The sequence below is a fragment of the Microtetraspora sp. AC03309 genome (genome assembly GCF_020826795.1).
Classification (GTDB): Bacteria; Actinomycetota; Actinomycetes; order Streptosporangiales; family Streptosporangiaceae; genus Microtetraspora; species Microtetraspora glauca.
Genome location: NZ_JADDIL010000019.1, coordinates 1 through 111718 on the forward strand (window position 1 = coordinate 1; position 111718 = coordinate 111718).

Below are 111718 nucleotides of genomic sequence, written 5' to 3' on the forward strand. Positions count from 1 at the left end.
TGGAGCTACGCCGAGGCGTTCAGCAACCCACCGAAGATGGGCCTCGGCGCGGCCATCACCGTCGTGCCGACCGCGATGACCCGCCCGCCGTTCTCGCGCGTGAGGTTCACCAGCCGGGCCGTGGACGCGGGCACGGAGAACCGCTCGGGATAAGGCGGTTCGTCCTTCTCCGGCGACGCGACCCCGGTGTGCAGCGTGATCGGCGCGACTGTGACGCCCCGCGAGACCAGCGCGGTGACCAGGGCCGCCGTGAACGGGCGCCCCGCGCTCGGCATCTCCGCGCTGCCCGGCTTGATCCCGAACACGGTCTGGTAGTGGTCCAGCGGCCAGTCCCGCTCCACGTACGAGTAGCGGATCGGCACGCCGTACCTCTCCAGATAGGACGGCACGTCACGGTTCAGGACGGCACGCCACAACCGTGGGGTCTCCCGGGACACGAGCCGCAGTGTGGCCTGTCCCGGCAGGGGCAACCACTCTCCCGGCGCCCCTCCCATGTAGGGCTCGGTGGCCCCGCCCGTACGCCGCCTGAGCTCGATCAGCCACTCTCCCGTGGGCAGTTCGCCGGAGAAGTGCACGGCCAGGCGATCGAGCCGTACGGCGGCGGCCATGGTCGCGGAGTTGTTCACCACGAGCAGGTCGCCGGGCGCGAGGATCGCGGGCAGGTCCCGGAACGCCCGATGTCCGATCTCCCCGGTGCCCTTGCGCGAGACGAGCAGCCGCACCCCGTCCCGCCCGAGCCCGCGCGCCTCCGGGGGCTCGTGCGCCTCCCGTACGGCGGGCAGCGTGAAGTCGATGGCCGGGCTCATTCGAGTGTGTCCCGCGTGAACCTGCCGCCGGCCGGTCGGGCGGCGATGAGGCGCAGCAACGCGGAGGCCACGGTCTCCGGCTCGGGAGCGGCGGCCGCCTCCTCCGCGCCCACGGCGTCGGCGAGCATCCGCGTACGCATCTCTCCGGGGTCCACCCACCAGACCGTGATGCCGGGCTCCTCGACGGCCAGCACGTTGGAGATCTGGTCCAGCGCGGCCTTGGTCGCCCCGTAGCCACCCCAGCCCTCGTACGGCTCGACCGCCGCGTCGGACGAGATGTTCAGCACCGCTCCGCCACGCGCGCGAAGAGCGGGCAGCGTGGCCTGGATCAGCGCGAGCGGCGCGATCACGTTGGTCTCGAACAGGTCGCGCAGGTCGTCGAGCGGATATCCGGCGAGCGGGGGAAGCGGCACCGCCCCCAGCCTGCTGGCGTTGTTCACCAGCAGATCCAGACGCGGCACGGCCTCCGCCAGCCGGGCGCGATGGGCGGGATCTGCCACGTCCCCCGCGATGGCGGTCACGCCGGCGGAGGTGTCGAGATCGAATGCGGCGCAGTGGAGATCCTCCTCGCCCCGGGCGGTGAGCGTGAGCGCCCACCCGTCCGCCGCGAGAGACCTGGCGAGCGCCAGCCCGAGTCCTCGGGATGCGCCGGTGATGAGTGCGTGCTTCATGGCGCTCACGCTAGGAACCCGGCGCTCGCCGTACATCGGGCGCGAGGCCGTGCCCGGCCCGGGCGTTCGCCCTAGGACCGGCCCTAGGACCAGCGGGACCATCCCGACGACCGGCGGACCGGCCCGACGACCGGCAGGAGCAGCGGGACCGGCCCCGGAGGCGCGGGGCCGGCGCGGATATGTCGGCGGCCCACCATATGGTGGGGGCGTGGCCGAGCGAACACATGACCGACCCCCGGACACTTCCGGTCGTGACGCCGTCCTGCACGCCGTCAGCTCGGCCGTGCTCGCCGTCACCCGGCACCTCTCGGTGCGCGAGGTGCTGCAGGTCATCGTGCGTTCGGCGGGCCAGCTGCTCGACGCGCGCTACGCCGCGCTCGGCGTCCCCGACGATCAGGGCGCGTTCGCCGAGTTCGTCGCCGAGGGCATGTCCGAGGAGCAGTGGGAGGCCATCGGCCCGACCCCGCGGCAACACGGCATGCTCGGCGCGATGCTCCGCGAGGGCGATCCGGTCCGGTTGCCCGACATCCGCAAGGATCCGCGGTTCGAGTGGTGGCCGAGGGCGCATCCCGTGCTCAAGGACTTCCTCGGCGTGCCGATCCGCGACGGGGACCAGGTCCTCGGCATCATCTTCCTCTCCAACAAGCGCACGCCCGGCGGGTTCACCGCCGCCGACGAGGAACTGCTCACGATGTTCGCGGCGCACGCCGCCATCGCGCTCACCAACGCCAGGCTCTACGAGCGCGGACGCGAGCTGACCGTGATCGAGGAGCGCACGCGCATGGCGCACGAACTCCACGACGCCGTCACGCAGAAGCTGTTCTCGCTGCGGCTGACCGCGCAGGCCGCCGCGTCGCTGCTGGAGACCGATCCCGCGCGGGCGGCGAGGGAGATCGACCAGGTGCGGCGCCTGGCGGGTGAGGCGCTGGCCGAGTTGCGCGCGGTGATCGTCGAGCTGCGTCCGGCCGAGCTCGACCGGCACGGCCTGGTCGAGACCCTGCGCAAGCACGTCCACCTGCTCGACCGGCTGCATCCGGTGTCGGCGCGTTTCACCTTCGACGGTGATCCCGCCGGAGCGCCGCGGGCCGACGTCACCGCCGAGGTCACCGTGCTGCGGGTGGCGCAGGAGGCGCTGCACAACGCGCTGCGGCACGCCGAGGCCGCCCACATCGACGTACGGCTCTCGCGCCTCGACACCACGCTGGTCCTGGAGGTCGGCGACGACGGGAAGGGGTTCGACCTCGCGGCCGACGCCGCCCGAGGGCTCGGCCTGGCCTCGATGCGCGACCGCGCGGAGAACGCCCGGGGGTCGCTCGAGGTGGTCGCCGCCCCCGGAGCGGGTACGACGGTCCGTCTGGTGGTGCCCGCATGATCCGTGTCCTGATCGCCGACGACCACCCGATCGTCCGGCAGGGCCTGCGCACATTCCTGGAGATCCAGGAAGACCTGGCCGTCGTGGGCGAGGCGGCCGACGGCGCGGAGGCGGTCGAGCTGGCCGAGTCGCTCCGGCCGGACATCCTGCTCCTCGACCTGAAGATGCCCGTGCTCGACGGCCTGGGCGCGCTGACCCGGCTCGGCGCGGCCGGTGAGCACGGCACGCGCGTGATCGTGCTGACCTCGGTCAGCGATCGGGGCGACGTCGCGCCCGCCATGCGGGCCGGAGCGGCCGGGTTCCTCTACAAGGACGTCGATCCCACCGCCCTGGTCCAGGCCATCCGGGCGGTCCACGGCGGCCAGGTGCTGCTCGCCCCCGAAGCCGCCGAGGCCATGATCTCCAGTGAGGACCGCCGCCCGGCGGAGCCGGGCGCGGGACTCACGGACAGGGAGCGCGAGGTCCTGCGGCTGATCGCCGGGGGTCGGTCCAACCGGGAGATCGCCCGGGAGTTGCTCGTCGCGGAGAAGACCGTGAAGACCCATGTCTCCAACGTTCTGATGAAGCTCGGCGTCCAGGACCGGACTCAGGCCGCCCTCTTCGCGGTACGGCATGGCCTCGCCTGAGGGCTCAGCCCTGCCGCTGCCCCTCCACGATGGCGTGGTGGGCGGCCACCCGTGCTCGCCGTACGGCCCGGTCCAGCTCGCGCAGGGCCTCGCTCCGCACGGCGAGTTGCCCGGAGGTCAGGCCGCGCTCCCCGGCGAGGCGGAGCGCCATGGCCAGCCGCGCCGCGAGGGCGCCGACCCTGTGGGCGCGTCCGGGATAGCCGGGGGCGAGATCCTCGCCGACGTCCTCCAGGGTGGGAGTCCCGGCGCCGGGACCCGCCACGCCGTGCAGAACGTCCGTCGCGGTCCGCATGGCGCTGGTCAGGGCATGCTCGGCCTCGGCCAGCGACGGCACGTAGGGCTCGCTGTCCGCCGACTCGACGACCGTCCAGCGCACCCCCGAGTACGACGAGCCCCGTCGGTCGGACTCGGGCACCAGGCCGAGGCGCCGGCCGCGCAGTACGGCTATCACGGCCTGACCGGCGTCGATGGCGCTGATGTTGAAGGCGGGCGGGCCGGCCAGCCCGAGCGGGTCGCCGGGGACCGGCAGGGCCAGCCGGAACGAGTCGAGGCCCTCCGACCGGAGCCCGGCGAGGAACGCGCGGAGCGTCGATTCCATGGGGCCGTCGGCCACGACCTGGGGACCACCTGCGCGCTCGACGCGGTCCACGGCCTCGTCGAGTCCGACGTGGCCGCCGAGCCAGGCGTTTCCCCACGAGACGAGGACGGCTGAGATCGGTGAATCCATACGCACCCGATCCACGATATGCCGACCGGCTGCAATAGTTTTATCTGGAGTAACCACAGGAGGGGGCCTCATGGGCGGTCAGGTGCTGCGGCTTCGGGACGTCACGGTTCGCAGGGACGGCGCGGCGCTGTTGCGTGCCGTCGACTGGTCCGTCCGCGAGGACGAGCGCTGGGTCGTCATCGGTCCCAACGGCGCGGGCAAGACCACGTTGCTTCAGGTGGCAGGGGCGCTGCTCTTCCCCTCGGAGGGATCGGTCGAGATCCTCGGCGAGCGGCTCGGCCAGGCGGACGTCTTCGACCTGCGCCCGAGGATCGGCCTCGCCAGCGCCGCGCTGGCCGAGCGGGTGCCGCCGGACGAGAAGGTCATCGACCTGGTGCTGACCGCGTCCTACGCCATCCTCGGCAGGTGGAACGAGGAGTACGACTCCCACGACGTCACCCGCGCGGTCGAGCTCATCGACCAGCTCGGCTGCGCCCATCTGATCAGGCGGCGCTTCGGCACGCTGTCCGAGGGAGAGCGCAAGCGGGTGCAGATCGCCCGGGCCCTGATGCCGGACCCCGAGCTCCTGCTGCTCGACGAGCCCGCCGCCGGGCTCGACGTGGCCGGGCGTGAGGACCTGGTCCGCCGCCTCGGGGCGCTCGCGCGCGACCCGAAGGCGCCGACGATGGTCCTGGTCACCCACCACGTCGAGGAGATCCCGAGCGGGTTCACCCACGTGATGCTGTTGCGCCACGGTTCCGTGGTCGCCCAGGGCCCGGTGGAGTCGGTGATGACCGGAGACAACCTGTCCCGCACCTTCGGCGTGCCGCTGCGGCTCGACCGGGGTTCCGGCGACCGCTGGTACGCCCGGCCGTTCTGACCGCGCGTAAAGGCAAAACCACATAGCATCCAGTCGAGACCCAAGGACTGGAGTTGACGGATGGCTCAGTTCATCGCCGCCGTGGTCGTGGTCGCGCTCGCGGGCTTCGCGCTGACCCGGACGATCCGGATCATCCCCCAGGCCACGGCGAGCATCGTCGAGCGGTTCGGCCGCTACCACCGCACGCTGAACGCCGGGCTGAACATCGTCGTCCCGTTCATCGACCGGATCAAGGTCGAGGTGGATTTGCGCGAGCAGGTCGTCACCTTCCCTCCACAGCCGGTGATCACCTCCGACAACCTCGTCGTGTCGATCGACACCGTCATCTACTTCCAGGTGACCGACCCCAAGGCCGCCACCTACGAGATCGCGAGCTTCATCATCGCGGTGGAGCAGCTCACCGTGACGACGCTGCGCAACGTGGTCGGCGGCATGGACCTGGAGCGCACGCTGACCTCCCGCGAGGAGATCAACACGGAGCTGCGCGGGGTGCTCGACGACGCGACCGGAAAATGGGGCATCCGGGTGAACCGGGTCGAGCTCAAGGCGATCGACCCGCCCCCCTCCATCCAGGACTCGATGGAGAAGCAGATGCGGGCCGATCGTGACAAGCGGGCCGCCATCCTCAGCGCCGAGGGGCAGAAGCAGGCGGCCATCCTGACCGCCCAGGGTGAGCGGGAGTCCGCCGTGCTCAAGGCCAGGGGGGAGGCGGAGGCCGTCGTGCTCCGGGCCCAGGCCGACGCGGAGGCGCAGGCGATGCGGGCCAAGGGCCAGGCCGACGCCATCGCGATGGTGTTCCGGGCGATCCACGAGGGAAATCCCGACCAGCGGCTGCTGGCCTACCAGTACCTCCAGACCCTGCCCGAGATCGCCAAGGGTGACGCCAACAAGGTGTGGATCGTCCCCTCCGAGATGGGCAAGGCCCTGGAGAACCTCGGCGGCCTCTTCGCCCCGACCAAGGATCCCGCCTGACGGGCGGTTCCCCGTACGGCACCGCCGCGGTTCGCGTTGCCGTACCCCGCCTGGGCGGCTCCGGCGGACGCCCCCATAGCATCGGGCGATAGTCGTTCGAGGGAGCAGAGATCGTGACGCCGTGGGAGGCGGCCGCGGTGTTCGCGGCCGGTATCGGGGCCGGGGGCATCAACGCGGTCGTCGGATCGGGGTCGCTCATCACGTTCCCGACGCTGCTCGCGGTGGGTCTCCCTCCCGTCGTGGCGAACGTCTCCAACAACGTCGGGCTGGTCCCCGGCGGTGTCACCGGCGTGCTCGGCTATCTGCCCGAGCTCAAGGGGCAGCGGGCTCGGCTGATGAGGCTCGGTGTCGCGTCCGTCATCGGTTCGCTCATCGGCGGGGTGCTGCTCCTCCAGTTGCCGGAGAAGGCTTTCCAGATCATCGTCCCCGTCCTGATCGGGGCGGCCTGCGTGCTCGTCGTCGTGCAGCCGAAGCTCAACGGCTGGCTGGCCGGGCGGCGTACGCACCCGCACGGAGGGCCCTGGTTGTGGCTGGGCGTGCTGGGCGCGGGGATGTACGGCGGCTACTTCGGCGCGGCTCAGGGTGTCGTGCTGATCGGCCTGCTCGGCGTCTTCCTCGACGAGGAGCTGCAGCGCGTCAACGCCGCCAAGAACCTGCTGTCGCTGCTGGTCAACCTGACCGCGGCGATCCTGTTCACGCTGGTCGCGCATGTGGACTGGACGGCCGCGCTGCTGGTCGCGCTGGGCACCGCTGTCGGTGGTTTCCTCGGCGCCCGGGTGGGCCGCAAGCTGCCGGCTCCGGTGCTGCGCGGCGTGATCGTCTGCATCGGCATCGTGGCGATCGTCAAACTGCTGGCCTGAACCGCGGCCGCCGCTCCGGTTCCGGAGCGTGTCCCAGCCCGATGCCTAGCGCGCTTCCCGGCCCAGCTCCGTGCTGACCTGGGCGGCGGCCCGTTTGAGCGCCTCGGCGAGCGGTGAGCGGGTGCCCTCGGGCACGGAGGCGGTCGTTCCCACGATCGCCATCGCGGCGACGAGCGTGTCGCCGCGGAACAGCGGCGCCGCGATGCTGCGCACACCGTTGACGGACGGGGTGTTGGCCGAGATGTTGTTCCGCCGGATCTTCTCCAGCTCCCGGCGCAGCTCGGCGGACGCCTGCACATCCTGCGCGAGCCCCGGAACCTCCTCCTCCGGAAGGAAGGCGCAGAAGACCCGGCCCTGGGCGGATTCGGTGCGGGACAGCCGGGACCCGGTCCGTACGCTGACCCGGATGATGCGGTCGGTGTTGTCGTCCACCCGGACGACGACGGCGGTGTCGCCGTCCCAGACGCTCAGCACGACGGTCTCGTCGATCTCGCGGACCAGCCGCTGCATGTACGGCCCGGCGATGCCGATCACCGGCATCCCGGCCCGCGCGGCGGCGGACAACGTCAGGATCTGCGGGCCCAGGGAGTACAGCGCCTCGCGGTCGTCGTAGCGCAGCAGGTTGCTCTCGCGCAGCGCCTTCGTGTACCGGTGCGCGGTCGCCTTGCTCGTGCCCAGACTCGTGGTGATCTCGTTGAGGCTGAGCTGGGGACGGCTGACCGTGAAGGCGCTGAGGATCAGCGCGGCACGCTGCACCGTCTGGATGGCCGGAGCCACCTTCCCGTCGGAGGAGTCCTCGTGAACGGGCCTGGCGTCATCACCCATGTCAGTCATCCCGGTCGTGCGCGGTTCGTTGCGTTCTGCGAGACAGCATCCTGTCATCCAGAATAATCTCTGTCGACGGTCAACTGTTCGGTCCGGGTCGGTCGGGGCGCTCGCATAGGTGATCGATGGCTGTTCGCCGGGTATGTACACCTTTGTGAAGGGCGACCGGGTGGAGATCGTCATCGATGCGGGCGGCACCCCCCGCACATACGAAGTGGTCGCGACCAAGGCGGGCAGGCGGGTCGAGATCACCACGGGCCGTGGCATCGTCGAGGTCAGCGAGGTGACGCGGACCGGCACCCCGATCCGCACCGCGCGATTCATGTCCAGCCGGATCCTCGCGCTGGTCGAGCATCCGGCCGACGACCGCCGCTCCGGCGACTGACCGGCCGTCAGGCGCGAGTCCGCGGACGGTCACGGGGCCGGGCGGACCTGCACGGTGCCGTCCCGGCGGAGGCGGGTCTGGAAGGCAGGCTGCCGCGAGGTCGCCGGGCCATGCGCGACCGTGCCGTCCGAGATGCGGAAGACGCTGCCGTGCCAGGGGCAGATGACGCACGGTTCGCCGTGCTCCATGACGAGCCGGCCCTGGTGCAGCGGCCCGGCCAGGTGCGAGCAACGGTCGGCCAGCACGGTCACGCCGTCGCCCAGGCGGAGGACGAACAGGTCGATGTACCCCAGCCGCCGGGTGACGGGCCGCCCGTTGGGCAGGTCCTTGAGCGCGCACAGGTCGTGCCAGCCGAGCGGCACCAGGTGGCTGAGCGACTCGGCGTGATTGGCGCCGGCGGCCTGCCGGTAGGCCAGGTGGCCGCCAAGGTAGGCGCCGCCGAGCACCGCGCCGAGCCCGGCGAAGGAGAAGAACCGGCCCGCCCGCTCCTTCCCGGCCATCCGCAGGAGCAGCGACGCCGTGTAGAGGCCGGTCGCGGTCGCGTTGGTCAGCGCGTGGACGAAGCCGACGCGCTGCTGCTCACGATGGAGCGTCGACCAGTCGGTCAGCCCGGCGGCGGCCGTCGGGAGGGCGGTGCCGATTCCCGTGGCCAGCAGCACCCGGGCCGCCCGCCCGTCCGCACGGGTCCAGTCCAGTACGGCTGCCGCCACCCAGCAGCCGATGCCGATCGTCGCCAGCGAGGGGTGAAGGGGATGCCCGATGGGGACGCCGTGCAGCGTGTCGCGCACCGGCCCCGGCCCGATCTTGCGGCGTACGGTTTTCGCGATGCTGCGGATCGGCCGGTCGAAGGTCGTGACCTGCTCGAGTCCGTCGAGAAGGTTGCCCGACGGGACCTTGCGCGTCAGCCGGATCGCACGCCGCGACCTGGTCGTCTTGTCCATTTCGCCCCCCTACATCCAGCACTTACCCCCGGCCTGGACGGGTGAACACCGCGGTGGGCGTCACGGAGCCAGGTGACCTCGGGCGACGGAGGACTCGACGAGCTCGGCGGCGTAGGCGCCCAGCGTGGTGGAGCCCTCGCGGATGATCCGGACGCTGTCCGCCAGGTGGCGGGCCGTGACCTTGTAGAGGGCCCAGGTCCCGCCCTCGTTGTTGTGGTTGGCCAGGACGGGGGCCAGCCGGTCGAGCGCCTTGGCGAACCTCGCCTCCGGTGTGCGCCGCTCCTCGAACTCGTCCCACAGTGCGCGCAGCCGTACACCCTGGTCGTGGGGGAGCAGAGCGAAGATCCGCGCGGCGGCGGCGAGCGTGTCCGGCCCGGGGGTGCCCTGCTGGAAGTCAGGCCGTGTGTCGCGGGGGACGTCGTGCCGGAAGCAGTCTCCTGTGTCGATCTCCACGATGTCGTGGACGAGCAGCATGGCGACCACCCGCTCCAGGTCGGTCCCGGGAGGAGCGTGCTCACCCATGGTCATCGCCAGCATGCCGGCGTGCCAGGAGTGCTCGGCGCCGTTCTCCCGCCGCGACCCGTCGATCAGGGTGTTGCGGCGGATGACGCGCTTCAGCTTGTCGATCTCCATGGCGAAGCCGATCTGGGCGTGCAGGCGATCCTCTTGGGTTGTGATGGTCACCCTGACAAGCCTAATCTCCGTGATCAACGAATGCTCGGTACTCAAGCGCTTGTTCATGGCGCGTGGTCGCGGCGTCGCCGTACCGGATGTCGTGAAGACGGGAAAAGCCCCGAAGCGCGGGCTTCGGGGCTGCGCTCATCGCGCGTTCACTTCACCGGCGGTCCCGCCGCCTCGAGTTCGAGTACGAGGTCGAACCGGGGGTCGCGGTAGTGGCGGGCGCCGAACCCGGTGCGGGTGACCGTCCAGCCGAGCCGGTGAGCCCACCAATCCTGGTCGACGCATAGGTCCCGGTCGGCCTGGCCCGCGAGTACGCCGAGCTGGGCCTTGATTCGTAAGAGCCGATTGGTACCGTGGAAATGCATAGGAGACTCCCCTTTCGCCGCTTCGATGAGGAGCTCTCGCTTGTCCGCCGGGTCGGGCGGTGGCAGCCTTCCGGCCCGGCTCTTCTGTGTTTCGATCACTCCCCTGAGTACCCCTGTTGTTTCGATCGTGACGCCGGAGCGATTTCCTTGCAATACTCAACGTAAGGAAAGTTGCAACAATCTTCCGGGTATGCGCCGCATGTATCGGTGCAAATTGCATTACGATGCCTTCAGGGGCGTCCGCCCCGTATGCCTCCACGTCGCGCGTGAGGAGGTCGACCGGGTTGTCTGACCGCGGGAGTCCTACCGTCCGTCGGCGCAGGCTCGGACAGGAGCTTCGCCGCCTCCGGGAGCGAGCCGCGCTCACCGGAGATCAGGTCGCCGCTCAGCTCGGCTGGTCGGCGGCCAAGGTGAGCCGCATCGAGACCGCCAAGACCTCGCCGCGGAAGGCGGACGTCGAGGCGCTCCTGGAGGCGTACGAGGTTGATTCCGGTCAGCGCCAAGAGCTGCTCGACCTGCATCGGGACGCCGCGAAAAAGGGCTGGTGGGAGGACTACCAGAGCTCCCTGCCCCACGAGTACACCACGCTCCTGGCACTGGAGGTGGAGGCCACCTACGCGCGCAACTGGGAACCCCAGGTAGTGCCCGGCCTCCTGCAGACCGAGGAGTACGCTCTCGAGATCGTCAAGGCGGCTCAACCGATCACGCGTTTCGCCCAGGGGGGCGTACGCAGCCGGCTCGAGGCGAGGATGGCCCGGCAGCAGATCATCCTCCGGGACGACCAGCCACTGAACCTGATGGTGGTTCTGGACGAGTCCGTGCTCCTGCGCGGTTTCGGGGACGCCACGGTCATGCGGGCGCAACTGGATCGCCTGCTGAGCCTGTCGGAGTTGCCCAACATCCGGATTCAAGTGCTGCCGCTAGATGCCGACCATCCGGTCAACACCGGGTCTTTTCTTCATCTGAAGTTTCCCGAGTTCCACGACGTGGTGTACCTGGAGTCCCTTTTCGGTGCACGCTTCGTGGAAGAGGAGGAGACCGTGTACGGCTACGAGATCGCCTTCGACCGCCTGCAGGCCGAGGCCCTCGATGTCGACGCCAGTCGAGATCAGATCCGCAAAACAATCGAACGCTGGAAGTAAGCGCTTCCCTACATCGCCTCAGGACGTCTCCTGAGGAGAAAGACCATAAATGTACTCGATCGATCTCTCCGGTGCGGCATGGCGAAAGAGCCTCCGCAGTGCCGGCAACGGAAACTGCGTCGAAGTGGCGACGCTCCCCGAGGGGCACGTCGGGGTCCGTGACAGTAAGGACCAGGATGGTCCTGTCCTCGTCTTCACGCCCGGCGAGTGGGACGCCTTCATCGGCGGCGTCAAGGACGGTGAGTTCGACCTCTGAGCTCACGCGTGCGGCCCCCGGCGTCGGACGCCGGGGGCCGCACGCGTGTCGGGTCAGGCGATGTGCAAGCCCTGGGAGAGGTTCTTGTCGATGTCGGTCCAGTGGTCCACGACCCGCTCCTTCGGGTCGGAGGTGACCTCGGGGGCCGAGGTGTGGCCGACGACGTCGCCCACCACAAAACTTGAACCGTTCGACTTAATGAGCATTGCCAGTTTGGTGGGGCGACGGATGAGCGTTCCCCGGATTCGGCAAAGAGATGGCATGCTCGGATGCCGTGAAGTCTCGTTTCGCAGCTCTGGTCACTCTTGCCCTCCTCGCCGCCGCCTGCACGGCCGCCGAAGGTGAGCCGATCCCGGAAAGCTCGGGGAAAGCCGCCTCCGCGGCCGTTCCTTCGGCGACGGCCGAGCCGGAACCGAGCCCGGAGCCGTACACGATCTCCTTCGCCGGTGACGTGCACTTCGAGGGGGTGTTGCGGACCCGGCTGAACAACAACCCGCGCACCGCACTCGGCCCGATCGCGAACGTGCTGCGCCGGTCCGACCTCACGCTTCTCAACCTGGAGACCGCGATCACCACCGGTGGTACGCCGGCTCCGGGCAAGCAGTTCACCTTCCGCGCGCCCGCCACCGCCTTCACCGCGCTCAAGGCCGCCGGGGTGGACGCGGTGACCATGGCGAACAACCACGGCATGGACTACATGGAGAGCGGCCTTCAGGACTCGCTCGCCGCGATCAAGCGCAGCAAGTTCCCCGTCATCGGCGTCGGGAAGAACGCCGCCGAGGCGTACCGGCCGTTCCGGACCACCGTCAAGGGCAACCGAGTGGCGGTCATCGGCGCGACGCAGGTGCTCGACTCCGAGTTCATCCAGTCCTGGACGGCCACGGACGACAAGGCCGGCCTCGCCTCCGCCAAGAACGAGCCGCGCCTCCTCCAGGCGGTACGGCAGGCGCGCAAGAACTCCGACACGGTGATCGTGTTCCTGCACTGGGGTGCCGAACTGGTCAAGTGCCCCACCGACGTCCAGCGTGACCTCGCCGCCAAGCTGTCCCAGGCGGGGGCTGACGTGATCGTGGGCAGCCACGCGCACATCCTGCTCGGCGGCGGTTACTCGGGCCGGAGCTACGTGCACTACGGCCTGGGCAACTTCGTCTTCTACAACTGGGGCCCGGAGACCGGCAAGACGGGCGTGCTCACGCTCACGATCAACGGCCGGAAGGTGCTCAAGGACCGATGGACCCCCGCCCGCATCAACGGCGGCGTGCCCATTCCGCTGACCGGGCCGGCCGGGACGCAGGCCCTGTCGGAGTACGCGTCGTTGCGCCAGTGCACCGGCCTGTCCGCCAAGCCGTCCGCCGCGCAGTGATCCCGGGAGCCGTGAGCGGGGAGCGCTGATCCGTGCGGTTGACCCGTACGGCGACCAGTACGGTGACCAGTACGGCGACCCGTACGGGGGTTCGCATCCGGCGAGCCGGGACCGGTGGGACCCGGGCAAATCGGCGGACTGCCCGGGAGGGACTGACCGGAGGGCGCCGAACGGGCAATATGGAGGGATGTCCACCCAGCTTGATGAGGACGTCGACGAGCCCTCGCCGGATCCGCTCCGCCGCCAGCCGACCCAGCGCCGCAGCGCCCGCCGGGTCGAACGGATGCTCGACGCGTGCGCCGAGCTGCTGGACGAGATCGGCTACGAGGCGCTCACCACGACCCGCATCGCCGAGCGCGCCGGTGTCGCGATCGGCTCCGTCTACCAGTTCTTCCCGGACAAGCGCGCCATCAGCCAGGCGCTGACCCGGCGCCACGTCGAGCTCTTCGTCACCCGCGTGGGTCGCCGGTTCATGACCGAGGACTACGCCGGCTGGTGGGACGCCGTCGACGCCATCATCGAGGAGTACGTCGAGATGCATCGGACCGTTCCAGGGTTCCGATCGCTACACTTCGGCGACATCGTCGACCTCAACCTTCTCGACTCGGTGTCCGAGAACAACACCGTGATCGCCGGGCGGCTCCGGGCGCTGCTGCTCCAGGAATTCGGCCTGGCCGACAGCGAGGAGCTGGACCGCATCGTCCTGGTCGCGGTCGAGGCGGGCGACGCGGTGCTGAAGCTGGCCTTCCGGCACGACCCCCACGGCGCTCCCGACATCGTGGCCGAGGCCAAGCAGCTCGTCCGCGGATATCTCTCCCGGCAACTGCGCCCTAGTTGACCTCGTGCCGGCGGAGCTCCTCGCGCTCATCGGCCACCTGGTCCGAGAGCGGCATCAAGCGGTACTTCACCTGTACGGACGTCGCGCGCTTCTTCAGCGGCCGGGCGATCAGGCAGGACGCGGAGACCGGCCGAATGGAGGCGCTGCCGGAGTACACCTCCGTCTGGAGCCGCGTCAGCTCCGCGTTGGCCCGCTCCAGGGCCTCGGATCTGGCGGTGGCGAAGCCGGCGAGTCCGGGAATCACGGCGGAGAGCGCGATCACCGAAGAGAGGGTCACGGTCACCTGCCTGAACACCCGCATCACCGCCCTCTGATCTCTGTGCGCGAGAGCAATATGCCCGGTTATCCGCCTCGAAACACGCTTAGTAGTTGATCGCGCGCAAATCGTGTTATGGGGAATGCTGTCAGTTGTCCGGGCAAAGCACGGCCGGCCTCGATAGCCTCCACCTGTGGCACATGTGACACATGAGCAGCTGGATCGACTGCTCGAACAAGCACTGTTGCTCGATGACCACGGTGCTCTGGCGCGCCAGCTCGATTCCCTGGCCCGGCTCTACGAGTCCGGAGAGGTCTCGCGGGCGGCGATCCTCGTCATGGCGGCCGAGGAGTGGCGGCAGGCGGGCCAGCCCGCGGCCGCTCTGGACCGTTTCCACGAGGCCGCGCGCGACGGGGGCGACGTGCTCGTCGATCCGCGTTCGGGTATCGCCGACACGCTCTTCGAGCTCGACCGGCCCGACGAGGCGAGAGAGGTCATCGCGGCGATCCGGGGCGGCGTCTGGAACCCCGCCACCGCGCTCACCGTCGCCGAGACGCTCGTCGCGTACGGGGACCTGGACGGCGCCCACGAATGGGCCACGGAAGGGGCGGCGGCCTGCGCGCAGGGCACCACGATGCGGGAGGCACTGCTCCGCACCCGATATCGGATCAGGGTCGATCTCGGGTTGCCGGAGGACGATCTGGACGCCTCGCTTGACATCACACGCTGACCCGGGCGGCCGGTCTTCGCCCCTGCCACCGGGCGGCCGGTCTTCGCCCCGGCATGCGGGCCGGGCCCGGACATGACGAAGGGGCCGCGACCGCGGCCCCTTCTCGTTTCGTCGTCCCCGCCCTCGTCAACTCCCGGGGGCAGGCGCGTACGGTCCCGCTACGGCAGGACCGTGGTGCCGATCAGCTTCCTGGTGATCTCCGCCACCGACCCGGCCTTCTTGCCGCGGCGCGTCTCCGGAGCCTTCGGCACGACCCGTACCTTCTTGCGAGGTGTGATGCGCTCCACCTTCGCCTGCTTGGCCGGTGCCGCCTGCGCGTCCGGGACCCGTGGCGCGACCGGCTGTCGCGCGGGAGCCTCGGGCTGGGCCGGAACGGCGGGCAGCGCCGGGACGTCCGGCAGCTCCGGAATCCGCACAGGAACGGTGAGGGTGCGCGACAGACCGGACACTCCAGACGAAGCGTCGGCCAGCGACGGGGTGCCTGGTAGCCCGGAATAGCCCTGGCCCGCGGCCGCGCCCCCGTCGTCGGCGATGCTCAGCACGCCGGTCGCGGAGGAGAGACCGGGCAGGCCCGCCGCGTCGGCCACCCGGTCGATCGCGATGGCGCGAGCGGCCCTGACCGGGCCGTTCGCGCCCGTGGCGTCGCAGGCCGCGATGGTCGTCGTACCCGCGCACGGTCCCGCCGCCGCGACGGCCTGGCCGCTGGCGAACCAGCTCACCCCGGCGGTCATGGCGGCCAGCGCGGCATGTCGCCCTCGAATGCTTCCTGATGTCCCTGACATCGATCCCCCCGGTTTTCTTACGGTGTTCTTACGAACACAGAACGTATCGGTGAGGGAATCCCGAGGGGCGCGCTTGCCGTAATGGTGGGGAAGTCCTTACCGAGAGGTTCGCACGGTAAGGGTGTCCCCGGCCTCGTCCAGGTCCACGGCCACGTCGTCGCCGTCGTGGATCTCTCCGGACAGCAGCGCCTTCGCGAGCGTGTCGCCGATCGCCGACTGGATCAACCGTCGGAGCGGGCGGGCGCCGTACACGGGGTCGTAACCGGTCAGTGCCAGCCACTCGCGCGCACCGGGCGTTACGGTCAGTGTGAGCCGCCGGTCGGCGAGCCGCGCCCCGAGCCGCGACACCTGGAGGTCGACGATCTGCGAGAGCTCCTCGGTGCCGAGCGCGTCGAACACGATGACGTCGTCGAGCCGGTTGAGGAACTCCGGCTTGAAGGCGTTCCTGACGGCCGTCATGACGGCGTCCCGCTTGGCGCCGTTCTCGATCTTGGGATCGACCAGGAACTGCGAGCCGATGTTGGACGTCAGGATCAGGATCGTGTTCCTGAAGTCGACCGTACGGCCCTGGCCGTCGGTGAGCCGTCCGTCGTCCAGCACCTGGAGCAGCACGTCGAAGACCTCCGGGTGGGCCTTCTCGACCTCGTCGAGCAGCACCACGGTGTACGGCCGACGGCGCACGGCCTCGGTGAGCTGGCCGCCCTCCTCGTAGCCGACGTATCCCGGAGGCGCGCCGACCAGCCGAGCCACGCTGTGCTTCTCGCCGTACTCGCTCATGTCGATGCGGGTCATCGCCCGCTCGTCGTCGAAGAGGAACTCCGCCAGTGCCTTGGCCAGCTCGGTCTTGCCGACGCCGGTCGGGCCGAGGAAGAGGAAGGACCCCGTTGGGCGGTCCGGGTCGGCGATGCCCGCCCTGGCCCGCCGTACGGCGTCGGAGACGGCCTGCACGGCAGCGCGCTGGCCGATCAGGCGCCGACCCAGCTCCTCCTCCATGCGCAGCAGCTTGGTGGTCTCGCCCTCGAGAAGCCGGCCGGCGGGGATGCCGGTCCAGGAGGAGATGACGTCGGCGATGTCGTCGGGGCCGACCTCCTCCTTCACCATCGGCTCCGACTCGGCCTCTTCGGCCTCCGCGGCCCTGGTCGCCTCCGCGAGCTCCTTCTCCAACCGGGGGACGTCGCCGTACATCAGCCGGGACGCCTCTTCGAACTTGCCGTCGCGCTGGGCCCGCTCGGCGGCGCCGCGCGCCTCGTCGAGCTGCTTCTTCAGCTCGCCGACCTTGTTGAGCCCGGCCTTCTCGCGCTCCCAGCGGCCCACGAGGCCGTTGAGGTCCTCCTGGCGGTTCGCCAGCTCCTCGCGGAGCTTCTCCAACCGCTGGCGGCTGCCCTCGTCGGTCTCCTTGACGAGGGCGAGCTCCTCCATCTTGAGCCGGTCCACGATGCGCTGCAGCTCGTCGATCTCCACCGGCCGAGAGTCGATCTCCATGCGGAGCCGGGACATGGACTCGTCGACCAGGTCGATGGCCTTGTCCGGCAGGAACCTGGCGGTGATGTAGCGGTCGGAGAGCGTCGCGGCGGCCACCAGCGCGCTGTCGGAGATCTGCACCTGGTGGTGGGCCTCGTAGCGGCCCTTCAGCCCACGCAGGATCGCGATGGTGTCCTCGACGGTCGGCTCGCCCACGTAGACCTGCTGGAAGCGACGCTCGAGCGCGGGGTCCTTCTCGATGCGCTCGCGGTATTCGTCGAGGGTGGTCGCGCCGATCATGCGCAGCTCGCCGCGGGCCAGCATCGGCTTGAGCATGTTGCCGGCGTCCATCGCGCCCTCGGCCGCGCCCGCGCCGACCATGGTGTGCAGCTCGTCGATGAAGGTGACGATCTGGCCGTTGCTCTCCTTGATCTCGTTGAGCACGGCCTTGAGGCGCTCCTCGAACTCGCCGCGGTACTTGGCGCCCGCGACCATCGCGCCGAGGTCCAGCCCGACGAGCCGCTTGTTCCTGAGGCTCTCCGGAACGTCGCCCGCGATCATCCGCTGGGCCAGGCCCTCGACCACCGCGGTCTTGCCGACGCCGGGCTCGCCGATCAGCACGGGGTTGTTCTTCGTGCGGCGGGAGAGCACCTGGATGACCCGGCGGATCTCCGTGTCACGGCCGATGACGGGGTCAAGCTTGCCGGACCTGGCCCGCTCGGTCAGGTCGACGCCGTATTTGTCCAGAGCGCGATAGGTGTCCTCGGGGGTCTCGCTGGTGACCCGGGCGTGCCCGCGGACCTTCTCGAACGCGTCCAGCAGCGCGCTCGCCGTGGCGCCCTGCGCCTTGAGCAGCTCGGCCGCCTGGCCGCCGTCGGTCGCGAGGCTCACCAGCAGGTGCTCGGTCGAGACGTACTCGTCCTCCAGTTGCTTGGCCCGCTGGGCGGCGGTGTTCACAACGGTGAGGAGCTGCCGGGAGCTCGACGGGGCGCTCACCGTCGCGCCGTGCGCCTTGGGCAGCCCGGCGAGCAGCTCCTCGGTCTTGGTCCTGAGCTGCTTCCAGTCGGCGCCCACCGCTTCGAGGAGGGGGACGGCGGTGCCGCCCGTCTGGGCGAGCAGGGTGGTGAGGAGGTGAGCGGGAGCCACCTCGGGGTTGCCCTCCGCGGCCGCCCGCCGGACCGCCCCGGACAGGGCCTCCTGGCTCTTCTGCGTCAGCTTGTAGTCCATGGTGGTTCGTGGCCTCGCTTCGCTCAGCGGGCGCGCGGCACCGACGCGGCGGCTGGCGTCCGCGCCGGGCGGTTGGGAAGAGCTGCGCTCCCCGAACCACCTGGCGGGTTCACCACCGCGCGATGCGCGGGCCCGTGAATTCCCGGATCAGGCTGGTGGAAGTTCGTATCTGATCAGCGCGCGGATCATGGTCAGCTCGCCGCGGAGTCGTACCACCTCGTCGCGCAGGCGCAGGTTCTCCGTTTCGAGTTCGAGGATGCGCTTGATGCCCGCGAGGTTGATGCCGTCCTCCTGGGAGAGGCGTTGCACCTCGCGCAGCAGCACGATGTCCCTGGTCGAGTAGAGCCGTCCGCGCCCGGCCGTACGCCCCGGGCTGACCAGGCCGAGCCGGTCGTACTGCCGGAGCGTCTGCGGGTGCAGGCCGGAGAGCTGGGCGGCCACCGAGATGACATAGACCGGTGTGTCGTCGGACAGATCGAAGAAGTTGGCATCCATGGGCTCACTCGCTTCTGGCCTGCTTGATCAGCTCTTCTCTCAGGTCGGTGCCCTCGCTGGCGTCGCGGAACTCCTCAAGAGCGGCCCGCGCCTTGTCATCGAGGTGCGGCGGCACTGTCACCTGCACGGTGACGAGCAGGTCGCCCTTCGTGCCGTCCTTTCGGGGGGCGCCCCGGCCGCGCACGCGGAACGTGCGCCCGTTGGGCGTGCCTTCGGGAATGCGCAGGGTGACCGGCATGCCCTTCAGAGTGGGCACCTTGATCTCGGCGCCGAGTGCCGCCTCCGGGAACGTGACAGGCACGGTGACCGTGAGGTTCTCGCCCGTGCGGCCGAACACCGGGTGCGGCTTGACGTGGACCTGGACGTAGAGGTCACCCGCGGGACCGCCGTTCTCGCCGGGCGCGCCCTTGGCCTTGAGCCGGATGCGCTGGCCGTCGCCGACTCCCGCCGGGATGCGGGCCTGGATCGTGCGGGTGCTCTTGCCCCGGCCGCTGCCCTCGCACACCGGGCAGGGATCGTCCACCAGGAGTCCCCGGCCACGGCAGTCGCGGCACGGCTCGGAGAAGGCGAAGTTGCCCAGATTGCGGCTGGCGGCGCCGGTGCCCTCGCAGGTCGGGCAGACCCGCGGCGTGGTGCCGGCCTTGGCGCCCGTGCCGCTGCACGCCGCGCAGGCGGAGGAGCTGGTCAGTCGAAGAGAGACCGTGGTGCCGTCGACGGCCTCACCGAACGACATCGAGACCTCGGACTCGATGTCCTGGCCACGGCGCGGCCGGGTGGCACCGGTCGTCGTGGTCCGCCCGCCACGGTTGAACAGGCCGCCGAACAGATCTCCTATGCGTTCGCCCGCCCCGCCCTGATGGCTTGTGCCGCTGCCGGAGAACAGGTCGCCGAAGTCGAAGTTGAAGCCGCCTCCGCGGGGCGCGCCCGTCCCGGCGTAGCCGCCGAGCCCCGACCCGAAGAGGGTGCGGGCCTCGTCGTACTCCTTGCGGCGCTTGGTGTCGGAGAGCACGTCGTAGGCCTCGGAGACCTCCTTGAACTTCTCCTCGGTCTCGGTGTTGCCCTTGTTGGCGTCCGGGTGGTACTGCCTGGCCAGTTTCCGGTACGCCGTCTTGATCTCAGCGGCGGTGGCGGACTTGGGCACACCAAGGACGGCGTAATAGTCCTTCTCCAGGTAGTCCTTGGTGCTCATCTGTCGATTTCCTCCGCGCAAGGGGGTGTTCTCTGGGTGGTCTCTCCCGATCCTGCCGGATCAGGAGAGACTCCCGGGGTTTCAGTTTTCGTCGGACTCGCCGGACTCGGCGGAGTCCGACGGCTCGGCCGCCACGGACTCGTCGGGCTCCGCGACGGCCACGCGGGCCGGGCGCAGGATCTGGTCGCCCATCCGGTAACCCGGCTGCAGGATCTCGACGCAGGTCGGCTCGGAGACGTCGGCGGAGTAGCTGTGCAGGAGCGCCTCGTGCACGTTCGGGTCGAACGGGTCGCCCTTCGCGCCGTACTTCACCAGGCCGAGCTTCCCGAGGATCGCCTCCAGCGACTCGCTCACCTTGGCGAATCCGCCGGTGAGCTCGCCGTGGTCACGGGCCCGGCCGATGTCGTCGAGCACCGGCAGCAGCTCGGTGAGGACACCGGACACCGCCTGGTCCTTGACGACGGACCGGTCCCGGTCCACTCGCTTGCGGTAGTTGGCGTACTCGGCGTGGAGCCGCTGCAGGTCGGCGGTGCGCTCCGCGAGCAGGTCCGCACCCGTGCCGGTCACCGCCTCCGCGGGCGCCTCGGCCGTGTCGGCCACGGTGTCCGCAGAGGCGTCCGCGGCGGCCGGGGCCGCCCCGTCCGAGGCGGCCGCGCCCGGCTTTCCGGTGCGGGCCGTCCCGGTCTCCGGGTCGATCTTGCGGTTGTCGCGGATCACCGGCTCCTGCTCGGAACCGTTCTCGCGCGCGGTCACTTGTTGCCGCCCTCCCGCTTCGGCTCGTCGTCCACGATCTCGGCTTCGACGACGTCCTCCTCGGACTTCGCCTGGCCGTCGCCGGTCGGCGCGGCGCCCTCGGCACCGGCCGCGGCGCCCTGCGACTGGGCGTAGATCGCCGAACCCATCTTCTGGCTGACGGTCGCGAGCTTCTCGGCGGCGGCGCGGATCGCGGCCGAATCGGTGCCCTCGAGGGTCTTCTTCAGCTCGGCGAGCGAGTCGTTGACCTCGGTCTTGACGTCGGCCGGGACCTTGTCGTCGTTGTCGTGCAGGAACTTCTCGGTCTGGTAGGCCAGGGCGTCCGCGTTGTTGCGGATCTCGGCCTCCTCACGGCGCTTCTTGTCGTCCTCGGCGTAGGAGTCGGCCTCGCGCATCATGCGCTCGATGTCGTCCTTGGCCAGCGCGGAGCCGCCGGTGATCGTCATCGACTGCTCCTTTCCGGTGCCGAGGTCCTTGGCGCTGACGTTGACGATGCCGTTCGCGTCGATGTCGAAGGTGACCTCGATCTGCGGGATGTTGCGCGGGGCCGGGGCGATGCCGGTCAGCTCGAAGGTGGCCAGCTTCTTGTTGTAGGCGGCGATCTCACGCTCGCCCTGGTAGACCTGGATCTGCACCGACGGCTGGTTGTCCTCGGCGGTGGTGAACACCTCCGACCGCTTGGTCGGGATCGTGGTGTTCCGCTCGATGATCTTGGTGAAGATGCCGCCCTTGGTCTCGATGCCCAGGCTCAGCGGGGTCACGTCGAGGAGCAGGACATCCTTGACCTCGCCCTTGAGCACGCCCGCCTGGAGCGCGGCGCCGATCGCGACGACCTCGTCCGGGTTGACGCCCTTGTTGGGCTCCTGGCCGCCGGTCAGCTCCTTGACCAGGTCGCTCACGGCCGGCATGCGGGTCGAGCCGCCGACGAGCACCACGTGGGCGATGTCGGAGACCTTGATCCCGGCGTCCTTGATGACCTGGTGGAACGGGCCCTTGCAGCGCTCGAGCAGGTCGGAGGTGATCCGCTGGAACTCGGCGCGGGTCAGCTTCTCCTCAAGGTGCAGCGGGCCCTCGGCGGAGGCGGTGATGTAGGGCAGGTTGATGGAGGTCTCGGTCTGGCTGGAGAGCTCGATCTTGGCCTTCTCCGCCGCCTCGCGGAGGCGCTGGAGGGCCATCTTGTCCTTGGCCAGGTCGACGCCGTGCGCGTTCTTGAAGCGGGTCACCAGCTCGTCGACGACGCGCTGGTCCCAGTCGTCACCACCGAGGTGGTTGTCACCGCTGGTGGCGCGGACCTCGACGAAGCCGTGGCCGTCCTCCTGGCCGACGTCGAGCAGGGACACGTCGAAGGTGCCGCCGCCGAGGTCGAAGACCAGGATGGTCTGGTCCTTCTCCTTGTCGAGGCCGTAGGCCAGCGCGGCCGAGGTCGGCTCGTTGATGATGCGCAGCACGTTGAGACCGGCGATGGTGCCGGCCTCCTTGGTCGCCTGCCGCTGGGCGTCGTTGAAGTAGGCCGGGACGGTGATCACCGCGTCGGTGATCTTCTCACCGAGGTAGGCCTCGGCGTCCTGCTTGAGCTTCTGCAGGACGAAGGCGCTGATCTGCTGGGGAGTGAACTTCTTGCCGTCGATCTCGACGGACCAGGTGCTGCCCATCTCTCGCTTGACCGAGCGGATCGTCCGGTCGACGTTGGTCACGGCCTGCCGCTTGGCGACCTCGCCGACCAGCACCTCGCCGTTCTTCGCGAAGGCGACCACGGACGGGGTGGTCCGCGAGCCCTGGGCGTTGGCGATGACCGTGGGCTCACCGCCCTCAAGGATCGAGACGACAGAGTTGGTCGTCCCCAGGTCGATACCTACCGCACGTGCCATGAGTTCGTCCTTGTGGTCAAAGTTGAGTCGGTACGACTCAATATTGGGTCGCACCCCAGGCTTTGTCAAACGACTTGAGCCTAGTGGACTCAACCTCATGACGCGCGTGTGGATTCCGTGTTTCTCCTTGTCGTCGAGGGCGGCGGCCGTACGGTCAGCGCTTGGCGCCGTCGACCACCCGGCGGTCGCCGAGGGGAGCCCTGAGCTTCACGATCGTGCTCTTCTTGACGGCGAGCATGACGCACATTCCGGCGCCCTCGGCGCTTCCCTCGTAAAGGGTGACCGTGACCTTGCCCCTGCTCTCCTTCACGCTCACCCGGTCGAGCACCGAGCACGGCTCGACGCCGGACCACCAGGTGACCCTCAGGTACCTGCCGTTCCTGATCGGCTTGGCCGAGGTCCACTGAACCTTGTGGGGATCGATCGTGCCGCCCTGGGGCTTCACCGGGGCCGGGGTGCCGGTGGAGGCGGCCGAGGCCGTGGCCGGCACGCCGACCATGATCAGCACCGTCGCGGCCAGCGCCGCCGTTCGTCGAATCATCCGCATGCCCGTATTGACGGCGCGGTCTCACCGCCGGTTCACGGCTTGGCGCCGTCGACCACCTCGCGGCCGTCGAGCGGGGAGGCGAGCCGCACCGTGGTCGTCTTCTCCACCGCGATGGCGATGCAGGCGGCGTCGGGGAAGCGCGGATCCCGACCCTCGTAGAGGGTGACCACGACCTGCTTCGCGCTCTCCTTCACCTCGACGCGGTCGAGCACCGTGCAGGGCGCGACGCCCGACCACCAGACGACGGCCAGTGATCTGCCGTCCGGTGACGGTGTCGCGCCGGTCCACGCGATCTTGCGCGGGTCGAGCGTGTTCCCCATGGGCGTCTCCGGCGAGGGTGATCCGCTCGGCGCTCCAGAGCTCGCGGGCGCGCTGACCGGCTCGTTCGGGCCGGACGGCGAGGCGGACGACGGCGTGGTCGACGGCGTGGACGGCTGCTGCCCGCAGGCCGCTGCCATGAACAGGAGCGCAATGGCCCAGAAGCTTCGCATATCTCATTAAACGAGTTGGCCGTCAGTGTGGTTCGGCGGCCTGTTGACGCCGACCTGGCGGAGGTCTAATTTCAACGAATGATGAATTTATCCGGACCGGCGATCGCCGTACGGGATCTGCGGGTCTCCCGTGGCGGGGCGGAGGTCCTGCACGGCCTCACCTTCGAGGTACCGCGTGGACAGGTGACGGGCCTGCTCGGGCCCAGCGGATGCGGAAAGACGACCCTGATCCGCGCGATCGTGGGCGTCCAGATCGTCGCGAGCGGCGAGGTGACCGTGCTCGGCGAGCCGGCGGGCAGCCCCGTGCTCCGCCGCAAGATCGGTTACTCCACCCAGAGTGCCGCCATATATCGGGATCTGACAGTGCTGGAGAATCTGCGGTACTTCGCCGCGGTCCTCGGCGCGGCCAAGGGCGACGCCGATCGGGTGATCGAGGAGGTGGGCCTGACCGGCGCCAGGAAGCAGTTGGGCGGCGCGCTCTCCGGCGGGCAGCTCAGCCGGGCCAGCCTCGCCGTCGCGCTCCTCGGCAGCCCCGAGTTGCTGGTGCTCGACGAGCCGACCGTCGGCCTGGACCCGGTGCTCCGCCAGGACCTCTGGCGGCTCTTCCAGAGCCTCGCGGAGCGCGGCGTGACCCTCATCGTGTCCAGCCACGTCATGGACGAGGCGGCCCGATGCCACCGTCTGATCATGTTGCGTGACGGGGAGATCCTGGCCGACGACAGCCCCGAGGGGCTGCGCGAGCACGCCGGGACGACCGATCTGGAAGAGGCGTTCCTCCGCCTCATCGAGGAGAAGGCGGAGCGTGTGCGATGAACCTCGCCATCACCCTGGCCACGGCGGGACGCATCCTCGCCCAGCTCCGCCACGACCGCCGCACGCTCGCGCTGCTCGTCGGCGTGCCGAGCGTGCTGATGATCCTGCTCAGGTACGTCATCGACGACCCCGCGGTGTTCAACCGGCTGGGCCCGACGCTGCTCGGCATCTTCCCGTTCGTCGTGATGTTCATGGTCACCTCGATCACGACCCAGCGGGAGCGGGCGACCGGCACGCTCGAACGGCTGATGGCCGGGCCGCTCGGCAAGTTCGACCTGCTGCTGGGATACGCCATCGCGTTCGGAGCGGTGGCCGCGGCCCAGGTCACAGTGGTGCTGGCCCTCTCCCTGACGTGGCTCGGCCTGGACCTCGCGGGATCCGTCTGGACGCTGGTCCTCGTGGCGGTCCTCGACTCGCTGCTCGGCATGGCGCTCGGCCTGTTCTTCAGCGCCTTCGCGCGCACCGAGTTCCAGGCGGTGCAGTTCATGCCGGCGGTCGTCCTGCCCCAGTCGCTGCTGTGCGGGCTCATCGTCCCGCGCGACACCATGGCCACCTGGCTGGAGTGGCTGTCCGACGTCATGCCGCTCTCGTACGCGGTGGAGGCGATGCAGGAGACGGCGCGCACCGGCGACTTCACCGGCGTGCTGACCCGTGACGTCCTGGTCGTCGGCGGTTGTACGGTCCTCTCGCTCGTTCTCGGCGCCGCCACCCTGCGCCGGCGCACGCCGTGACGGGTCGTCCCGTACGGGCGCCCGGGCGCGCCCGGCCCATCGGTAAGCTGCGACGGGATCCCTAGCAGCGAGGAATGGTCATGATCGCGATTCTCGGCACCGGCAAGATGGGCGAGGCTCTGCTCTCCGGGCTGGTCCGGGCCGGGCTGCGGCCGAGCGAGATCATGGTGACCGCGCGACGCGAGGAGCGCGCGGAGGCGCTGCGCGAGACCTACGGTGTGCGCGTGGTCTCCAACGCCGAGGCGGCCAAGGCGGCGGAGACCATCATCCTCGCGGTCAAGCCGCAGGACATGGGGAGTCTGCTCGCCGAGATCGCCCCGTACGTCCCGGCCGACCGGCTGGTGATCTCCGTGGCCGCGGGGATCACCACGGCGTTCGTGGAGTCCCGCCTCGGGGAGGCGGTGCCGGTGGTCCGCGTCATGTCCAACACCCCGGTCCTGGTCGACGAGGCGATGAGCGTCATCTCGCCGGGGGCGCACGCCGCCGAGCGCCACCTGGCGCGCACGGAGTCCCTGCTCAAGCCGGTCGGCAAGGTCCTGCGCATCCCCGAGTCGCAGCAGGACGCCGCGACCGCGCTGTCGGGCAGCGGCCCGGCCTACTTCTTCTATCTCGTCGAGGCCATGGTGGACGCCGGGATCCTGCTCGGCATGCCGCGCGCCGCCGCGCTCGACATGGTCACCCAGTCCATCGTGGGCGCGGCGATCATGTTGCGCGACTCGGGCGAGCATCCGGTGATCCTGCGCGAGGCGGTCACCTCGCCGGGCGGGACGACCATCGCCGCCATCGCGGAGCTCGAACGCCACAAGGTCCGCGCGGCCTTCCTGGACGCCATCGAGGCGGCCAGGGACCGCAGCCGCCAGCTCGCCTCCGGCTGATCCCCGTACCGTTTCCTGGTCTGGGCTCGATAAAAACAATTAGGAAACCTTCCAGTCCCGATGCATCATTCCTCGTGGTGATATCGGGTCCGGAATGGTGAGGGAATTGTGGCGGGAGCCGTACAGGCCGTGGCAGGGGTCGGGCGGCGGCCGCTCTGGACACCCGATTTCGGGTTCTACTTCACCGGGCGCGTGGTCTCCATGCTCGGCGACACCATGCTCCCCGTCGCGATCTCACTGGGCGTGCTCGGCGCAGGATACGGCCCGACCGGAGTCGGGTTCGTGCTCGCCTCCTGGATGGCACCGTTCGGCGCGCTGATCCTCTTCGGCGGGGTCTTCGCCGACCGGTTCACGGCCAGGCGGATGATGATCGGCGCCGACGTGGTGCGGCTGGTCACCCAGTCGGCGATGGCCGCCGCCTTCCTGGCCGGGACGCCGGACCTGTGGCAGATCGTGGTCCTTTCCGCGATCAGTGGCGCGGCCGCCGCGATGTTCCAGCCCGGCGTGAACAGCATGGTCCCCCAGGTGGCGTCCGACCTGCAACGGGCGAACGCGACGCTGCGCGTGGCCGACGCGATGGCCCAGTTGCTCGGCCCCGCCTTGTCCGGCGTCCTCGTCGGGGTGGGGGGCGCCGGGCTCGTCTTCGTCGTGGACGCGGGAACGTTCGCGGCCAGCGCGGTCTGCCTGCTGCTCCTGCGCGTACGGCCGTCGCCGAGCGCGACGCCGGGCTCCTCGATGCTGCGCAACCTGCGCGAAGGATGGGACGAGTTCCGCTCCCGCACCTGGATGTGGAGCGTCATCATCATCTGGATCTTCTACGGCGTGATGGTGTTCGGCCCGCTCCTGCCCCTGGGCTCGGCGCTGATCACCGAGAGCCACGGCAGGGGCGCCTACGGCTGGGTCATGTCGGCCGCAGGGGCGGGAACCGTCGTCGGCGGGCTGGTCGCCGTGTGGTTCCGGCCGTCCCGCCCGCTCATGGCGGGGGCGATCGCGATGAGCCTGTACTTCCTAGAACCGCTCGCCCTCGCCCTCCACATGCCGCTGCCGGTCGTCGCGGCGGCGTTCGCCACGAACGGCGCGGTGTGGGGTTTCTGGTCCGTCATGTGGGCCACCAGCGTGCAGACCCAGGTCACGCAGGACGTCCTGAACCGCGTGACGGCCTACGAGGTGGCGGGATCCGTGCTGAGCGTCCCGGTCGGGCAGGCGCTGGCCGGGCCGGTCGCCGCGCGGCTGGGCGCCGAGAACGTGCTGGCGGCCGGATTCGTGGTCGGGCTGGCCGGAGTCGCCTGCCTGCTGAGCGTTCCGGCGATTCGCGGCCTTCGCCGGGCTACCGTGCGCGATTCCCTGATAACGGAGTGACCGGACTTTTACCATGGCGAGGTGACGGTTCGTCGCGGTATCCCCCCGCTGCTGCTCACTGTCCTGCTCGCCGGCTGCTCCGGTCCCGCACCGCCGGAACCGCAGATCGGCCGGGTCACGCGCGCCCCGGTCAGGGAGATCGTCGAGGCCCCCGCCTCGGTGGCCGCGCGGGCGACCGCCGCGCTGGTCGCGCCCGCCTCCGGCACGGTCGCCGCGCTGTATGTGCAGGACGGTGACACGGTGGAGAAGGGGCAGATCCTGGCCAGGATCAGGTCCCCGCAGGCCGAGACCCAGCTCGACGAGGCGCGCAGGGCCGCGCGGCAGGCGTCCCGCCCGCTCCCGGCGGTCGGCGGCGTCTCGCCCGTACGGCTTCCGGCGCTGAAACCGCCCCGATCGCTCGACGCCCGGCTCGCCCGATGTTTCGCGGACGCGCGGAAGGCCGCGAGGAAGGTCGAGGACCCGGCCGTCAGGCGGCGGCTGCTCGCCGCCGTCGACGCGGCCGAGGCAGGGAGCAGGGCGCAGCGGCGCGCGCTCACCGACGTGGCGAACGACCTCAACCGGTCGATCGAGCAGGCGCTCTCCCAGGTGACCGGCCGGATCGGCGCCGGGCTGAGCGGGCTGACCGCGTCCATGTCCTCGCTCCAAGAGGCGTCCGGTTCCCAGGCGAGGGCCGCGGTACGGGCGGCGAAGGCCACGGTCGACGGTCTCGTCGTCAGAGCGCCGTTCGGCGGGATCGTCACGCTCGGCGGGCCCTCCTCCGGCACCGGTACGGCCGGCCTGGGCGACCTGATCGGGCGCCTGCCCGCGGGTTTGTCCGGCCAGGTCGCGTCCGCTCCCTCCGGGAGGTCGGGTGGGACCGTCGCCGCGGGGGTCCCGGTGGCGGCCGGGGACACGGTCGTCACGGTCACGGACGTCTCCACGCTCACTCTCGCCGCCGACGTGGACGAGACCGACGTGCTGCTGGTCTCGAAGGGCGTCCCCGCCGAGGTCGAGTTCGACGCGGTGACCGGGGCGACGTACCGGGCCGAGGTGACCGGCGTCGGGGTCACGCCCAAGGAGGGCGCCACGGGCGGCGTCGGCTATCCCGTACGGCTCACGCTCGGCCTGGGCGCCTACGACGACGGGAGTCCGGCTCCGCGTCCGAAACCGGGGATGAGCGCGGTGGTCCGCCTCACCGTGAAGGAGTCTCCGGACGCGCTGGCCGTACCGGCGTCGGCGATCGTCAGCAGCGGCAAGGAGAGCGTCGTGTGGGTGGTGCGGAACGGCGCGGCGGAGCGCCGCACGGTCCGGCTCGGGGCGCAGGGAGACGCGGAGGTCGAGGTGGTCAGCGGGCTCATGGCGGGTGAGCGGATCGTCGTCAGGGGCGCCGACACCGTCCACGCGAACCAGCCGATCGACCTGTCGTGACCCCGCCGCCGCCCGTCCCGGAAGACGCCGCGGGGAACGTCCCAGGGAACACCCCAGGGAACGCAGCAGAGAGCGCGTTCGAGGCGATCGGCCTCACCCGGTCGTACCGGCTCGACGGCGTGTCCGTCGACGCCCTGCGCGGAGTGAGTTTGCGCATCGGGCGGGGCGAGTTCGTGGCGATCGTGGGCCCGTCGGGGTCGGGCAAGTCCACGCTGATGCACCTGCTCGGTTGCCTCGACCGGCCGACGAGCGGCGTCCTGCGGGTGGGCGGCGTGGACGTCTCCACGCTCGACGACATCCGGCTGGCCGAGCTCAGGAACCAGACGATCGGGTTCGTCTTCCAGTCGTTCCATCTGCTCGCCCGTACACCGGCGCTGGACAACGTGGCGCTTCCGCTGGTCTACCGGGGCGTCGCGAGGGCCGAGCGCAGGGCGCGGGCCCGGGCGGCGCTGGAGGCCGTCGGGCTGGGCCACCGGCTCGATCACCGCCCGTCGCAGATGTCCGGCGGCGAGCAGCAACGGGTGGCCATCGCCCGCGCGCTGGTCGGGGATCCGCAGGTGGTGCTCGCCGACGAGCCCACCGGCAACCTCGACTCGCGCAACGGCGCCGATGTCATGGCCCTGCTCGAACGGCTCAACGCCGACAACGGGGTCGCGGTCGTCCTCGTCACCCACGAGCCCGAGGTCGCCGGCCGGGCCCGCCGCCAGATCCACGTACGGGACGGCCGGATCGAGCTCGACACCGGCGTGGTCGCCGACGGCGGGAGAGCCGGCGGATCAGGGGAGGGCGGGTGAGGACGGGCGAGGCGCTGCGCATGGCCGTGGAGGCGCTGCGGGTCAACCGGCTGCGCAGCGGTCTCACGATGTTCGGCGTGATCATCGGCGTGCTGTCGGTGGTGATCCTCGTCGCCATCGGCACCGGCGCCAAGGACGCGGTGGAACGGGAGATCGCGGGGCTGGGCAGCAACATCATCCTGATCGTCCCCGGTCAGGTGACCCTCGGCGCGGCGCCCACGCAGAGCCGGCTGGACCTGTCCGACGTCGCCTACGTGCGGCGGGTGGTGGGCGACCCGTCGCGGGTGACCGTCGCCGTCAATTCCGGCGAGCCGGTACGCGTCGGGCGGAACGAGGTGTTCGCGACGCTCACGGGGACGGACGAGAACGTGCCCGGCGTCTTCGACCGTCCGCTGCGCCGCGGCCGGTATCTCAGCGAGACCGACGTCGACACCCGGCGGCGGGTGGCCGTCCTCGGATCGGAGGTCGCGGCGAAGCTGTTCGGCGACGTGGATCCGATCGGTAGGCAGGTCACCGTCGCGGGGGTCCGGTTCCGGGTGGTCGGGCTCTACGAGACCGTGGGCGCGACCTTCGGCGTGGCCCGCGACCAGGAGGTGCACATCCCGGTCACCACCGCGCAGCGGCTGATCGGGATGAACAGGATCAACGCCGTCGCGGTCAGCGCGTCCGGGCCCGACGAGATCGAACCCCTGCGGCGGCGCGTTCTCGCCGCGCTGGCGGAGCGGTATCCCGGCGAGCGTTTCTCCGCGGTCACGCAGACGCAGCTGCTCGGCACGGTCGGGACGGTGCTCGGGATGCTGACCGGAGTGCTGGCCGCGATCGCCGCCATCTCTCTGCTGGTCGGCGGGGTCGGCGTGTCCAACATCATGCTGGTCGGCGTACGGGAGCGGACCAAGGAGATCGGCCTGCGCAAGGCGCTCGGCGCACGCGGGCGTGACGTGCTCGCCCAGTTCCTCATCGAGGCCGTCCTGCTGACCACGATCGGCGGGCTGGCCGGGATCGTGCTCGGCGTCGGCGGGGCGCTGCTGATCCAGGCCGTCTCCCCGGTGCCGGCCGCGATCACGTGGTGGTCGATCGTGCTCGCGTTCGGCGTATCGGCCGGGGTGGGGGTGTTCTTCGGTGTGGCACCGGCGCGGCGGGCCGCCCGGCTCGACCCTGTGGTCGCCCTCCGTACCGAGTGACCGTATCCCTGGGATTAAGCGAATATGTCGTGATATTCCGGGCTGGTTAAGGAAGGGTGGCGTATGTCACGAGGGGGAGAAACCACGCCGAGGTGCGTACGGTAGCGTCACGATCGTGCGGCGAGGAGGCGGCGGCATGATCGAGCGAACCGGCGAGCACGGGTGCGGCAACGTCCGCGTGGTCTGGGATGAGGCGCTGACGTCGTACAACTTCGGCCCCGGGCATCCGCTCGCGCCGGTCCGCGTGGAGCTGACCATGGCGCTCGCCCGGGACCTCGGCGTGCTCGACCCGGTCGAGATGACCGGATGCGTTCCGGCGTGCGACGACGAGCTGGCGCTGGTCCACCGGCGCGATTACGTCGACGCGGTGAAGACCGTGTCGAAGACCGGGCGGCCCGACCTCGGCTGCGGGCTCGGCACCGAGGACAACCCGGCGTTCACCGGGGTGCACGAGGCGTCGGCGCTGATCGCCGGAGCGTCGCTGGAGGCCGCGAGGTCCGTGTGGACCGGCGAGGCGCGGCACGCCGTCAACGTGGCCGGCGGCCTGCATCACGCGATGGCGGGCATGGCCAGCGGCTTCTGCGTCTACAACGACCCGGCGATCGCGATCGCGTGGCTGCTCTCCCAGGGCGCGACGAAGGTGGCGTACGTGGACGTGGACGTCCACCACGGCGACGGAGTGCAGGCGGCGTTCTACGACGATCCGCGGGTCCTCACCATCAGCCTGCACGAGAGCCCGCGCACGCTCTTCCCCGGGACCGGCTTCCCCGGCGAGACCGGCGCGCACGGCAGCGCGGTCAACGTCGCGTTGCCCGCCGGATGCGGCGACAGCGGTTGGCTGCGCGCCTTCCACGCCGTCGTGCCGCCGCTGCTGCGGGAGTTCGGCCCGGAGGTGCTCGTCACCCAGCACGGATGCGACAGCCACGCCCTCGACCCGCTGGCCAACCTCATGCTGAGCGTGGACGGCCAGCGTACGGCCTATGCCGCGTTGCACCGGCTGGCGCACGAGACGGCGGGCGGCCGGTGGATCGTCACCGGAGGCGGGGGATACGAGCTCGTCCAGGTGGTGCCGCGCGCGTGGACCCACTTGATCGCGGAGGCGTCCGGGCATCCCGTCGAGCCGACCACCCCGACCCCGCAGAGCTGGCGGAACCTGGTCAGGGAGCGGACCGGAGAGGTGCCCCCGCTGACGATGACCGACGGGCGCCACCCGCAGTTCTCCGACTTCTCCGGTGGATACGATCCGGCCGATCCGATCGACCGGGCCATCGTGGCCACCCGGAAGGCCATCTTCCCCTTCCACGGATTGGACCCCCTGCCATGACGGGAATCCCGGCGGCGCGAGGAGCGCTGTGGCACCTGTGAACGTTCCCTCCCGCACAGACCTCCGCGACCATCTGATCAGAACGCGCATCGCCGGTGACGTCGCGACGCCGCGTGAGAACAACCTCGACAACTACCGCTCGCTGGCCGGCCGCGATCCCCATTACATGTTCGGCCTCACCTTCGCGGCGGAGTGGGGCTTCCGTGACGTGCTGGAGCAGATGGCCAAGTCGGTGGGTGTGGTGGCCGATCCGGGGCATCGCGAGGGCCAGGACACCATCGACCCCGATCTGACCATCGACGCGCTTGAGGCGATGGGCGACCGCGTCGGCGAGGTGCTGGCCAGGGGGAACGCCCGCATCGTGATCGCCACGGGACATCCGACGGGCCTGCTCACCGTCCACCTGGCGGTCGCCAGGCTCGCCCGCTCGTACGGCGCGACGCTGCTGACCCCGGCCGAGAGGTGGAGCTACTCGAGTCACGGATACGGACGTGTACGGAGGATCCGCTACCTCGACGACGTCGCCATGCTCGACGACGGTGCGGCGCTCGTGCACACGCATGATCCGGACCCGATGCGCGCCATCCTGGCGGAGGAGCGGCCGGACTTCGTGATCGCCGATCATGGATGGGCGGGCGCCGCGGGAGAGGCGGGCGTCGAGACGGTGGGCTTCGCGGACAGCAACGATCCCGCGCTCTTCATCGGCGCGGCGGAGGGCAAGATCGCGGTCGCGGTGCCGCTCGACGACAATGTGTTGCCGAGATATTACGGTCCGCTGACGGACTACCTCCTGGCCAGGATCACGCGGCACCTCTGAGTACGCATCGGACTGTCCGTTTCGCGCATTTCGCGCCCCCCTTTGCCCCGGTCTGCCGGGGGTTTGCCAACGCTTTCGTGTGCCGGGGCGACTCTTATGTGAGAGAAGTTGGTCCGTTCCAAGATTGAGGCGAGGGGCACGACCCCACTGCTGCCAGCGACTTTCTCCATTTTGACGGCATAAGGCTGCGGTGACTGATGAAATGGGGGGTTTGCCTACTCGCAGTCCCGACTTACGCTGACGGCAGTACACGTGCGTGAGCGATGGCACCAGTGGGGATAACCCGGAAACACGTGCGGAAGAGGCGTCCGATGGGTGCAGGCGAAAGACCTCTCAGCGAGGTGAAGTTCCTGACGGTGGCGGAAGTCGCCACGGTCATGCGAGTGTCCAAGATGACGGTGTACCGGCTCGTCCACTCAGGTGAGCTGCCGGCCATCCGTGTCGGCCGATCCTTCAGGGTGCCCGAGCAGGCCGTACACGACTACCTCAGGGATGCGTTCATCGAGGCAGGATGACACGCCGAGGCGGTCCGGACCCGCGCTGACCAGGCGCGGGATCCGGCATCGGCCACGCGGTGTCCCCCAGGGGGCGATCGACCGTGGATCGCCGGTAGTCTGTTGTGCCGGTGTGCGCTCGCGCACCGGTCTGGCATTCTCAACCTTCACCTGGGGGTCCCGTGGGCTCTGTGATCAAGAAGCGCCGCAAGCGCATGGCCAAGAAGAAGCACCGCAAGCTGCTGAAGAAGACCCGCATCCAGCGGCGTAACAAGAAGTAGTAGTACGGAGCGCGCACCGGTCCCGCGGGGCCGGGCGACCGTGAACATTCCCCCACCAGTCCCCCAGTGAGGCGACGATGACCCACACTGTGCTGGTCACCGGGGTCTCGCGTCACGTCGGAGCACGAGTGGCCGGCGTGCTCGCCGCAGACCCGGACATCGGCCGGGTCATCGGGGTGGACACGGTTCCGCCGCCATCGCTCACCCGAGATGGCGGCTCCCTGTCCGGTCGCACCGAGTTCGTCCGCGTCGATCTGCGCAGTCCAGACATCGCGCAGGTCATCGCGGCGGCGGACGTCGACATCGTCGTGCACATGAGCCTGGTCAGCGGCCCCGCCAGGAGCCGGTCGGCCATGAAAGAGCACAACGTCATCGGCACGATGCAGCTGCTCGGCGCGTGCCAGCGGTCCACGACCGTGCGCAGGGTCGTGGTGCGGTCCACGACCGCCGTGTACGGCTCGGCGCCGAACGATCCCGCCGTGTTCAGGGAGGACAGCGAGCCCGCCGAGGTCCCGCACTCGGGGTACGCCAAGGACGCCGGCGACGTGGAGGGCTACGTCCGGGGCTTCGCCAGGCGGCGTCCCGACGTGGTCACCTCGACGCTCCGTTTCGCCAACTTCATGGGTCCGGGGGTGGACTCACCCCTCACCAGGTACTTCGCGCAGCCGCTTCCGCCGACGGTGTTCGGCTTCGATCCCCGGCTGCAGTTCGTGCACGAGGACGACGGAGTCGAGGTGCTGCGCCGGATGGCCCTGGAGGACCACCCGGGCACGTTCAACGTGGCCGGCGACGGCGTGCTGTTGCTGTCCCAGTGCCTGCGGCGGGCGGGCCGGACGCCGCTTCCCGTGCCGTCTCCGGTGTTCCGTTTCCTGGGAGAGATGGCGCGCGCCGCGCGCCGGCTGGACTTCACGCCCGAGCAGCTGGCGCTGATGTGCCACGGCCGGGTCGTGGACAGCGGCCGGTTGATCCGCGAGCTGGGATGGAAGCCCAAGTTCGGCACGGCCGCCGCGTTCGAGGACTTTCTCCGCTCGCGCCGCCTTTCCGGCGGCCTTTCCGCCGCCGTGGCCGACCGGCTGTCCGATCTCGCTTCGGGGCGATCCACCCCCGGTCCCGGATGACCAGTAAGGCGTGTGTGACGTGACGCGTACCTCCGAGGAGGGCTCGCCCGGGGCTCCGGACGACGCCTCGCCCGCCTTCGGCGTTTCGGACGACGCCCCGCCCGGGTCCGGTGACGAGCGGCTCGCCGAGCTCTTCGCCTTCCTGCGCCGCCGCCTCACCGGCGAGTACGAGATCGACGAGTTCGGGTTCGACCCGGAGCTCAACGACAAAGTCCTGCTCGAACTGATCCGGCCGGTGTACCGGCACTGGTTCCGGGTCGAGACGCTCGGTCTGGAGAACGTCCCGGCGGAGTCGGGGGCGCTGGTGGTGGCCAACCACTCCGGGACGCTGCCGGTCGACGCGCTGATGATGCAGGTAGCGCTGCACGATGAGGCGCACCGCGCGGTCCGCCTGCTCGGCGCCGACCTCGTCTACCAGCTGCCCGTGCTCGGCCACCTGTCGCGCAAGACGGGGCACACGCTGGCCTGTCCGGAGGACGCCGACCGCCTGCTGCGCAAGGGCGAGCTCGTGGGTGTCTTCCCCGAGGGTTTCAAGGGCGTGGGCAAGCCGTTCTCGCAGCGCTACCGGTTGCAGCGGTTCGGCCGTGGAGGCTTCGTGGCCTCGGCGATCCGGGCCGGGGTGCCGATCATCCCCTGCGCCATCGTCGGCGCCGAGGAGATCTATCCCAAGATCGGCGATCTTCCCGTGCTGGCCCGGCTGCTGGGCCTGCCCTACCTGCCGATCACGCCGTTCTTCCCGTGGCTCGGCCCGCTCGGGCTGGTGCCGTTGCCGTCGAAGTGGCTGATCGAGTTCGGCGAGCCGATCAGGACCGACGACTACGACCCCATCGACGCCGACGACCCGATGCTGGTGTTCAACCTCACCGACCAGGTACGCGAGACGATCCAGCACCAGCTGGACGCGCTGCGGCGTCGCCGTGGCCCCGCCTTCCAGCCGCTCTTCTGACGTGACAGCGGATCACGCGCTGCCATAGTGTGATAGATCACGAAGTGTCGGTTTCCGCCGCTTTGCGAGGGTCTTCCTCATTCCAGCACCGCCATTCGACGGGGGCGTACGGGTGACGGCATCAGGTGGTCTGCAGCCGGGTGATCCCCAGTCCATCGGTCCCTACCGGCTGATCCGGCGCCTCGGGGCCGGAGGGCAGGGCATCGTCTATCTCGGGACGGACGCCGGAGAGGCCGCCGTGGCGGTCAAGATCCTCCGGCCGGAGATCGCCCACGACGACACGACCCGCGAGCGCTTCGCCCGGGAGGTGACCATCGCACAGCGGGTGGCCTCCTTCTGCACCGCCCAGTTCCTCACCGCGGACCTCTGGTCGAACCCGCCGTACATCGTCACCGAGTTCGTGGACGGGCCGTCTCTCCAGGACGACGTGAACCGGAACGGCCCGCGAAGCGGGTCCGCCCTCCACCGGCTCGCCGTCGGGACCGCCACCGCCCTCACGGCGATCCATGAGGCGGGCCTGGTGCATCGGGACTTCAAGCCCGGCAACGTGCTGCTCGGCCAGGACGGCCCTCGTGTGATCGATTTCGGGATCGCCCGGGCCCTCGACGCGACGGCCACGGTCAGCAGCCAGGTCATCGGAACCCCGGCGTACATGGCGCCCGAGCAGATCGCCGGGGCCCCGACCGGTCCCCCGGCCGACGTCTTCGCCTGGGGTGCGGTTGTCGCGTTCGCCGCGACGGGGCGCTCGCCCTTCGCGGGCGACTCGGCTCCCGCGGTCCTCTATCGCGTGATCAATGCCGAGCCCGAACTCGACGGCGTGCCGGAGCCGTTGCTCTCCCTCGTGCGCCAGTGCCTGGACAAGGATCCGGCGGCACGTCCGACTACGCAGGAAGTGCTGATGCGGCTGCTCGGGTCGGCTGAGCCGGTCGCCGCCCCCGTGACCGCGTCGCGGAACATCTCACGCTCCGACGCGCGTCCCACCCGGCGGGCGGGTCGCGCGGGCCGGATGTACGCCCTCGCCGGTGGCGCGGCCGTGCTCGCGCTCGCGGCGGGAGCCGCCATCTGGGTCCCGAGAGACCCGGCAGGGGTCGGGCGGGGCGGCACGACCACCGGTCCCGCGGCCGCGAGGTCGTCGATGCCCGCGAACCCGAAGCCGCTGCGCTTCTCCCGGGCTTTCGAAGGCACGTGGCAAGGGGCGCTGGCGCAGAGCAACGGCAGGAACCGGCCCATGATCGTGACAATCCAGGCCGGCTTGCGAACGGCGGCGGTCAGCTATCCAGATCTTGGTTGCAGCGGAACGTTGACCCTCACCGGCCGGGGCTCGGGCGGGCAGTTCCTCCTGCACGAGTCCATCCTCAAGGGGACCAGATGCACCCGGGAGGGCGACTTCGCGATGAAGGCGAGTCGCAAGGACCTCACGCTGACGTACATCCCGCAGGGGGAGAGCGACGTCACCTACAGCGCCACGGTCACTCTGTTCCGCTCCGCCGGGTGAGGTTCCCTCCCCCTCCGACCTGGCGATTCTTTACCCGCGCTTATCGGTCTCGGGGTCTAACAATGGCAGCTACTGGTCGGTATGGTGTACTTCACCAAGAGGAGTACATCATGCACCAAAGCGGGATAAAGCGGAAAGTACTGCTTGCGGGAATGGCTTTGGGATACGCCGCGGGAGTGGTCCGGCGGCGCGCGGAAGCCGTACCCGCGACGGTGAACGGTTCCCGGCTCGGCTGCCTGGTGGGCAAGCCGATGACCGTGACCACGGATGATGGTGTGCATCTCGCGGTGGACGTCGACGAGCATCCGGATCCCGAGTTCGCCGTGATCTTCGCGCACGGCTGGGTGATGAACCGCCACTGCTGGCACATCCAGCGCGAGGCGCTGGCCGGCCGGGCCACGCTCGTCTTCTACGACCAGCGCGGACACGGCGCGTCCTCGGCGGGCCCGATCGACGACTGCACGATCGACCGGCTCGGCGACGACCTGGCCGCGGTCATCGAGCAGGCCGTCCCGGAAGGGGTGCCGGTCGTGCTCGTCGGCCACTCGATGGGCGGCATGAGCATCATGGCGTTCGCCGCCCGGCATCCGGAGTTGCTCGCCTCCCGTGTACGGGGTGTCGCGCTGCTCAGCACGTCACCGGGTGAGTTGTCCCGGCACACGTTCGGCCTGCCGTGGCCGGTGGGGCGGCTGGCCGCGTTCGTCACGCCGATCGTCTTCGAGGGACTGCTGGCCCAGGCCGCGTGGATCGACCGCAGCGTCGCGCTCAAGACGCGCACCCACCTCCCGGTGGCCCGCTACATCGCCTTCGGCGGCGGCGCGCGGCCCGACCATGTGCGGTTCGTGAGCGACGTCGCGGCGGCCACCCCGACCGAGGTGATGGTCGGCTTCTTCCGCGGCCTCTGCGTGCACGACAAGCTGACCGCGCTCGACGCGCTGCGCTCGATCGAGACGCTGGTCATGGTGGGCGAGAACGACCGTGTGACCCCGCCCGCGCACAGCCGCAGGATCGCCGAGACGCTGCCCGGTGCGCGGCTCATGATCGTCCCCGACGCCGGACACATGATCGGCTTCGAGCGCCCGGACCTGGTCAACGACGCCCTGAACGACTTTCTCGACCGGATCGCCCACTCGGCGGTCAGTGGCCTCCGCCGGTACGCGTGACCGGGACGACAGGCGGCGACACGTACGAACGACGTCCTCGCTGCGGGGCGCGCCGCGGAGGACGCCCTCTCGGGCGGTGATCGAGAGCAGGACGGCGGAGGGGCCACGTCCTGGGCGGATTCTCCCGCGCCGAGGGATCAGGACGAGCGGTAGTGCTTGCGGAGCGCGATGCCCGCGGCGATGCCCCCGGCCACGGCGCCCGCGGTCGCCGCGATCGGCAGGCCGATCAGCGTGGCCTTGCGCCCGGTGCGGAAGTCGCGGATCTGCCAGCCGTGCTCCTTCGCGTGCTCGCGCAGCTCGCTGTCGGGATTGACGGCATACGGCCGGCCGACCAGCGACAACATGGGCAGGTCGTTGGCCGAGTCGCTGTATGCCGAGCAGTGGGACAGGTCGAGCCCCTCCCGGCGGGCCAGCGCCCGGATGGCCTCAGCCTTGGCCGGGCCGTGGAGGAGATCGCCGACGAGCCTGCCGGTGTAGACGCCGTCCGCGGTCTCCGCGACCGTGCCGAGCGCGCCGGTCAGGCCGAGCCGCTGGGCGATCACCCGGGCCAACTCGACCGGGGTCGCGGTGACCAGCCAGACCCGCTGGCCCGCCTCCAGGTGAGCCTGGGCGAGCGCGCGCGTCCCGGCCCAGATCCGGTCGGACATGACCTCGTCGTAGATCTCCTCGCCGAGGCGCACCACCTCATCGACCTTGAGGCCGGCCACGAAGGCCAGCGCCGTCTCCTTGGCCTTGGCGATGTGCTCGGGGTTCTCGTTGCCGCGTACCCGGAACCACGCCTGCCCGACGGCGAACCTCACCAGATCGTTGGTGGTGAACAGGCCGCGCGCGGCCAGACCGCGCGCGAAGTGGTAGATCGAGGCGCCTCGCATCATGGTGTTGTCCACGTCGAAGAACGCCGCGGCCGTCAGGTCGGGCTCGGCGCTCGGGGTGGGGACCACCGCCGCGGCCGCCACCTCTCCCGCGATCTCCGCCGCTTCCCGCCGTCGTATTAGCCGCTTCATAGGCCATCAGCTTAACCGTCCGGTTGGTGGATGACGGTGTACGCGGCGTTAGCGCCGAGTGACCGTATTCCATGCAAGCAGGTCACTCAACGGGACTCGTGAAGGTGTCGATGTAGGTGAGGTACTTGGTCGCCTTGTCGCGGTTCTCCCGATCGAGCTTCGGGAGCAGCGGCTCCACCATCGTGCGCTGCTCGCGGGCGAACCGCCGTACCTCGCCGTCGGGCTTGTCGTCGCGCGGCCTGACCCGGGCCAGCGCCGCCCGGGTGGTCCTGGCCATGTCGTCGAGGGCCTGTGTGATGAGTTCGTCCCGGCCGGGCCCGGGCGCGCCGGCCAGCGTCGCCGCCTCCGCCGCGCGCAGCCGGGCCGCCGCCATCTCGCGCTTCGCCAGTTCGGTGTCGCTCGTGGCCAGCCGCAGCACGGTCGCCTCCGCCGCCCGCTTCAACGGGTAGAGCATGTCGCCCGGCACCGAGTCGTACGCCCGGGAGCCGGTCAGGAACATCACGCCGAGCAGCATCGTGAACACCACCGCCGGGCGGAGCCGTACGAGGAGGGAGGGTCGGCGGACCTCCGGCCGCTCCGCGGGAGGCCGCTCGGCGGGCCTGCGCTCGGCGGCGTGCGCTTCGAGCAGGTCCGCGCGCAATTTGGCCCGGAAGTCCGGCCGTGGGCCGCCGCCGATCCGGGAACCGACCTCGGCGATCCGCGTGGTGACACGGTCGGTGGCACGCCCCGCCCATCCGACCCGCCGCCGGCGCCGCGGCCGCCACCAGCCCATGAACGCTCCCGAGATCCCCCGTTGCCGATCCACGCCTGTGTCATGCCCAACGAGGTGACGCGGCCAGGGTTACGGCACGTGAGCTAACCGAGATCTTTCGGAAGCACGCGGGCCAGCGCCTTGATCGCCCGGAACTGGAGTGCCTTGATCGCGCCGCTCTGCTTGCCCATGATCATGGCGGTCTCCGCGAGCGACATCCCGTGCAGGAAGCGCAGGACGACGCACTCCTGCTGCTCGGCGTTGAGCCGCGTGATCGCCCGTAGAACGTGCTCGTTCACCATGTTGGCGACGACGGCGTTCTCCGGGATGTGCTCGCCGTCGAGGGGGGTGTCGAGGACCTCGGCCGTGGACACCTCAAGCCGGCTGCGTCCCGATTTGTAGTGGTCGGTGACCAGGTTCCTGGCGATGGTGACCAGCCAGGCGCCGAAGTCGCGACCTTGCCAGGTGAAGTCGGCGATGCCGCGCAAGGCGCGCAGGAACGTGTCGCTCGTCAGGTCCTCGGCGAGCGCGTGCGAACCCACGCGGAAGAACACGTAGCGGTAGACGAGGTCGACGTATCGGTCGTAGAGCATGCCGAACGCCTCGGTGTCGCCGGTCTTGGCGCGCAGGACCAGCGTGCGCATCTCGTCGTGTTCGAGCTGCGCCGCCGCGGGGGCGGCGGGGGGTGCCTGCCGCACCACTCCAGCGGCTGGAGGGGAGAGCCCGGCGAACGGCCACGATGTCGGCATCCGGTGATCCCAAGGGGAAGGGGAGTCGGCGTGCTCGAACACTCTAGAAATCATCGCGAGATAACACAATCCACCGTGCACGGTAATCACGTCGCGTAACGGGCCGGGACACCGGCTACCGGTCAGTGCGCGAAGTCCGGCAGCATAAGGTCCACCATGGAAGTCCTTGTCGCTGTCATCGCGTTCGCCGGCGCCGTTCTCGCCGCCATCACCACCGGTGTCGTCGTCGGTCGCATCCGCGAGAAGCCGTCGGGATGGCTGGTCGCGTGGGCCGTCACCACGGGTGCGCTGTGCCTCTCCCTCGGGGCGATCGCCACCGGCCAGCTGATCGGGTTCGGGCCGGTGACCTTCCGGTTGTTCCAGATCACCGGGTCACTGGTGGCGCCGCTCTGGCTGGCCGTGGGCGTGGCGCAGCTGGTCGCGAGGAAGGCGTTCCCCCGCTTCGCCGGCTGGCTTCTCGGTGGCGCGCTGACGGGCGTCGGCGCGGTGATCATGCTGATCGACCCGATCAGCAGCGCGTTCACCAAGACGTTCCCGCCGGCCGACGAGTTCTGGGACATCTGGCCCGAGTGGCTCCTGCGCGCTGTCCACGTGGTCGTCATCGGGATGCTGGTGATCTGGCTCCTGATCGCGGTGCTGCGCGGGCGCAAGGGCGACGACTACGACCTCGACAACATGAACGCGACGGTCGCGCTCGCCCCGGCGGGCATCGCCGTGGCCGTCGCGCTGGAGTTCACGCTTCCCGGGATCGTCGTGGTCGCCTTCATGGCCGCCACCGCCGGAGCCGTGTGGTATGCCCTCGCCCGCCCGCTCGCGCCATACGAGGACGAGGACGAGGAGGAGGACGAGCCGGACGCCCGTGAGCCGCAGGACGAGTGGTCGGGCCGTGGCAGGCGCGGCTCCGACGACCGGCCGGCGCCGCCGGCCCAGGTCCCCCCACGGCGCTCCGGCCTGGGAGATCTCGTCGCGGAGTACCGCGCGGGGGAACAGGGCGATGTCGACTACGCCGCGCGCATGCAGCCGTCGGACGCCTTCGGCGGCCAGCCGCAGGGTCCCCGGGCAGGCCAGGACGGGTACAGCGGCCCCCGCGGGCGCGAGTACACGATGCCTCCGGCGGCGGACGCCGACTACGCGATGCCCGGCGCGGCTCCGGAGTACAGCATGCCGCAGGCCGCTCCGGAGTACAGCATGCCGCAGGCCGCCCCGGAATACGGCCCGCCCCAGACGGGCCGGCCCGAGTACGGTGTTCCGGCCACGGGCACGGTCTTCCCGGGCGCGGACATGGCGGCGAACCTCGGCGTCGGGTTCGGCGGTTCCGGCGCCGCCGCACCCCGGCAGGGCGGGTCGGTGCGGCCGTCGCCCAACATCTACGGGTTGCTCACCGTCTTCACGCTGATAGACGGATCGGGAGAGGCGTTCGACAAGCTCGCGGAGGAGACCGTCGAGGCGGTGCAGCGCAACGAGCCCGACACCCTGGTCTTCGTCTGCCACGGCGTGAAGTCGGCGCCGCTGCAGCGCATCGTGTACGAGCTCTACCGGGACGAGGTGGGATACACCGAGCACCAGCGCCAGCCGCACATGGAGCGGTTCGCCACGGAACGTACGGCGCTCGTGCTGGCCGCCAACGTCATCGAGTTGACCGTGAACGCCGCCAAGGTCGTCCCTCTCCCCACCACGTTCAGGTGAGCGGTCCCGTCGAGGGCGCGGGGAACCAGGTGGCAAGGGCGGGAGTCGCCTCAAGGGCGTCCCGAACAGGTCGTGCCGAAGGCGCGACGATCAGACGTAGAGCGATCGGACACTCAGGGATCGGACACGGAGCGGTCTGACGTTGCGCGGTCGGGCGTTGCGCGATCAGACGCTGAGCGCGGCGCGGAGACGGGCTTCGTCCACGCGCCAGAAGTCATGCTGGACCCCGTCGATCAGGGTGACCGGGATCATCTCCCAATATTTGGCGTGATCCTCCTCGGAGAGGGTGATGTCACGCTCTTCCCACGGCACACCGAGATCCGCGGCCACGCGCTCGATGACGGCCCGCGCGTCGTCGCAGAGGTGACAGCCGGGCTTGCCGATGAGGGTGATCCGATGCTCGCGAGGTGCCATGGCGCCAGCCTATTGGGCCGCCGCGCGCAGCCTTTCGGGAGCGCCGCCGTACGGTCGGGCGCGGTCTTTCGGGACCGGCGCCGAACGTCAGGCGGTGGCCTCTCGGGAGCAACCCGCCGTACGCGGGGCGGCGCGAGACGGACCGAGCGCGTCCCTGCAAAGCGGCCGCACGGCTAGGGCCGAGTTGGAGACCGGGCCCGCGCTTTGGGACAGTGAACGAGCACTGACTTTGTGCATCGCTTCACAAAGGCACTAACCTGTAGGAACGCGAAATTCGGTTACATCCACTCGTACGGTCGGAGACGGTCTCCGGCTGTCCGTCCCCCTGGAGCACCGGCAAGTGACCCGCCGTATCCCTCAAGCGCGAGAGCGTGGCATTCCCGATGCGACGGTCGCGAGACTGCCGCTCTACTTGCGTGCCTTGAACGGGCTGGCCGAGCGTGGCACGGCCACGGTCAGTTCGGAGGACCTCGCGGTCGCGGCGGGGGTGAACTCGGCCAAGCTCCGCAAGGACCTCTCACACCTCGGGTCGTACGGCACTCGGGGGGTGGGGTACGACGTCCAGTACCTGATCTACCAGATCTCGCGTGAGCTAGGTCTCACCCAGGATTGGGCCGTCGCCATCGTGGGGGTGGGTAACCTCGGGCGAGCGCTCGCTAACTATGGAGGGTTCGTGTCCCGGGGTTTCCGGGTCGCGGGCCTGTTCGACGCCGATCCCGGAGTGGTGGGCGAGCGGATCGCCGGGCTCGTGGTGGAACATGCCGACGGGCTCGAGTCAGTGATCAGGAAGCGCGGGGTGTCCATAGTGGTGATCGCGACGCCGGCGACGGCGGCGCAGGAGGTCTGCGACCGCGTCATCGCCGCGGGCGTCACCAGTATTTTGAACTTCGCCCCCGTGGTGCTGACCGTGCCGGACGGCGTAGATGTTCGTAAAGTCGATTTATCCATTGAACTGCAGATTCTTGCGTTCCACGAGCAGCGTAAGGCGAGTGGAGGGCCCATGATGGGCGATGAGTGGCCCGATGGGGTGGTCGTAGTGAGCGAGCGCGGAGCGCCGCTGGGCGAGGCGAGCCAATGAGCATCCTCGTTGTCGGCCTGAGCCACCGCACGGCACCGGTGGCCCTGCTCGAACGCGTCTCGGTGAGCGGCGACGCGCTCGCCAAGCTGCTCCTCGACGTGCGCGGCGAGCCCACTGTCTCCGAGGCGATGGTCGTCTCGACCTGCAACCGGGTCGAGGTCTACGCGGACGTGGACCGGTTCCACGGCGCCGTCACGGCCGTCACCGACCTGCTCGCCGCGCACTGCGGCATCAACCAGGAGCAGCTCACCCCGCACCTCTACGTGCAGTACGAGGACCGCGCCGTCCACCACCTGTTCTCTGTGGCCTGCGGCCTCGACTCGATGGTCGTCGGCGAGGGGCAGATCCTCGGCCAGATCCGCGTGGCGCTGAAGCTCGCCCAGGATCAGGGCACCGTGGGGAGCATTCTCAACGAGCTCTTCCAGCAGGCCCTGCGGGTCGGCAAGCGGGCGCACGCCGACACCGCCATCGACCGGGCGGGAGCCTCCCTCGTCGGGGTGGGCCTGACGCTCGCCGAGCGTGAGCTCGGCCCGATCTCCGGGAAGCGGGCGCTGGTCGTCGGCGCCGGGTCGATGAGCGCGCTGTCCGCCGCCACCCTGGTCCGTTCGGGCGTGACCGACATCGTCATCGCCAACCGCACCTACGACCGCGCCGTACGCCTGGCCGAGTCGGTCGGCGGCCGGGCGGTCCGGCTCACGGAGATCCCCGCCGAGATCGCCGAGGCGGACGTCGTCATCTCGTGCACCGGCGCCGGATCATGCCTGATCACCGATGAGACGGTCGCGGGGGCGGTGGGCCGCGGACGGGATCTCTTCCTGCTCGACCTGGCCCTCCCGCACGACGTCGACCCCGGCGTACGGGCGCTGCCCGGCGTGACGCTGGTCGACCTGGAGTCCATGCAGCAGGCCGGCGTGGCCGACGACATCGGCGACGGCGGCCGGGCCGAGGCCATCGCCGCGGTTCAGGCGATCGTCACCGAGGAGGTGGCCGCCCACCTCGAAGCGGAGCGCGCCGCCCGGGTGACCCCTACCGTGGTCGCGCTGCGCAGCAAGGCGGCAGAGGTGGTCGACTCCGAGATGGGCCGGCTGATCTCGCGCGTCCCCGAATTGGAGGGACGGCTGCGCGACGAGGTCGCACAGACTGTCAGAAGAGTCGTGGACAAGCTGCTCCACGAGCCGACCGTACGTGTCAAGCGGCTGGCGTCCTCGCCTGGAGGCGATCAGTACGCGGAGGCCCTCCGCGAGCTGTTCAACCTGGATCCCCAGAAGCCCGAGGCCGTGTCGCGGATGGAGGTCGAGTCATGAGCGCTCCTCTGAGGATGGGCACCCGCAAGAGTGAGATGGCCACGACGCAGTCCGGGCTGGTGGCCAAGCGGCTCACCGAGCTGACCGGGCGCGAGGTGGAGCTGGTGGGCATCACCACGTACGGTGACGTCACCAAGGCCAATCTCACCCAGCTCGGCGGCACCGGCGTGTTCGTCAGCGAACTGCGCAACAAGCTGATCGAGGGTGAGATCGACTTCGCCGTCCACTCGCTCAAGGATCTGCCGACCGCGGAAGACCCCCGGATCACGCTGGTCGCCACGCCGCCGCGTGACGACCCGCGCGACGCGCTGGTGAGCACGGCCAAACTGGCCGACCTGGCACCCGGCGCCCGGGTGGGCACCGGCTCGCCGCGCCGCGTCGCGCAACTCCGGTCCCTACGGCCGGACCTTCACTACGTCCCGATCAGGGGAAACGCGCCCACCCGCATCGGCAAGATCGCCGCGGGTGAGCTGGACGCCGTCGTGCTGGCCACCGCCGGGCTCTGCCGGCTCGGCCGCGACGGCGAGATCTCGCAGATCTTCGAGGTCGACGAGGTGCTTCCGGCGCCCGGCCAGGGCTCACTCGCCGTCGAGTGCCCGGCCGATCGCGCCGACCTGATCGAGTTGCTGGGCGTCCTCGACGACCCGCGAACCCGCGCGGCGGTGACCGCCGAGCGCGCCGTGCTTTCCGCCCTCGAAGCCGGTTGCGCGGCACCGGTAGGTGCTTTCGCGTCCGATGACGGGCACATTCTCAACCTGACCGCTGCCGTCGTCGCCATCGACGGCGTCAGGTCAGTGCGCAAGTCCACCTCCGGACCTCGTCTGGCGGCCATGGACCTCGGCCGTGATCTCGCGGCTTCCATGATCGCTGAGGGGGCCGGCACGTTGATGGGGGAGCAGGCCCATTGAGCCCCACAAATACCATTCCAGAGCCCCGATCGGGTTTCGTCGCCTTCATCGGCGCCGGCCCCGGTGACGAGAACCTGCTCACGCTGCGTGGCGCCGACCTGCTGGGCAGGGCCGACGTCGTCGTGCTCGACCAGCAGGCGTACGGCGCGCTGCTCCGGCACTGCCGCAAGGACGTCGAGGTGGTGGACATCACCGCCGAGGCCGCCGAGAACTCGATCTCGCTGAAGACGCTGCAGGACGCCAAGGCGGGACGGACGGTCGTACGGGTGTGCCCGGGCGATCCGTCGTTCTTCTCCTCGGTCACCGAGGAGGTGGCGGCCTGTGCCAAGGCCGACGTGGACTTCGAGATCGTTCCCGGAGTCCCGCCGGCGACGGCCGTGCTGACGTACGCGGGCATCCCGCCGGCGGTCGCCGTTCCGGAGTTCCGCATTGTCGACGCCGCGCAGGTGTCCGACTGGTCGCGGCACGCCGGATGCGAGGGCACGCTGGTCATCTACAACGGCGTCGCGGAGGCCGTCCCGATCGCCAAGGCGCTGATCGCGGCGGGCAAGCCCGACTCGACGCCGGTCGCGGTGACGAGCGAGGGCACCACCACCGAGCAGTTCACCGTCGTGTCGTCGCTCGGCCGCATCGGTCCCGATCTCAAACACGCGGGCATGACCGAGCCGGCGCTCATCGTCGTCGGCGACGCCGTCGGCATGCGCGACCGCCTGTCGTGGTTCGAGACGAAGTCCCTGTTCGGCTGGCGGGTCCTGGTGCCGCGCACCAAGGAGCAGGCCGAGGGGCTGTCCGAGCAGCTCCGCTCGTACGGCGCGGTGCCGGAGGAGGTGCCGACGATCTCCGTCGAGCCGCCCCGGACGCCGCAGCAGATGGACCGCGCCATCAAGGGCCTGGTCACCGGCCGCTACGAGTGGGTCGCCTTCACCAGCGCCAACGCCGTCAAGGCGGTGCGGGAGAAGTTCGAGGAGTACGGCCTGGACGCGCGGGCGTTCGCCGGGCTCAAGGTGGCGGCCGTCGGCGGTGCGACGTCCCGCGCCCTGGTCGAGTTCGGCGTGAAGCCCGACCTGGTCCCGACCGGCGAACAGTCGTCCGAGGGGCTGCTCGCGGAGTGGCCGCCGTACGACTCGATGCTGGACCCGATCAACCGCGTCCTGCTGCCCCGTGCGGACATCGCGACCGAGACGCTGGTCGCGGGTCTCACGGAGCTCGGCTGGGAGTGCGACGACGTGACGGCGTACCGCACGGTGCGCGCGGCGCCGCCGCCCGCTCCGATCCGGGAGGCGATCAAGGGCGGTGGCTTCGACGCGGTGCTCTTCACCTCGTCGTCGACCGTGCGGAACCTCGTCGGCATCGCCGGCAAGCCGCACAACGTGACGGTGATCGCGGTGATCGGTCCGCAGACCGCCAAGACGGCGGAGGAGTTCGGCCTCCGGGTCGACGTGATGGCCGACAGGCCGTCGGCCTCCGCGCTCGCGGCGGCCCTGGCGGAGTACGGTGCGAAGCAGCGGCACGCGGCCATCTCGGCCGGGGAGATGCCGCGCAGGCCCTCGCAGACCCGCAGGGGGGCGCGCCGGCGCTTCAAGTGACCCGAGCGCCCTCCGGCGGCCGTCCGCGGGCCCCGTCCAGTCCGAGTGGAGAACACGATCGTGAACGCTGAATATCCGGTGGCCCGGCCACGGCGGCTGCGCCGTACGGCGTCGATGCGCCGCATGGTGGCCGGGACGCGTCTGCACCCGGCCGAGCTGATCCTGCCGATGTTCGTCAAGGAGGGCATCGCGGATCCGCAGCCCGTGGCGTCCATGCCGGGGGTCGTCCAGCACACGCGTGACTCGCTGCGCAAGGCCGTCCACGAGGCGGCGGAGGCGGGGGTCGGCGGCGTCATACTGTTCGGCGTTCCGCTGCACAAGGACGCGCGCGGTTCGGCGGCCGACGACCCCAGGGGCGTCGTCCAGCTCGCGCTCGCCGACCTCGCGTCCGAGGTCGGCGACGCGCTGGTCCTGATGAGCGACACCTGCCTGGACGAGTACACCGACCACGGTCACTGCGGCCTGCTGACCGAGTCCGGCGAGGTGGACAACGACGCCACGCTGGAGCGGTACGCCTCCGCGGCGGTCGCGCAGGCGCGGGCGGGATCACGTGTGATCGCGCCCAGCGGCATGATGGACGGCCAGGTCGGGGCGATCAGGCAGGCCCTCGACGCCGACGGCTTCACGGAGATCCCGATCCTCGCCTACTCGGTGAAGTACGCTTCGGCGTTCTACGGGCCGTTCCGCGACGCCGCCGAGTGCGCGCCCCAGTTCGGGGACCGCAGCGCCTACCAGCAGGACCCGGCCGGTCCCATCGGCGAGGCACTGCGGGAGGTGCGGCTCGATCTCGCCGAGGGCGCGGACGCGGTGATGGTCAAGCCCGCGCTCGCGTACCTGGACATCCTGCGGCAGATCCGCGACCTGGTCGAGGTCCCGGTGGCGGCCTACCAGGTGAGCGGCGAGTACGCCATGGTCGAGGCGGCGGCCGCGAACGGCTGGATCGACCGCGAGCGGATCATCATGGAGTCGCTGGTCGCCATCCGCCGGGCCGGAGCGGACATGATCCTCACCTACTGGGCCACCGAGGTCGCGCGCAGGCTGCGCGCATAGGGGGCTTCGCCCGGGGGCGGTGCGGTGAGCGCTGATCCGTAAAGGGCATTATCAGGTACAGCAAAAGAGCATCCGTGGGGGAGGAGCACGATGGTGGGGGCACCGCTGGTCCGCCGGACGAAACGGCGTGCGCATCGAAAGCCACGGAAGATCACGTCTGTACTGGAATACGCCCAGCTCGGCTGGGCGAGCTGTCTTGGCGCCCACCCGCTCCGCGAGGGTGGGCGCGCCTGTTCCTGCGACCGCGTCGGTTGTCCCGACCCGGGCGCGCACCCGCTGTCCCCGGCGTGGCAGATGGAGGCGACGGTCGACTCCGCCCTCCTCACGCGCCGGTGGGAGCACAACCCCGACGCCAATGTGATCCTGCCCACGGGCCGGGTGTTCGACGTGTTCGACGTACCGGCCGTCGCCGGGATGGCGGCCCTGACCGCCATGGACTCCACAGGACTGGCCACGGGCCCGGTCGCCGCGAACGGCGACCGGGTCCTTTTCTATGTGGCGACGAGAGGCGCGCCGGAGGACGAGGACGAGTGGTGGTCCTGCCACCTCGACTGCGACCCCGCGACCATCGAGGCCACGCCCGGCCTGCGCTGGCACTGCCGCGACAGCTACGTGCTCGCTCCGCCCTCGACGTTGGTGACCGGCGCGGTGGTGAGCTGGCTGCGTCCCCCGGACGGGCGCCCGCTGCCGGACCCGCTCCGCGTCCTGGATCTGCTCGTCGACGCCTGCGAGTGAAGGGCCGCGACACGTCGCCCGTAGGCTGGAAGGCGTGAGCCGTACGGAGAAGTCAGCGGAACTGTTCGAGCGGGCGCGGCGCATCGTGCCCGGTGGCGTCAACTCCCCGGTGCGCGCGTTCGGCGCGGTCGGGGGAGTGCCCAGGTTCATGGCCTCGGGCCAGGGGCCGTACATCACGGACGTGGACGGCAACCGCTACGTCGATCTGGTGTGCTCCTGGGGGCCGATGATCCTCGGGCATCGCCATCCGGCCGTGATCGAGGCCGTCGAGGGCGCGCTGGCCCACGGTCTGTCGTTCGGGACCGCCACCGAGGGCGAGGTCCTGCTGGCCGAGGAGATCGTCTCCCGCGTGGCCCCCGTGGAGAAGGTCCGGCTGGTCAGCTCCGGCACCGAGGCCACCATGTCGGCGGTACGGCTCGCGCGCGGCTTCACCGGCCGGGCGAAGGTGGTCAAGTTCGCCGGTTGCTACCACGGGCATGTGGACGCGCTGCTCGCCTCGGCCGGGTCCGGGCTGGTGACGTTCGGTCTGCCGGACACCCCCGGAGTGACCGGCGCGTCCGCCGCCGACACGATCGTCCTGCCGTACAACTCGATCGAGGCGGTCGAGGAGGCCTTCCGCACGTTCGAGATCGCCTGTGTCATCACCGAGGCGTGCCCGGCGAACATGGGCGTGGTGCCGCCCCTGCCCGGCTTCAACCAGCGCCTCCGCGAGCTCTGCACGGAGAACGGCGCGCTGCTGATCATCGACGAGGTGCTCACCGGTTTCCGGGTCTCCGCCTCCGGTTGGTACGGCCTCGACCCCGTCGAGGCGGATCTCATGACGTTCGGCAAGGTCATGGGCGGCGGGATGCCGGCCGCGGCCTTCGGCGGCCGGGCCGAGGTGATGGCGCTGCTCGCGCCGGAGGGTCCGGTCTACCAGGCCGGGACGCTCTCGGGTAACCCGCTGGCCTCCGCGGCCGGCCTGGCCACGCTGAGGGCCTGCGACGCCGGTGTGTACGAGCGGGTGGACGCAGCGGCCCTGCTCGTCGGCCAGGCGGCGTCCGACGCGCTGGTGGCCGAGGGGGTGCCGCACCGCCTGCAGCGCGCGGGCAACCTGTTCTCGATCTTCTTCACCGACGGTCCGGTCAAGGACTTCGCCTCGGCGAAGGCGCAGAGCCCGGAGGTCTACCGCGCGTTCTTCCACGGGATGCTCGACCAGGGGGTCTACCTTCCGCCGTCGGCGTTCGAGGCGTGGTTCCTGTCCGCGGCCCACGACGAGGAGGCGCTCAACCACGTCGTCGAGGCGCTGCCGCTCGCCGCGAAGGCCGCCGCCGCGACGCTGTAGCCCCTGGCGCCGGAGGGCCGGGGTGACAGTTCAGTGACATTGGGCTCCATCGAGCGCGACCGTTTAGACTGGCTTACATGTTGGACCTGAACCGGTTGAAGGCGCTGCACGCGGTGGCCGTCTACGGTTCCGTCGCGGCCGCCGCGGAGGCGCTGATGGTGACCCCGTCGGCGATCTCCCAGCAGTTGGCGAAGCTTGAACGCGAGACCGGTGCGGTCCTCGTCGAGCGCAACGGGCGCGGAGTGAAGCTCACCGACGCGGCCGGGCTGCTCGCCGACCACGCGGAGAAGATCCTGGCCCTGGTGGAGACGGCCGAGGCCGACTTCGAGGCGCTGCGCGGCACCGTGGTCGGAAAGCTCGTGATGGCCGCCTTCCCGACCGCGGCCAGGGGGATCATGCCGCAGGCGCTGCTGCTGATCAAGAAGAACCATCCCGATCTCGATGTGGTCCTCTACGAGCGGGAGCCCGATCGGCAGATCCGTGAGGTGTCCCGGGGCGAGATCGACCTGGCCCTCGTCCAGGACTGGCTCAACCGGCCGATGGCCATCCCCGAGGGGTTGTCGCGCGCGGCGCTGCTCGACGACGTCGCGGACGTGGTCATGCCCGCCGGTCACCCGCTGGCGACCAAACGGGAGATCGAGCTGGCCGACCTCCCCGGTGAGGGCTGGATCAGCGGCACGTCCGGCACGGTCTGCCACGACTTCCTGATGTTCCTGCTCCGGTCGGCGGAGAAGGAGCCCAGGATCGTCGCCATGGCCGACGAGTACCCCACCCAGCTCGCGCTCGTCGCGGCGGGCCACGGCTACGCGCTGATCCCCCGCCTCGGGCGCGGCCAGTTGCCCGAGGGCGTGCGCGCGATCCCCGTGGTGCCCCGGCTGCAGCGGCGCATCTACGCGCTGTGGCGCACCGACGCGGCGCGCCGTCCCGCCATCAGGGCCGCCGTCGACGCGCTGCGCACTGCGTGTGCCGCATGACCGGCGGGTAGGCTCACCTGCCATGACCGAGACCACCGTCGTCCACCTGCTGCGCCACGGCGAGGTTCACAATCCGGAAGGCGTCCTGTACGGCAGGCTGCCCGGCTACCACCTGTCGGAGAACGGGCGGCTGATGGCCGAGACCGTCGCCAAGGCGGTCGCCGGACGCGACATCGTCACCCTGTGGAGCTCGCCGATGGAGCGCGCCCAGGAGACCGCGGCCCCCCTGGCCGGCGTCCTCGGCCTGGAGGTCACCCTCGACGAGCGGCTGATCGAGGCGTCCAACGTCTTCGAGGGGTTGCGGGTGGCCGGAGGCAACGGAGTGTTCCGCGATGTCCGGGCCTACCGCCACTTCGTGAACCCGTTCCGCCCGTCCTGGGGCGAGCCGTACGGCGATGTGGTCCTGCGGATGAAGGCGGCCATCGACGACGCGCGCGAGGAGGCGCGGGGGCACGAGGCGCTGCTCGTCAGCCACCAGCTGCCCATCTGGATCGTCCGGCTCGCGGCGGAGAGACGCCGGCTGTGGCACGATCCGCGCCGCCGTCAGTGCTCCCTCGCCAGCCTCACCAGCTTCACGTTCGAGGGCGACAGGCTGAGCAGCATCGGCTACAGCGAGCCCGCGGGCGCACTGGTGCGGGGCAACCCCGTTCCCGGAGCTTGACCCGTTGGCGGGAGCACCGTACCCGCTGGGTAGAGTGACAGCTCTACCGGTTGTAGTAATAGGAGATACTCCCGCGTGTCCGCCAAGAGTCTGTCTCTGATCGCTGCGAGCACCGCTCTGGCCGTGACAGCCCTCGCGGGTTGCGCGGGGAACCAGCAGCAGTCCCAGCCGCAGTCCGGTGACACCCGTTTCGTCGCGGGGGACGGCAAGGTCCAGGTCTTCGACGCCGCAGGCCGCGTCAAGGCGCCGGCGATCGAGGGCACGACCCTCGACGGCGCGACCCAGAAGCTCGGTTCCGGCACGGTCTACGTGCTGAACTTCTGGGCGTCCTGGTGTGCTCCGTGCCGGGCCGAGGGCCCCGTGCTCAAGGACATCGCGGCCAAGACCAAGGACAAGGGCGTCCAGTTCCTCGGCGTCAACTTCAAGGACCAGAAGGCCTCGGCCCAGGCGTTCGACCGCTCGCTGCAGCCGGGATACCCGAGCATCTTCGACCAGGCCGGCCGGGTGCTGCTCTCCTTCCAGGGCACCGTGCCGCCCGCGGCGATCCCGTCCACCCTGATCATCGACGGCCAGGGCCGGATCGCGGCGCGCGCCCTGGGCGCGGTGAAGTACAACGACCTCCTCGCCGCGATCGACAAGGTCACCGATGAGCGCGGCTGATCTGGCCACCACCGTCGCGTCCGGCTCGCTGCTGGTCGCGATGCCGATCGCGGTCGCGGCCGGCGTGGTGTCCTTCCTCTCGCCCTGCGTGTTGCCGCTGGTTCCTGGCTACCTCTCCTACGTCACGGGCATGAGCGGCGACCCCAGGCGGGGCCGGATGGTGCTGGGCAGCGCCCTGTTCGTCCTCGGTTTCGCCGCGGTCTTCGTGCTGGGCGGGGCGCTCTTCGGTGGCCTCGGCGGCGTCCTCTTCGGCAACATCGATGTGATCACGCGGGTGCTCGGGGTCGTCACGATCGTCCTCGGCCTGGCCTTCATCGGCCTGATCCCGGGGCTCCAGCGGGACGTGCGCATCCACAAGGTGCCAGCCGCCGGGCTCGCGGGCGCGCCGCTGCTCGGCGTCGTCTTCGGCCTCGGCTGGACCCCGTGCATCGGGCCCACGCTCGCCGTGGTCCTCGCGCTCTCGGTCGACCAGGGCAGCGCCGCGCGCGGTGCCGCGCTCGCCTTCGCGTACGCGCTGGGCCTGGGGGCGCCCTTCGTGCTCGCCGGGCTGGCCTACCGCAGGGCACTCCACGCGTTCAAGGCGGTACGCCGCCACTCCCGCCTGATCACCCGGATCGGGGGCGTGATGCTGGTCGGCGTCGGCGTTCTGCTGGTGACCGGGCTCTGGGGGAACCTCATCGCCGGCCTGCAGGTCTGGGTGGGCGGATTCGAGCCGGTGATCTGAATGACGATGAAAAACGATGAATCCGGCGTGAGCGAGCAGCCGGAGCAGCCGGAGCAGCCGGAGCGGCCGGAGCGGCCGGAGCGGCCGGAGTTGCCGGACCAGCGCGAGCCCGCGCGGCCGGTGGGCCTCGGCGTGGTCGGCTGGCTGCGGTGGGGCTGGCGGACGCTCACGTCCATGCGTACCGCCCTGATCCTGCTCTTCCTGTTCGCGCTCGGCTCGGTTCCCGGGTCGGTCTACCCGCAGCGGAGCGTCGATCCCGGCCGGGTCGCCCAGTACTTCAAGAACAGCCCGACCGAGGCCGAGTGGCTGGACCGGCTGTGGATGTTCGACGTCTTCACGTCGCCCTGGTTCGCCGCCATCTACCTCCTGCTGTTCCTCTCGCTCGCCGGATGCGTGTTCCCGAGGGCGGTCGTCCACTTCAAGGAACTGCGCAAGAAGCCGCCGGCCGCTCCGCGCAACCTGAACCGGCTCCCGCAGAGCGCCGCCTTCGAGGGCGATCTGACCGTCGAGTCGGTCGCCGCGAAGCTGCGCCGCAACCGGTTCCGCGTCGTCACCGGCACCGACTGGGTCTCCGCCGAGAAGGGCTACCTGCGCGAGACGGGCAACCTGCTGTTCCACGTCTCGCTGCTCGTGCTGCTGTTCGCGGTCGGGGCGGGCGGCCTGTTCGGCTACCGCGGCAACGTCCTCGTCGTCGAGGGCGACGGGTTCGCCAACGCGGTGGCGGCCTACGACCGCTTCATGCCGGGACAGCGGGTGTCGGCCGAGTCGCTCCAGCCGTTCTCGTTCACGCTCAAGGAGTTCCAGGCGACGTACGTCGCGTCGGGGGACAAGCGGGGCCAGCCGCTCGACTACTCGGCCACGCTGTCGGTCCAGGACTCGCCGTCCTCGCCCTCGCGGGAGGTCGAGCTCAAGGTCAACGAGCCGCTCGACGTGGACGGCACGCTGACCTACCTCCTCGGCCACGGGTACGCCCCGACCTTCAAGGTCACCGACGGGAAGGGCCACACGGCCTACGAGGGGTCGGTCGCCTGCCTGGCGAGCGACCAGGCGACCTACACCTCCGAGTGCGTCATCAAGGTTCCGGACGCCCTGCCCGACCAGCTCGGCTTCCTGATCCGCTTCCTGCCGACCACCGTGCCCAACGGCGCCGCGTGGGTGTCGGTCTTCCCCGGCGCGGCCAACCCGACCGTCCAGGTATTCCCGTTCTCCGGCGACCTCGGGCTGAAGTCCGGGCAGCCCCAGTCGGTGTACCAGCTCGACACGGACAACCTGAAGCCGCTCGGCAAGATGTCCGCCCAGCCCACGCCGCTCAACGTCGGTGACACGCTCGAACTCGCCGACGGCGCCGGGAAGATCGAGTTCACCGGGGTCAAGGAGTGGATCAGCCTCCAGACCGCCTATGATCCGGGCCGGGTGCCCGCCTTGATCGCCGCCGCCGCGGCCGTGCTCGGCCTGGTGATGTCCCTGACCGTACGGCGCCGCCGGGTGTGGGTGCGGATAACGGACCGGAAGGTCACGGTGGGAGGATTGACCCGCACCGAGGGCGGCGGCGCGAGCTTCGCGGAGGAGTTCGCCGAGATCGTCACGATGCTTCGTGGTGCAGCCCCCTCCGAGACGTCTCAGCCCGAGGACGCCGCCACCGCGATCGACCGCGAACCCGTTTCGCCGAGCAACCGCTCGTCCGAGGAGTAGAAGATGCCGCCCGCCCAGATCAACGAGGGCCTCGCCACATTGAGCGACCAGCTCATCCTGGTGACCGTCCTGCTGTATCTCATCGCCATGATCGCCTATGCGCTGGAGCTGGCCTTCGGCAGGTCGCGGACGGCCGCCGCGGTGAAGACCCGTGAGCTGGTCACCGTCGGCGCCGCCGGATCCGACTCCTCAGTCGCCGGATCGGCCGCGGACTCCGCCGCGGACGCGGAGGGTGAGAGCCGTACGACGCCGGTGGCGCCGGCCGGCTGGGCGGTCAAGGCCGGGGCGGTGGCGGTCGTCATCTCCTGGCTCGGCTGGGCGGCGAACCTGGCCGGCCTCCTCACCCGCGGTTTCGCGGTGGACCGCTGGCCGTGGGCCAACATGTACGAGTTCGTCGTGGCCCTGTGCTTCGCCTCGGTGACCGCGTTCCTCGTCCTGCTCACCCGGCAGCGCATCCGCTTCCTCGGCGCGTTCGTGACGGTGACCGCCGCTCTCGGGCTCGGCTTCGCCGTCCTCTTCCTGCACGTCCAAGCCGGGCCGGTGATGCCCGCGCTGAACTCCTACTGGATCGCGATCCACGTCACCGCCGCGATCATCGCGGGCGGGCTGTTCCTGGTCGCGGGGGTCTGCGCCGTCCTCTACCTGGTGCGCAACGACGGGCGGATGTCGGTGCTGCCGGCCAAGGAGCAGCTCGACCGCATCGCCCACCGCGCGATCGTGATCGCCTTCCCCATCTGGACGTTCGCCGTCATCGCGGGCGCCCTGTGGGCGGACCGCGCCTGGGGCCGCTACTGGGGCTGGGACCCCAAGGAGGTCTGGTCGTTCATCACCTGGATCGCCTACGCGGCCTACCTGCACGCCCGGGCGACCGCCGGATGGCGCGGCAAGGCGGCGATGATCGTCTCGCTGGTGGCCTTCGCCTGCCTGCTGTTCAACCTGGTCGGCGTCAACATCTTCTTCAGCGGCCTGCACTCCTACGCGGACGTGCCCAAGTAGACAGCTGAGCGTCCGGGTCCGAGCGGGCCCGGAACCCGAGGTCCCCGGGCTCACGGAGCCCGGGACCGTCAGTCCTCGTTCCGCAGGCGGCGCTCCAGCGCGCGCAGGAACTCCGGGTCGTCGTCCGGCCCTCGCGGTGCCTCGGCCCGCGGGGGCCGTTGCCATGCCTCCCGCTCGTCCGGTCCTTCCCGTGTCCCCGCCGTCTCCAGTACGGCATCGCCGCTCCGTGGACGGCCGAGGGCCAGCCAGAACACGCCACCGACAGCCGCCAGGAACAGCACGACCAGCACCCACAGCAGCTTGGGGAGGTTGCGCACCGCGCCTTCCGGCGTCGTGATCACGTCGAACAGGCAGTAGAGCCAGAAGGCCAGCAGCGCCAGGCCGAGAATCACGCTAGGCATGCCCACACGGTAAGCCATACCGCCGCGTGATCGGGCCTGGTGTCACGCGGAAAGCGCGTAGCCGTAGGGGATCCGGGGGATGACGGGGCGCGCACGGGCAACGTACGGTGGACCGGTACCGCGCCCCCCGGATCATGCCGGGCCCGGCGCGGCGGTGGGCACCGCCCAGAGCGAGGGACGAGTGAGCACATGGGCACCGTAGGCGGACGGACCCCGCCGAGGCGCGAGGTGGGAAGGGCGCCACGAGCCGCCGTTCCCGGCACGTTCACCGGCAGGGCGACGGGTGGGGGCCATGGCGCAGCCGAGCGATAGGGGCCGCCACAGGCGCGGCTCGCGTTGGTGGCAGCGCGGTGCGTACGCCTCGCCGGCACGCGCCACGGACGCACCGGAACGTTCCCCGGAGCGGACCGTGGAGCGGGGCGTGGAGCGGGGCGTGGAGCGGATACACGCGGTCACCGCGCCGGTCGTGGACCGCCCCCAGTACACCTGGAGCGACTTCGAGCTGGACGACCAGCCCAACCGCGCGCGGCCGCACCGGCCGGACGCCCCGGACCTGCGGGACGGCCGGCGGCACTGCGGGCCCCTGGAACGCGTCCTGTACCGCGAATGGGACGCGGGGGACGGGCCGCCCTCGGCGGACGCCGTACGCGCCGTGGACAGCCTCGCCAGGCTCCCCGAGCGGCTCAAGCTGATGCTCGCCACCACGCTGGACGGCATCTACGTGGGCCGTGGCGGCGTTCCCGACCTGGACGACATGGGTTATCTGCGCGGGGCCCCGCTGCCGTCCGGCCGGGCGACCTGGGACGCCTGCGCCGGCGCGTACGGCGACCGCAAGATCGTGGTGGGCGACCGTCCGTCCCCGACACCGGACGTGATGATGCACGAAGTCGGCCATGCTCTGGACGACGTCGACGCGCATCCGGGAGAGTGGGTCTCCGACTCGCCCGAGTTCGCCGCGCTGTACGAGGAATGCTTCCCGCTGGTCGCCTCCGCGTTCCACCGGCAGCCAGGAGGGCTGGGGCGCAAGGAGTTCTTCGCTGACGCGTTCGCGGCGATCGCATCCCGGCAGCGCCCGGCCCTGGTCGACATGCTGGGCGGTGACACGCGGGCGGCGCTGAACGTGATGTTGTTCTTCAACAGGCGCTACGGAATCTAGGTGATCGTGGATGTACGTTATCCGGCTCACTGACGGGACACTGCGCGTGCCGCAATCACTGGCCAGCGACGACGGCCGTCTGATCGGCAACGCGTACGTCGACGTCGTCCCGGGGGAGCCGGACTACGACCGGTGGCTCGCCGAGTCGGTGACCGAGGAGGAGGACGCCGAGCGGCGTCGCCGGTGGCGCGAGGAGAACGACGACCTGGAGCGGGAGTTCCTGGCGTTCAAGGCGGACGCGGAGGTCCGGGAGGCCGGCGGCGTCGTTGGAACGGGACACGACGAGGGGGGCGGCGCAGGAGAGCCGCGCTGAGGTCGCCGCGCCGTGCGCCGCGTCGTGGGGTCGAGTCTGAGACCGTGGCCGTGGCAGTCGCCGTCGTTTGAGGTCGCGGTCGAGGTCGTACTGGCGCCACGCGGAGGAGCAGGACGTGCCGGAAGCGCGGGTGGCCGCGTGGCGGTACGACGTGGGGAAGTCAGGGCCGGGTGAGCGGCACCGACTGACGCGGGTGACCCTGCGGCATCCGGGTGGCACGCAGGATCACCTGGTCGGTGTATCAGACCCGAGGTGAGTCGCCGTTAGGCCGGTCGGCCGTCAGGACATCCTCTCCACGGAGGAGGGCGTGCACTTCCGACTCTCGGAACCGCCGGTGCCCTCCGGGGGTACGGATGCTGCTGATTCGTCCCGCCGCGGCCCAACGTGTCACGGTCTTCGGGTCGACCCGGAAGAGGGCGGCAACCTCTCCAGGGGTCAGCAGTCGCTCGCTGCTACTCTCCACAATCTCTCCCCCTCGCATCCCGCGTCCTGCAGCGGGCGGACAGGTAACCAGTGTGCCTAGCGAAGCCTGATTTATCCGTGGTTTTCGTAGAAGATCACGGGTTGTTATCGGCTCAGTGCCCGATTGTTATATGATAGAGCCTCTTTGGGGTGCTCATGGGTGTTTCTTTACAAAAGCGCCCACTTGGGCACACTAGCAGTGCTCGGGCGGGATGCGAAGAGAGTCACTCGGCTCCGTGACGTAACCTCGACGGTGTGCGTCCGGTTGTCGTTTACACGCTCTCTCGCCTCGGTCTGTTCGCCGTGGCCGTCGCGGTCCTCTATCTCCTCGGGCTGCGCACGTACCTACTGCTCATCGCGGCCTTCGTGGTCAGCGGCCTGGCCAGCTACGTGCTGCTGTCCAAGCAGCGCGACGCGGTCAGCGAGCAGGTCGTGCAGAAACGCGACCGGCCGACGGGAAACTAGGGCAACGGGAACATGCCGATCCGGGCATGGTACTCATGCCCGAGCTTCGTCGTGTCACTTCCGACCAAAAGACCGCTCTTTGTGGTCAGGAACGCCTTTACTCCGATTCCTCGGGTACGCGTGGGGTTCCAGCTGAGCGCCTTGCCCGTGGTCGGATGGATCGCTCCGATGCCCGTCCGCTGGACCGCTCCAGGCCCGGCGGTGTCGGAACCCTTCGGGTTGTTGAGCCAGCGCAGGTGCCCGCCCACATAGACGGCCGCGCCGGTCACCGCGACCGAGTAGAGCGAGTCGCCTCCGGTCAGGTTGACCCAGGTGGGGCGGATGTCGTCGCCGCGTGAGTACATCTCGAACCTGGCCGCCGAATCGCAGAGCTTGCGAGTGCCGGGAGCCGGGCCGCCGGTCGTCACTACGACGAAGTACCTGCCGTCGGGGGACACGTCCAGACCCCGCACGTACCAGGGGAACACCGCCATGCAGGAGGGCGCGTACACCTCGGTGCGCCAGTCGGCCACCCGGTTCCTGACCAGGTCGATCACCGCGACCTGCGGCCTGCGCAGTCCGTCGACCGAGGTGAACGAGCCGTCGATGACCAGCCGGTCGCCGGTGGCGGCCATGGCGTAGACCTTGGTGCTGGCGCCCCGGGGAGCGCCCGGCGTGATCGTGAACGCGGGGTCCACCGCCCCCGTGGAGGCGTCGATCCGGGCCAGTGCCGTGCGGGGCGTGCTCCCGATCTGGATGAAGTCGCCGCCGACGTAGATCTTGTCGCCCTGGCGGACCAGGCTGGCGACGTCGCCGCCGAAGGCGGGTGCGTCGAAGGACGTCACGGCGGAGCCGTCGGTCAGGCTGAGCCGTACGAGCGCGCGCGCGGGGAAGTCGAAGGAGCCGCCGACGTAGACGGTGCCGTCCGCGCCGGAGGCCAGGGCGTAGACCGGACCGCTGAAGCTGGGGGCGAATCCGGCAAGGACCTTTCCGGTGCGCAGGTCGTAGGCGAAGAGGTTCTCCCGTGGCAACTGCTCGTCGCTTCCGGCGTCGCTGACGGCGCTGAACTCCCCGCCGACCACCACCGTGCCGCCCACGAGCGCGATCGCGTTCACGATGCCGTCGAGCACGTGGGGGGTGTTCGCGACGGGCTTCTGCGAGACCACGCCAGGTTGCCGGACACCGGCCTGGGCTGTGCCGGCGGGGAGTACGGCGAGAGCCGCGACGAGGAGAGCGGCGGAGCGTCTGGCAAGCATTCCCGAAGTTCTAGCACACCCTCCGTAATCAATGTGCTACGTTCCGCGCATTTCGAGCGGGTGCGGAGAGAGCATCCGGCGCGCGGCCTAGGCTTGCGTCCATGACGCGCGCTTCGCTGGACAAGCAGCCGCACGAGGTCGCCGCGATGTTCGATCGCACGGCCCGGCGCTACGACCTGGTCAACGACGTCCTCTCGCTCGGGCAGGACCGGCTCTGGCGTAAGGCCACGGCCGCCGCGATCGACGCGGGGCCGGGCGAGCTGGTGCTGGACCTCGCCGCCGGTACGGGCACCTCGACGGACGCCTTCACCCTGCTCGGCGCGCGCGCGATCGCCTGCGACTTCTCCATCGGCATGTTGCGTACGGGAGTGGAGCGGCGCGGCGGCTCCGGGTTGTCGGGCGGCGGGGTGCGCGGGGTCAGCTTCGTCGCGGGCGACGCGCTCAGGCTGCCCTTCGCCGACGGCGCGTTCGACGCGGTCACGATCTCCTTCGGGCTGCGCAACATGGCCGATACGCACGAGGCGCTGCGTGAGCTGCTGCGGGTCACCAGGCCGGGGGGTCGCATGGTCATCTGCGAGTTCTCCCGGCCGCAGATCAAGTCCTTCGAGTTGGTCTACTCGCAGTACCTCATGAAGCTGCTTCCGCAGGTCGCGCGGGCGGTCAGCTCCAACCCGGACTCGTACGAGTACCTCGCGGAGTCGATCCAGGAATGGCCCGACCAGCCGGCGCTCGCGCGCATCATCCAGGAATCGGGCTGGAGCAAGGTGGCCTGGCGCAACCTGTCCCTGGGCATCGTGGCGCTGCACCGTGCGGTCAAACCTAAAGTTACCAACAGGTAGTCGTACCCCTCTGACATGGAACGCGTAAGAGGGGTTAGACTTCCGCCGACAGTTTGTGAAGTGGTTCACAAAGGCACGAAGGTCCCGTATCCAGTGGAGATCTTCGTCCGAGGACAGGAATCAGGTCCCCCGTGAGCGAGTCAGCCCCTACGCGGCCGAGATTGGCGGCGTCCGACCGGATGCCGGCCTCTGAAAGCGGACGGGACGCCGACGTCATCGTCGTCGGCGCCGGCCCCGCGGGCTCGACGACTGCCTTTTACCTCGCCCAGGCCGGTCTGACCGTCCTCCTCCTGGAGAAGACCCGCTTCCCGCGCGAGAAGGTGTGCGGCGACGGGCTCACGCCGAGGGCGGTCAAGGAGCTCATCGCGATGGGCGTCGACATCGACGCCCCCGGCTGGATCAGGAACAAGGGCCTGCGCGTCGTCGGTGGCGGCCTCCGGTTCGAGCTCGACTGGCCCGAGCTGTCGAGCTTCCCCGACTTCGGCCTGGTCCGCACCCGCAAGGACTTCGACCAGATCCTGGCCGACAACGCGGTGCGCGCCGGCGTCACCCTCCTGCAGGGCGTCAACGTCACCGGCCCGATCCTCGACGAGCGCAGCGGTCACGTCGTCGGCGTCACCGCCAAGCAGGACGGCGAGGAGGTCGCCTTCCGGTCCCGGCTGGTCGTGGCCGCCGACGGCAACTCGACCCGGCTCTCGCTGGCGATGGGCCTGCACAAGCGGCCGGACCGCCCGATGGGCGTCGCCGTACGGACCTACTTCACCAGCCCGCGGCACGACGACGACTACCTGGAGACGTGGCTGGAGCTCTGGGACGGCGACCGCCTCCTCCCCGGGTACGGCTGGATCTTCGGGGTCGGGGACGGCACCTCGAACGTCGGCCTCGGGCTGCTCAACACCAACGACGCGTTCAAGAACATCGACTACCGCGACCTGCTCAGACGCTGGGTGAAGAACATGCCCGCCGAGTGGGGGTACAACGAGGAGAACATGGCCGGCCCCATCCGGGGGGCGGCGCTGCCGATGGGCTTCAACCGGCAGCCGCACTACACCCGGGGGTTGGTGCTCGTCGGAGACGCGGGCGGCACGATCAACCCGTTCAACGGCGAGGGCATCGCGTACGCCATGGAGACCGGCAGGACCGCAGCCGACGCCGTGGTGACGGCTCTGTCCCAGCCGACTCCCGCCCGCAGGGAACGGGTACTGCGGGCCTACCCGCATATCCTCAAGGACGCCTATGGTGGCTACTTCACGCTGGGCCGGTACTTCGTCGAGGCCATCGGCAGGCCCGGCGTGATGAACTTCGCAACGCGGCACGCCATGCCGCATCCGCGGCTGATGAGATTCGCGCTGAAACTTCTCGGCAATCTCACCGACCCGCGAGGCGACGCGTCCGACCGGATCATCAACGCCCTGTCCAAGGTGGCTCCGTCCGCATGAGATTGAACACCCTTTTCCACCGAGCAAACGAGGACATGTAGCCATGGAGCTGTATGTGCCCATCCTGGTGCTCGCGGTCCTCGCGGCGGGGTTCGCCGTGTTCTCCGTGAGCATCGCCCCCTTCACGGGGCCGAAGCGCTGGAACCGCGCCAAGCTGGACGCCTACGAATGCGGCATCGAGCCGACCCCGCAGCCTGTCGGCGGCGGGCGCTTCCCGCTCAAGTACATGATCACGGCGATGTTGTTCATCGTGTTCGACATCGAGATCATCTTCCTCTATCCGTGGGCGGTCACGTTCGACAGTCTCGGCCTGTTCGGGCTGGTCGAGATGGTGCTGTTCATCGTCACCGTCCTCGTGGCGTACGCCTACGTGTGGCGTCGCCGCGGTCTTGATTGGGATTAGCCATGGGTCTTGAAGAGAAACTGCCGAGCGGCTTCATCCTGACGACGGTCGAGCAGGTGGCCGGCTGGGCCAGGAAGAACTCGGTGTGGCCCGCGACGTTCGGTCTGGCGTGCTGCGCGATCGAGCTGATGGCGACCGGCGCTTCCAAGCACGATCTCGCGCGCTTCGGCATGGAGCGCGCCTCCGCCTCGCCGCGGCAGGCCGACCTGATGATCGTGGCCGGCCGGTTGTCGCAGAAGATGGCGCCGGTGCTGCGCCAGATCTACGACCAGATGGCCGAGCCCAAGTGGGTCATCGCGATGGGCGTCTGCGCGTCCAGCGGCGGCATGTTCAACAACTACGCCATCGTGCAGGGCGTGGACCACGTCGTGCCGGTCGACATCTACCTGCCGGGGTGCCCGCCCCGGCCCGAGATGCTGATCGACGCCATCGTGAAGCTGCACGACAAGATCCAGAACATGAAGTTCGGCGCCCACCGCGCCAAGCAGATCGACGAGCTCGAGCTCCAGGCCCTGCGGACGCTGCCGTTGATCGACCAGGGGGCGAACAAATGAGCGCGAACGCGAGGGATGAGCGCTTCGTGCGGTATTCGTGGAGCGGAGCCACCAGATGAGCAGCGACAACCTCCCCGGGGTGCCGGTGGAGGAGACACCTGAGCCCGTCGCCCGTACGGGCATGTTCGGCGCCAGCGGGACCGGGGACACGTCCGGGTACGGCCGCCTGGTCGTGCGCCGCGCGCCCCGGCTCTCCAGCGCCCGGCCGTACGGGTCGTATTTCGACGAGGTGGCCGACGCGCTCGAGCCCGCGTTCGGCGACGCCATCGAGCGCGTCGTCGTGGACCGCGACGAGGTCACCTTCCACGTGGCGCGCGAACGTCTCGTGGACGTGATGCGGCACCTGCGCGACGACGCGGCGCTGCGCTTCGAGCTGTCGCTCGGCGTCTCCGGCGTCCACTACCCGGACGAGACGGGCAACGAGCTGCACGCGGTCTACCACCTGTGCTCGATCACGCACAACCGGCGGGTCCGCGTCGAGGTCGGGTGCCCCGACTCCGACCGCCACATTCCGTCCACGGTCTCTGTCTACCCGACGCACGACTGGCACGAGCGGGAGACGTACGACTTCTTCGGAATCGTCTTCGACGGCCACCCGGCGTTGACCCGCATCGAGATGCCCGACGACTGGGAGGGACACCCCCAGCGCAAGGACTACCCGCTCGGCGGCATCCCGGTGGAGTACCGCGGCGCCGAGACCCCCGCGCCGGACCAGAGGAGGTCGTACGCATGACCCAGACGACCGAGGGCAAGGTCTACGACGTCGCCGGACAGGACTGGGACGAGCTGGTCGAGACGGTGACCGAGTCGTCCGAGGAACGCCTGGTCATCAACATGGGCCCGCAGCACCCGTCGACGCACGGCGTGCTCCGGCTGGTCCTGACGCTCGACGGCGAGACGGTGACCGAGGCCCGGACGGTGATCGGTTACCTGCACACCGGCATCGAGAAGAACATGGAGTTCCGGACGTGGACCCAGGGGGTCACGTTCGTCACCCGCATGGACTACCTGGCGCCGATCTTCAACGAGACGGCGTACTGCATGGCCGTGGAGAAGCTGCTCGGCATCACCGACAGGGTCCCCGAGCGGGCGCAGGCCATCCGCGTGATGATGATGGAGCTCAACCGGATCTCCTCGCACCTGGTGGCGCTCGCGACGTTCGGCATGGAGCTGGGCGCCACCACGCCGATGATCTACGGCTTCCGCGAGCGTGAGATGGTGCTCGACATCTTCGAGTACGTCACCGGTCTGCGGATGAACATGGCGTACGTGCGGCCGGGCGGCGTGAGCGTCGACCTGCCCGCGGGCGCGGTCGACAAGATCGGCGAGTTCCTCAAGGTCATGCCGGAGCGGATCAAGGACATCCGCAAGCTCCTCGACGCCAACCCGGTCTACACCCGCAGGACCAAGGACGTCGCCTACCTCGACCTGACCGGCTGCATGGCGCTCGGGATCACCGGGCCGATGCTCCGGGCGGCCGGGCTGCCCTGGGACCTGCGTAAGTCGCAGCCCTACTGCGGTTACGAGACGTACGAGTTCGACGTCCCGACCGAGAACACCTGCGACGTGTACGGCCGCTATCTCGTCCGCATGGCCGAGATGGAGGAGTCGCTGAAGATCATCGAGCAGGCGCTCGACCGCCTGACCGGCCCGCTCAAGGGCGGCCCGGTGATGATCGAGGACAAGAAGATCGGCTGGCCGTCGCAGCTCGCGCTCGGCCCCGACGGCCTCGGCAACTCGCCGGACCACATCGCGCACATCATGAGCAGTTCCATGGAAGCCCTGATCCACCACTTCAAGCTGGTGACCGAGGGCTTCCGAGTGCCGGCCGGCCAGGCGTACTCCGCCGTGGAGTCGCCGCGCGGCGAGCTGGGCGCGCACGTGGTCAGCGACGGCGGGACGCGGCCCTACCGCGTACACTTCCGCGACCCGTCCTTCACGAACCTGCAGGCGGTGCCCGCGACGTGTGAGGGCGGCATGATCGCCGACGTCATCTCGGCGGTCGCCTCGATCGACCCGGTCATGGGAGGTGTGGACCGGTGAGTTATTCACCCGAGGTCCGCGAGCGTCTGGAGACGGACGCCAAGGAGATCATCGGCCGCTACCCCAAGGCGCGGTCGGCCCTGCTGCCGCTGCTGCACCTGGTGCAGTCGGAGGACGGCTACGTCTCCGACGACGGGCACGAGTTCTGCGCCGAGATGCTCGGCCTGAGCAAGGCCGAGGTGGTCGCGGTCGCGACCTTCTACACCATGTACAAGCGCAAGCCGGCGGGCGACTACAACGTCGGCGTCTGCATCAACACCCTGTGCGCGGTCATGGGCGGCGACCAGATCTGGGACGAGCTCTCCGAGCACGTCGGGGTCGGCCACGACGAGACCACGTCCGACGGCAAGATCACGCTGGAGCGGCTCGAATGCAACGCCGCCTGCGACTTCGCCCCGGTCATGATGGTCAACTGGGAGTTCTTCGACAACCAGTCGCCGGAGTCGGCCAAGCAGCTCGTGGACGACCTGCGTGACGGCAAGGACATCTCGCCGACCCGCGGACCCAAGAAGCTGTGCTCGTTCAAGGAGGCATCGCGGGTCCTCGCGGGCCTTCCCGACGGGCTGGCCGGTGACGGCCCCTCGGCCGCGGGTCCGTCCCTCGAAGGTTTGAAGGTCGCCAAGGCCAACGGCTGGGAGGCGCCAGGAGGATCGGTGAGCGACCGATGACGACCCTTACCCCCGTCCTCACCCGGAACTGGGACCAGCCCAACTCGTTCACCCTCGACGGGTACGGCGAGTACGCCGCGGCGAAGAAGGCGCTGAGCCTCGACCCGGACGCCATCATCCAGACGGTCAAGGACTCCGGCCTGCGCGGTCGCGGTGGCGCCGGCTTCCCGACCGGCATGAAGTGGGGATTCATCCCGCAGAACGACGGCAAGGCGCACTACCTCGTGGTGAACGCCGACGAGTCGGAGCCGGGAACCTGCAAGGACATCCCGCTGATGATGGCCAACCCCCACGCGCTGGTCGAGGGCGTCATCATCACCGCGTACGCCATCCGGGCCAACCACGCCTTCATCTACGTCCGCGGCGAGGTGCTCCACGTCATCCGCCGGGTGCAGGCCGCGGTCCGCGAGGCGTACGAGAAGGGCTACCTCGGCACGAACATCTTCGGCTCCGGGTACGACCTCGAACTGGTCGTGCACAGCGGCGCCGGGGCGTACATCTGCGGCGAGGAGACGGCACTGCTCGACTCGCTGGAGGGCTTCCGCGGCCAGCCGCGGCTCAAGCCGCCGTTCCCCGCGGTCGCCGGCCTGTACGCCTGCCCGACGGTCATCAACAACGTCGAGTCGGTGGCCAGCGTGCCGAGCATCGTGGCCAACGGCGCCGACTGGTTCGCCGGGATGGGCACCGAGAAGTCCAAGGGCTTCGGCATCTTCTCGCTGAGCGGGCACGTCACCAGGCCCGGCCAGTACGAGGCCCCGCTGGGGATCACGCTGCGCGAGCTGCTCGACATGGCGGGCGGGATCCGCGAGGGCCACGAGCTGAAGTTCTGGACCCCGGGCGGCTCCTCCACACCGATCTTCACGGCCGAGCACCTGGACGTGCCGCTCGACTTCGAGTCGGTCGGCGCCAAGGGCTCGATGCTCGGCACCCGGGCGCTGCAGATCTTCGACGAGACGACCTGCGTGGTGCGCGCCGTACTCCGGTGGACGGAGTTCTACGCGCACGAGTCCTGCGGCAAGTGCACCCCCTGCCGGGAGGGCACCTACTGGCTCAAGCAGGTGCTCAAGCGGCTGGAGAAGGGCCAGGGGTCCGAGGAGGACCTGGCCACGATCACCGACATCGCCGACAACATCCTGGGCCGCTCGTTCTGCGCCCTCGGAGACGGCGCGACCAGCTGCATCCATTCGTCGGTGAAGCTCTTCCGCGACGAATATCTCAAGCACTTCGAGATCGGCGGCTGCCCGTTCGATCCCGCTGCTTCCACTGTGTGGGGGTCCAAGTGACGGTTCAGACAACGCAGCCGGAACAGCCCGTCGTGACCATGGTGACCCTGACCATCGACGGCTTCCAGATCAGCGTGCCGAAGGGCACGCTGATCATCCGGGCCGCCGAACTGCTCGGGATCCAGATCCCCCGGTTCTGCGACCACCCGCTGCTCGACCCGGCGGCGAACTGCCGCCAGTGCCTGGTGGACATCACGGACGCGGGCAACGGCCGCGGCTTCCCCAAGCCGCAGCCGTCCTGCGCCATCGAGGTGGCCGAGGGCATGGTGGTGCAGAGCCAGCTCACCTCGCCGGTGGCCGAGAAGGCCCAGCGCGGTGTGATGGAGATGCTCCTCCTGAACCACCCGCTCGACTGCCCGGTCTGCGACAAGGGCGGCGAGTGCCCCCTGCAGAACCAGGCGATGTCGAACGGCCAGGGCGAGAGCCGGTTCGTCGAGCACAAGCGGACCTTCGAGAAGCCGATCCCGCTGTCCACCGAGGTGCTGCTCGACCGCGAGCGCTGCATCCAGTGCGCGCGGTGCATCCGCTTCTCCGACCAGATCGCCGGTGACCCGCTCATCGACTTCTTCGAGCGCGGGGCCAAGGAGCAGGTGGGCGTCGCCGACGGCGAGCCGTTCGAGTCCTACTTCTCGGGCAACACCGTCCAGATCTGCCCGGTGGGCGCGCTGACCGGCGCCGCCTACCGCTTCCGCTCCCGCCCGTTCGACCTGGTGTCCACGCCGAGCGCCTGCGAGCACTGCGCCTCCGGATGCTCCCTGCGTACGGACCACCGCCGCGGCCGGGTCACCCGCCGCCTGGCCGGGGACGACCCCCAGGTCAACGAGGAGTGGAACTGCGACAAGGGCCGCTGGGCCTTCCAGTACGCGACCCAGCCCGACCGGCTCAGGTCGCCGCTGATCCGTGACGAGGACGGCAGGCTCGTGCCGGCCTCGTGGCCGGAGGCCCTCGACGTCGCGGCCAAGGGGCTCGCGGCGGCACGCGGCAAGGCGGGCGTGCTGGTCGGCGGCCGGGTCACCGTCGAGGACGCCTACGCGTACGGCAAGTTCGCCCGTGTCGCGCTCGGCACCAACGACATCGACTTCCGCGCCCGGCCCCTGTCGGACGAGGAGGCGCGCTTCCTCGCCCACGCCGTCGCGGGCAAGGGCATCGAGGTCTCCTACAGCGACCTGGAGAACGCTCCGGCCGTGCTCCTCGCCGGGTTCGAGCCCGAGGAGGAGTCGCCGATCGTCTTCCTGCGGCTTCGCAAGGCCGCGCGGAAGAAGGGCCTCAAGGTCTACTCCCTGGCGCCGTTCGCCACCCCGGGCCTGACGAAGATGCGCGGCACGCTCATCAGGACGGTCCCCGGCGGCGAGGCCGAGGCCATCGGCGACCTGATCAACTCCGGCACCGACCTGCTGCCCGAGGGGGCGATCATCCTCGCCGGCGAGCGGCTCGCCACCGCGCACGGCGCGCTGTCCGCCCTCCTGCGGCTCGCGCAGACCACCGGCGCCAGGCTCGCCTGGGTGCCGCGGCGGGCCGGCGAGCGCGGGGCGATCGAGGCCGGGGCACTGCCCAACCTGCTGCCGATCGGCCGCCCGGTGGCGGACGAGGCGGCCCGCGCCGAGGTCGCCAGGGCCTGGAACGTCTCGGTCCTGCCCGAGGCCGAGGGCCGCGACACCGAGGGCATCCTCGGGGCCGCGCTGAACGAGGAGCTCGACGCGCTGGTCATCGCCGGTGTCGACCCGTACGACCTGGCCGACCCGGGCAGGGCGCTGGCCGCCCTGGAGAACACGCCCTTCATCGTCAGCCTGGAGATCCGCGCCAGCGCGGTGACCGACCGGGCCGACGTGGTCCTCCCGGTCGCCGCGGTGGCCGAGAAGGCCGGCACGTTCGTCGACTGGGAGGGCCGCGGCCGCTCGTTCGACGTCGCGACGGCCGTCCCCGGCGTGATGAGCGACCTCGCGGTCGTCTCCGCCATCGCCGACCACATGGACGTCCACCTGGCGCTGCCCGACGCCGCCGCCGCGCGGCGCGAACTCGGGGCCCTGGGATCGTGGCGCGGCCCCCGTACGGCGGCGCCGAGCGTGACCGGCGGTCGGCAGGCCCGGGAGCCGCAGGCCGGGGAGGCCGTGCTGGCCACCTGGCACCTGCTGCTCGACGACGGCCGGCTCCAGGACGGCGAGCCGTACCTCGCCGGGACCGCGAGGGCCGCGGCGGCGCTGCTCTCCGAGGCCACGGCCGCGGAGATCGGCGTGGCCGACGGCGACAAGGTCACCATCGGCGGCTCGGTGATCCTGCCCGTGCGGATCGCCGACCTCCCCGACCGGGTGGTCTGGGTGCCGTCCAACTCCGCAGGTGTGTCGGTCACCCGTGACCTGCGCGCCGTCGCCGGTGACGTGGTCACGATCACCGGCCAGGACGTCCTCGAGACCGTGAACGAGGAAGTGGAGACCGACCGATGAACCCGAACACTGGTCCCACGCTGCAGGACTTCGGCCACGACCCGTTGTGGCTCTCCATCATCAAGGCCGTCTTCATCTTCGTGCTCCTGATGCTGGGCGTGCTGTTCGGCGTGTGGACCGAGCGCAAGCTCATCTCCCGCATGCAGCACCGGTACGGCCCCAACCGGGCGGGCAAGTTCGGCCTGCTCCAGTCGGTGGCCGACGGCCTGAAGATGGGGCTCAAGGAAGACATCACGCCACGCACGGTGGACAAGATCGTCTACTTGCTCGCTCCCGTCATCATCGCGGTGCCGGCGTTCCTGTCCTTCTCGGTCATGCCGTTCGGCCCGATGGTGTCGATCTTCGGGGTGAAGACGCCGCTGCAGCTCACCGACCTGCCGGTCGCGGTGCTGCTGGTGCTCGCCATGGCGTCGATCGGCGTCTACGGCATCGTGCTCGCCGGATGGGGATCGCGCTCGCCGTACGCCATCCTGGGCGGTCTGCGCTCCAGCGCCCAGGTGGTCTCGTACGAGATCGCGATGGGCCTGTCGTTCGTCGCGGTCTTCCTGGCGGCGGGCACGCTGTCCACCTCGGAGATCGTGGCCAAGCAGGCGGGCGGCGGCACCTGGGACGTCTTCGGGTTGTCGATCCCGCAGCCGTCCTGGTACGCGGTCTCGCTGCTGCCGTCCTTCCTGATCTACGCGATCACGATGCTGGGCGAGACCAACCGCGTTCCGTTCGACCTCCCCGAGGGTGAGGGCGAATTGGTCGGCGGTTTCCACACCGAGTACTCCTCGTCGCTGAAGTTCGCGATGTTCATGCTGGGCGAGTACATCAACGTGTTCACGGTCTCGGGTATCGCGATCACGCTGTTCCTCGGCGGGTGGCGAGCGCCCTGGCCCATCTCGATCTGGGAGGGGGCCAACACCGGCTGGTGGCCGATGCTCTGGTTCCTGATCAAACTCGTGGTGGTGTTCGGGTTCTTCGTCTGGGTTCGCGCCTCACTGCCCCGCGTACGGTACGACCAGCTCATGGCCTTCGGATGGAAGGTCCTGATCCCGCTCAACCTGGCCTGGATCCTGCTGTACGCCACCCTCAAGGCGCTGCGGATGCCCGAGGCCGACAGGGCGTTCATCCTCACACTCGGGGCGATCATCGTCGTGGGCGGGCTCGCGATCTGGCTGCGCTTCGACACGCTGCTCCAGCGTCGCAGGGAGGCCAAGGCCGCCCAGATCGAGGAGGAGTTCGAGCAGCTCCGCGAAGAGCCGGAGGCGGGTGGGTTCCCGGTGCCGCCGCTGGACCTCCCGCACTACCACGGCGTCCTGCCGGCGCGCCAAGCAAGCACCGCGGTCAAGGAGGTGACCAGTGGGAGCAACTGATTGGCTGAATCCGATCAAGGGATTCGGCGTCACCTTCCACCACATGTTCAAGAAGCCGGTGACGGTCAACTACCCGGAGGAGAAGCGGCCGACTGCGCCGCGCTTCCACGGGCGGCACCAGCTGAACCGGTGGCCCGACGGTCTGGAGAAGTGCGTCGGCTGTGAGCTGTGCGCGTGGGCCTGCCCCGCGGACGCGATCTTCGTCGAGGGCGCGGACAACACCGAGACCGAGCGCTTCTCCCCGGGGGAGCGGTACGGACGCACCTACCAGATCAACTATCTGCGGTGCATCCTGTGCGGTCTCTGCATCGAAGCATGCCCGACGCGGGCGCTGACGATGACCAACGAGTACGAGCTCGCCGACTCCAGCCGCGAATCCTTGATCTACACCAAGGAGATGCTCCTCGCGGATCTGGCTCCGGGCATGGAGCAGCCGCCCCACCCGATGCGTCTCGGCGAGACCGAAGAGGACTACTACCGGTTGGGTCGTAGCAATGGGTGAGACCATCACGTTCTGGGTGCTGGCGGTCGTGTCCGTGACCGCCGCGCTCGGGCTCGTCTTCAGCCGCAAGGCGGTCTACTCGGCCCTGATGCTGGGCACCGTCATGCTGTCGCTGGCGGTGCTCTACGCCGTCCAGGACGCTCCGTTCCTGGCCGCCGTGCAGATCATCGTCTACACGGGCGCGGTCATGATGCTGTTCCTGTTCGTGCTCATGCTCGTGGGCGTGGACTCCTCGGACTCTCTCGTGGAGACGATCAGGGGACAGCGGTTCTGGGCGATCGTGGCCGGGCTCGCGTTCGCCGCGCTGCTCGGGCTCGGCGTCGGCAACGCCGTACTGGCGGCCCCGAAGGGGCTGGAGGCGGTGACGGCGGCGGGCAACGTGCCCTCGCTGGCCGAGCTGATCTTCACGCGGTACGTGTTCGCCTTCGAGGTCACGTCGGCGCTGCTGATCACCGCCGCGCTCGGCGCGATGGTGCTGGCGCACCGGGAGCGTGCCGAGCCGAAGCCGACCCAGAAGGACCTGTCCCGGGCGCGCTTCGTCGAGTTCGGGGAGCACGGGCGCAACCCCGCGCCGCTGCCCGGACCCGGCACCTACGCCCGGCACAACGCCATCGACATGCCGGCGCTCCTGCCGGACGGCACGGTGGCGCCGCTGTCGGTCAACCGGGTCCTCGCCCGGCGCGAGGCCGCCGAGGGCACCCTGGCGCCCGAGATCGCCAAGGCCCTCGAAGCCGAGGCTCTCGAAGCCCAGGAGCGGGTGTCCGAGGAGCCCGTACGGCACGCCAACGGCGCCGGCGGGGTCAACGGGGCGAACGGCACCACCAGTGCCAACGGCGCGAACGGTGCCAACGGAGCCAGCGAAGCCGGTTCGGCCGAAGAGTCGCCCGCGACGGGCCCGGAGACGGGCAAGGAGGCGAAATGACAACGCACTACCTGGTGCTCTCCGCGCTGCTGTTCGTGATCGGCGGCGTCGGGGTGCTGGTACGGCGCAACGCCATCGTGGTCTTCATGTGCGTCGAGCTCATGCTCAACGCCTGCAACCTGGCGTTCGTCACCTTCGCCCGGCAGAACGGCAACCTCGACGGCCAGATCATCGCCTTCTTCGTGATGATCGTGGCCGCCGCCGAGGTGGTCATCGGCCTGGCCATCATCGTGACGATCTTCCGAACCCGCAGGTCCGCGTCCGTCGACGACGTGAACCTGCTGAAGTACTAAGAGGTGGCCGTGGAACCCGCAAAGATCATCGAGCACTCCGGGGGAGTGATCGGCGTCTCGTGGCTGCTGATCGCTCTGCCGCTGCTCGGCGCCGCCGTCCTCCTGTTGGGCGGGCGCAGGACCGACAGGTTCGGTCACCTGCTGGGCGTCGCCACCGCCGTCGCCTCCTTCGTGGTGGGCGTGCTGGTCTTCGTCCAGCTGCTGGGGTTCGATCCGGCCGAACGCCGCCTGGCGGTCCCGCTGTACGACTTCATTCCCGGCCTCACGAAGATGGGCCTCCTGATCGACCCGCTGTCGATCTCGTTCGTCCTGCTGATCACCGGTGTGGGCTCGCTGATCCACATCTACTCGATCGGCTACATGGCGCACGACCCCAACCGGCGGCGCTTCTTCGCCTACCTGAACCTGTTCGTCGCGGCGATGCTGCTCCTGGTGCTCGCCGACAACTACATCGGTCTGTACGTCGGCTGGGAGGGCGTGGGTCTCGCGTCGTACCTGCTGATCGGGTTCTGGCAGCACAAGCCGGCGGCGGCGACCGCGGCGAAGAAGGCGTTCATCGTCAACCGGGTCGGTGACTTCGGCCTGGCGATCGGTATCTTCACCATCTTCACGGCGTTCAACTCGGTCTCGTTCGCGGGGGTCATGGCCTCCGAGGCGCACCCCAGCCAGGGGACGCTCACCGCGATCGGCCTGCTGCTCCTGCTCGGCGCCTGTGGAAAGTCGGCCCAGCTGCCGCTGCAGTCCTGGCTCCTGGACGCGATGGAGGGCCCGACCCCGGTGTCGGCCCTCATCCACGCCGCGACCATGGTCACCGCCGGCGTCTACCTCGTGACCCGGTCGGGCGCGATGTTCTTCCCGGAGGGCTCGACCGCGGCGATCGCGGTCACGATCGTCGGTGTCGCCACGCTGCTCGCCGGTGCGATCATCGGTACCGCCAAGGACGACATCAAGAAGGCGCTCGCCGGTTCGACGATGTCGCAGATCGGCTACATGATGCTGGCCGCGGGCATCGGCCCGGCCGGATACGCCTTCGCGATCGCGCACCTGATCACGCACGGCTTCTTCAAGGCCGACATGTTCCTCGGCGCCGGATCGGTCATGCACGCCATGAACGACGAGGTCAACATGCGCAAGTACGGCGGCCTGCGCAAGGTCATGCCGATCACTTTCGCGACGTTCCTCGTCGGCTATCTGGCGATCATCGGGTTCCCGCTGCTGTCCGGTTACTTCACCAAGGACGGCATCATCGAGAGCGTGATGGAGTACAACGAGACCCTCGGCTGGCTCGCGGTGCTCGGCGCCGGCATCACCGGCTTCTACATGTCGCGTCTGGTGTTCATGACGTTCTTCGGCCAGAAGCGCTGGGAGGCGGACGCGCATCCGCACGAGTCGCCCGCCGTCATGACGTGGCCGCTGATCATCCTGTCGGTCGGCTCGATCTTCCTCGGCGCCTTCCTGATCCTGGGCAACCGGTTCATGACGTTCCTGGCCCCGGCGGTCGGACTGCCGGAGCACGAGCCGTCGTTCCACCCGTTCACCGTGACCGGGCTGGCCACCCTGGCGCTCGTGGCGGTCGGCGCGGCCTTCGCCTGGGTCAAGTACGGCAAGGCCGAGGTGCCGGTCGTCGCTCCGCGCGGCTCGTTCCTCACCACGTTCGCCCGGCGTGACCTGTACGGCGACGCGTTGAACGAGGCGCTGTTCATGCGGCCTGGCCAGTGGCTGACCCGGCTCGCGGTGTTCTTCGACAACCGCGGGATCGACGGCCTCGTCAACGGGCTCGCCGCGGGGATCGGCGGCACGTCGGGCCGGCTGCGGCGAGTCCAGACCGGCTTCGTCCGCTCGTACGCGCTGTCGATATTCGTCGGCGCCGCCATCCTGGTCGGTGCCTGGTTCGTCGTAGGGAACCTGTGATGCACTACTGGCTCTCAACCCTGATAGGTGTGCCCGTGCTGGGCGCGCTTGGCGTCGCGGCCGTGAAGAACGAGCTGCGCGCCAAGCAGGCGACCCTCGCGGTGTCCCTGCTGGTGCTGGTGCTGACCGTCGTCATGGCGGTCCAGTTCAGCCCGAACGGCGACAAGTTCCAGTTCACCGAGAAGTACAGCTGGGTGCCGTCCTTCGGGATCCACTTCGGTCTCGGTGTGGACGGCATCGCACTGGTTCTCATCCTGCTGTCGGCCGTGCTCGTGCCGATCGTGGTGCTCGCGTCCTGGCATGAGGCGGAGGCGGGCAAACGCTCGGTGCGCACGTACTTCGCGCTGCTCCTGGTGCTGGAAGCGATGATGATCGGCGTCTTCGCGGCGACCGACGTCTTCCTCTTCTACGTCTTCTTCGAAGCCATGCTGATCCCGATGTACTTCATGATCGGGTCGTACGGTGGGGCGCAGCGGTCCTACGCCGCGGTGAAGTTCCTGCTCTACTCGCTCTTCGGCGGGCTGCTGATGCTCGTCGCGGTGATCGCGCTCTACTCGATCGCCGACAAGGGCTCGTTCATGTTCACCGACCTCGTCGGCAGCGTGCAGGACGTCGGCACCCAGAAGTGGCTGTTCCTCGGCTTCTTCATCGCGTTCGCCATCAAGGCGCCGCTGTGGCCGTTCCACACCTGGCTGCCCGACGCGGCGGCCCAGGCTCCGGCCGGCGCCGCCGTGCTGCTCGTGGGTGTGCTCGACAAGGTCGGCACGTACGGCATGCTGCGCTTCTGCCTGGAGCTGTTCCCGGACGCGGCGCACTACTTCACCCCGCTGGTGCTGGTGCTCTCGGTGGTCGGCATCGTCTACGGCGCGATCGTCGCCATCGGGCAGACCGACATGAAGCGCCTCATCGCGTACACGTCGATCTCGCACTTCGGCTTCATCACCATGGGCGTCTTCGCGATCAGCGTGAACGCGGGGTCCGGGGCGACGCTGTACATGGTCAACCACGGCTTCTCGACCGGAGCGCTGTTCCTGATCGCGGGCTTCCTGATCCACCGCCGCGGCTCGCAGTACATCTCCGACTACGGAGGCGTGCAGAAGGTGGCCCCGATCCTGGCGGGCACGTTCCTGGTCGCCGGCCTGTCCGGGCTCGCGCTGCCGGGCCTCAGCTCCTTCGTGAGCGAGTTCATGGTGCTGATCGGCAGCTACGAGACGCACGCCGTCTACGCGATCATCGCCACCAGCGGTGTGGTGCTGGCCGCGATCTACATCCTGTGGATGTACCAGCGGACCATGAACGGTCCGACCGCGGAGTCCGTCCGCGATATCAAGGATCTGAACGGCCGTGAGAAGTGGGTCGTCGCCCCGCTGATCGCGGTGATCATCGCGCTCGGCTTCTTCCCGAAGCCGCTGCTCGACGTCATCAATCCCGCGGTGACGGACTCGATCTCCCAGGTCCAGAACGTCAAGCAGGAGTCCGTTGCACAGGAGGGCCAGTGAACGGCACCATCCAAGCGCCGACCATCGAATACGGCCTGCTGGCGCCGATGCTGGTCGTCTTCGGCGCGGCGATCATCGGAGTGCTCGTGGAGGCGTTCGCCCCCAGGTATCTCCGCTCGTCGATCCACAAGCCGCTGACGCTGCTGTCGCTGGCCGGCGCCTTCGTGCTGACGATCTGGCAGGCGCGTAGCGGCATCCCGACCAAGCCCGCGGCCATGGGAGCGGTGGCGGTCGACGGCCCGGCGTTGTTCATCTGGGGCACGATCCTCGTGCTCGCGTTCGTGAGCATCCTGCTCATCAACGACGAGGGGCACTTCGTGGCCTCGGCCTCGGCCGTGCCCGGTTCGGCCGAGGAGGAGCGGGCGCTCAGCGAGGGCGCCACGCACACCGAGGTCTACCCGCTGGCCCTCTTCGCCGTCGGCGGCATGCTGCTGTTCCCGGCGGCCAACGACCTGCTGGCCATGTTCGTGGCCCTCGAGGTCATGTCGCTGCCGCTGTACCTGCTGTGCGGTCTCGCCCGCCGTCGCCGCCTGCTGTCGCAGGAGGCCGCGGTCAAGTACTTCCTGCTCGGCGCCTTCTCCTCCGCCTTCTTCCTGTATGGCACCGCCCTGCTGTACGGCTACGCGGGTTCGGTCGATCTGGCGAAGATCGGCGCCTCGCTCGGCATGGTCGGTGGGCAGGACACGCTGCTCTACATCGGCGCGGCGATGCTCGGCGTCGGCCTGCTGTTCAAGATCGGTGCCGCGCCGTTCCAGGCGTGGAAGCCGGACGTCTACCAGGGCTCCCCGACGCCGATCACGGCGCTGATGGCCTCGGGTACCCTCGTCGCCGCGTTCGGCGCGCTCCTGCGGGTGTTCTGGGTGGCGCTGGGCGGTCTCGAGTGGAGCTGGACCCCCATCATGTGGGGTGTGGCGATTCTCACCATGGTGACCGGTGCGATCCTCGCCATCACGCAGACGGACATCAAGCGGATGCTGGCGTACTCCTCCATCGCGCACGGAGGTTTCCTGCTCATCGGTGTCGTCGCCATCGGCAACCAGCAGCAGAACGCCTCGGCGCTCTCGGCCCTGCTGTTCTACCTGGCGGCCTACGGCTTCACCACGGTGGGCGCGTTCGCGATCGTCACCACGGTCCGCGACGCCGGTGGCGAGGCGTGGCACCTGTCCCGCTGGGCCGGGCTCGGCAAGCGCAGGCCGCTGGTCGCGACCGTGTTCGCCTTCTTCCTGCTCGCCTTCGCCGGCATCCCGCTGACCAGCGGTTTCTTCGGGAAGTATGCGGTGTTCCAGGCGGCGGTGGACGCCGGCGCGACGCCGCTGGTCGTGGTCGGCGTGGTGTCCTCGGCGATCGCCGCGTTCTTCTACGTCCGCGTGATCGTGCTGATGTTCTTCAGCGACCCGGCGGCCGACGGGCCGTCCGTGGTGATTCCCGGAGGCACCTGGGCGGTCGGAGCCCTGGCGACATTGGCTACCGTAGTCCTCGGGGTATTCCCGCAGCCCGTGCTCGACCTGGCGCACACGGCTGCTCAGTCGTTGTTCGTCCGATAGGAGCTTTCCTCTATGGCCGCGCCGCCCGTTGTTGACCTGCCTCTCGTCGACGAGCGGCTGGCCGCGGATCTGGCGAACGGGCTCGCGGCCGTGGAGAAGCTGCTCCGCTCGTCGGTGGAGAGCGAGGACGCCTTCGTCACGGAGGCGTCCCGCCATCTCATCGAAGCCGGCGGCAAGCGTTTCCGAGCGATGCTCGTCCTGCTCGCCGCGCAGTTCGGCAACCCCGACGCCCCGGGAGTCGTGCCCGGGGCCGTCGTCATCGAGCTGACCCATCTGGCGACGCTCTACCACGACGACGTGATGGACGAGGCCCCCGTCCGGCGTGGCTCGCCCTCGGCGAACGCCCGCTGGGACAACACGGTCGCCATCCTCACCGGCGACTACCTCTTCGCCCAGGCGTCCGAGATCCTGGCCGACCTCGGCGCCGACATCATCCGCATCCAGGCGCAGACGTTCTCCCGCCTGGTCCGCGGTCAGATCCGCGAGACGATCGGACCTTCCGAGGGCGTCGACGCGATCACGCACTACATCCAGGTGCTGGCGGACAAGACCGGCTCCCTCATCGCCACGTCGGGCCGTTTCGGCGCCATGCTGGCGGGCGCGCCGGCCGAGGTGACCACCCGGCTGACCGAGGCGTGCGAGGCGATCGGCGTCGCCTGGCAGCTCGGCGACGACCTGATCGATGTGGCGGCTCCGACGGCCGACTCGGGCAAGACCCCGGGCACCGATCTCCGTGAGGGCGTCCACACCCTGCCCGTGCTGTACGCGCTGGCGTCCGACCGACCGGAGGACGCGCGGCTGCGTACCCTGCTCTCCGGTCCCGTGGCCGAGGAGAACGTGGACGAGGCGCTGGAGCTGCTGCGGGCCAACACGGCGATGGCCGAGGCCCGCGAGGAGCTGCTGCGGTGGGCGGGCAGGGCCAAGTCCGCGCTCGCCGGCCTCCCCGACATCCCGGCCCGTGAGGCCCTCGTGGGCCTCTGTGACTACGTGGTCGAGCGCTCCGGGTGAATCCGGTGGCCCCGGCGATGGCCGGGGCTCACTGACCAGCTCAGGCCGTTCCGGGGGATTTAGACGGTTTCGAGCGAGGGTGTCGTACGGGCCTCGCGGCGGGTCGCCCGAGCGGCGCGCAGGCTGTCCCAGGTGAAGACGCTGAGCGCCAGCCACACGATGGCGAATCCGGCCCACCTGCTGTCGGGCATGGTCTCGTGGGCGACCAGGACGCCGCACAGGAACTGCAGAACCGGGGCGATGTACTGCAGCAGCCCGACGACGGTCAGCGGCACCCGGATCGCGGCCGCGGAGAAGAAGAGCAGGGGAACGGCCGTGATCAGGCCGGCGCCGACGAGCAGCGCGACGTGAGCGGCTCCGTGGTTGCCGAAGGTTCCGGCGCCGTCCACCTGGAGGAATCCGAGATATCCGAGCGCGGGAACGAGGAGCACCAGGGTCTCGATGGTCAGGCTCTCCGCCGCGCCGACCTGGGCGGTCTTCTTGATCAGGCCGTACGTGCCGAAGGACGCGGCGAGGACGAGCGCGATCCAGGGAAGCCGGCCGTAGTCGAGAGTCAGGACGAGCACCGCGACCATGCCGAGACCGACGGCCGCCCACTGCCAGGGGCGCAGCCGCTCGCGGAAGATGAGGACACCGAAGAGGACGCTGACCAGCGGGTTGATGAAGTAGCCGAGTGCGCTCTCCACGACGTGGCCGGTGTTGACCGCGTAGATGTACATGCCCCAGTTGGTGGAGATGACGACCGCGCCGAGGGCGAGGAGGAGCACCTGGCGGCGGGTCATCGTGCGGATCCACGACCAGTGGCGGCGGACGCCCAGGATGGCGAGGACCGCGACGAGGGACCAGACCATGCGGTGCGCGAGGATCTCGATGGCTCCGGCGGGCTTCAGCAGGGGCCAGTACAGCGGGAACAGCCCCCACATGGCGTAGGCGGCTATGCCGTACAAGACTCCTCGGCGCGATTCAGGCATGACATCCAGTGTGACTCCTTACGGGATTTAACACAAATAAGCAATCGTTGTCGCGCGATTTAGCGATACTTATGGCAGGAACAACCGGGAGGGCGCTCCGGTTGGGGACGGGTGGAGGTGCGACATGGGCTGGCTGTTCGGACAGAACAAGACATCGATGGTGACTCCCTCGGAGGCGCTGCCCGGCCGATCCGAGGCGATGCCGGTGGCGTCCCGGCACCTGGTGCTCGACGCTCCATTGGCCCCGCCGTACGGGGAGAACACGGAGATCGCGGACTTCGGACTGGGGTGTTTCTGGGGAGCCGAGCGCAAGTTCTGGCAGACGCCCGGCGTCGTGTCCACCGCGGTCGGCTATGCGGGCGGATACACGCCGAACCCGACGTACGAGGAGGTGTGCTCCACGATGACCGGCCACGCGGAGGTCGTACGGGTGGTCTTCGACCCCAGCCGGGTGTCGTACGAGGAGCTGCTGAAGGTCTTCTGGGAGGCCCACGACCCGACCCAGGGCATGCGCCAGGGGAACGACATCGGTACGCAGTACCGCTCGGCCGTCTACACGCACGGAGCCGAGCAGGAGAAGGCCGCGCTCGCGTCTCGTGACGCGTACCAGCGGGTGCTCGACGAGGCCGGCTACGGCGAGATCACGACCGAGATCGCTCCCGCCGGCCCCTTCTACTTCGCCGAGGACTACCACCAGCAGTACTTGTACAAGGACCCGGGCGGCTACTGCGGCATCGGAGGTACCGGCGTCGCGTGCCCGATCGGCCTGACGTCCGGCGAAGCGTAGACCTGCGGTAACTGATCGATCCTGGCCCTTGGTCGCCCGGCTTGCCCGGCGCCGATCAAGGGCCGGAGCCGTTTTCGGTGAGAACCCTTCACTGCGAAGGTTGCTCAGGAGCCTGCGGTCGCCTCCCATAGCGCGGATAGCGGGAGGGCGCGCATTCGGTCGCCGAAAGGCAGCGCTTCCTGGCCCGCGTAGAGAACATATCCGGCGATGAGACGGTCGCCGAGTTTACGGGCTAAGTGCTGGAGTCCCCTGAAATCGCCGGCACGTACGGTCTCCGCCGCCTTCACTTCGATACCGACGATCTCGCCGGAGGCCCGCTCCAGAATGCCGTCCACTTCGACGTTGTCGCGGTCTCGGTAGTGGTAGAGGCGTACAGGTTCCTCCGACCACGTCAACTGACGGGCCAGCTCGCCGAGGGCGAAATTCTCCAGCAGCGGCCCCACGGGTGCCGTTACATCGGTAGTCCGAGCAGGGGTGAGGCCGGCGAGGTGTGCTCCCAGTCCGGAGTCAACCACGAGAAGCTTAGGGGTCGCGATGGCGCGCGTGGTCGCGTTGGACGACCAAGCCGGAATCCGCCTGATGACGTAAACGAGGTCGAGCAGGTCGACGTATCGCTTCACAGTGTTGCGAGGCAGTCCGAGGTCACGGCTGATGTTGTCGATCACCGCCAGTCCGCTCATCCGGCCGCAAAGGACGTTGAGTAGACGTCGCATGTCGGCAGGGCGCTCGATGTCGGACACCTGCTTCACGTCCCTATTGATCAAATCGGAGATGTAGGACTCGAAGAAGCGGGCCCTTCTCCGATGCGTGGGGCGGTGGACCGCCTCTGGATAGCCGCCTCTTAGAGCGCGGTCCAGATAGTCGGCTCGCCGCAACGGAGATCTCGGAATCTTGAGGTCGGGACCGCTTCGGAACGCCGCATCGATGAATCTGTCGGCACTTCGATCGATCTCCCCCTGAGATAGCGGCCACAGTTCGATCGTCTCGGATCGGCCGGGAAGCGCGTCCGGAAGATCCCGGAGGTCCAGCAGCCGGGCAGAGCCCGTCAGTAGGAAGCGTCCAGGTCGTGGATCGGCATCCACTTCGCGCTTGATGGAGAGCAGTAGGTCGGGCACGCGCTGGATCTCATCGATGAGAAGGAGTCCGTCATGGTGCACGATCCCGTCAGGATCGTGCCGCGCTGCGGCGCGTATGGCCGCCTGATCCAGATATATCTCGCGAGATCCTGGCATCCTTTGCGCAATTCCCTGAGCCAGAGTGCTCTTGCCGACCTGCCGAGCACCATTGATCACCACTACACGGGTGTCGGCGAGCGCCTCTACTGCCATGCTTTCCGCGCGCCGAGGGAAGAGTGTCAGCTCATCGATATCCACAAGCTCAGGATAAGCGCGCCTACCCAGGCGCGTGGCAGGTTTGCCGCATTGCCTGTGGCAGATCTGCCGAAACATCAACGGCAGGTTTGCCGCATCTACCGTGGCAGGTCTGCCGTACCAACACAACGCGCCCAACCAGGCCAGTTGAAGCAGCAAGCATTGATCGAGGTGGGGGCGCCGCCGGCAAACACGTGTCGGCAAGGTTGCTGTGGCGTCGGCCGTACCGGTGTCCGGTCGGCCTCACCACTGGCGATTCTGGACGGCGGGCCCGTCCCTGGAGTCTGACCGGTCGAGAGGAGTCGGCTCAGGGGATGATGCGGTCCAGGACGTGTCGTAGTGCACGTTCGAGGTTCCCGGGTGCGCCCGCGCCGCGCGATCGCCACGCGATGACCCCGTCCGGCCGCACGAGGACGGCGCCCGCCTCCGTGATGCCGTATGTCGCGAGGAACAGCCCGTCCACGTCGGCCAGGCCGGCGGTGTCTCCGATCACGTGGAGGTCCAGGGCCACGCCGAGCCGGCGTGCGGCCTGTTCAACGGCGCCGGTCCAGTGCCGTCCTCTGGCAGTTAGGAGGACGAACGCGCTCCCGAAGAGGTCGCGCGTCGAGACTGGAGTGCCACCGCGGGCTAGCCGTACATGCGGGGCACGCGACCCGGGGCGGCCGGACGGCGTGACCGGGTTCTCGAACAGCGAGGGTTGGTCGCCGTCCTCGGGCACGAAGGCCCCGGATGGGCAGATGTAGCCGAACAGCCCCACCGCCGGATCCAGGATCTCGGCCTCCGTCCCGTCGCGCAGGTGGGGAGACTGACGCTGGATCAGATTGGCGTATTGCTGCTCGGCCAGCGCGTCGGCGTACGGCCGGCGCTCGGCGTCGTGGCTCGCGAGCAGGCCGGGCCCGGCGGTGCCGGACAGCACGGCGGCAAGTTTCCAGGCGAGGTGGTAGCCGTCCATCACGGCGGTGTTCCCGCCCTGTCCTCCGGTCGGGGGCATGAGGTGCGCAGCGTCACCGGCCAGCAGGACCCGCCCGGCCTGGAAGGAGTCCGCGACCCGGGTGAGGTGTTCTCCCGAGGACGACCAGGCGATCTCCAGGATCTTCACGTCCAGGTCCGGTACGCCGCAGGCGGTGCGGACGACGTCCACGAGCTGCTCGGCGTCCGGGTTGTCACCGGGCTCGAACGTAGCGGCCAGGACGTAGCGGCCTGGGTAGTCGGTGGTCACGACCGTCGCCGCCCGGGCGGGGAGCGCCGGATTCTGCAGATAGAAGAGCCCGAACGCCTCGCCTCGCAGCGCCATGTCGAGGTCGGCCTCGAACTGCAGGAACATCGTTCGCCCCGGCCGTGACGACCGGCGTCCGTGGACCGGTATGGCGGCCATATCGCGGCTTGCGCCTTTGTGGCCGTCGGCGCCGATCAAGTACCGCGCCGTGATCGTCCGCCGCTTGCCCGTCGTGGTGTCGCGAAGCTCGGCGATCACCGCCTCGCCGTCCTGGCGGAACGACACCAGCTCGGTCGAGAACCTGATGTCGGCACCCAGCTCGGCCGCCTTGTCGTTCAGGATTCGCTCGGCCCGTTCCTGGCTCGCGGCGGCGAACGGCGCGGGAGACAGCCGGGAGAAGTCGGGCATCTCGAGGACGAAGTCTTTCAGGACGGGGCCGGTGACGGTCTCCGCGATGACTATGACGCTTCTATCCCCGCCCGGCGGAGCGGCGTGTGTGAACCGATCGGCGATCCCGGCGGTTGCCAGGGCCTCCATGGTCGTCGGCATCTGACCCCTGGCCTTGGGTTGGGTGGACAGCCCCGGATGCCGCTCCACGACGACAGACGGAACGCCGTGGATGCCGAGGAACACGGCCGTGGACAGCCCCGCGAGGCCCGCTCCCACGATCAGCACTGGAGTCTCGTCTCTCATGCTCGTCTCCTTCGTGCTAATTTTGTTCGAAGGGTAGGAAATTTCGATTTATCGAGATAATTCGAGATAGTACGCGTTGGAGTGCGGATGTCAACGGGTCGTCGAGCCAAGGTTCTGCGGACACTCGCCGAGGCGACGCAGGACAACGCCTCGCATGGCGTGATCATGCATCAGGCCATCGCCGCCCACTTCGGTCTGGGGCCCACCGACCTGAAGTGCCTCAACCTGGCCAGGCACGAAAAGGAGCTCACGGCGGGACGGTTGGCCGAGCTGACCGGCCTCAGCACTTCGGCCGTGACCGCGCTCCTCGACCGGCTGGAGCGCGGCGGCTTCATCGAGCGGCACAGGGATACGGCCGACCGCCGCAAGGTGCTCGTGCGCTCGACCGGCCGGCACGAGGCGGCGCTTGGGGATATCTTCGGGCGGGTCGCGGCCGCGTTCACGTCGGTGGCGGACGCATACGATGACGACCAGCTCGAACTGATCGCCGGGTTCGTGCTCCGCCTCAACGAGCGGGCCCGCGAGTTCATCCCGACGCTCGTCCAGGACCTTGGCTCCTGAGGCCGCCTGAGGACTCGCCGAGATCGGCCCAGACAGCCCGCGGACGGACGTCGTCAGGGTCGGCGAGTCCGTACGTACAGACGAGGGCCTCCTAAGTTTCAGGTGCGCGCTATGCCGCAGCCACGACAACCGGTCCTCGATCTTTTGAGCGTCTGGCCAGGGCGCTGAATGCCGATCTTCAGGTACGGATCACTCCGCGTGCTCCAGCGGCGTGAGCTGATCTATTGCGTGAAGTGAACCGCTACCACCAGCAGTACTTGTACAAGAACTGGGGCGGCTACTGTGGCATCGGAGGAACCGGGGTGGCCTGCTCAGTCGGCCGGACGTCGGGCGGGGCCTGAACCGTACCCTTGCGGACAACGCTTGCGGCTTGAGAGTTGCCAATGTGGCCTTCTTCGTCATGGCCCGCTTTCCAGACGGCCAGGTAACCGTGCCTGCTGTCTGTCCTCCCCTGTCCTTTTGGCTGATAGGGGAGAAAGGGACGCCATCACCGCCGGACCCGTGAAGGTGCTCATGGACTGGAAGAAGCGAGCGCATGAGATGGAGGGTGATCAGCCACCAGTCTGAGCGATGTCGGTCTCGAAGGCCAGCTTGAGCGCGCTGAGTATCCACGACGTGAGTCGGAGTGCTTCGAAGCGGTGATGCGAAAACAGACATGCCGGTGCCGATCGCGGGGCAGAGGGGCTTCGCTGGAGGCCTTCGCTGTAAGATCGAGCGCTGCCCGTTCTGTATAGATTGCTGTACAGTAGTTGCATGGCCGTGCTGCATGAAGCTGCCGAGTTGAGCGTCACAGAGGCGGCCCAGCGGGGTGTCGCCCGCCTGGTGGCCGACGCCGAGCAGGGGACTGATCTGGTGGTGACCCGTCGGCATCAGCCGGTGGCGGCGGTGGTGAGCATCCGTCGCCTTAATGACCTCGAAGAGGCCGCGGCCGACCTTCGGGACCTGGCGTTGGTGCTCGCCCGCTCTGTCACCGACACCGGGGAGCGCGTCTCGCTCGATGATGTGCTCACCGCCTTCGGGCACACGCGGGAGTCGCTTACCGCATTGCCGGACGACGAGTAAACGTGTCCGACGTCGTCTTCACGGCCCCGGCCGTAGATGACCTCCGGCGGATCGGCCCCGATGCCGTACCGAAGGTCCTCAAGAAGATCCTGCTTCTACTCGACAATCCCGAGGCCGGCTATCCCTTGGGCGGGGAGCTGACAGGCTTCCGAAAGCTCGTGGTCGGGCGTAACACCTGGCGGGTCGTCTACCGCATCGCCGATGACAAGTCGATCGAGATCTGCGAAGTGTGGGCCGTGGGTGAAAGAGCCGACGCCGAGGTGTACGCCGAGGCCACGGCCAGGGTCCGCGCCGCTGGGAAGGGCCGTCCTGAGGTCATCCAGCTCGGGCAGATCATAGAACGCCTGGGTCCCCTGGCCGATCACATCCGCGTAGATCAACCGCCTCCTAGGGAACCGGTTCCAGACTGGCTCGCGGACCGGTTGATCTACACCGTGGGCATGTCGCGTGAGGAGGTCGCCGCCCTTGATCTCGAGAAGGCGGTTGACCTATGGGCAGAGTTCCGGTCGAGCTCGCGCTAGCCAGGATCTATTGCTTGGGGTGAACCGCTACCACCAGCAGTACCTTTACCGGAACCCGAACGGCTACTGCGGCATCGGCGGCACCGGTGTCAACGCCGGTGACCCTTCGGCTTGGTGCCCGACCGGGCTGACGACCTCTACGGATGAGTAGCCGAGATTGCTGAGACCTCCGAGCGGCGGTTAGGCCCGCTCGTAGGTCTCGTTCTTGTCCTGGGCGAAACGAAGGAACCCATGCCCAGGGTGGTGACTGACGATGAGGCCGTCTCGCGGAGCTTGGCGGTCACCTTGCGGATGGTCACGCGGGCGACGCCGAACTCGCCTTCCACCCGGACCTCGGAGATGAGGTAATGAGGCGGGTACTTGCCCGACTCGATGCGTGCGCGTACGACCTCGTAGATCTGCACGCGCTTGGGTCGCGTCAGGTGCTCTCGATCGGATCGGAGGCCGGCCCGCCGTTCTCCTCGTGCGAGGCCTTGTGCTGTGAGCCCGGCACCATGATCTGTTCGGTGTCCTTGTTGCGAGTCGCCCAGAGATAGATCAGCGCGCCGATGAACAGCGCGATCGAAGTCCACTGGTTGATCCGCATCCCGAGGAGCGTCACCGCGTGGTCCACTCCGCCGACCGGGTCGATCCGCAGCCCTTCGATCCAGAACCGCCCGAACGTGTAGCCGGCGACGTAGAGGGCGAACAGGCGGCCGTGGCGCAGTGTGAACCGCCTGCCGACCAGGATCAGTCCGAAACCGAGCGCCGCGTCCCACAGCGACTCGTATAGGAAGGTCGGGTGGTAGAGCACACCTGGCTCGCCGCCGTGCGCTTGGTCGATCTCCAGGCCCCACGGCAATGTGGTTGGACTGCCGTACAGCTCCTGGTTGAACCAGTTGCCCCAGCGGGCGATCGCCTGCCCGAACGCGACGCTGGGCGCGATCGCGTCGGCCACGGTGCCCAGGGACAGCCCTCGGCGGCGGCAGGTCAGCCACACGCCCACGCCTCCCAGGGCGACCGCGCCCCAGATGCTGAGCCCGCCTTCCCAGATGAACAGCGCCTGGTAGGGCTCCTTGATCGCGCGCGGGCCGAAGTAGGTCTGCCAGTCGGTGATGACGTGGTAGAGGCGAGCGCCGATCAGGCCGAAGATCACCGCGGGGACCGCGATGTCGCTGATCGTGCCCTTCTCGCCGCCGTGGGCGCGCCAGCGGCGCTCGCTCAGCCAGATGCCGAAGCCAATCGCGATGATCATGCACAATGCGTAGGCTCGGATCGGGATGAATCCGAGATGCCATACCCCTTCGGGAGGGCTGGGAATCGAGGCGAGAGGCATGCCGGTGAGGCTAGCCAATGCGAGGCCACTTGGCCGCCTTCGTGACCTGATCGCGAACCTTCTGCGACGTGACGTAGCCGAACCGGTGCAGCATTCGACCGCGGCCTTGATACGGTCCTTTATCGCGCAGGCGGCCAGAACTGAAGCCGGTAGATGTCCATCTGGTACATGTCGCGAGGGAAATCCGGCTCTCTATCGTTTGCCTGAGATGAAGAGCTACCACCAGCAGTACCTTTACCGGAACCCCGGCGGATACTGCGGGATAGAGGGAACCGGGGTTGCCTGCCCGGTGGGCATCGCGCCCGCCGGCGAGTGAACAAGGCGGTTTTCGACGAGGTCTCGGTCCTTTGGGCCCAGCATCTCGGTCAGCCGTTCCCGGGCATGGGGGATGACGAGGTATTCGCCGATTTCGTGCTCGCGGATGCCTATATGGCGGGCATCGTCACAGCGTATGTCGGCTCGCAGCGCGGCATCCTGAACGCTGAGCAGCGCCGTATCCTCGCCAGTTGTGCGCGTGATCTGCGGTGGGTGCTTCGGCGTGTGCGCGGGCGGGAGGCGCTGCCTTTGTTGCCCGATCAGTGCGGATCGCTGATCTGATCCTCGGCAGAGCCACCTTGGACGCCCGCCACCAACAGTAGCTGCGGCAAGATGTCTCTCTACGTCGCCCGCTCGGCGGCCGGGCATGCGGCCTGTGGCGGCCGCGTGGCACGTGAGAACCGCCGTTTGGCGGAAGTCGAGGTTCGTGGGTGGCTGGGGAGCCCTGATCACATCGCTCGCCATCGACCCAGGGAAAGCCCGGCAGACCGGCTCCTACGGCTCGAGCCTGGCGGTGACCGTCGGCATCCGATGACCGGGGAATCGCGACCAGGCCGACGTACACGCGAGGCCGGCCTTGCCCCTCCGTCGTCGGCCCGCTGCCGCTCCGCGGTGGGTCGACGGCGTACGAGGTGGTCAGGTCAGGGAGCAGGGCTCCGGCGTGGTTGCGGTTTGAGGCCTGTCGTCCGATGGTTTCGGTCCAATACGGCCGAATCGGACGATTCTTAATCCACGCAATGCTGTTCCCCGGGACCCGGCTTCGGGACCGTCGCACTTGCCCGAACAGGGGATATACCGCCGGTATACGACCTCCCGACATGGTTGCCGCATCCTGCGATCAAGAAGGAGGCCAATGAAGGCGGGAGTAAGAAAAGCGCTCAAGGCGGCTGCGATCGGTGGGCTGATGGCCGGAGCGGTGATTGTTCCGACGACGGCCGCGCACGCGGCGTCCTGGAACTGCAGCAGCGCCCCTTATGGCAATGGCTGGTGGGCGAAGTGCAGCCAGGGCCCTAGCGGTTACGAATATCAGGTGTGGGCCCGATGCTACAAGATCGGTACGAGCAATTACACGATCAGGTGGGGCCCCTGGCGTGCGATCAATCGCGAGCCGTCCACCGTGAGCTGCCAAAGCACCGAAGAGGTGGGTGGAGGCGGCGTCTTCCACGCATAGCCCGAGCGTGACCCGCGTGCGCTCCGGCCGGAGCGCACGCGGATCACGTGGGCGGCGGCAGGGCGCCGCGCGTGCCGACCGCGCCCTGCCGTCAAGGGACGAAGCCCTGCGGTGATGGGCGGTCCTGAAGGATGCCCGATCACGACCCGGCCGCTCCGTCGTGGCCGTGGGTGATCCCCTTCGATCATGTGACGCTCGCGGGCTACCGCACGCTTGTCATGGTGCGGCCGCAGCGTCCTAGGCATGCCCGTACGCGTCATCTGACCTGGGGCGCTTCGGCGTCAGCGACAGCAGGTGTACCGGCTCCTGAGCAGGATTTCCCGGAGGGGTCTGGTAAATGGCCAGGCGCTGTCCCCCAGGTTCGATTTCTAGGCTCTCGTACAGAAAAGTGATCTCCCCGGCGACGGGATGACAGAAGGTTTTCCGGTCGGTGTGGCGGCGCCGTACTTCATGGCGTTTCCACAGTGCCACGAACTCCGGGCTGGCTTCGGTGAGCTCCTCCACCAGCGCAGTCAGGTTCGGGTCGTCGGGGTCGGCGCCGACGGCCTCGCGCAGCTGGGCGACGGTGGCCGCGGCGGCCTCGGCCCAGACGGGGTACAGCGTCCTGGCCGCAGGATGCAGAAAGACGTAACGTGTGGTGTTTCGCCGCTCGGCCGGCCATTGCTCGATTCCAGCCAGCAGTGCGAGCCCTTCCGGATTGCTGGCCAGGATGTCGTTGGTACGACTGCGCACGTACGCGGGACAGGGACGCAGCTTCTCCAGGAGCTGCCGTATGCCGGAGCGCACGCTCGGGCCGGTGACGGGTCGTGAGCTGCGGCCGGAGGCGCGGTCGGCCAGCGCGAACAGGTGCTCGGTGCCTTCGGCGTCCAGGCACAGGGCACGGGCGAGGCCCCGCAGGACGCTGACGCTGGGGTTGGTCTCCTTGCCCTGTTCCAACCGTATGTAGTAGTCGATGCTGATCCCCGCCAGTGCCGCCATCTCCTCGCGCCGCAGCCCCGGTGCGCGTCGCCTACCGGTGCCGAGGGGAAGGCCGAGGTCGGTGTGATCCAGTTGGGCGCGGCGGGCTCGCAGGAACTCCCCTAAAGCCGTTTGGGCGGAAGAACTGACCACGGGTTTCAGTGTGACACGGCCCGCCATGCCGGGCAGAGCGGACAGGTGGCAGTGCCACTACCAGGTCGGCCGACCCAGCTTCGCGGGGATCTTCCTAGCAATGGCAGCGCTTCGAAAAGGTGGATCCATTCAAGGCAACCTCTGAAGGGACCGGACTATGGCGGTTTCCGCCCCTCCTGTCGCGCAGCCCAGGCGTTGGAAGATTTGGGTCCTCACCTGCGTCGCGATTTATCCGATCATCACGGCGTTCGGCTATCTCCTGCTGGCGGTCACTCCCGACCTGCCGGTGTTCGCGCATTTCCTCATCATGGTGCCCACCGCCGTCGCACTACTGATCTTCTTGGTGATGCCCGCGCTTACCAGGCTTTTCAGGGGGTGGCTCGTCCGATGACCGCGCATCTGTTCGGCGCCGGCTCCACCGCGATGGAGGTGATCGCGGGCCACGACCTGAGCGGCAAGGAGGCGATCGTGACGGGCGGCACGTCGGGGCTGGGCTACGAGACCGCCAGAGCGCTGGCCTCGGCAGGCGCCCGCGTGGTGATTGCGGCCCGGGACGAAGCCAAGGGCACCCAGGCGGCGCAGGCGATCAGCAACCAGACAGGGAACGAGAAGGTCGTCTATCGGCGCCTGGACCTCGGCTCGCTGGAGTCCGTGACCACCTGGGCGAGCAGGCACGCGGCCACGGGAAAGCCGCTGCACGTCCTTGTGCTCAATGCCGGTCTGATGGCTGTCCCGATGTTGAGGACGGTGGACGGGTTCGAGTCGCAGTTCGGTGTCAATTACCTCGGCCACTTCGCCTTCACCGTCGGGCTGCTGCCCGCGTTGCGAGCGGCCAGGAGCGCGCGGGTGGTATCCCTGGCGTCGCGCGCCCACCGCTACAGCGACGTCCACTTCGAGGACCCGAACTACGAGCGCCGCCCCTACGACTCGTGGGAGGCCTATGGCCAGTCCAAGAGCGCCTGTTCACTCCTGGCGGTCGCCCTGACCGCACGCTACGGCGAACACGGTGTCACCGCCAACGCCGTGACGCCCGGCGGGATCAAGACCAACCTGCAGCGGCACATGTCACGGGAGGCCCTCGCCTCCCGGGGCTGGGATGTGGAGCATCCCCGGGGCTGGAAGACGCCGGAGCAGGGCGCGGCCACCTCGGTTTGGGCGGCCGTCGCTCCCGAATTGGAGGGCGTCGGCGGCAAATATTTGGAGAACTGCGCGATCGCGGCGCCCTGGACGGACGTTGGGGCGCTGCCCAACGGCTGCTATCTCCCATATGCCGTGAACCCGGGCAACGCCGACCGCCTGTGGGCACTGTCCGAAAAACTGATCTCCGACTGCGGCCTGCTGATCCATTCGACGCACTCCGTGCCACGCCGGCGCGATATCTGAGCTGAGCGACGCGGCTGCGGCGAATTATTGCCCGAGGAGAACCGCTACCACCAGCAGTACCTTTACCGGAATCCGAACGGCTACTGCGGGATAGGGGGAACCGGGGTCGCGTCCCCGGCATCTCGCTCGTTCCTTGCGCTTCTCAAGCACGATCCGACGGCCAGGACGTTGGCTATCGCGATGCCTGAGGTTTCCCCTGGGTCCGCCACCTCACCACGGACGAACTACGGAACTTTACGTTCGAACTGGTCGAGGCTCTGTCTGACGCCGCAGAGCTGAACTTGGACAACAGGGCCGAAGAAGTGATCGTGGGCTGGCGGGCGACAGCTCGGATCAAGGCGGACCCAGCGGAGTACACGGACGCGCGTAAGCCTACGAGTGGATAATCCACAAGGCCGGGGCAACATCACAGCCCGGCTGTTCGGGCCCGTCACGAAGGCGGGCAGGGACGAGGTTTCTAAAGGGTGAGGGTTTCCAGGTTTACGGCGTCGGCCATGGCTTGCGCGCCTGTGTCGTTGAGGTGCATGCCGTCGCCGCAGTCCAGGGCGGGGTGGATGTAATCGGGGGCTTCGGGGTTCTCAACGGCTCGAGCCACGTCGAAGACCGCGTCGAAAGTGCCGGTGGCGCGGATCCAGTCGTTCACCTCACGTCGGGCGGCGAGGCCATCGGGGGTACTGATCCCGGGATAGACGGCGCCCGCGAAGGGGCCGATGGTGGCGGCGAGGATCTTCAGGTCGGCCTTATGGGCTCGGTCGGCCAGCGCCTTGAAGCCCTCGATGAGGGCGTCGGAGGTGACGGGAGGCTCGCCGGACATGCCGGGGAGACCGAGGTCGTTGATGCCGAAGTGCACCAGGACGTGGGTCAGGCCGGGAATCGAGAGAACGTCGTGGTCGAAGCGCGCCAGCGCGTGCTCGCCGACCTCGTCGCGCAGGAGGCGGTTTCCGGCGATGCCCTGGTTGACGACCCATCCCCGCTTGAGGCGCCGGTTGAGGAAGTCCACAAAGCGGTTGTTCGCGCTGGTCGTGGAGCCGACCCCTTCGAACCAGGAATCGCCGAACGCCACGGCGATCGCGGTGTCGTCCGGGGCGAGCACGTCGACGCCCGAGACGTAGAACCTGGCTTCTACCTGCTCGGCATCTGGGAGTGAGGGAGACGTGACGTGGTTACCGCCGACTATGTGAGCGGTCTCCATGGGCCGGTGGGAATAGGTGGCCAGGCCCGTCTTCTCAGGGAGATAGAGGCTGAGGATGAGGTCGGCGCCGGGAGCGACGGGCAGATCGATCGGGTCACTGGCGGCCTCTTCTCCCAGCGGGATGGTGAGCCCCTCGGCGCCGTCGAAGGTGAGGGCGGCCTGCCCGTGCTCTGTGGCGACCCTTGCGGCGGCGATAGTCAAGGGGGTGCGGCCGTAACGGTTCGTCAGGCCTACGCGGAGGCGTTCTCCGCCGCCGGCCATGTGGAGCACCTGACGCACCGTCTGGTCGGCGAAGCCGCGCGGTTCGGTGAGCTGGATCTGCTCGTAGGGATCGATCACCGCGGTGCGGAAGCCCGCTGTCCAGATCATGCTCGTTCCATTCGTTTTTATGGGGATTTGTGGCGAATTCTGACGTCGGCGAGGCGATTGACATGGGCCCAGGTTCTGGCGCTGATGGGCGCGCGCCGGGCTGGGCGGGCTGGTCAGGGTTTGAGCACGTAGCGACCGCGCACTCCGCCCTTGGCCATGGCCCGGTGGGCGTGGGCCACCTGGTCCAGCGGCATGACCGCGTGCACTCGGGTCGGCAGCTCGCCGAACGCGGCGCGGGCGAGCAGGTCGCCCAGTCGAGCGCCGTCGGGATGCGCAACTACGGCGTGTACGGTGATCCCGCGCTCCACGGCCGGTCGGGCGCTCGGCTGGACGCCGACGAAGATCCCGTCATCGCGGACCAGGGCGAGGCCCCGCTCCTGCAGCGCCGCGCCGTCGGCGACCGCGTCCCAGCCCGGCTCCGCGCGGGTGGTGAACTCGGCGCCGAGGCCGCGGATGAACTCCTCGTCCTCGGCTCTGGCCAGACCGGTCACCTGCCAGCCGCGGTCGGGTGCGAGCGAGGCGACGTACCCCCCGACCGCGCCGGCCGCGCCGGTCACCAGCAGCCGGTTGCCGCCGGTTGGCGCATCGCCGAGCAGGTCGAGGATCTGGGCGGCGGCCAGCCCGTTGAGCGGTACCGTCGACGCCGCGTTCAGGTCCAGCCCGTCGGGAACGACCGCGATGTCGGAGGCCCGCACGGCGAGTTGTTCGGCGTAGGTGCCGAAGTCTCGGTCGAAGCCGTCCACCAGGCCGGCGACCCGGGTGCCGGCCGCCAGGTTCACACCGGGGCCGGTGGCGACGACGGTCCCAGCGAAGTCCCAGCCCAGGCCGGTACGCTCGGGCTGGTTGATCAGCCCCATGGAGTGGAAGAGGCCACCCGCGACCCCGAGGTCGACGGGGTTGACCGGCGCGGCGGCGATCCGAACCCGGACCTTGCCGGGCCCAGGCTCGACGACGGGAACGTCAATGATCTCAATCGAGTCGGGTCCGCCAGGGGTGCGGACGGCGGCCATGCGAAAAGTAGAGATGCTCACGGCTTCGCTCCGTGGTTTGTGTTCGACGATTGACCTGCATCACTATGGGCGGGTAGCTCTCCAGCGGGAAGTACGCACCTGGAAGTGCGTAAGTCACCGCCCGGTACGAAGGAGCGGTCGATGCCAACGAGGACGGCGGCCCAGAAGCGAGCGCAAGCGAAGGGTGACTACGACGCGTTCCTGGCGAGGTGCCCAAGCCGCCAGTTGCTCGACCAGATCTCCAACAAGTGGGTCGCGCTGATCCTGGCCGCGCTCGGCAGCGACGGCCCGCACCAATCCGGAGGCGCCTGCGCCGGCGAGCCACGGTCGATGCGCTACTCCGAGCTGTCCCGCAGGCTGGCCGGGGTCAGCCAGAAGATGCTCACCCAGACGCTGCGCTCCCTTGAGCGCGACGGGCTGGTCAGCCGTACCGTGACGCCGACGGTGCCGGTCACGGTCACGTACGAGCTGACCGACCTCGGTCTCTCGCTCCACCACATGATGCGCGGCATCAAGGTGTGGGCCGAGGCGCACATGGGCGAGGTGCTCGCCAATCGCGAGGAGTACGACACCCACATCGCCTGAACGCTCACCATCAGCGCAGCAGGACGCCGGCGCGTGGCAGGGTTCCTTGCCCGCCCACAGTTGGATCGCGACACCGTCCGCTCCCACCGGCAGGCGCCCGGCCGGCCGAGCTCGGTCGCGCCCGTCGCGGCGTCGACGGCAGGTGGCCTCGCGCAGTCTGCCGTCCGGCCCCTGACGGCTCTGCCGTTCTCGGCCCGCCGTGTGTTCTTCAGGACGGGCGCTGCCCTGCCAAGAGCTCACCGACCTGGACGACCGCGAACTCGACCTGGCCCTGGCCCTCCTCCCAGTTGGCGATCAGCGTGCAGTTCTCGTCGGCGAGCAGGTCACCGCCCGACCGCTCGGTTCGCAGGTACATGAGCCCCGCCTCGCCTTCGGTGCAGAAGTAGCTCAGGTGGGCGAACAGCTCGGGCGGCGTGAGGTCGGCCAGCGCCTCCTGCCACTCCTCGGCTGCCTCCGCCTCGAGGGGAAGGAGGCTTTCGGGACCGCCTCGGCCGGGCCACAGTTCAGGAACGTGACCCTGCGGACCATCCATCTCGGCGAACCGGCGTCGGAACGGGATGGTCCGAGCGTCATGGAACGCCTGGCCAAGGCATACGCCGCCGCGCTCTGACGTCGTGTGTGGACTTCCGGGTTTCCCGCGGAATCCGCTGATCAGCGCGTACGGTCCCCACGGGGCGGCCGCCTACCACCACGGCGGCTTCTTCCCGGCGCACCCGGGGCCGGCCCTCGACCGGTTCTCCCTGGCCACGCTTCGACCGCCCAGTTGTCGACCGCCCAGTTGTCGACCGCGCGGTTGCGGTGTGGTGCGATCTGTCCTTCCCGGCAGGGCGGGCGTACGCGCTGGCGGAGGCCACACTTGTTCCGTCGATGGAGGACCGCCCCTCACGGCGGGCGTCGCGGCGGCGGCCGGTCTCCTCGACATCCTGGCCGAGCTGTGACGCACACCCTTGGAGAGCCATGAACCCGGACGACGCCGCGCCGGAGGCGCGCCTGCTGCGCCTGTTCGAAGGACATCGACTGACCCCGGCTCAGCGGCGCATCGCGCACTGCCTCGTGCAGCACGCCGCGCAGGCGCCTTTCCTGTCCAGCGTGGAGATCGCCGAGCTGGCGGGGGTCAGCCAGCCGTCCGTGACGCGGTTCGCGATGACACTCGGGTTCGACGGCTATCCGGCGCTGCGCAAGGAGATCCGGGGGCTCGGGCTGTCCGACGCCCAGGCTTCCGGAGAGAAGCGCGAGGACGCGTCGCTGAGCGAGCCCCAGCGGGCGGTGCTTGCGGAGATCGCCAACCTCCAGCACCTGGCGGGGCTGCTGGCCGACATGGGGCCGGTCGCGCGGGCGGCCCGCCTGCTCGCTCCCTCCCGGCCGCTGCTCGTGCTCGGCCTGCGCGCCGCGGCGGCCCAGGCGGCGGGGTTCGCGTACTTCGCGAGCAAGGTGCATCCCGAGGTGCGCCTGCTCGACGAGGGAGGGTCCATGCTCGCCGACCGCATCGAGCAGGCCGCGGGCGCCGGAGCGACCGCCCTGCTGTGCTTCGCGCTGCCGCGCTACCCCGCCGAGCTGATGGAGGCCCTGTCCATCGCACGGGAGGCCGGGCTCAGCGTGGTGACCATCGCCGACAGCGCCTTCGCGCCGGCGGCGGCCGTGTCGGACATCCTGCTGCCGGCGGCGGTGGGCACCCAGCTCGTCTTCGACACCGCCTGCGCGCCCATGATGCTCGGCCGGGTGCTGCTGGAGTCGATGGTCGACGAGATCCCGGGGGCCGAGGCCCGGCTGGAGGCGTTCGAGCACTCGGCGACGGAGCGGGGAGTCTTCGCCGAGTAGGTATTGACTGAATCTATTCATTCTCATTAGATGTGAATGAATTACTTGCAGGGCACTGTGGAACAGTCGTAGTGCAACGGGTCCGGCACCGGCCGGCGGGGAGGTTCATCATGCAGAGCAGCGGTCCGCGTCCAGTCCGGGCGCCGCGCGGTACGACGCTGAACACGCGAGGTTGGCAGCAGGAGGCCGCCCTGCGCATGCTGATGAACAACCTCGATCCCGAGGTGGCCGAGCATCCCGACAAGCTGGTCGTCTACGGCGGCACCGGCAGGGCCGCCCGTGACTGGCCCTCTTTCGACGCGATCACCCGCACGCTCGGCACGCTGAAGGCCGATGAGACGCTGCTGGTGCAGTCGGGCCGCCCGGTGGGCGTGATGACCACGCACGAATGGGCGCCCCGCGTCCTCCTCGCCAACTCCAACCTCGTGGGCGACTGGGCCACCTGGCCGGAGTTCCGGCGGCTGGAGCAACTCGGCCTCACGATGTACGGGCAGATGACCGCGGGGTCGTGGATCTACATCGGCACGCAGGGCATCCTCCAGGGCACCTACGAGACCTTCGCCGCCGTGGCGGCCAAGAGGTTCGGCGGCTCGCTGGCGGGGACGATCACTCTCACGGCGGGCCTGGGCGGCATGGGCGGTGCCCAGCCGCTCGCCGTCACCATGAACGGCGGCGTGGCGATCTGCGTCGACTGCGACCCGCGGTCGATCGACCGGCGCATCGAGCACCGCTACCTCGATGTCAGGGCCGCCGACCTCGACGAGGCTCTCCGCCTCGCCTACGAGGCCCGCGACCAGCGCAGGCCGCTGTCGATCGGAGTCGAGGCCAACGCGGCGGAAGCCGTACCGGACCTGCTCGCCCGCGGTGCGGAGATCGACATCGTCACCGACCAGACGTCGGCGCACGACCCGCTGGCCTACCTACCGATCGGGGTGGCGTTCGAGGACATGGCCGCCGAGGCGGCCAAGGACCCCGAGGGCTTCACGACCAGGGCGCGCGAGTCGATGGCCAGACACGTCGAGGCCATGGTCGGTTTCCAGGACGCCGGGGCCGAGGTGTTCGACTACGGCAACTCGATCCGCGGTGAGGCCCAGCTCGCCGGGTACGGCAGGGCGTTCGAGTTCCCCGGCTTCGTCCCGGCCTACATCCGGCCGTTGTTCTGCGAGGGCAAGGGCCCGTTCCGCTGGGCCGCATTGAGCGGCGACCCCGCCGACATCGCCGCCACCGACCGCGCGATCCTGGAGCTCTTCCCGGACAACGAGCCGCTGGCCCGCTGGATCCGGATGGCCGGAGAGCGCGTCCACTTCCAGGGCCTGCCCGCGCGGATCTGCTGGCTCGGGTACGGCGAGCGCGACAAGGCCGGGGAGCGGTTCAACGACATGGTGGCCTCGGGCGAGATCCAGGCGCCGATCGTCATCGGCCGCGACCACCTCGACTGCGGCAGCGTGGCCTCGCCGTACCGGGAGACCGAGGCGATGCTCGACGGCTCCGACGCCATCGCCGACTGGCCGCTGCTCAACGCCATGGTGAACGTCGCGTCCGGCGCGTCGTGGGTCTCCATCCACCACGGCGGCGGCGTCGGCATCGGCCGCTCCATCCACGCGGGCCAGGTCACGGTCGCGGACGGCACGGCTCTCGCGGGCGAGAAGATCCGGCGCGTGCTCACCAACGATCCGGGTATGGGCGTCATCCGGCACGTCGACGCGGGCTACGACCACGCGACCGAGGTCGCCGAGGAGCGCGGCGTGCGGATCCCGATGCGCGAGGGCGAGGAGGCGTGATCGATCCCGGACAGGTGGAGGACGACTTCCGCCTGATGTGGCGTGAGCTCCTGCCGGTGGGCCGTCACGGCACGACGGGCGGCTACCGCCGTCACGCGTGGACGGCCGCCGACGCCGACTGCCGCGCGTGGTTCGAGGAGCAGGCGCGGCGGCGCGGCCTGACCTACGAGGTCGACCGGAACGGCAACCAGTGGGCCTGGTGGGGTGACCCGGCGGCGGGTGGCGCCGTCGTCACCGGCTCCCACCTGGACTCGGTGCCCGACGGCGGGGCGTACGACGGGCCGCTCGGTGTCATCTCGGCCTTCGCGGCGCTGGACGCGCTGAGGGCGCGCGGGGTGACGGGCGGACGCCCGCTCGCGATCGGCAACTTCAGCGACGAGGAGGGCGCCAGGTTCGGCGTGGCCTGCGTCGGGTCGCGGCTCATGACCGGTGTCCTCGACCCCGGCCAGGCGAGGCAACTCAGGGACGACCACGGCGTCACCCTCGGCACCGCCATGGAGCGCGCGGGGCACGACCCCGACGCGATCGGCCGCGACGACGATCGGCTGGCCAGGGTCGCCGCCTTCGTCGAGCTCCACGTCGAGCAGGGCAGGAACCTGGGCGACGCCCAGGTCGGGGTGGCGTCGTCGATCTGGCCGCACGGCCGCTGGCGGTTCGACTTCCAGGGCCAGGCCAACCACGCGGGGACCACCCGCCTGGAGGACCGTCACGACCCGATGCTCGCCTTCGCGGCCGCGGTTCTCAAGGCGCGCGGGCAGGCGGAGCGCGCCGGGGCCCTCGCCACGTTCGGCAAGGTCTCCGTCGAACCCAACGGCACCAACGCCATCCCCTCCCGGGTCACCGCGTGGCTCGACTCCCGCGCCCCGGACGCCGCCACGCTCGACATGCTGGTGAAAGAGATCACTCACGAGTCGCGGGCGACGGTGACCCGAGAGTCCTACACACCGCTCGTCGAGTTCGACGGGCGGCTCAGGGACCACCTGGCCGGGCTGCTCGGGGGAGTGCCGGTTCTTCCCACCGGCGCCGGGCACGACGCGGGCATCCTCGCCTCCGCCCTCCCCACGGCCATGCTGTTCGTGCGCAACCCGACCGGGGCGTCGCACTGCCCGGACGAGCACGCCGAGGAGGCCGACTGCCTCGCCGGGGTCGCCGCGCTGGCGCACGTCCTCCAAGACCTGCTGCGGGAGGCCGCGTGAACGGCCGCTTCTGGGCCAGGCACGCCTGGACGGGCGCGCTGGAACACGACGTCCTCATCGAGGTCGCCGGCGGGCGGATCACCGCGCTCCGGCCGTCCGCCGCTCCCGGCGACGCGGTCGTCCTGGACGGCCTGGTCCTTCCCGGGCTCGCCAACGGCCACTCCCACGCGTTCCACCGGGCGTTGCGCGGGGCCACCCAGGCCGGCAGCGGCACGTTCTGGACCTGGCGGGAGACGATGTACCGCGTGGCGGCCGCCCTCACGCCGGACCGGTACCTCCGGCTCGCGCGATCCGTCTACGCCGAGATGGCGCTGGCGGGGATCACCTGCGTCGGCGAGTTCCACTACCTCCATCACGCTCCCGGGGGCGTGGCCTACGGCGACCCCAACGCGATGGGCGAGGCGCTGATCGAGGCGGCGGAGCAGGCCGGCATCAGGATCACCCTGCTCGACGCGTGCTACCTGTCGTCCGGCTTCGGCCTCCCGCCCGACGAGACCCAGCTCAGGTTCAGCGACGGCTCCGCGGACGCCTGGGCCGAGCGGGTCTCCGCACTCAAGGACCGGGACCACGCCCGCGTCGGCGCGGCGGTGCACTCCGTCCGCGCGGTGCCCGCCGCCGGCCTCGGCGTCGTCGCCCGGTGGGCCGAGGAGAGGCGGGCGCCGATCCACGCGCACGTGTCGGAGCAGCCCGCCGAGAACGAGGCGTGCCTTGAGGCGTACGGCGTGACGCCGACCCGTCTCCTCGCCGACCACGGGGTGCTGGGCCCGCGTGCCACGGCCGTGCACGCCACCCACCTCACGCCCGAGGACATCGCGCTGCTCGGCGGCTCGGCGACCACGGTGTGCATGTGCCCCACCACCGAGCGGGATCTCGCCGACGGGATCGGGCCCGCACGCGACGTCCAGGAGGCGGGGTCGCCGCTGTCGCTCGGCAGTGACAGCCAGGCCGTCATCGACCTGTTCGAGGAGGCCCGCGCGATGGAGCTGAACGAACGGCTGCGCACCCGCCGCCGGGGGCACTGGACGGCCGCCGCCCTGCTGCGGGCGGCCACCGCCGACGGCCACGCGTCGCTCGGCTGGCCGGACGCCGGCCGGATAGAGGTCGGCGCGTTCGCGGATCTCGTCACCGTCTCCCTCGACTCCGTCCGCACCGCCGGTCCTTCGCACGGTCCGGAGACCGCGATCTTCGCCGCCACCTCCGCCGATGTCACCGACGTCGTCGCCGGAGGCCGCGTGATCGTACGGCACGGCGTGCACAGGCTCGTGCCGGACGTGCCGGGCGCGCTTCGCGAGGCCGTCGCCGGGGCGGTGGCGTGATGGGGTCCCTGCTGATCACCGGAATCGGGAGCCTGGTCACCAACGACCCCTCGCTCGGGAACGGACCCCTCGGCATCGTCACGGACGCCGCCGTCGTGGTCTCGGGCGAGGAGGTGGTCTGGGTCGGGCCGGCGTCGCGTGCTCCGGCCGCCGACGACGCGTACGACGCCGGCGGCCGGGCCGTGATCCCCGGCTTCGTCGACTCGCACGCCCACCTCGTCTTCGCGGGCGACCGGACCGCCGAGTTCGACGCGCGCATGTCCGGCGTGCCGTACACGGCGGGCGGGATCCGCACGACGGTGGCGGCCACCCGGGCGGCGAGCGACGCGGAGCTGTCGGCGGGCGTGGCCCGTCTGATGGCCGAGGCGCTGCGCCAGGGCACCACCGTCATGGAGTGCAAGTCCGGCTACGGGCTCACCGTCGAGGACGAGGCGCGTTCCCTCAGGATCGCCGCCGCGCACACCGACGAGGTGACCTACCTGGGTGCGCACGTCGTCCCCGCCGAGTACACGGCCGACGCGTACGTGGAGCTGGTGACCGGGGCGATGCTCGACGCCTGCGCGCCGTACGCCCGCTGGGTGGACGTCTTCTGCGAGCGGGGGGCGTTCGACGGCGACCAGGCGCGGGCCGTGCTGGAGAGCGGCGTCAGACGCGGCCTGGTTCCCCGGATCCACGCGAACCAGCTCGGCCACGGGCCGGGGGTGCGGCTCGCCGTCGAGCTGGGCGCCGCTTCCGCGGACCACTGCACGCATCTGACGGACGCCGACGTGGCCGCCCTCGCCTCCGGGACCACCGTCGCCACGCTGCTGCCGGGGGCCGAGTTCTCCACCAGGGCGCCCTACCCGGATGCTCGACGGCTGCTCGACGCGGGGGTGACGGTGGCGCTGTCCACCGACTGCAACCCGGGTTCGAGCTTCACCACGAGCATGCCGTTCTGCGTCGCGGTGGCGGTGCGGGAGATGGGGATGACACCCGATGAGGCGGTGTGGTCCGCCACACTCGGCGGCGCGCGAGCCCTGCGCCGCACCGACGTGGGGCGGATCACTGAGGGTGCGCGGGCCGACCTGGTCCTTCTGGACGCGCCTTCACACGTCCACCTCGCCTACCGCCCCGGTGTCCCTCTGGTCTCCGCGGTCTGGCGGCGCGGCGGGCAGGTGGTCTGAGCGGCCTGCCGAACGGCGCCGGCCGGCGAGAAATGGGCGGCGTGGGCGTACGGCAGGAGCGCGCCGTGACGAGAATCGATCACGATGGAGGGGAGTCGCGAGGCAGGGGAGGACCGTGACCGCTGAGGGGCGACGTCGTCGCATCGGCCGACGGCGTGTGGGCGCGGACGGGCGAGGCGGCACGCCATGGACCCGTGGGCGGGTCCTCGCGTCGGGTTCCGTCCTGGTCGCCGGACTCCTGGTCTTCCACGCCGCCGTGCCGAACACCGTGGGCAATCTCGGGAGCCTTCTGGAGACGTTCCTTCCCTGGCTCGGCCTGGCCGTTCCCGTGCTGCTCTGCCTGGCGACGCTGCGCCGCTCGGCCATCGCGGCGGCGGCCGCGGTGCTGCCCGCAGCGGCCTGGATCGCCCTCTTCGGTGGGCTTGCGCCGTCCGCGGACCGGGGAACGTCACATGATCTGACCGTGCTCCAGCACAACGTCAGTGACGAGAATCCCGATCCCGCGGGCACCGCGCGCGCCCTGACCCGGGCCGGAGCCGACCTCGTCGCTCTCGAGGAACTGACGCCCGCCGCCCTGCCCGTCTACGAGGCCGCTCTCGCGGCCGACCATCCCTATCGTGCCGTCGTGGGGACCGTCGGGCTCTGGTCGAGGTATCCCCTTGCCGACGCCCGGCCGGTGGACATCAGGCCGGACGGCGTCGAAGGCGACTGGAGCCGCGGGTTGCGGTCCACCGTACGCGCGCCGTCCGGTGACCTGGCCGTGTACGTCGCCCACCTGCCCTCGGTCCGCGTTCGACTGGACGGTTTCAGCTCCGGCAGGAGGGACGCGAGCGCCGTCGTGTTGGGGCGGGCCATCGCGGCGGAGAAGCTGGACACGGTCATCCTGCTGGGCGATCTCAACAGCACCCTCGATGACCGCGGTCTGACCCCGGTCACCTCGCGCATGATCCCGGCGGAAGAAGGCTTCGGGTTCAGCTGGCCCGCGGCCTTCCCCCTCGCTCGGATCGACCATGTCATGGCGCGCGCGGCGACGCCCACCTCCACCTGGACCCTGCCGGCCACCGGCAGCGACCATCTGCCGGTCGCGGCCCGCATCAGGCTCTGACCGGCGGAATCGGAGGCCGCCGCGAGCGTCCGCGCGCTGTCGCCGCCGACGTTCTCGCTGATCACGTCACGGCTCCCGGCCTGCGGTGCGGTCAGGAGACGCGGGTGGATTCCATGATCCAGTTGGTCTCCCAGGACTGCTCGCCGTCGTAGGAGAACGCCTGCTCCCACCGGCATGAATCCGCCGTGATCTCGGACCAGGTGAACCGTACCCGGATCGGGCGGCCGTCGTCGGTGTCGTCGGCGTAGAACGTGCCGACACCATCGACGAACCGGCCGACGACCGGAACGGGGTCGAGGCCGCGCGTGCTGTTGATCCAGTGGAGGGACCACTCGTCCCGCTCGGCGTTGTACAGGCGGATCGTCGCGCCGTCGAAGTCCTTGGTCGGGAAGGTGATCTCGTCGAAGTTGCCCGAGCCGCCGAACACGCTGTGCGCGACGGACCTCCCGGGGAACTCCTCCCATTCGCTGCTGCCGACACCTCGCTTCAGGAGCCTGCGGTTGGTCACGTCCCAGGTGCCGATGTAGAAGTCGAAGTCGTTCACAGGCCAACCGGTCCTTTCGCGCGCGAGTCAGCGAGATATCCGTCGAGGTCGGGGATGTCCGGGACGAACATGTGGCGAACCCAGGCGGCCCGCTCGTATTCGAGGGCGGGCAACTCCCACACGCATCCGGCCCACCGCCGCGTCTCGGGCACGAAATTCGTGGGGTCCTCGTCGGGGCAGCCGACGGCGGGTTGACCCGCGGCGGCCGTGTGCACCTCGACCACGTTGTCCCAGGCCCAGGTGTACGCGAGCAGGTAGGCGCCGGTGTCCGCACCCCTGTGGAGGACGATCCAGCCGGCCGGGGAGTCGTCGGCGGGCATGGGCACGAGGCGCGGCAGGAAATCGTAGGCGGCCTTCTCGACCTCGGGCTCGATCTCGTGGCCGGGCAGATCGACGTGGTAACGCTTGTAGGGGCGGCCGCCGACGACCACGGGGTCGAGCGGCCGCATGTTCTTCTCGATGAATGCCATGAACGGACCGTACGGCGCATCCACTGACACGTATTGTCAGCGGATGCGAGCTTCTCGGCTGCTGTCGATCCTCCTGCTGCTCCAGTCACGCGGCCGCCTGACGGCCCGGCAACTCGCGGACGAACTCGAGGTCAGCGTCCGTACGATCTATCGCGACGTCGAGTCGCTGCACACCGCCGGCATCCCCTTGTACGGCGACGCCGGACACCAGGGTGGCTACCGGCTTCTCGACGGGTTCCGCACCAAACTGACCGGACTGACGGCTCAGGAGGCCGAGGCGTTGTTCCTGGCCGGACTGCCGGGACCGGCCGCCGAACTCGGCCTCGGCGCGCTGGCGGCGGCCGCCGAGCTCAAGATCGAGGCCGCCCTCCCGCCCGCTCTGCGTGAGGGGGCCCGGCGCGTACGGGAGCACTTCCACCTCGACGCGCCCGGCTGGTATCACGACGGCGATCGGGCACCCCACCTCCCCGAGGTGGCCGAGGCCGTCTGGAACAAGCGCGTCCTTCACGTGCTCTATCGACGGTGGGCCGCGCCGTCCGAGGTCGAGAGAACGCTGGAGCCGTACGGGCTGGTCCTGAAGGGTGGGAAGTGGTATCTCGTGGCCCGATGCGAGGGCGCGATGCGGACCTACCGGGTCAACCAGATCCTCGACCTGCGGGTGACGGACGAGACGTTCGAGCGTCCGGACGGCTTCGACCTGGTCGGATACTGGCGCGAGCATCTGGTGGACTTCCGGTCGCGGCTGTTCCAGGGCCACGCGGTGATCCGCCTGTCACCGGAAGGCCGGGAACGGCTCCGCGACCTGATGAGCTCGGCCGTGATCAGTGCCATGGAGGAGACGGCCGGTGTGCTCGACGATCGGGGCTGGAGCACGGCCACGGTGCCGATCGAGTCGCTGACGCACGCGCAGACGGAGTTCCTCAAGCTCGGGGCCGAGGTCGAGGTCCTGGAGCCCGCCGAGCTCCGGCGGAAGCTGGCCGAAACCGCGCAAGCCCTGGCCGCTCTCTACGCGCCCTGACAAGCCGTCCCCGCCCCGGACGCGTGGCTCCCCGACGACCGCTTGCCGGCTCTCGACTGCCCCGCTTACTCGGCGACCGTCGCAGCCGTACGCCACCGGTGCCCTGACCACCTCGTACGTCCTCGATCCACTGCGAGGCGGCGCGGCACCCGCCGAGCCCTGCGGGTCCCACGTATTGAGGCGAGGTGACGAGCGCTCTAAGCTCTTCTGCTCTCGCGATTCGCGATAGACGGCCGATGCCTGGCCCGGGCTGAGCGTGGCGCGGCGGTGGCACGAGGAGTAAGGACAACGGTGAACCCCATGCCCGAGCAGGTGCGAGCCCATGTCCTGGCGGACTTCGCGACAGCCGATTCGGCCCACGACATCGTCCGTCTCGATCACGTTGCCGCCCTCGCCTGGAGACCGGGTTCTCGGACAGGCGCGGATCCTCGGCGCGCGCATGCGGCCGCCCATGTACCGACGGCGGTGAGGATCGCGTGATGAGCTACCTCAGCCTGCTGCGCGGCCCCTACGTGACCCGGTTGCTGGTGGGAACACTGGTCGGGCGCCTACCCAGCGCCATGGCGGCCCTGGCGATCCCGTTGGTGCTCAGACAGTCAGGCGCGACCTACGGACTCATCGGTCTGGTGGTCGGCGCCTTCGCCATCGCCGCGGCAGTGGGAGGCCCACTGCTCGGCCGTCTGGTGGACAGGGCGGGCCAGGTTCCCGTCCTCGTGCCGTCCGCCGCCGTGGCCGGTGCCGGCCTGATCGCCATCGCGGTCGCGCCCTCCGAATCGGCGATCGTCTTCGCGGGCGCGGTCCTCGCGGGCGCGGCGACCCCGCCGCTGGAACCCTGCCTACGAGCGCTGTGGCCGCATATCGTCGCCCCTGGCCGGCTGGAGTCGGCCTATGCCCTGGACTCGGCCTCACAGGAACTGGTGTTCGTCGGCGGTCCGCTGATCGTGGCCGGCTGCGTGGCCGCCGGGTCGCCCATCGGCGCCCTGTGGGTCGGAGCGTTGTTGGGCGCCTTGGGAGTGCTCGTGGTGGTCACCGCGCCACCCACCCGGAGGTGGAGAGCGCCGGCCCGGTCCGCCGACTGGCTCGGCCCGCTGCGCAGCCGGGGTCTGGTCCTCCTGCTGGGGAGCCTCACCGGGGTCGGCGTGGCCATCGGCACACTCAACGTCCTCGTGGTCTCCTACGCGGAACAGCACCCGGTGCCGGGCGGGGCGCCCACCCTGCTGGCTCTGAACGCCGGGGGAGCCCTGATCGGAGGTCTGGGCTACGGAGCCGTGCGCTGGTCGTCCTCGCTTCCCCGGCGGACGCTGCTGCTGACCGTGGGCCTGGCGGGCGCGTACGCGCTGCTGTGTCTCGTGCCGTCCCCGTTGTACATGGCCGGTGTGATGATCGTCACGGGTCTCTTCCTGGCACCCGTGCTGACGGCGACCTTCGTCCTGGTGGGAGAGCTCGCGCCGGCCGGAACCGTCACCGAGGCCTTCGCCTGGCTGGTCACGCTGATGACCGCCGGAATGGCGTTGGGCTCGACCGCCGTGGGCACCGTCCTCGAACGCGCCTCAGAGTCCTGGGCGGCCTCCTGCGGGGTCGTGGGGGCCTCCGTGAGCGTCCTCGCGCTGCTGGTCGGACAACGACGCCTCTCGGCGGAGAGCATCGGGCGTGCGGAGGCGCCGACGAGCGCCCCCGCGTGATCCAGAGCCCCCCGCCGCACGCGTTCGCGCATCTCGGCGGCGTGGGAGCGCGTCCGCTCGCCGGACAGCCGTCACGGTCTCATTCGGGTGCCCGTACGCTGCCGATGCCCAGCGTGGTGACCGACGGCAACATCCCCGTCTCGAACACCGCGCCGAGGACGGGCAGGTTGAGCCGGGCGAGCCGTTCCGCCGCCTCGACTCCGAGGGTGCGCCACGGCCCGGCGGCCAGCTCGTCGGTGGTCCGCTCGACCTGGTCGCGCAGCGCTCGGCCCGCCGGGGTGGCGACGCCGTCCGCGTCGACCAGGCCGCGGGTGGCCAGCCGGTCGTGGGCGGCCGCCCATTCCTCGGCGCTCCAGCCGCGTCCCTCGAAGTTGGCCGCGGGTGCGGCGCCGATCGCCGCGAACGAGACCAGCGCCTCGCACGCGTCCAGGCCGGCGGCCGCCAGAGCGGCCAGGTGCCCGTCGCCTCTGTGCTCGCGCAGCACGGTGTACGCCTGCCAGAGCGCGAGGTGCGGCTCATCGGGCCAGGGCAGGTCGAGGTTGGCGGCGGTGAGGGGCCGGTGGGCGACCGCGGCGCTCTCGGCGGCCGCGACGGCGAGTTCCGCGGCTTCGGCGATCTCGGGGATGGAGATCTTGTCGCCGAGGAGGTCGTGGAAGGTGCGGTCCATCGCGCGCAGCCGGGCCGGGAGCACCTGTTCGGGCGATGCCGTGTCCCAGATGCCCGGTACGTGCTCGGCGATCATCGTCGGGCTGAAGCTGTAGTAGGTGGCGGCGACCAGCTTCGGCCCCGCGGCGCCGAGCGGTGCCGTACGCCAGGCGAAGTAGCTCGGCCAGCGCGACTCGACGTCGTAGCCGAGCTGTGCGGCCTCGTCGAACGCCGCGGGAGAGAAGTAGAGCGTCGCGTGCACCGGCTCGATCTGGTGCCACATCTGCCGGGCCAGCCTGGAGTATTCGGACATCGCTGTCTCCGTCATCACTGTCTAGATAGGATTTGATGGTGACTCTAGATCTTTGGCGCATCACTGGTCAACCCCAAGTAGACAGTTATGTCGGGAGCAGGATCGAGCTGGCCGCGCTGCTGGTGAACCGCCTGGTCATCACCTCGGCTCATGGCCGCGAGGTGAGGCCGCCGACCTCGGGGGCTGATCGGCTGGCCGCGATCAACGCGGAGGCGGTCGCGAACGGCGGGGTTCCGCGCGCGCTCCCGAGCGCTCTCACCACCGAGGACGCCGATCGGCTGGCCGCGATCGCCGCCGAGTTGTGTCCGGCGTTCGGCATGGGCGACGCCGCGCTCGCCTCCGTCGTGGGCGCGCTCAACGACATGCTGGTACGGCACGGCGCCGTGCCCAACCTGCACGGCGATCCGGACCACCCCTACAGGCTGGCCTTCCACCGGGCCGACGCGACGCGGGTGGACGCGTGGGCGGCCGACATGGGCACGGCGCTGGCCATGGTCATCGGCGTCGGTCAGGCCGCCCGGCTCGGCGTCTGCCAGGCGGACGGCTGCGACCTGGTCTTCCTCGACACCACCCGCAACGCCTCGCGCCGGTTCTGCGACCTGTCCTGCCAGAACCGGGCCAAGGCCAGCGCCTACCGTGCCAGAGCCAGGCGGCAGACCGCCCGCCGATCAGCGCAGGGTGAGGAAGTGGGTCCCGACCCCGCCTGAAGCCCTGGCCCTACGCGGACGTCGCCACAGGCTCCCTGGCGTCCGCCGGTAACGATCCGGCCCTCTGATCACGAAGTTCGATCGCCGGCCGGATGCGGCTTGTGCTCGACGAGCGATTTCAGGGACAGGGGGGTCGGGTGTCTGTTCGACGACTGTCGTCCGTTCTCGCCGGGCTGCTGCTGATCGGGTCGGTGCCACTGGCCTCGGCCGGGCCGACCACAGTGCGCTGGCCTCGGGTGCCCACCGCGTGCCAGGAGACGTCACGCGGCGGTGTTCCCGCCTCGTTCGGATCGCCCGTCGCGATGGACATGGGCGGCCACGCCGACGTGACCTCGGTGGCCGTGGGTGAGCTCGACGGCCGGCCCGTGGCGGTCAGCGCGGGCGTCGAGCGCACCATCCGCGTCTGGGACCGGGCCACCCTGAAACCGATCGGCGACCCGATCCCCGGGAACGGCCCGGTGGCGTACGGCAGCGTGAACGGCAGATCGGTCATCCTCGGCCAGGGCCACAGGTCGCTCCGCATGTGGGACGCGACCACCCACCGGCTCATCGGCGGACCGTTCCCCACCGGGCGGATCGTCTCCGTCGCGTTCGGGGAGTTCGACGGCAGGCCGATCGCCGCCACGGCGGGCATGGACGGCGCCCACGTGTTCGACCTGGCGACCGGCCGCGAGGTCGGCCCGCCCATCATCGGTGTCTCCGGCTTCAGCGCCGTCGCGCTGACCCGCGTCGGGGGTGTCCTGGTGGTGCTGACCGGAGCGACCGACATCGTGACCGTCTGGAATCCGGTCTCGGGGAAACCCGTCGGGGAACCACTCGTCCTTGAGGACGAGTTCGTCCAGACGATCAGAACGATCAGAACGACCGTGATCGGCGGCCGCCCGGTAGCCCTGATCCCCACGCCCGACCTCGGGGTGATCAGTTGGGACCTGATCACGCGTCAGGCGACTCCCCATGCGATGAAGGGCACGTTCGACGCCTCCTCACTCGCCCGGCTGAACGGCCGGACCGTATTCGTCTCGGCCGAGCACATCGACGGCGCGGCCACCGACACTCGCGGGTCGAGGCTCACAAGCGCGATCGCGGTCATCGATCCGGCCACCGGTGAGAGGCTGTCGTCCTTCGAGGTCCCGGGACACGTCACAGCGCTGACGGCCGGTGATCTCGACGGTCGCCCCATGATCGTGACCGGCGGCCGCGACAACGCCGTACGCGCGTACGATCTCGCCACCGGCCGGGAACTCGCGCCGCCGGCCGCAGGAGGGCCCAACGGCTTCGTCTACGCGCTGGGGGCCGACCTGTACGGCAGGCGGGTCCTGGTGGCCTGGGGGGCCGACGACGACGGGACCCTCGGCGTGTGGGACCTCGGCAGCGGCAAACCGCTGGGCGCTCCGGCGAAGCTGCCCGGCCGCATCACCTCGTTCACGGTCGGCACCTACCGCGGGCGGGTGGTCCTGGTCGCGGGGATCGGCGTCGGAGATCCGTCGATCCGGATGTTCGACATCGCCGCTCGCACGCCGATCGGGGAACCTCTCGTCGGCTACGACGACTTCGCCAGCGGGGTCGCGATCACCGAGGTGGACCGCCGAGTCCTCGTCGTCGGAGCGGGTGACGGGTTCGCCGGTCCGGTCGTCGTTCCTCCGGGGGCGGTACGGGTCTGGGACGTCGCTTCGGGAACACGGCTGCATGACCTCACCGTCAGGAAGGGCCCGGCAGGGCAGTTGGCCCTCATCCGCCTCGCGGGCCGTCTGGTCGCGGTGACCTTCAGCGCCGATCGGGCCCGGCTCTGGGACGTCGGCACGGGAAAACGGATGGCGTCGTTCCGCATCGCGAAGAGCGAGCACTCGGCCCCCGTGGAGATCGCCCGGTTCGACTGCACGACGGTGGCTCTCGTGGCCACGGGCAGGACCGTGGAGCTCTACGACCTCGCCACGGGCGAGCAGATCGAGCGGCCGTTGCTCGGCCACTCCAAGCAGGTCGGCAACATCGCCTCAGGGCGGGTCGGCGGCGTTCCGATCGCGGTCACCTATTCACTACAGGACAAGAGCATGAGGGTCTGGGATCTCACGACCAGTCGGCAGGTCGGCACGCTTGAGCGTCCTTCCGGACTCCTCGGCTCCCTTTCGATCGACTATCTCGGTGGTCGTGCCGTACTCGTCGGCGGCGGCGACGAGGCGCTGTGGACCTGGGATCTGGGCCCGATCGCGTGACGTCAGCCATCCGGCGAATCCCATGCCGCAGGCGCTGGAGAAGTATGTGGACGACGGTCCCCAGGTTCGCCCTGATCCCTGCCTCTTTCGAGCTGGACTGAGGGAGCGCGGCGGGCGTTTCCGCCGGACGCGACGGCGGCTGATCGCCGGAATGCGGGCGGCGGCGCCTCAGCCGCCCACGGGCGGCTCCACGGTGAGGACGATCTTGCCGGTGGTGTGCCCCTTCTCGCCCAACTCGTGTGCCTCGGCCGCCCGCTCCAGCGGCAGCACCGTGTCGATCGCGACGCGCAGCCGACCCGCCTCGACCAGCGCGGCGATCGCCTTCATGGCGGCGTGATCCGGCTCCACGAGCATGGGCTCCGATCGGATGCCCAGCTCGGCGGCCCTGGCGCCCAGCCCATCGGCCAACCTGGACAACACGAGCGACACGATGACGCCGCCCCTGCGCACGGTGCGCAGGGAGCGTGGCCCGTACTCGCCGCCCATCGTGTCGATCACCGCGTCGACGTCTCCGACCGCCTCGGCGAAGTCCACGCCGCGGTAGTCGACGAGCTCGTCCGCGCCCAGGCCACGCAGGAAATCATGCTTGGCGGCGCTCGCAGTACCGATGACGTACGCACCGCGCGCCTTGGCGATCTGCACCGCGAGGTGGCCCACCCCGCCCGCGGCGGCGTGGATGAGCACCCGGTGCCCGGTCCCGACCCGCGCGGTGTCCACCAGCGCCTGCCACGCGGTCAGCGCGGCCAAGGGGAGCGCCGCCGCCTGTACGTGGTCGATGTTTCCGGGCTTGCGGGCGAA

114 protein-coding genes and 2 pseudogenes (1 of these 116 cut by a window edge) are annotated in these 111718 nt (G+C 69.7%); 80 read left to right on the forward strand and 36 right to left on the reverse strand.

The genetic code is table 11. The features are described 5' to 3' along the window. Positions 1–5 precede the first annotated feature (5 nt). Complete coding sequence (locus tag IMZ11_RS13345; protein WP_228641242.1) at positions 6–806, reverse strand: S-adenosylmethionine:tRNA ribosyltransferase-isomerase; 801 nt, start codon at positions 804–806, stop codon at positions 6–8. After that, entirely contained in the window at positions 803–1477 is a 675-nt protein-coding gene (locus IMZ11_RS13350; RefSeq protein ID WP_228641244.1) for an SDR family oxidoreductase, read from the reverse strand. The genes IMZ11_RS13345 and IMZ11_RS13350 overlap by 4 nt, the downstream gene beginning before the upstream one ends. 208 nt (positions 1478–1685) lie before the next feature. On the opposite strand from IMZ11_RS13350, the gene IMZ11_RS13355 reads away from it, so the two are divergent. Both IMZ11_RS13355 and IMZ11_RS13360 read left to right on the forward strand, forming a co-directional pair. Further along, on the forward strand, positions 1686–2849 hold the full coding sequence (locus tag IMZ11_RS13355; protein ID WP_228641246.1) for a GAF domain-containing sensor histidine kinase: 1164 nt from the start codon (positions 1686–1688) through the stop codon (positions 2847–2849). Further along, entirely contained in the window at positions 2846–3475 is a 630-nt protein-coding gene (locus tag IMZ11_RS13360) for a response regulator transcription factor (protein ID WP_255706398.1), read from the forward strand. Before IMZ11_RS13355 ends, IMZ11_RS13360 begins: the two co-directional genes overlap by 4 nt. Positions 3476–3479: 4 nt before the next feature. Here IMZ11_RS13360 and IMZ11_RS13365 read toward each other — a convergent pair whose 3' ends face one another. Beyond that, complete coding sequence (locus IMZ11_RS13365; RefSeq protein WP_228641452.1) at positions 3480–4202, reverse strand: hypothetical protein; 723 nt, start codon at positions 4200–4202, stop codon at positions 3480–3482. Between the two features lie 70 nt (positions 4203–4272). Here IMZ11_RS13365 and IMZ11_RS13370 point away from each other — a divergent pair, with 70 nt between their 5' ends. The 3 genes from IMZ11_RS13370 to IMZ11_RS13380 all read left to right on the forward strand — a co-directional run bounded on the left by IMZ11_RS13370 (position 4273) and on the right by IMZ11_RS13380 (position 6893). Then, on the forward strand, positions 4273–5061 hold the full coding sequence (locus tag IMZ11_RS13370) for an ABC transporter ATP-binding protein (protein WP_228641249.1): 789 nt from the start codon (positions 4273–4275) through the stop codon (positions 5059–5061). Between the two features lie 60 nt (positions 5062–5121). Next, positions 5122–6033: an SPFH domain-containing protein gene (locus tag IMZ11_RS13375; protein WP_228641251.1), complete on the forward strand. Its 912-nt coding sequence runs from the start codon at positions 5122–5124 to the stop codon at positions 6031–6033. A 113-nt stretch (positions 6034–6146) separates the two neighbouring features. Then, positions 6147–6893, forward strand: a complete 747-nt coding sequence (locus tag IMZ11_RS13380) for a sulfite exporter TauE/SafE family protein (RefSeq protein WP_228641253.1) — start codon at positions 6147–6149, stop codon at positions 6891–6893. A gap of 45 nt (positions 6894–6938) precedes the next feature. Here the strand turns inward: IMZ11_RS13380 and IMZ11_RS13385 are convergent, their stop codons facing one another. After that, complete coding sequence (locus IMZ11_RS13385) at positions 6939–7718, reverse strand: IclR family transcriptional regulator (RefSeq protein WP_228641255.1); 780 nt, start codon at positions 7716–7718, stop codon at positions 6939–6941. Positions 7719–7860: 142 nt separating this feature from the next. Here IMZ11_RS13385 and IMZ11_RS13390 point away from each other — a divergent pair, with 142 nt between their 5' ends. Next, positions 7861–8103 (forward strand): hypothetical protein, encoded by a 243-nt coding sequence (locus tag IMZ11_RS13390; protein ID WP_228641257.1) that lies wholly within the window; start codon positions 7861–7863, stop codon positions 8101–8103. A 29-nt stretch (positions 8104–8132) separates the two neighbouring features. Here the strand turns inward: IMZ11_RS13390 and IMZ11_RS13395 are convergent, their stop codons facing one another. The 3 genes from IMZ11_RS13395 to IMZ11_RS13405 form a co-directional block, all read right to left on the reverse strand. Next, positions 8133–9044 carry a Rieske 2Fe-2S domain-containing protein gene (locus IMZ11_RS13395; RefSeq protein WP_228641259.1) on the reverse strand — a complete coding sequence of 304 codons (912 nt, stop codon included), beginning with the start codon at positions 9042–9044 and terminating at the stop codon, positions 8133–8135. A gap of 60 nt (positions 9045–9104) precedes the next feature. Beyond that, entirely contained in the window at positions 9105–9677 is a 573-nt protein-coding gene (locus tag IMZ11_RS13400; RefSeq protein ID WP_228641454.1) for an HD family hydrolase, read from the reverse strand. A gap of 197 nt (positions 9678–9874) precedes the next feature. After that, on the reverse strand, positions 9875–10090 hold the full coding sequence (locus tag IMZ11_RS13405) for a hypothetical protein (protein ID WP_061253894.1): 216 nt from the start codon (positions 10088–10090) through the stop codon (positions 9875–9877). A gap of 224 nt (positions 10091–10314) precedes the next feature. Between IMZ11_RS13405 and IMZ11_RS13410 the strand changes: the two genes are divergently transcribed. Further along, positions 10315–11232 carry a helix-turn-helix transcriptional regulator gene (locus tag IMZ11_RS13410; protein WP_228641261.1) on the forward strand — a complete coding sequence of 306 codons (918 nt, stop codon included), beginning with the start codon at positions 10315–10317 and terminating at the stop codon, positions 11230–11232. Positions 11233–11281: 49 nt separating this feature from the next. Further along, positions 11282–11488 carry a DUF397 domain-containing protein gene (locus IMZ11_RS13415; protein ID WP_061253892.1) on the forward strand — a complete coding sequence of 69 codons (207 nt, stop codon included), beginning with the start codon at positions 11282–11284 and terminating at the stop codon, positions 11486–11488. Between the two features lie 53 nt (positions 11489–11541). Here the strand turns inward: IMZ11_RS13415 and IMZ11_RS13420 are convergent, their stop codons facing one another. Next, the gene (locus IMZ11_RS13420) at positions 11542–11694 is read right to left on the reverse strand and encodes a hypothetical protein (RefSeq protein ID WP_228641263.1); all 153 of its coding nucleotides are present in this window, start codon (positions 11692–11694) and stop codon (positions 11542–11544) included. Positions 11695–11744: 50 nt separating this feature from the next. Here IMZ11_RS13420 and IMZ11_RS13425 point away from each other — a divergent pair, with 50 nt between their 5' ends. Together IMZ11_RS13425 and IMZ11_RS13430 are read left to right on the forward strand one after the other, a co-directional pair. Beyond that, positions 11745–12851: a CapA family protein gene (locus IMZ11_RS13425; RefSeq protein ID WP_374462266.1), complete on the forward strand. Its 1107-nt coding sequence runs from the start codon at positions 11745–11747 to the stop codon at positions 12849–12851. A gap of 187 nt (positions 12852–13038) precedes the next feature. Beyond that, the gene (locus IMZ11_RS13430) at positions 13039–13689 is read left to right on the forward strand and encodes a TetR family transcriptional regulator (protein WP_228641267.1); all 651 of its coding nucleotides are present in this window, start codon (positions 13039–13041) and stop codon (positions 13687–13689) included. On the opposite strand, the gene IMZ11_RS13435 is transcribed toward IMZ11_RS13430, so the two are convergent. Next, the gene (locus IMZ11_RS13435; RefSeq protein ID WP_228641269.1) at positions 13682–13966 is read right to left on the reverse strand and encodes a hypothetical protein; all 285 of its coding nucleotides are present in this window, start codon (positions 13964–13966) and stop codon (positions 13682–13684) included. The two genes, IMZ11_RS13430 and IMZ11_RS13435, sit on opposite strands and share 8 nt — an antisense overlap. Positions 13967–14138: 172 nt before the next feature. Between IMZ11_RS13435 and IMZ11_RS13440 the strand changes: the two genes are divergently transcribed. Further along, positions 14139–14675 (forward strand): hypothetical protein, encoded by a 537-nt coding sequence (locus tag IMZ11_RS13440; protein ID WP_228641271.1) that lies wholly within the window; start codon positions 14139–14141, stop codon positions 14673–14675. A gap of 158 nt (positions 14676–14833) precedes the next feature. On the opposite strand, the gene IMZ11_RS13445 is transcribed toward IMZ11_RS13440, so the two are convergent. The 8 genes from IMZ11_RS13445 to IMZ11_RS13480 form a co-directional block, all read right to left on the reverse strand. After that, complete coding sequence (locus tag IMZ11_RS13445) at positions 14834–15406, reverse strand: hypothetical protein (RefSeq protein WP_228641273.1); 573 nt, start codon at positions 15404–15406, stop codon at positions 14834–14836. 147 nt (positions 15407–15553) lie between these two features. Then, a complete protein-coding gene (gene clpB, locus IMZ11_RS13450) occupies positions 15554–18145 on the reverse strand; it encodes an ATP-dependent chaperone ClpB (protein WP_228641275.1) in 2592 nt (863 codons plus the stop codon). A gap of 147 nt (positions 18146–18292) precedes the next feature. Next, positions 18293–18640, reverse strand: coding sequence for a heat shock protein transcriptional repressor HspR (locus IMZ11_RS13455; RefSeq protein ID WP_061253885.1), 348 nt, complete (start codon positions 18638–18640; stop codon positions 18293–18295). 4 nt (positions 18641–18644) lie between these two features. Next, on the reverse strand, positions 18645–19829 hold the full coding sequence (dnaJ, locus tag IMZ11_RS13460) for a molecular chaperone DnaJ (RefSeq protein ID WP_061253884.1): 1185 nt from the start codon (positions 19827–19829) through the stop codon (positions 18645–18647). Positions 19830–19910: 81 nt separating this feature from the next. Further along, positions 19911–20582: a nucleotide exchange factor GrpE gene (gene grpE / locus IMZ11_RS13465; RefSeq protein WP_228641277.1), complete on the reverse strand. Its 672-nt coding sequence runs from the start codon at positions 20580–20582 to the stop codon at positions 19911–19913. Beyond that, on the reverse strand, positions 20579–22450 hold the full coding sequence (gene dnaK / locus IMZ11_RS13470) for a molecular chaperone DnaK (RefSeq protein WP_228641280.1): 1872 nt from the start codon (positions 22448–22450) through the stop codon (positions 20579–20581). The genes grpE and dnaK overlap by 4 nt, the downstream gene beginning before the upstream one ends. A gap of 154 nt (positions 22451–22604) precedes the next feature. Continuing rightward, positions 22605–22991, reverse strand: a complete 387-nt coding sequence (locus tag IMZ11_RS13475; RefSeq protein ID WP_228641281.1) for a hypothetical protein — start codon at positions 22989–22991, stop codon at positions 22605–22607. Between the two features lie 38 nt (positions 22992–23029). Then, positions 23030–23317 carry a hypothetical protein gene (locus tag IMZ11_RS13480; protein WP_228641283.1) on the reverse strand — a complete coding sequence of 96 codons (288 nt, stop codon included), beginning with the start codon at positions 23315–23317 and terminating at the stop codon, positions 23030–23032. On the opposite strand from IMZ11_RS13480, the gene IMZ11_RS13485 reads away from it, so the two are divergent. From IMZ11_RS13485 to IMZ11_RS13560, 16 genes are all read left to right on the forward strand, one after another. Continuing rightward, positions 23316–23498, forward strand: a complete 183-nt coding sequence (locus IMZ11_RS13485; protein WP_228641285.1) for a hypothetical protein — start codon at positions 23316–23318, stop codon at positions 23496–23498. The genes IMZ11_RS13480 and IMZ11_RS13485 overlap by 2 nt on opposite strands. 68 nt (positions 23499–23566) lie before the next feature. Beyond that, positions 23567–24301, forward strand: a complete 735-nt coding sequence (locus IMZ11_RS13490) for an ABC transporter ATP-binding protein (protein ID WP_228641287.1) — start codon at positions 23567–23569, stop codon at positions 24299–24301. Next, the gene (locus tag IMZ11_RS13495; RefSeq protein WP_228641289.1) at positions 24298–25032 is read left to right on the forward strand and encodes an ABC transporter permease; all 735 of its coding nucleotides are present in this window, start codon (positions 24298–24300) and stop codon (positions 25030–25032) included. The genes IMZ11_RS13490 and IMZ11_RS13495 overlap by 4 nt, the downstream gene beginning before the upstream one ends. An 80-nt stretch (positions 25033–25112) precedes the next feature. Then, positions 25113–25907: a pyrroline-5-carboxylate reductase gene (proC, locus tag IMZ11_RS13500; protein WP_228641292.1), complete on the forward strand. Its 795-nt coding sequence runs from the start codon at positions 25113–25115 to the stop codon at positions 25905–25907. Positions 25908–26015: 108 nt separating this feature from the next. Then, complete coding sequence (locus IMZ11_RS13505) at positions 26016–27266, forward strand: MFS transporter (protein ID WP_228641294.1); 1251 nt, start codon at positions 26016–26018, stop codon at positions 27264–27266. A 21-nt stretch (positions 27267–27287) separates the two neighbouring features. Continuing rightward, positions 27288–28673: an efflux RND transporter periplasmic adaptor subunit gene (locus tag IMZ11_RS13510; protein WP_228641296.1), complete on the forward strand. Its 1386-nt coding sequence runs from the start codon at positions 27288–27290 to the stop codon at positions 28671–28673. Between the two features lie 86 nt (positions 28674–28759). Continuing rightward, the gene (locus IMZ11_RS13515) at positions 28760–29467 is read left to right on the forward strand and encodes an ABC transporter ATP-binding protein (protein ID WP_228641456.1); all 708 of its coding nucleotides are present in this window, start codon (positions 28760–28762) and stop codon (positions 29465–29467) included. Then, on the forward strand, positions 29464–30648 hold the full coding sequence (locus tag IMZ11_RS13520) for an ABC transporter permease (protein ID WP_228641298.1): 1185 nt from the start codon (positions 29464–29466) through the stop codon (positions 30646–30648). The genes IMZ11_RS13515 and IMZ11_RS13520 overlap by 4 nt, the downstream gene beginning before the upstream one ends. A gap of 178 nt (positions 30649–30826) precedes the next feature. Continuing rightward, positions 30827–31972, forward strand: coding sequence for an acetoin utilization protein AcuC (locus tag IMZ11_RS13525; RefSeq protein ID WP_228641458.1), 1146 nt, complete (start codon positions 30827–30829; stop codon positions 31970–31972). 37 nt (positions 31973–32009) lie between these two features. Next, positions 32010–32789, forward strand: coding sequence for a phosphatase (locus IMZ11_RS13530; RefSeq protein WP_228641300.1), 780 nt, complete (start codon positions 32010–32012; stop codon positions 32787–32789). A gap of 311 nt (positions 32790–33100) precedes the next feature. Then, positions 33101–33304: a helix-turn-helix domain-containing protein gene (locus tag IMZ11_RS13535; protein ID WP_030456159.1), complete on the forward strand. Its 204-nt coding sequence runs from the start codon at positions 33101–33103 to the stop codon at positions 33302–33304. 161 nt (positions 33305–33465) lie between these two features. Then, positions 33466–33564 (forward strand): 30S ribosomal protein bS22, encoded by a 99-nt coding sequence (locus tag IMZ11_RS13540; protein ID WP_018654693.1) that lies wholly within the window; start codon positions 33466–33468, stop codon positions 33562–33564. Between the two features lie 77 nt (positions 33565–33641). After that, positions 33642–34682 carry an NAD-dependent epimerase/dehydratase family protein gene (locus tag IMZ11_RS13545; RefSeq protein ID WP_228641302.1) on the forward strand — a complete coding sequence of 347 codons (1041 nt, stop codon included), beginning with the start codon at positions 33642–33644 and terminating at the stop codon, positions 34680–34682. Positions 34683–34701: 19 nt separating this feature from the next. Beyond that, positions 34702–35628, forward strand: a complete 927-nt coding sequence (locus IMZ11_RS13550) for a lysophospholipid acyltransferase family protein (RefSeq protein ID WP_228641305.1) — start codon at positions 34702–34704, stop codon at positions 35626–35628. Between the two features lie 112 nt (positions 35629–35740). After that, positions 35741–37123, forward strand: coding sequence for a serine/threonine-protein kinase (locus IMZ11_RS13555; protein ID WP_228641307.1), 1383 nt, complete (start codon positions 35741–35743; stop codon positions 37121–37123). A gap of 152 nt (positions 37124–37275) precedes the next feature. Further along, complete coding sequence (locus IMZ11_RS13560) at positions 37276–38286, forward strand: alpha/beta fold hydrolase (protein WP_228641309.1); 1011 nt, start codon at positions 37276–37278, stop codon at positions 38284–38286. Positions 38287–38423: 137 nt separating this feature from the next. On the opposite strand, the gene IMZ11_RS13565 is transcribed toward IMZ11_RS13560, so the two are convergent. The 3 genes from IMZ11_RS13565 to IMZ11_RS13575 form a co-directional block, all read right to left on the reverse strand. Beyond that, positions 38424–39290 (reverse strand): HAD family phosphatase, encoded by an 867-nt coding sequence (locus IMZ11_RS13565; RefSeq protein WP_228641311.1) that lies wholly within the window; start codon positions 39288–39290, stop codon positions 38424–38426. 82 nt (positions 39291–39372) lie between these two features. After that, positions 39373–40095: a DUF5667 domain-containing protein gene (locus tag IMZ11_RS46195; protein WP_228641313.1), complete on the reverse strand. Its 723-nt coding sequence runs from the start codon at positions 40093–40095 to the stop codon at positions 39373–39375. 50 nt (positions 40096–40145) lie between these two features. Continuing rightward, on the reverse strand, positions 40146–40739 hold the full coding sequence (locus IMZ11_RS13575; RefSeq protein WP_228641315.1) for a sigma-70 family RNA polymerase sigma factor: 594 nt from the start codon (positions 40737–40739) through the stop codon (positions 40146–40148). Positions 40740–40946: 207 nt separating this feature from the next. On the opposite strand from IMZ11_RS13575, the gene IMZ11_RS13580 reads away from it, so the two are divergent. Further along, positions 40947–42476 carry a hypothetical protein gene (locus IMZ11_RS13580; protein ID WP_228641317.1) on the forward strand — a complete coding sequence of 510 codons (1530 nt, stop codon included), beginning with the start codon at positions 40947–40949 and terminating at the stop codon, positions 42474–42476. A gap of 165 nt (positions 42477–42641) precedes the next feature. On the opposite strand, the gene IMZ11_RS13585 is transcribed toward IMZ11_RS13580, so the two are convergent. Continuing rightward, positions 42642–42890, reverse strand: a complete 249-nt coding sequence (locus IMZ11_RS13585; RefSeq protein WP_061253869.1) for a glutaredoxin family protein — start codon at positions 42888–42890, stop codon at positions 42642–42644. 340 nt (positions 42891–43230) lie between these two features. On the opposite strand from IMZ11_RS13585, the gene IMZ11_RS13590 reads away from it, so the two are divergent. The 13 genes from IMZ11_RS13590 to ccsB all read left to right on the forward strand — a co-directional run bounded on the left by IMZ11_RS13590 (position 43231) and on the right by ccsB (position 56582). Next, a complete protein-coding gene (locus IMZ11_RS13590; protein ID WP_061253868.1) occupies positions 43231–43968 on the forward strand; it encodes a redox-sensing transcriptional repressor Rex in 738 nt (245 codons plus the stop codon). Beyond that, positions 43965–45272 (forward strand): glutamyl-tRNA reductase, encoded by a 1308-nt coding sequence (locus IMZ11_RS13595; protein ID WP_228641319.1) that lies wholly within the window; start codon positions 43965–43967, stop codon positions 45270–45272. The genes IMZ11_RS13590 and IMZ11_RS13595 overlap by 4 nt, the downstream gene beginning before the upstream one ends. Then, a complete protein-coding gene (gene hemC, locus IMZ11_RS13600; RefSeq protein WP_061253866.1) occupies positions 45269–46180 on the forward strand; it encodes a hydroxymethylbilane synthase in 912 nt (303 codons plus the stop codon). The genes IMZ11_RS13595 and hemC overlap by 4 nt, the downstream gene beginning before the upstream one ends. Then, complete coding sequence (locus IMZ11_RS13605) at positions 46177–47766, forward strand: uroporphyrinogen-III synthase (RefSeq protein WP_228641321.1); 1590 nt, start codon at positions 46177–46179, stop codon at positions 47764–47766. The genes hemC and IMZ11_RS13605 overlap by 4 nt, the downstream gene beginning before the upstream one ends. 60 nt (positions 47767–47826) lie before the next feature. Beyond that, positions 47827–48816, forward strand: coding sequence for a porphobilinogen synthase (gene hemB, locus IMZ11_RS13610; protein ID WP_228641324.1), 990 nt, complete (start codon positions 47827–47829; stop codon positions 48814–48816). A gap of 90 nt (positions 48817–48906) precedes the next feature. Continuing rightward, positions 48907–49551: a bifunctional DNA primase/polymerase gene (locus IMZ11_RS13615; RefSeq protein WP_061253863.1), complete on the forward strand. Its 645-nt coding sequence runs from the start codon at positions 48907–48909 to the stop codon at positions 49549–49551. Between the two features lie 34 nt (positions 49552–49585). Beyond that, positions 49586–50875 (forward strand): glutamate-1-semialdehyde 2,1-aminomutase, encoded by a 1290-nt coding sequence (gene hemL, locus IMZ11_RS13620; RefSeq protein WP_228641326.1) that lies wholly within the window; start codon positions 49586–49588, stop codon positions 50873–50875. 77 nt (positions 50876–50952) lie between these two features. After that, the gene (locus tag IMZ11_RS13625) at positions 50953–51849 is read left to right on the forward strand and encodes a LysR family transcriptional regulator (protein ID WP_228641328.1); all 897 of its coding nucleotides are present in this window, start codon (positions 50953–50955) and stop codon (positions 51847–51849) included. 22 nt (positions 51850–51871) lie between these two features. Then, positions 51872–52510 carry a histidine phosphatase family protein gene (locus tag IMZ11_RS13630; RefSeq protein WP_061253860.1) on the forward strand — a complete coding sequence of 213 codons (639 nt, stop codon included), beginning with the start codon at positions 51872–51874 and terminating at the stop codon, positions 52508–52510. A 75-nt stretch (positions 52511–52585) separates the two neighbouring features. Then, entirely contained in the window at positions 52586–53170 is a 585-nt protein-coding gene (locus IMZ11_RS13635) for a TlpA disulfide reductase family protein (RefSeq protein ID WP_228641330.1), read from the forward strand. Continuing rightward, the gene (locus IMZ11_RS13640; RefSeq protein WP_228641332.1) at positions 53157–53894 is read left to right on the forward strand and encodes a cytochrome c biogenesis CcdA family protein; all 738 of its coding nucleotides are present in this window, start codon (positions 53157–53159) and stop codon (positions 53892–53894) included. Before IMZ11_RS13635 ends, IMZ11_RS13640 begins: the two co-directional genes overlap by 14 nt. Positions 53895–53921: 27 nt before the next feature. Then, a complete protein-coding gene (locus tag IMZ11_RS13645) occupies positions 53922–55586 on the forward strand; it encodes a cytochrome c biogenesis protein ResB (protein WP_228641333.1) in 1665 nt (554 codons plus the stop codon). 3 nt (positions 55587–55589) lie between these two features. Further along, complete coding sequence (ccsB, locus tag IMZ11_RS13650) at positions 55590–56582, forward strand: c-type cytochrome biogenesis protein CcsB (RefSeq protein ID WP_228641335.1); 993 nt, start codon at positions 55590–55592, stop codon at positions 56580–56582. Positions 56583–56650: 68 nt separating this feature from the next. Here ccsB and IMZ11_RS13655 read toward each other — a convergent pair whose 3' ends face one another. Beyond that, complete coding sequence (locus IMZ11_RS13655; RefSeq protein ID WP_228641337.1) at positions 56651–56983, reverse strand: PLDc N-terminal domain-containing protein; 333 nt, start codon at positions 56981–56983, stop codon at positions 56651–56653. A 409-nt stretch (positions 56984–57392) separates the two neighbouring features. Between IMZ11_RS13655 and IMZ11_RS13660 the strand changes: the two genes are divergently transcribed. Both IMZ11_RS13660 and IMZ11_RS13665 read left to right on the forward strand, forming a co-directional pair. Further along, on the forward strand, positions 57393–58139 hold the full coding sequence (locus tag IMZ11_RS13660) for a hypothetical protein (RefSeq protein ID WP_228641339.1): 747 nt from the start codon (positions 57393–57395) through the stop codon (positions 58137–58139). A 10-nt stretch (positions 58140–58149) separates the two neighbouring features. Next, positions 58150–58452 carry a hypothetical protein gene (locus tag IMZ11_RS13665; RefSeq protein ID WP_228641341.1) on the forward strand — a complete coding sequence of 101 codons (303 nt, stop codon included), beginning with the start codon at positions 58150–58152 and terminating at the stop codon, positions 58450–58452. Positions 58453–58693: 241 nt separating this feature from the next. Here the strand turns inward: IMZ11_RS13665 and IMZ11_RS13670 are convergent, their stop codons facing one another. After that, positions 58694–58933, reverse strand: a complete 240-nt coding sequence (locus IMZ11_RS13670; protein WP_082776639.1) for a BldC family transcriptional regulator — start codon at positions 58931–58933, stop codon at positions 58694–58696. Between the two features lie 236 nt (positions 58934–59169). Between IMZ11_RS13670 and IMZ11_RS13675 the strand changes: the two genes are divergently transcribed. Beyond that, positions 59170–59379 (forward strand): DUF4229 domain-containing protein, encoded by a 210-nt coding sequence (locus IMZ11_RS13675; protein WP_061253856.1) that lies wholly within the window; start codon positions 59170–59172, stop codon positions 59377–59379. Here IMZ11_RS13675 and IMZ11_RS13680 read toward each other — a convergent pair. After that, positions 59376–60614 carry a delta-60 repeat domain-containing protein gene (locus IMZ11_RS13680; RefSeq protein ID WP_228641343.1) on the reverse strand — a complete coding sequence of 413 codons (1239 nt, stop codon included), beginning with the start codon at positions 60612–60614 and terminating at the stop codon, positions 59376–59378. The genes IMZ11_RS13675 and IMZ11_RS13680 overlap by 4 nt on opposite strands. Positions 60615–60715: 101 nt before the next feature. Here IMZ11_RS13680 and IMZ11_RS13685 point away from each other — a divergent pair, with 101 nt between their 5' ends. The 17 genes from IMZ11_RS13685 to IMZ11_RS13765 all read left to right on the forward strand — a co-directional run bounded on the left by IMZ11_RS13685 (position 60716) and on the right by IMZ11_RS13765 (position 79321). Further along, entirely contained in the window at positions 60716–61453 is a 738-nt protein-coding gene (locus tag IMZ11_RS13685; RefSeq protein ID WP_061253854.1) for a demethylmenaquinone methyltransferase, read from the forward strand. Between the two features lie 131 nt (positions 61454–61584). Continuing rightward, complete coding sequence (locus IMZ11_RS13690; RefSeq protein WP_374462267.1) at positions 61585–62892, forward strand: geranylgeranyl reductase family protein; 1308 nt, start codon at positions 61585–61587, stop codon at positions 62890–62892. Between the two features lie 43 nt (positions 62893–62935). Further along, entirely contained in the window at positions 62936–63295 is a 360-nt protein-coding gene (locus tag IMZ11_RS13695) for an NADH-quinone oxidoreductase subunit A (RefSeq protein WP_228641348.1), read from the forward strand. A 2-nt stretch (positions 63296–63297) separates the two neighbouring features. Next, a complete protein-coding gene (locus tag IMZ11_RS13700; protein ID WP_061253852.1) occupies positions 63298–63849 on the forward strand; it encodes an NADH-quinone oxidoreductase subunit B family protein in 552 nt (183 codons plus the stop codon). A gap of 55 nt (positions 63850–63904) precedes the next feature. Further along, positions 63905–64582, forward strand: a complete 678-nt coding sequence (locus IMZ11_RS13705) for an NADH-quinone oxidoreductase subunit C (RefSeq protein ID WP_228641350.1) — start codon at positions 63905–63907, stop codon at positions 64580–64582. Next, positions 64579–65892 (forward strand): NADH-quinone oxidoreductase subunit D, encoded by a 1314-nt coding sequence (locus tag IMZ11_RS13710; protein WP_228641352.1) that lies wholly within the window; start codon positions 64579–64581, stop codon positions 65890–65892. Before IMZ11_RS13705 ends, IMZ11_RS13710 begins: the two co-directional genes overlap by 4 nt. After that, positions 65889–66560, forward strand: coding sequence for an NADH-quinone oxidoreductase subunit NuoE (gene nuoE / locus IMZ11_RS13715; protein ID WP_228641354.1), 672 nt, complete (start codon positions 65889–65891; stop codon positions 66558–66560). The genes IMZ11_RS13710 and nuoE overlap by 4 nt, the downstream gene beginning before the upstream one ends. After that, complete coding sequence (gene nuoF / locus IMZ11_RS13720; RefSeq protein WP_061253848.1) at positions 66557–67843, forward strand: NADH-quinone oxidoreductase subunit NuoF; 1287 nt, start codon at positions 66557–66559, stop codon at positions 67841–67843. Before nuoE ends, nuoF begins: the two co-directional genes overlap by 4 nt. Continuing rightward, complete coding sequence (locus IMZ11_RS13725) at positions 67840–70284, forward strand: NADH-quinone oxidoreductase subunit G (RefSeq protein WP_228641356.1); 2445 nt, start codon at positions 67840–67842, stop codon at positions 70282–70284. Before nuoF ends, IMZ11_RS13725 begins: the two co-directional genes overlap by 4 nt. Then, positions 70281–71642 carry an NADH-quinone oxidoreductase subunit NuoH gene (gene nuoH / locus IMZ11_RS13730; RefSeq protein WP_228641358.1) on the forward strand — a complete coding sequence of 454 codons (1362 nt, stop codon included), beginning with the start codon at positions 70281–70283 and terminating at the stop codon, positions 71640–71642. The genes IMZ11_RS13725 and nuoH overlap by 4 nt, the downstream gene beginning before the upstream one ends. Beyond that, positions 71629–72144, forward strand: coding sequence for an NADH-quinone oxidoreductase subunit NuoI (gene nuoI, locus IMZ11_RS13735; RefSeq protein ID WP_228641360.1), 516 nt, complete (start codon positions 71629–71631; stop codon positions 72142–72144). The genes nuoH and nuoI overlap by 14 nt, the downstream gene beginning before the upstream one ends. Then, entirely contained in the window at positions 72137–73066 is a 930-nt protein-coding gene (locus IMZ11_RS13740) for an NADH-quinone oxidoreductase subunit J (RefSeq protein ID WP_228641362.1), read from the forward strand. The genes nuoI and IMZ11_RS13740 overlap by 8 nt, the downstream gene beginning before the upstream one ends. Then, positions 73063–73359 (forward strand): NADH-quinone oxidoreductase subunit NuoK, encoded by a 297-nt coding sequence (nuoK, locus tag IMZ11_RS13745; RefSeq protein ID WP_061253845.1) that lies wholly within the window; start codon positions 73063–73065, stop codon positions 73357–73359. Before IMZ11_RS13740 ends, nuoK begins: the two co-directional genes overlap by 4 nt. A 3-nt stretch (positions 73360–73362) precedes the next feature. Then, a complete protein-coding gene (nuoL, locus tag IMZ11_RS13750; RefSeq protein WP_228641364.1) occupies positions 73363–75270 on the forward strand; it encodes an NADH-quinone oxidoreductase subunit L in 1908 nt (635 codons plus the stop codon). Continuing rightward, on the forward strand, positions 75270–76769 hold the full coding sequence (locus IMZ11_RS13755; RefSeq protein WP_228641366.1) for an NADH-quinone oxidoreductase subunit M: 1500 nt from the start codon (positions 75270–75272) through the stop codon (positions 76767–76769). The genes nuoL and IMZ11_RS13755 overlap by 1 nt, the downstream gene beginning before the upstream one ends. Then, positions 76766–78313 (forward strand): NADH-quinone oxidoreductase subunit NuoN, encoded by a 1548-nt coding sequence (gene nuoN / locus IMZ11_RS13760; RefSeq protein ID WP_228641368.1) that lies wholly within the window; start codon positions 76766–76768, stop codon positions 78311–78313. Before IMZ11_RS13755 ends, nuoN begins: the two co-directional genes overlap by 4 nt. Positions 78314–78325: 12 nt before the next feature. Continuing rightward, positions 78326–79321: a polyprenyl synthetase family protein gene (locus IMZ11_RS13765; RefSeq protein ID WP_061253842.1), complete on the forward strand. Its 996-nt coding sequence runs from the start codon at positions 78326–78328 to the stop codon at positions 79319–79321. A 59-nt stretch (positions 79322–79380) separates the two neighbouring features. On the opposite strand, the gene rarD is transcribed toward IMZ11_RS13765, so the two are convergent. Further along, complete coding sequence (gene rarD, locus IMZ11_RS13770; protein WP_308066787.1) at positions 79381–80268, reverse strand: EamA family transporter RarD; 888 nt, start codon at positions 80266–80268, stop codon at positions 79381–79383. A 148-nt stretch (positions 80269–80416) separates the two neighbouring features. On the opposite strand from rarD, the gene msrA reads away from it, so the two are divergent. Further along, positions 80417–81079, forward strand: a complete 663-nt coding sequence (gene msrA / locus IMZ11_RS13775; protein WP_228641372.1) for a peptide-methionine (S)-S-oxide reductase MsrA — start codon at positions 80417–80419, stop codon at positions 81077–81079. A gap of 290 nt (positions 81080–81369) precedes the next feature. On the opposite strand, the pseudogene IMZ11_RS13780 reads toward msrA, so the two are convergent. Both IMZ11_RS13780 and IMZ11_RS13785 read right to left on the reverse strand, forming a co-directional pair. Then, positions 81370–82527, reverse strand: a pseudogene (locus tag IMZ11_RS13780) (ATP-binding protein); the annotation flags it as partial. Positions 82528–82756: 229 nt separating this feature from the next. Continuing rightward, positions 82757–84358 carry an FAD-dependent monooxygenase gene (locus IMZ11_RS13785; RefSeq protein WP_228641377.1) on the reverse strand — a complete coding sequence of 534 codons (1602 nt, stop codon included), beginning with the start codon at positions 84356–84358 and terminating at the stop codon, positions 82757–82759. Between the two features lie 87 nt (positions 84359–84445). On the opposite strand from IMZ11_RS13785, the gene IMZ11_RS13790 reads away from it, so the two are divergent. The 4 genes and pseudogenes from IMZ11_RS13790 to IMZ11_RS46700 all read left to right on the forward strand — a co-directional run. Next, the gene (locus IMZ11_RS13790) at positions 84446–84919 is read left to right on the forward strand and encodes a MarR family winged helix-turn-helix transcriptional regulator (protein ID WP_228641379.1); all 474 of its coding nucleotides are present in this window, start codon (positions 84446–84448) and stop codon (positions 84917–84919) included. 753 nt (positions 84920–85672) lie between these two features. Further along, entirely contained in the window at positions 85673–85981 is a 309-nt protein-coding gene (locus IMZ11_RS13800; protein WP_228641381.1) for a type II toxin-antitoxin system prevent-host-death family antitoxin, read from the forward strand. Positions 85982–85983: 2 nt separating this feature from the next. Next, the gene (locus IMZ11_RS13805) at positions 85984–86502 is read left to right on the forward strand and encodes a type II toxin-antitoxin system RelE/ParE family toxin (protein ID WP_228641383.1); all 519 of its coding nucleotides are present in this window, start codon (positions 85984–85986) and stop codon (positions 86500–86502) included. A 28-nt stretch (positions 86503–86530) separates the two neighbouring features. Then, positions 86531–86653, forward strand: a pseudogene (locus IMZ11_RS46700) (peptide-methionine (S)-S-oxide reductase); the annotation flags it as partial. Positions 86654–86920: 267 nt separating this feature from the next. Here IMZ11_RS46700 and lgt read toward each other — a convergent pair. Then, positions 86921–87817, reverse strand: a complete 897-nt coding sequence (gene lgt, locus IMZ11_RS13810) for a prolipoprotein diacylglyceryl transferase (RefSeq protein ID WP_228641385.1) — start codon at positions 87815–87817, stop codon at positions 86921–86923. 312 nt (positions 87818–88129) lie between these two features. Between lgt and IMZ11_RS13820 the strand changes: the two genes are divergently transcribed. Beyond that, positions 88130–88414, forward strand: coding sequence for a hypothetical protein (locus IMZ11_RS13820; protein ID WP_228641387.1), 285 nt, complete (start codon positions 88130–88132; stop codon positions 88412–88414). Positions 88415–89540: 1126 nt separating this feature from the next. Here the strand turns inward: IMZ11_RS13820 and IMZ11_RS13825 are convergent. Further along, positions 89541–90413: a helix-turn-helix domain-containing protein gene (locus tag IMZ11_RS13825; protein WP_228641389.1), complete on the reverse strand. Its 873-nt coding sequence runs from the start codon at positions 90411–90413 to the stop codon at positions 89541–89543. Positions 90414–90570: 157 nt separating this feature from the next. Here IMZ11_RS13825 and IMZ11_RS13830 point away from each other — a divergent pair, with 157 nt between their 5' ends. Together IMZ11_RS13830 and IMZ11_RS13835 are read left to right on the forward strand one after the other, a co-directional pair. Beyond that, positions 90571–90804: a hypothetical protein gene (locus IMZ11_RS13830; protein ID WP_228641391.1), complete on the forward strand. Its 234-nt coding sequence runs from the start codon at positions 90571–90573 to the stop codon at positions 90802–90804. Further along, positions 90801–91796 (forward strand): SDR family NAD(P)-dependent oxidoreductase, encoded by a 996-nt coding sequence (locus IMZ11_RS13835; protein ID WP_228641393.1) that lies wholly within the window; start codon positions 90801–90803, stop codon positions 91794–91796. Before IMZ11_RS13830 ends, IMZ11_RS13835 begins: the two co-directional genes overlap by 4 nt. 457 nt (positions 91797–92253) lie before the next feature. Here IMZ11_RS13835 and IMZ11_RS13840 read toward each other — a convergent pair whose 3' ends face one another. Together IMZ11_RS13840 and IMZ11_RS13845 are read right to left on the reverse strand one after the other, a co-directional pair. Beyond that, positions 92254–93357: a GDSL-type esterase/lipase family protein gene (locus IMZ11_RS13840; protein WP_228641395.1), complete on the reverse strand. Its 1104-nt coding sequence runs from the start codon at positions 93355–93357 to the stop codon at positions 92254–92256. Between the two features lie 113 nt (positions 93358–93470). Next, positions 93471–94388, reverse strand: coding sequence for an NADP-dependent oxidoreductase (locus tag IMZ11_RS13845; RefSeq protein WP_228641397.1), 918 nt, complete (start codon positions 94386–94388; stop codon positions 93471–93473). A 120-nt stretch (positions 94389–94508) separates the two neighbouring features. Here IMZ11_RS13845 and IMZ11_RS13850 point away from each other — a divergent pair, with 120 nt between their 5' ends. Next, positions 94509–94952: a helix-turn-helix domain-containing protein gene (locus IMZ11_RS13850; RefSeq protein ID WP_228641399.1), complete on the forward strand. Its 444-nt coding sequence runs from the start codon at positions 94509–94511 to the stop codon at positions 94950–94952. Between the two features lie 208 nt (positions 94953–95160). On the opposite strand, the gene IMZ11_RS13855 is transcribed toward IMZ11_RS13850, so the two are convergent. After that, positions 95161–95484, reverse strand: a complete 324-nt coding sequence (locus IMZ11_RS13855; RefSeq protein ID WP_228641401.1) for a hypothetical protein — start codon at positions 95482–95484, stop codon at positions 95161–95163. 425 nt (positions 95485–95909) lie between these two features. On the opposite strand from IMZ11_RS13855, the gene IMZ11_RS13860 reads away from it, so the two are divergent. From IMZ11_RS13860 to IMZ11_RS13885, 6 genes are all read left to right on the forward strand, one after another. Further along, positions 95910–96770: a MurR/RpiR family transcriptional regulator gene (locus IMZ11_RS13860; protein ID WP_228641403.1), complete on the forward strand. Its 861-nt coding sequence runs from the start codon at positions 95910–95912 to the stop codon at positions 96768–96770. A gap of 110 nt (positions 96771–96880) precedes the next feature. Next, positions 96881–98551, forward strand: coding sequence for a urocanate hydratase (gene hutU / locus IMZ11_RS13865; RefSeq protein ID WP_228641405.1), 1671 nt, complete (start codon positions 96881–96883; stop codon positions 98549–98551). A 35-nt stretch (positions 98552–98586) separates the two neighbouring features. Continuing rightward, positions 98587–99747, forward strand: a complete 1161-nt coding sequence (locus IMZ11_RS13870; protein WP_228641460.1) for an allantoate amidohydrolase — start codon at positions 98587–98589, stop codon at positions 99745–99747. Further along, positions 99744–101063: a formimidoylglutamate deiminase gene (locus IMZ11_RS13875; RefSeq protein ID WP_228641408.1), complete on the forward strand. Its 1320-nt coding sequence runs from the start codon at positions 99744–99746 to the stop codon at positions 101061–101063. The genes IMZ11_RS13870 and IMZ11_RS13875 overlap by 4 nt, the downstream gene beginning before the upstream one ends. After that, the gene (gene hutI / locus IMZ11_RS13880; RefSeq protein ID WP_228641410.1) at positions 101063–102226 is read left to right on the forward strand and encodes an imidazolonepropionase; all 1164 of its coding nucleotides are present in this window, start codon (positions 101063–101065) and stop codon (positions 102224–102226) included. Before IMZ11_RS13875 ends, hutI begins: the two co-directional genes overlap by 1 nt. A 157-nt stretch (positions 102227–102383) precedes the next feature. Then, complete coding sequence (locus IMZ11_RS13885; RefSeq protein ID WP_374462268.1) at positions 102384–103331, forward strand: endonuclease/exonuclease/phosphatase family protein; 948 nt, start codon at positions 102384–102386, stop codon at positions 103329–103331. 91 nt (positions 103332–103422) lie between these two features. On the opposite strand, the gene IMZ11_RS13890 is transcribed toward IMZ11_RS13885, so the two are convergent. Together IMZ11_RS13890 and IMZ11_RS13895 are read right to left on the reverse strand one after the other, a co-directional pair. Then, positions 103423–103875: a hypothetical protein gene (locus IMZ11_RS13890; RefSeq protein ID WP_228641414.1), complete on the reverse strand. Its 453-nt coding sequence runs from the start codon at positions 103873–103875 to the stop codon at positions 103423–103425. Further along, the gene (locus tag IMZ11_RS13895; RefSeq protein WP_228641416.1) at positions 103872–104345 is read right to left on the reverse strand and encodes a hypothetical protein; all 474 of its coding nucleotides are present in this window, start codon (positions 104343–104345) and stop codon (positions 103872–103874) included. Before IMZ11_RS13895 ends, IMZ11_RS13890 begins: the two co-directional genes overlap by 4 nt. A 43-nt stretch (positions 104346–104388) precedes the next feature. Here IMZ11_RS13895 and IMZ11_RS13900 point away from each other — a divergent pair, with 43 nt between their 5' ends. Next, complete coding sequence (locus tag IMZ11_RS13900; RefSeq protein WP_228641419.1) at positions 104389–105363, forward strand: YafY family protein; 975 nt, start codon at positions 104389–104391, stop codon at positions 105361–105363. A gap of 479 nt (positions 105364–105842) precedes the next feature. Continuing rightward, positions 105843–107045, forward strand: a complete 1203-nt coding sequence (locus IMZ11_RS13905; protein ID WP_228641421.1) for an MFS transporter — start codon at positions 105843–105845, stop codon at positions 107043–107045. A gap of 79 nt (positions 107046–107124) precedes the next feature. Here the strand turns inward: IMZ11_RS13905 and IMZ11_RS13910 are convergent, their stop codons facing one another. Then, positions 107125–108003: a hypothetical protein gene (locus IMZ11_RS13910; protein WP_228641423.1), complete on the reverse strand. Its 879-nt coding sequence runs from the start codon at positions 108001–108003 to the stop codon at positions 107125–107127. Positions 108004–108041: 38 nt separating this feature from the next. On the opposite strand from IMZ11_RS13910, the gene IMZ11_RS13915 reads away from it, so the two are divergent. After that, on the forward strand, positions 108042–108710 hold the full coding sequence (locus IMZ11_RS13915) for a CGNR zinc finger domain-containing protein (protein ID WP_228641425.1): 669 nt from the start codon (positions 108042–108044) through the stop codon (positions 108708–108710). Positions 108711–108847: 137 nt separating this feature from the next. After that, the gene (locus tag IMZ11_RS13920; protein ID WP_228641427.1) at positions 108848–110920 is read left to right on the forward strand and encodes a WD40 repeat domain-containing protein; all 2073 of its coding nucleotides are present in this window, start codon (positions 108848–108850) and stop codon (positions 110918–110920) included. A gap of 168 nt (positions 110921–111088) precedes the next feature. On the opposite strand, the gene IMZ11_RS13925 is transcribed toward IMZ11_RS13920, so the two are convergent. Continuing rightward, positions 111089–111718, reverse strand: the 3' portion of a protein-coding gene (locus IMZ11_RS13925) for an NADP-dependent oxidoreductase (RefSeq protein ID WP_228641462.1). 321 nt of this gene lie beyond the right edge of the window; 630 of the gene's 951 nt are visible here — the last part of the coding sequence; its start codon lies off the right edge, out of view; it ends in the stop codon at positions 111089–111091.

What these genes read in the sequence shown, in the direction of transcription:
- IMZ11_RS13345 (WP_228641242.1), bottom strand. Translation starts at nt 806, where the DNA reads ATGAGCCCGGCCATCGACTTCACGCTGCCCGCCGTACGGGAGGCGCAC.
- IMZ11_RS13350 (WP_228641244.1), bottom strand. Translation starts at nt 1,477, where the DNA reads ATGAAGCACGCACTCATCACCGGCGCATCCCGAGGACTCGGGCTGGCG.
- IMZ11_RS13360 (WP_255706398.1), top strand. Translation starts at nt 2,846, where the DNA reads ATGATCCGTGTCCTGATCGCCGACGACCACCCGATCGTCCGGCAGGGC.
- IMZ11_RS13365 (WP_228641452.1), bottom strand. Translation starts at nt 4,202, where the DNA reads ATGGATTCACCGATCTCAGCCGTCCTCGTCTCGTGGGGAAACGCCTGG.
- IMZ11_RS13370 (WP_228641249.1), top strand. Translation starts at nt 4,273, where the DNA reads ATGGGCGGTCAGGTGCTGCGGCTTCGGGACGTCACGGTTCGCAGGGAC.
- IMZ11_RS13375 (WP_228641251.1), top strand. Translation starts at nt 5,122, where the DNA reads ATGGCTCAGTTCATCGCCGCCGTGGTCGTGGTCGCGCTCGCGGGCTTC.
- IMZ11_RS13385 (WP_228641255.1), bottom strand. Translation starts at nt 7,718, where the DNA reads ATGGGTGATGACGCCAGGCCCGTTCACGAGGACTCCTCCGACGGGAAG.
- IMZ11_RS13390 (WP_228641257.1), top strand. Translation starts at nt 7,861, where the DNA reads ATGTACACCTTTGTGAAGGGCGACCGGGTGGAGATCGTCATCGATGCG.
- IMZ11_RS13395 (WP_228641259.1), bottom strand. Translation starts at nt 9,044, where the DNA reads ATGGACAAGACGACCAGGTCGCGGCGTGCGATCCGGCTGACGCGCAAG.
- IMZ11_RS13400 (WP_228641454.1), bottom strand. Translation starts at nt 9,677, where the DNA reads ATGGAGATCGACAAGCTGAAGCGCGTCATCCGCCGCAACACCCTGATC.
- IMZ11_RS13405 (WP_061253894.1), bottom strand. Translation starts at nt 10,090, where the DNA reads ATGCATTTCCACGGTACCAATCGGCTCTTACGAATCAAGGCCCAGCTC.
- IMZ11_RS13410 (WP_228641261.1), top strand. Translation starts at nt 10,315, where the DNA reads ATGCCTTCAGGGGCGTCCGCCCCGTATGCCTCCACGTCGCGCGTGAGG.
- IMZ11_RS13415 (WP_061253892.1), top strand. Translation starts at nt 11,282, where the DNA reads ATGTACTCGATCGATCTCTCCGGTGCGGCATGGCGAAAGAGCCTCCGC.
- IMZ11_RS13420 (WP_228641263.1), bottom strand. Translation starts at nt 11,694, where the DNA reads ATGCTCATTAAGTCGAACGGTTCAAGTTTTGTGGTGGGCGACGTCGTC.
- IMZ11_RS13425 (WP_374462266.1), top strand. Translation starts at nt 11,745, where the DNA reads ATGGCATGCTCGGATGCCGTGAAGTCTCGTTTCGCAGCTCTGGTCACT.
- IMZ11_RS13430 (WP_228641267.1), top strand. Translation starts at nt 13,039, where the DNA reads ATGTCCACCCAGCTTGATGAGGACGTCGACGAGCCCTCGCCGGATCCG.
- IMZ11_RS13445 (WP_228641273.1), bottom strand. Translation starts at nt 15,406, where the DNA reads ATGACCGCCGGGGTGAGCTGGTTCGCCAGCGGCCAGGCCGTCGCGGCG.
- clpB (WP_228641275.1), bottom strand. Translation starts at nt 18,145, where the DNA reads ATGGACTACAAGCTGACGCAGAAGAGCCAGGAGGCCCTGTCCGGGGCG.
- IMZ11_RS13455 (WP_061253885.1), bottom strand. Translation starts at nt 18,640, where the DNA reads ATGGATGCCAACTTCTTCGATCTGTCCGACGACACACCGGTCTATGTC.
- dnaJ (WP_061253884.1), bottom strand. Translation starts at nt 19,829, where the DNA reads ATGAGCACCAAGGACTACCTGGAGAAGGACTATTACGCCGTCCTTGGT.
- dnaK (WP_228641280.1), bottom strand. Translation starts at nt 22,450, where the DNA reads ATGGCACGTGCGGTAGGTATCGACCTGGGGACGACCAACTCTGTCGTC.
- IMZ11_RS13475 (WP_228641281.1), bottom strand. Translation starts at nt 22,991, where the DNA reads ATGATTCGACGAACGGCGGCGCTGGCCGCGACGGTGCTGATCATGGTC.
- IMZ11_RS13485 (WP_228641285.1), top strand. Translation starts at nt 23,316, where the DNA reads ATGGGCGTCTCCGGCGAGGGTGATCCGCTCGGCGCTCCAGAGCTCGCG.
- IMZ11_RS13480 (WP_228641283.1), bottom strand. Translation starts at nt 23,317, where the DNA reads ATGGGGAACACGCTCGACCCGCGCAAGATCGCGTGGACCGGCGCGACA.
- IMZ11_RS13490 (WP_228641287.1), top strand. Translation starts at nt 23,567, where the DNA reads ATGATGAATTTATCCGGACCGGCGATCGCCGTACGGGATCTGCGGGTC.
- IMZ11_RS13495 (WP_228641289.1), top strand. Translation starts at nt 24,298, where the DNA reads ATGAACCTCGCCATCACCCTGGCCACGGCGGGACGCATCCTCGCCCAG.
- proC (WP_228641292.1), top strand. Translation starts at nt 25,113, where the DNA reads ATGATCGCGATTCTCGGCACCGGCAAGATGGGCGAGGCTCTGCTCTCC.
- IMZ11_RS13535 (WP_030456159.1), top strand. Translation starts at nt 33,101, where the DNA reads ATGGGTGCAGGCGAAAGACCTCTCAGCGAGGTGAAGTTCCTGACGGTG.
- IMZ11_RS13545 (WP_228641302.1), top strand. Translation starts at nt 33,642, where the DNA reads ATGACCCACACTGTGCTGGTCACCGGGGTCTCGCGTCACGTCGGAGCA.
- IMZ11_RS13560 (WP_228641309.1), top strand. Translation starts at nt 37,276, where the DNA reads ATGGCTTTGGGATACGCCGCGGGAGTGGTCCGGCGGCGCGCGGAAGCC.
- IMZ11_RS13565 (WP_228641311.1), bottom strand. Translation starts at nt 39,290, where the DNA reads ATGAAGCGGCTAATACGACGGCGGGAAGCGGCGGAGATCGCGGGAGAG.
- IMZ11_RS13580 (WP_228641317.1), top strand. Translation starts at nt 40,947, where the DNA reads ATGGAAGTCCTTGTCGCTGTCATCGCGTTCGCCGGCGCCGTTCTCGCC.
- IMZ11_RS13585 (WP_061253869.1), bottom strand. Translation starts at nt 42,890, where the DNA reads ATGGCACCTCGCGAGCATCGGATCACCCTCATCGGCAAGCCCGGCTGT.
- IMZ11_RS13595 (WP_228641319.1), top strand. Translation starts at nt 43,965, where the DNA reads ATGAGCATCCTCGTTGTCGGCCTGAGCCACCGCACGGCACCGGTGGCC.
- hemC (WP_061253866.1), top strand. Translation starts at nt 45,269, where the DNA reads ATGAGCGCTCCTCTGAGGATGGGCACCCGCAAGAGTGAGATGGCCACG.
- IMZ11_RS13615 (WP_061253863.1), top strand. Translation starts at nt 48,907, where the DNA reads ATGGTGGGGGCACCGCTGGTCCGCCGGACGAAACGGCGTGCGCATCGA.
- IMZ11_RS13625 (WP_228641328.1), top strand. Translation starts at nt 50,953, where the DNA reads ATGTTGGACCTGAACCGGTTGAAGGCGCTGCACGCGGTGGCCGTCTAC.
- IMZ11_RS13630 (WP_061253860.1), top strand. Translation starts at nt 51,872, where the DNA reads ATGACCGAGACCACCGTCGTCCACCTGCTGCGCCACGGCGAGGTTCAC.
- IMZ11_RS13640 (WP_228641332.1), top strand. Translation starts at nt 53,157, where the DNA reads ATGAGCGCGGCTGATCTGGCCACCACCGTCGCGTCCGGCTCGCTGCTG.
- ccsB (WP_228641335.1), top strand. Translation starts at nt 55,590, where the DNA reads ATGCCGCCCGCCCAGATCAACGAGGGCCTCGCCACATTGAGCGACCAG.
- IMZ11_RS13655 (WP_228641337.1), bottom strand. Translation starts at nt 56,983, where the DNA reads ATGCCTAGCGTGATTCTCGGCCTGGCGCTGCTGGCCTTCTGGCTCTAC.
- IMZ11_RS13665 (WP_228641341.1), top strand. Translation starts at nt 58,150, where the DNA reads ATGTACGTTATCCGGCTCACTGACGGGACACTGCGCGTGCCGCAATCA.
- IMZ11_RS13670 (WP_082776639.1), bottom strand. Translation starts at nt 58,933, where the DNA reads ATGCGAGGGGGAGAGATTGTGGAGAGTAGCAGCGAGCGACTGCTGACC.
- IMZ11_RS13680 (WP_228641343.1), bottom strand. Translation starts at nt 60,614, where the DNA reads ATGCTTGCCAGACGCTCCGCCGCTCTCCTCGTCGCGGCTCTCGCCGTA.
- IMZ11_RS13685 (WP_061253854.1), top strand. Translation starts at nt 60,716, where the DNA reads ATGACGCGCGCTTCGCTGGACAAGCAGCCGCACGAGGTCGCCGCGATG.
- IMZ11_RS13695 (WP_228641348.1), top strand. Translation starts at nt 62,936, where the DNA reads ATGGAGCTGTATGTGCCCATCCTGGTGCTCGCGGTCCTCGCGGCGGGG.
- IMZ11_RS13700 (WP_061253852.1), top strand. Translation starts at nt 63,298, where the DNA reads ATGGGTCTTGAAGAGAAACTGCCGAGCGGCTTCATCCTGACGACGGTC.
- IMZ11_RS13705 (WP_228641350.1), top strand. Translation starts at nt 63,905, where the DNA reads ATGAGCAGCGACAACCTCCCCGGGGTGCCGGTGGAGGAGACACCTGAG.
- IMZ11_RS13710 (WP_228641352.1), top strand. Translation starts at nt 64,579, where the DNA reads ATGACCCAGACGACCGAGGGCAAGGTCTACGACGTCGCCGGACAGGAC.
- nuoF (WP_061253848.1), top strand. Translation starts at nt 66,557, where the DNA reads ATGACGACCCTTACCCCCGTCCTCACCCGGAACTGGGACCAGCCCAAC.
- nuoH (WP_228641358.1), top strand. Translation starts at nt 70,281, where the DNA reads ATGAACCCGAACACTGGTCCCACGCTGCAGGACTTCGGCCACGACCCG.
- IMZ11_RS13740 (WP_228641362.1), top strand. Translation starts at nt 72,137, where the DNA reads ATGGGTGAGACCATCACGTTCTGGGTGCTGGCGGTCGTGTCCGTGACC.
- nuoK (WP_061253845.1), top strand. Translation starts at nt 73,063, where the DNA reads ATGACAACGCACTACCTGGTGCTCTCCGCGCTGCTGTTCGTGATCGGC.
- IMZ11_RS13755 (WP_228641366.1), top strand. Translation starts at nt 75,270, where the DNA reads ATGCACTACTGGCTCTCAACCCTGATAGGTGTGCCCGTGCTGGGCGCG.
- IMZ11_RS13765 (WP_061253842.1), top strand. Translation starts at nt 78,326, where the DNA reads ATGGCCGCGCCGCCCGTTGTTGACCTGCCTCTCGTCGACGAGCGGCTG.
- msrA (WP_228641372.1), top strand. Translation starts at nt 80,417, where the DNA reads ATGGGCTGGCTGTTCGGACAGAACAAGACATCGATGGTGACTCCCTCG.
- IMZ11_RS13785 (WP_228641377.1), bottom strand. Translation starts at nt 84,358, where the DNA reads ATGAGAGACGAGACTCCAGTGCTGATCGTGGGAGCGGGCCTCGCGGGG.
- IMZ11_RS13790 (WP_228641379.1), top strand. Translation starts at nt 84,446, where the DNA reads ATGTCAACGGGTCGTCGAGCCAAGGTTCTGCGGACACTCGCCGAGGCG.
- IMZ11_RS13800 (WP_228641381.1), top strand. Translation starts at nt 85,673, where the DNA reads ATGGCCGTGCTGCATGAAGCTGCCGAGTTGAGCGTCACAGAGGCGGCC.
- lgt (WP_228641385.1), bottom strand. Translation starts at nt 87,817, where the DNA reads ATGCCTCTCGCCTCGATTCCCAGCCCTCCCGAAGGGGTATGGCATCTC.
- IMZ11_RS13830 (WP_228641391.1), top strand. Translation starts at nt 90,571, where the DNA reads ATGGCGGTTTCCGCCCCTCCTGTCGCGCAGCCCAGGCGTTGGAAGATT.
- IMZ11_RS13835 (WP_228641393.1), top strand. Translation starts at nt 90,801, where the DNA reads ATGACCGCGCATCTGTTCGGCGCCGGCTCCACCGCGATGGAGGTGATC.
- IMZ11_RS13840 (WP_228641395.1), bottom strand. Translation starts at nt 93,357, where the DNA reads ATGATCTGGACAGCGGGCTTCCGCACCGCGGTGATCGATCCCTACGAG.
- IMZ11_RS13850 (WP_228641399.1), top strand. Translation starts at nt 94,509, where the DNA reads ATGCCAACGAGGACGGCGGCCCAGAAGCGAGCGCAAGCGAAGGGTGAC.
- IMZ11_RS13855 (WP_228641401.1), bottom strand. Translation starts at nt 95,484, where the DNA reads ATGGATGGTCCGCAGGGTCACGTTCCTGAACTGTGGCCCGGCCGAGGC.
- IMZ11_RS13860 (WP_228641403.1), top strand. Translation starts at nt 95,910, where the DNA reads ATGAACCCGGACGACGCCGCGCCGGAGGCGCGCCTGCTGCGCCTGTTC.
- hutU (WP_228641405.1), top strand. Translation starts at nt 96,881, where the DNA reads ATGCAGAGCAGCGGTCCGCGTCCAGTCCGGGCGCCGCGCGGTACGACG.
- IMZ11_RS13870 (WP_228641460.1), top strand. Translation starts at nt 98,587, where the DNA reads ATGTGGCGTGAGCTCCTGCCGGTGGGCCGTCACGGCACGACGGGCGGC.
- hutI (WP_228641410.1), top strand. Translation starts at nt 101,063, where the DNA reads ATGGGGTCCCTGCTGATCACCGGAATCGGGAGCCTGGTCACCAACGAC.
- IMZ11_RS13895 (WP_228641416.1), bottom strand. Translation starts at nt 104,345, where the DNA reads ATGGCATTCATCGAGAAGAACATGCGGCCGCTCGACCCCGTGGTCGTC.
- IMZ11_RS13900 (WP_228641419.1), top strand. Translation starts at nt 104,389, where the DNA reads ATGCGAGCTTCTCGGCTGCTGTCGATCCTCCTGCTGCTCCAGTCACGC.
- IMZ11_RS13905 (WP_228641421.1), top strand. Translation starts at nt 105,843, where the DNA reads ATGAGCTACCTCAGCCTGCTGCGCGGCCCCTACGTGACCCGGTTGCTG.
- IMZ11_RS13910 (WP_228641423.1), bottom strand. Translation starts at nt 108,003, where the DNA reads ATGTCCGAATACTCCAGGCTGGCCCGGCAGATGTGGCACCAGATCGAG.